The organism is Pseudoalteromonas rubra (assembly GCF_005887115.1).
GTDB classification, from domain to species: Bacteria; Pseudomonadota; Gammaproteobacteria; order Enterobacterales; family Alteromonadaceae; genus Pseudoalteromonas; species Pseudoalteromonas rubra_F.
Genome location: NZ_PNCJ01000012.1, coordinates 173015 through 260927 on the forward strand (window position 1 = coordinate 173015; position 87913 = coordinate 260927).

At 48.9% G+C, this 87913-nt stretch carries 67 protein-coding genes (1 of these 67 only partly in view); 46 read left to right on the top strand and 21 right to left on the bottom strand.

Features of this window, described 5'->3' with window-relative positions:
* From dinG to CWB98_RS08555, 7 genes are all read left to right on the top strand, one after another.
* Positions 1-1839, top strand: partial view of an ATP-dependent DNA helicase DinG gene (gene dinG, locus CWB98_RS08525; protein ID WP_138544477.1) — the 3' portion only. 231 nt of this gene lie to the left of the window's left edge; 1839 of the gene's 2070 nt are visible here — the last part of the coding sequence; its start codon lies off the left edge, out of view; the stop codon is at positions 1837-1839.
* A gap of 3 nt (positions 1840-1842) precedes the next feature.
* Positions 1843-2622 carry a TSUP family transporter gene (locus CWB98_RS08530; protein ID WP_138544478.1) on the top strand — a complete coding sequence of 260 codons (780 nt, stop codon included), beginning with the start codon at positions 1843-1845 and terminating at the stop codon, positions 2620-2622.
* The gene (locus CWB98_RS08535) at positions 2619-3218 is read left to right on the top strand and encodes a primosomal replication protein (RefSeq protein WP_138544479.1); all 600 of its coding nucleotides are present in this window, start codon (positions 2619-2621) and stop codon (positions 3216-3218) included. The genes CWB98_RS08530 and CWB98_RS08535 overlap by 4 nt, the downstream gene beginning before the upstream one ends.
* A 20-nt stretch (positions 3219-3238) precedes the next feature.
* Entirely contained in the window at positions 3239-4162 is a 924-nt protein-coding gene (locus CWB98_RS08540) for a histone deacetylase family protein (RefSeq protein WP_138544480.1), read from the top strand.
* A gap of 108 nt (positions 4163-4270) precedes the next feature.
* Positions 4271-4543: a late competence development ComFB family protein gene (locus CWB98_RS08545; protein WP_054014142.1), complete on the top strand. Its 273-nt coding sequence runs from the start codon at positions 4271-4273 to the stop codon at positions 4541-4543.
* Entirely contained in the window at positions 4540-4701 is a 162-nt protein-coding gene (gene rsmS, locus CWB98_RS08550) for a pleiotropic regulatory protein RsmS (protein ID WP_138544481.1), read from the top strand. The genes CWB98_RS08545 and rsmS overlap by 4 nt, the downstream gene beginning before the upstream one ends.
* Positions 4702-4792: 91 nt before the next feature.
* Positions 4793-5593, top strand: a complete 801-nt coding sequence (locus CWB98_RS08555; RefSeq protein ID WP_138544482.1) for an NPP1 family protein — start codon at positions 4793-4795, stop codon at positions 5591-5593.
* 44 nt (positions 5594-5637) lie between these two features.
* On the opposite strand, the gene CWB98_RS08560 is transcribed toward CWB98_RS08555, so the two are convergent.
* A complete protein-coding gene (locus tag CWB98_RS08560) occupies positions 5638-6096 on the bottom strand; it encodes a hypothetical protein (RefSeq protein WP_054014144.1) in 459 nt (152 codons plus the stop codon).
* A gap of 444 nt (positions 6097-6540) precedes the next feature.
* On the opposite strand from CWB98_RS08560, the gene CWB98_RS08565 reads away from it, so the two are divergent.
* The 3 genes from CWB98_RS08565 to CWB98_RS08575 all read left to right on the top strand — a co-directional run bounded on the left by CWB98_RS08565 (position 6541) and on the right by CWB98_RS08575 (position 11862).
* Positions 6541-9660 (top strand): efflux RND transporter permease subunit, encoded by a 3120-nt coding sequence (locus tag CWB98_RS08565; RefSeq protein ID WP_138544483.1) that lies wholly within the window; start codon positions 6541-6543, stop codon positions 9658-9660.
* Between the two features lie 9 nt (positions 9661-9669).
* On the top strand, positions 9670-10758 hold the full coding sequence (locus tag CWB98_RS08570) for an efflux RND transporter periplasmic adaptor subunit (protein WP_138544484.1): 1089 nt from the start codon (positions 9670-9672) through the stop codon (positions 10756-10758).
* Positions 10759-10944: 186 nt separating this feature from the next.
* Positions 10945-11862, top strand: coding sequence for a glycoside hydrolase family 16 protein (locus CWB98_RS08575; protein ID WP_138544485.1), 918 nt, complete (start codon positions 10945-10947; stop codon positions 11860-11862).
* Positions 11863-11885: 23 nt separating this feature from the next.
* Here CWB98_RS08575 and CWB98_RS08580 read toward each other — a convergent pair whose 3' ends face one another.
* Positions 11886-13517, bottom strand: coding sequence for a winged helix-turn-helix domain-containing protein (locus tag CWB98_RS08580; protein WP_171045613.1), 1632 nt, complete (start codon positions 13515-13517; stop codon positions 11886-11888).
* A 409-nt stretch (positions 13518-13926) separates the two neighbouring features.
* On the opposite strand from CWB98_RS08580, the gene CWB98_RS08585 reads away from it, so the two are divergent.
* The 4 genes from CWB98_RS08585 to CWB98_RS08600 all read left to right on the top strand — a co-directional run bounded on the left by CWB98_RS08585 (position 13927) and on the right by CWB98_RS08600 (position 21034).
* The gene (locus CWB98_RS08585) at positions 13927-15888 is read left to right on the top strand and encodes an FAD-dependent L-amino acid oxidase (RefSeq protein WP_138544487.1); all 1962 of its coding nucleotides are present in this window, start codon (positions 13927-13929) and stop codon (positions 15886-15888) included.
* A 78-nt stretch (positions 15889-15966) separates the two neighbouring features.
* Complete coding sequence (locus CWB98_RS08590) at positions 15967-17757, top strand: alpha-keto acid decarboxylase family protein (protein WP_138544488.1); 1791 nt, start codon at positions 15967-15969, stop codon at positions 17755-17757.
* 240 nt (positions 17758-17997) lie between these two features.
* The gene (locus CWB98_RS08595; RefSeq protein ID WP_138544489.1) at positions 17998-20691 is read left to right on the top strand and encodes a hybrid sensor histidine kinase/response regulator; all 2694 of its coding nucleotides are present in this window, start codon (positions 17998-18000) and stop codon (positions 20689-20691) included.
* Positions 20681-21034 (top strand): Hpt domain-containing protein, encoded by a 354-nt coding sequence (locus tag CWB98_RS08600; protein ID WP_138544490.1) that lies wholly within the window; start codon positions 20681-20683, stop codon positions 21032-21034. Before CWB98_RS08595 ends, CWB98_RS08600 begins: the two co-directional genes overlap by 11 nt.
* A gap of 30 nt (positions 21035-21064) precedes the next feature.
* Here the strand turns inward: CWB98_RS08600 and CWB98_RS08605 are convergent, their stop codons facing one another.
* Together CWB98_RS08605 and CWB98_RS08610 are read right to left on the bottom strand one after the other, a co-directional pair.
* Positions 21065-22384: a response regulator gene (locus tag CWB98_RS08605; RefSeq protein WP_249364642.1), complete on the bottom strand. Its 1320-nt coding sequence runs from the start codon at positions 22382-22384 to the stop codon at positions 21065-21067.
* A gap of 101 nt (positions 22385-22485) precedes the next feature.
* Positions 22486-23871, bottom strand: coding sequence for an MATE family efflux transporter (locus tag CWB98_RS08610; protein WP_138544491.1), 1386 nt, complete (start codon positions 23869-23871; stop codon positions 22486-22488).
* Between the two features lie 202 nt (positions 23872-24073).
* Between CWB98_RS08610 and CWB98_RS08615 the strand changes: the two genes are divergently transcribed.
* Positions 24074-24772: a hypothetical protein gene (locus CWB98_RS08615; protein ID WP_138544492.1), complete on the top strand. Its 699-nt coding sequence runs from the start codon at positions 24074-24076 to the stop codon at positions 24770-24772.
* Here CWB98_RS08615 and CWB98_RS08620 read toward each other — a convergent pair.
* The 4 genes from CWB98_RS08620 to CWB98_RS23925 all read right to left on the bottom strand — a co-directional run bounded on the left by CWB98_RS08620 (position 24756) and on the right by CWB98_RS23925 (position 27282).
* Positions 24756-25235: a proteasome subunit alpha gene (locus CWB98_RS08620; protein ID WP_138544493.1), complete on the bottom strand. Its 480-nt coding sequence runs from the start codon at positions 25233-25235 to the stop codon at positions 24756-24758. The two genes, CWB98_RS08615 and CWB98_RS08620, sit on opposite strands and share 17 nt — an antisense overlap.
* Positions 25236-25540: 305 nt before the next feature.
* Entirely contained in the window at positions 25541-26005 is a 465-nt protein-coding gene (locus tag CWB98_RS08625) for a winged helix-turn-helix domain-containing protein (RefSeq protein WP_138544494.1), read from the bottom strand.
* 141 nt (positions 26006-26146) lie between these two features.
* A complete protein-coding gene (locus tag CWB98_RS08630; RefSeq protein WP_138544495.1) occupies positions 26147-27052 on the bottom strand; it encodes a DMT family transporter in 906 nt (301 codons plus the stop codon).
* A 74-nt stretch (positions 27053-27126) separates the two neighbouring features.
* Positions 27127-27282: a hypothetical protein gene (locus CWB98_RS23925; RefSeq protein WP_171045614.1), complete on the bottom strand. Its 156-nt coding sequence runs from the start codon at positions 27280-27282 to the stop codon at positions 27127-27129.
* Positions 27283-27683: 401 nt separating this feature from the next.
* Between CWB98_RS23925 and CWB98_RS08635 the strand changes: the two genes are divergently transcribed.
* The 18 genes from CWB98_RS08635 to CWB98_RS08720 all read left to right on the top strand — a co-directional run bounded on the left by CWB98_RS08635 (position 27684) and on the right by CWB98_RS08720 (position 53066).
* Positions 27684-28838 carry an acyl-CoA dehydrogenase family protein gene (locus tag CWB98_RS08635; protein WP_138544496.1) on the top strand — a complete coding sequence of 385 codons (1155 nt, stop codon included), beginning with the start codon at positions 27684-27686 and terminating at the stop codon, positions 28836-28838.
* A gap of 2 nt (positions 28839-28840) precedes the next feature.
* Positions 28841-30868 carry a DUF6041 domain-containing protein gene (locus tag CWB98_RS08640; RefSeq protein WP_138544497.1) on the top strand — a complete coding sequence of 676 codons (2028 nt, stop codon included), beginning with the start codon at positions 28841-28843 and terminating at the stop codon, positions 30866-30868.
* Positions 30865-33513 (top strand): PEP/pyruvate-binding domain-containing protein, encoded by a 2649-nt coding sequence (locus CWB98_RS08645; protein ID WP_138544498.1) that lies wholly within the window; start codon positions 30865-30867, stop codon positions 33511-33513. Before CWB98_RS08640 ends, CWB98_RS08645 begins: the two co-directional genes overlap by 4 nt.
* A 149-nt stretch (positions 33514-33662) precedes the next feature.
* Positions 33663-36215, top strand: coding sequence for a biosynthesis protein PigD (locus CWB98_RS08650; protein ID WP_138544499.1), 2553 nt, complete (start codon positions 33663-33665; stop codon positions 36213-36215).
* Complete coding sequence (locus CWB98_RS08655) at positions 36212-38764, top strand: aminotransferase class III-fold pyridoxal phosphate-dependent enzyme (protein ID WP_138544500.1); 2553 nt, start codon at positions 36212-36214, stop codon at positions 38762-38764. Before CWB98_RS08650 ends, CWB98_RS08655 begins: the two co-directional genes overlap by 4 nt.
* 74 nt (positions 38765-38838) lie before the next feature.
* Positions 38839-39858, top strand: a complete 1020-nt coding sequence (locus CWB98_RS08660; protein ID WP_138544501.1) for a methyltransferase — start codon at positions 38839-38841, stop codon at positions 39856-39858.
* A 27-nt stretch (positions 39859-39885) separates the two neighbouring features.
* A complete protein-coding gene (locus tag CWB98_RS08665; RefSeq protein ID WP_138544502.1) occupies positions 39886-40134 on the top strand; it encodes an acyl carrier protein in 249 nt (82 codons plus the stop codon).
* A gap of 11 nt (positions 40135-40145) precedes the next feature.
* A complete protein-coding gene (locus tag CWB98_RS08670; RefSeq protein WP_138544503.1) occupies positions 40146-42092 on the top strand; it encodes an aminotransferase class I/II-fold pyridoxal phosphate-dependent enzyme in 1947 nt (648 codons plus the stop codon).
* A 2-nt stretch (positions 42093-42094) separates the two neighbouring features.
* Positions 42095-43594, top strand: coding sequence for an AMP-binding protein (locus CWB98_RS08675; protein ID WP_138544504.1), 1500 nt, complete (start codon positions 42095-42097; stop codon positions 43592-43594).
* Positions 43591-45882 carry a polyketide synthase gene (locus CWB98_RS08680; RefSeq protein ID WP_138544505.1) on the top strand — a complete coding sequence of 764 codons (2292 nt, stop codon included), beginning with the start codon at positions 43591-43593 and terminating at the stop codon, positions 45880-45882. Before CWB98_RS08675 ends, CWB98_RS08680 begins: the two co-directional genes overlap by 4 nt.
* Positions 45879-46193 (top strand): RedY, encoded by a 315-nt coding sequence (locus CWB98_RS08685; RefSeq protein ID WP_054014167.1) that lies wholly within the window; start codon positions 45879-45881, stop codon positions 46191-46193. Before CWB98_RS08680 ends, CWB98_RS08685 begins: the two co-directional genes overlap by 4 nt.
* Positions 46190-46843, top strand: coding sequence for a 4'-phosphopantetheinyl transferase family protein (locus CWB98_RS08690; RefSeq protein ID WP_138544506.1), 654 nt, complete (start codon positions 46190-46192; stop codon positions 46841-46843). The genes CWB98_RS08685 and CWB98_RS08690 overlap by 4 nt, the downstream gene beginning before the upstream one ends.
* Before the next feature lie 2 nt (positions 46844-46845).
* Positions 46846-47931: a prodigiosin biosynthesis protein PigM gene (locus CWB98_RS08695; protein ID WP_138544507.1), complete on the top strand. Its 1086-nt coding sequence runs from the start codon at positions 46846-46848 to the stop codon at positions 47929-47931.
* Positions 47932-48034: 103 nt separating this feature from the next.
* On the top strand, positions 48035-48232 hold the full coding sequence (locus CWB98_RS08700) for a hypothetical protein (RefSeq protein ID WP_138544508.1): 198 nt from the start codon (positions 48035-48037) through the stop codon (positions 48230-48232).
* A 271-nt stretch (positions 48233-48503) separates the two neighbouring features.
* On the top strand, positions 48504-49682 hold the full coding sequence (locus CWB98_RS08705; RefSeq protein ID WP_138544509.1) for a multidrug effflux MFS transporter: 1179 nt from the start codon (positions 48504-48506) through the stop codon (positions 49680-49682).
* A gap of 279 nt (positions 49683-49961) precedes the next feature.
* Positions 49962-51779: a S8 family serine peptidase gene (locus CWB98_RS08710; protein ID WP_138544510.1), complete on the top strand. Its 1818-nt coding sequence runs from the start codon at positions 49962-49964 to the stop codon at positions 51777-51779.
* A 182-nt stretch (positions 51780-51961) separates the two neighbouring features.
* Positions 51962-52597 (top strand): LysE family translocator, encoded by a 636-nt coding sequence (locus CWB98_RS08715; protein ID WP_138544511.1) that lies wholly within the window; start codon positions 51962-51964, stop codon positions 52595-52597.
* A 7-nt stretch (positions 52598-52604) separates the two neighbouring features.
* Positions 52605-53066: a methylglyoxal synthase gene (locus CWB98_RS08720; RefSeq protein ID WP_138544512.1), complete on the top strand. Its 462-nt coding sequence runs from the start codon at positions 52605-52607 to the stop codon at positions 53064-53066.
* A gap of 113 nt (positions 53067-53179) precedes the next feature.
* Here CWB98_RS08720 and yegD read toward each other — a convergent pair whose 3' ends face one another.
* The 6 genes from yegD to sixA form a co-directional block, all read right to left on the bottom strand.
* Positions 53180-54550, bottom strand: a complete 1371-nt coding sequence (gene yegD / locus CWB98_RS08725; protein WP_138544513.1) for a molecular chaperone — start codon at positions 54548-54550, stop codon at positions 53180-53182.
* 85 nt (positions 54551-54635) lie between these two features.
* Complete coding sequence (locus CWB98_RS08730; protein WP_138544514.1) at positions 54636-55478, bottom strand: DNA ligase; 843 nt, start codon at positions 55476-55478, stop codon at positions 54636-54638.
* A gap of 122 nt (positions 55479-55600) precedes the next feature.
* Positions 55601-56263 carry an HAD family hydrolase gene (locus CWB98_RS08735; protein WP_138544515.1) on the bottom strand — a complete coding sequence of 221 codons (663 nt, stop codon included), beginning with the start codon at positions 56261-56263 and terminating at the stop codon, positions 55601-55603.
* A gap of 22 nt (positions 56264-56285) precedes the next feature.
* Complete coding sequence (locus tag CWB98_RS08740; protein ID WP_054014179.1) at positions 56286-56582, bottom strand: hypothetical protein; 297 nt, start codon at positions 56580-56582, stop codon at positions 56286-56288.
* 132 nt (positions 56583-56714) lie between these two features.
* Complete coding sequence (locus tag CWB98_RS08745) at positions 56715-59018, bottom strand: TonB-dependent receptor (protein WP_138544516.1); 2304 nt, start codon at positions 59016-59018, stop codon at positions 56715-56717.
* A gap of 639 nt (positions 59019-59657) precedes the next feature.
* The gene (gene sixA, locus CWB98_RS08750) at positions 59658-60125 is read right to left on the bottom strand and encodes a phosphohistidine phosphatase SixA (protein WP_138544517.1); all 468 of its coding nucleotides are present in this window, start codon (positions 60123-60125) and stop codon (positions 59658-59660) included.
* Between the two features lie 214 nt (positions 60126-60339).
* On the opposite strand from sixA, the gene CWB98_RS08755 reads away from it, so the two are divergent.
* The 5 genes from CWB98_RS08755 (at position 60340) to CWB98_RS08775 (ending at position 70007) form a co-directional block, all read left to right on the top strand.
* Positions 60340-63027: an insulinase family protein gene (locus CWB98_RS08755; protein WP_138544518.1), complete on the top strand. Its 2688-nt coding sequence runs from the start codon at positions 60340-60342 to the stop codon at positions 63025-63027.
* Between the two features lie 359 nt (positions 63028-63386).
* Positions 63387-65522, top strand: a complete 2136-nt coding sequence (locus CWB98_RS08760; RefSeq protein WP_432765880.1) for an EAL domain-containing protein — start codon at positions 63387-63389, stop codon at positions 65520-65522.
* Positions 65523-66547: 1025 nt separating this feature from the next.
* Positions 66548-66940, top strand: a complete 393-nt coding sequence (locus tag CWB98_RS08765) for an MmcQ/YjbR family DNA-binding protein (protein WP_054014183.1) — start codon at positions 66548-66550, stop codon at positions 66938-66940.
* Positions 66941-67081: 141 nt separating this feature from the next.
* Positions 67082-68917 carry a choice-of-anchor I family protein gene (locus CWB98_RS08770; protein WP_138544520.1) on the top strand — a complete coding sequence of 612 codons (1836 nt, stop codon included), beginning with the start codon at positions 67082-67084 and terminating at the stop codon, positions 68915-68917.
* A gap of 79 nt (positions 68918-68996) precedes the next feature.
* On the top strand, positions 68997-70007 hold the full coding sequence (locus tag CWB98_RS08775) for an ATP-dependent 6-phosphofructokinase (RefSeq protein WP_138544521.1): 1011 nt from the start codon (positions 68997-68999) through the stop codon (positions 70005-70007).
* On the opposite strand, the gene nhaD is transcribed toward CWB98_RS08775, so the two are convergent.
* Together nhaD and CWB98_RS08785 are read right to left on the bottom strand one after the other, a co-directional pair.
* On the bottom strand, positions 69987-71444 hold the full coding sequence (gene nhaD, locus CWB98_RS08780; protein WP_171045615.1) for a sodium:proton antiporter NhaD: 1458 nt from the start codon (positions 71442-71444) through the stop codon (positions 69987-69989). The genes CWB98_RS08775 and nhaD overlap by 21 nt on opposite strands.
* Before the next feature lie 221 nt (positions 71445-71665).
* Complete coding sequence (locus tag CWB98_RS08785; protein WP_432765881.1) at positions 71666-72607, bottom strand: DUF368 domain-containing protein; 942 nt, start codon at positions 72605-72607, stop codon at positions 71666-71668.
* Positions 72608-72743: 136 nt separating this feature from the next.
* Between CWB98_RS08785 and CWB98_RS08790 the strand changes: the two genes are divergently transcribed.
* The gene (locus tag CWB98_RS08790) at positions 72744-73613 is read left to right on the top strand and encodes a DUF3530 family protein (protein WP_138544522.1); all 870 of its coding nucleotides are present in this window, start codon (positions 72744-72746) and stop codon (positions 73611-73613) included.
* Between the two features lie 88 nt (positions 73614-73701).
* On the opposite strand, the gene djlA is transcribed toward CWB98_RS08790, so the two are convergent.
* From djlA to CWB98_RS08805, 3 genes are read right to left on the bottom strand one after another with little or no spacing between them, the layout of a single operon-like run.
* Positions 73702-74571: a co-chaperone DjlA gene (djlA, locus tag CWB98_RS08795; RefSeq protein WP_138544523.1), complete on the bottom strand. Its 870-nt coding sequence runs from the start codon at positions 74569-74571 to the stop codon at positions 73702-73704.
* The gene (gene murU / locus CWB98_RS08800; RefSeq protein ID WP_138544524.1) at positions 74561-75238 is read right to left on the bottom strand and encodes an N-acetylmuramate alpha-1-phosphate uridylyltransferase MurU; all 678 of its coding nucleotides are present in this window, start codon (positions 75236-75238) and stop codon (positions 74561-74563) included. Before murU ends, djlA begins: the two co-directional genes overlap by 11 nt.
* Complete coding sequence (locus tag CWB98_RS08805) at positions 75235-76263, bottom strand: aminoglycoside phosphotransferase family protein (RefSeq protein WP_138544525.1); 1029 nt, start codon at positions 76261-76263, stop codon at positions 75235-75237. The genes murU and CWB98_RS08805 overlap by 4 nt, the downstream gene beginning before the upstream one ends.
* A 97-nt stretch (positions 76264-76360) precedes the next feature.
* Between CWB98_RS08805 and lptD the strand changes: the two genes are divergently transcribed.
* The 7 genes from lptD to CWB98_RS08840 all read left to right on the top strand — a co-directional run bounded on the left by lptD (position 76361) and on the right by CWB98_RS08840 (position 85050).
* Complete coding sequence (gene lptD, locus CWB98_RS08810) at positions 76361-78643, top strand: LPS assembly protein LptD (RefSeq protein ID WP_138544526.1); 2283 nt, start codon at positions 76361-76363, stop codon at positions 78641-78643.
* A 14-nt stretch (positions 78644-78657) separates the two neighbouring features.
* On the top strand, positions 78658-79944 hold the full coding sequence (gene surA / locus CWB98_RS08815; protein WP_138544527.1) for a peptidylprolyl isomerase SurA: 1287 nt from the start codon (positions 78658-78660) through the stop codon (positions 79942-79944).
* 11 nt (positions 79945-79955) lie between these two features.
* Positions 79956-80948: a 4-hydroxythreonine-4-phosphate dehydrogenase PdxA gene (gene pdxA, locus CWB98_RS08820; protein ID WP_138544528.1), complete on the top strand. Its 993-nt coding sequence runs from the start codon at positions 79956-79958 to the stop codon at positions 80946-80948.
* Entirely contained in the window at positions 80945-81751 is an 807-nt protein-coding gene (rsmA, locus tag CWB98_RS08825; protein WP_138544529.1) for a 16S rRNA (adenine(1518)-N(6)/adenine(1519)-N(6))-dimethyltransferase RsmA, read from the top strand. Before pdxA ends, rsmA begins: the two co-directional genes overlap by 4 nt.
* Complete coding sequence (gene apaG, locus CWB98_RS08830) at positions 81735-82124, top strand: Co2+/Mg2+ efflux protein ApaG (RefSeq protein ID WP_138544530.1); 390 nt, start codon at positions 81735-81737, stop codon at positions 82122-82124. Before rsmA ends, apaG begins: the two co-directional genes overlap by 17 nt.
* A complete protein-coding gene (locus tag CWB98_RS08835) occupies positions 82124-82921 on the top strand; it encodes a symmetrical bis(5'-nucleosyl)-tetraphosphatase (protein ID WP_138544531.1) in 798 nt (265 codons plus the stop codon). Before apaG ends, CWB98_RS08835 begins: the two co-directional genes overlap by 1 nt.
* A 113-nt stretch (positions 82922-83034) precedes the next feature.
* Positions 83035-85050, top strand: coding sequence for a methyl-accepting chemotaxis protein (locus CWB98_RS08840; RefSeq protein ID WP_138544532.1), 2016 nt, complete (start codon positions 83035-83037; stop codon positions 85048-85050).
* 56 nt (positions 85051-85106) lie between these two features.
* On the opposite strand, the gene CWB98_RS08845 is transcribed toward CWB98_RS08840, so the two are convergent.
* Positions 85107-86216 (bottom strand): GNAT family N-acetyltransferase/peptidase C39 family protein, encoded by a 1110-nt coding sequence (locus CWB98_RS08845; protein ID WP_138544533.1) that lies wholly within the window; start codon positions 86214-86216, stop codon positions 85107-85109.
* The gene (locus CWB98_RS08850) at positions 86216-87664 is read right to left on the bottom strand and encodes a RimK family protein (protein ID WP_138544534.1); all 1449 of its coding nucleotides are present in this window, start codon (positions 87662-87664) and stop codon (positions 86216-86218) included. Before CWB98_RS08850 ends, CWB98_RS08845 begins: the two co-directional genes overlap by 1 nt.
* Positions 87665-87913 lie beyond the last annotated feature (249 nt).

Here is an 87913-nt window from a genome sequence, read left to right on the forward strand (position 1 = left end):
AAGAAAAAACTGATCATCTCAACTGCCACAGTTGCACTGCAGGAACAATTACTCAACAAAGAGCTGCCCTTTTTTAGAGAGCACTCAGGCCTTGATTTTAAGTTTGATCTCGTTAAAGGTCGACAGCGCTATATCTGTGTGCAGAAACTACTAGCCGCAGTGAGCGGCGAAGAAACACAAATGTCTCTGGTGCCAACAACCAGCTCACCTTTGTCGGCAATGGAGCAGCGCTGCTTACAAGAACTGGCAAAAGCTTATCAGGATAAACGCTGGCAGGGTGACAGAGACAGTTGGGCGGATACCATACCGGACAAAGTCTGGAACCTCATCGCCTGTGACAAACATGCTTGCCAACGACAGCTGAAATCTCACAATTTGTGTCCTTTTCATCTGGCCAGGCAGAAAATCGCACAAATGGATGTACTGGTGATCAACCATGCCCTGTTACTTGCCGATCTGGAACTCGGTGGCGGCACCATTTTGAGTGACCCGGAAGAGACCTTTTACGTTATCGACGAGGCTCACCATTTGCCGCATATTACCCGGGACTTCTCATCCGCAGCAGCAACGATTAAAGGTACGATAGAGTGGTTGGACAAACTGCTCAAGTTCAGCGGTAAAATGGCCAATGTTGTCGTGTCACAAAAAGCCATCGGGCAAAATTTCAAGCTCAATGACGCAGCCAATGATGCGGGTAAAGTACTCCGTCAAGTCAGAGACATGCTGGATCAATCTGACTACAATTACAACGATGATGATACCCATCGTTTTTTGCACGGTGAAGTGCCGGAACAGCTTAAAGAGCGCGCCAAAGACATCGCCGATGCCACTCAGGATGCACTGCGCGCACTGAGTAAAATGCATGATGCGTTGACCCTGGATGTCAACGATGGTGACGTCCAGGGCTTTCTTGCCGATCCCATACTGGCAGAAAGCGGTCAGTATATTAACCGCCTGGAGCAGCTCAACAAATTGTGGTTCAGTTATGCCACAAAAGGTGAAGGTACTCCGCACGCGCGCTGGATAAAACGTCTGGACTACAAACACCATCATGATTATCTATTGTGTGACTGTCCCATTGAAGTGGGGTTTTATCTTAAAGATAACCTTTGGCGCGAGTGTGCAGGAGCCGTGCTGTGTTCGGCCACGCTAAGTGCTATGGGTAACTTCGACCACTTTGCGCGAGAAAGCGGACTCAGCAACGAACCCGGTGTCAAATATATCAAAGCCGATTCTCCCTTTGATTATGCCAAACAAGCCAAGCTGCATATTCCACAAACCAAAACGGAGCCTACAGACAAAGCCTTCAGTGATTATCTTGCAGAAGCGCTGCCCGACTATCTGGACAAGAAAAAGGCCAACCTGGTGCTGTTTGCCTCCTACTGGCAAATGGATCACGTGGTTGCCAAACTACGCAAACAAAACTGGCAGATCCTGGTGCAGGGCGAACTGTCCCGAGAAGAGCTGCTTAAGCGCCATCGCGCCGCCATTGATTTGGGCGCGGGTAGTATTTTATTTGGTACTCAGAGTTTGTCTGAGGGGTTAGACTTGCCAGGCAAGTACCTGGAAAACCTGGTGATCACTAAGATCCCCTTTGCGGTTCCTACGTCACCAGTTGAAGAGGCACAGGCTGAATTCATTCAGTCTAAAGGAGGAAATCCATTTTTATCGATTACGGTGCCAGATGCTGCCAAGAAATTAGTCCAAAGCTGTGGTAGACTGCTGCGCAAAGAAACGGATTCTGGCCGCATCACCATACTCGACAGACGCTTAGTCACCAAACGATATGGCAAAGCGATGCTGGACACGCTGCCACCCTTTGCGAAACAAATAGACTGATCCATGCTCGAATTTGCTTTAGACCCAGCCACCTTGGCGTTGTTATGTACGGTTGCACTGGCCGCAGGTTTTATTGATGCGATCGCTGGTGGTGGCGGTATGCTCACGGTACCCGCTCTGCTCACAGCAGGTCTGCCTCCGCACATGGCACTGGGCACCAATAAGCTCGCGGCCAGCTTCGGATCTTTAACGGCCAGTTTCACTTATTACAAGAAAAATCTCTTTAACCCGAGATTTTGGGCAGCCTCTGTGTTTGCCACCGCCATTGGTGCTGCACTGGGCACTTTATTAGTCGACTCACTCAGTATCGAGTTTCTGAATAAGCTTATTCCTGTCATTATTTTACTGGTTGCACTGTATAGTCTGTTTGGCAAAATGAGCCACAGTGATTCCATAGACTTGCCCAAGAAAACCGCCGTACTCAAGATAAAGCAGTGGCTGCAAGGCCTGGCACTGGGTTTTTTCGATGGCCTGGCAGGCCCGGGGACCGGCACTTTCTGGACCGCATCCAATGATATGCTCTATAAGATGAGCCTGCTGCTTAATTGTGGCCTAGCGCGCTCGATGAATTTTGTTTCGAACTTTATTTCTCTGATCACTTTCGTTGCACTGGGTCATGTGAATTACCTGCTGGGCCTGGCTATGGGCGCATTTTTGATGCTGGGCGCTTGGCTTGGCGCACATTCAGCGATAAAGTTTGGTAGTCGGCTGATCAAACCCCTGTTTAATACTGTGGTGATTATCCTGACAGCAAAACTTATTTTTGAGGCTTATATGGTATGAGTCAGCCACTGGATAAACTCAGGCAGCGCGTTGAAGAACTGCAACATCACGCCCAGCAATTTGATAACGCAAAGTGGTTTGATAAAAACCGCTATATTCAGTCACAACCCAGTCTGTTTGACGGTCATGTGTTTCGTAGTAAAAGCCTCAAACTCAGCGACTATGTCGATGAAGTCAACGAAGCGCTGGCACACTTACCACCGCCGTCGCAACGCCATGCGCTGCAATATGCCGTAGAGCACATCGGTGAACAGATTGAAGCCATCATTAAAGTGCTAAAATCGACCCCTGTATGGGCGAAAGAAAACCGTTTTCAGCCTCATAAGAAGGCAAAAGTCTTTCGTCAGGCCGTCAAAAAGATCATGCAACCTACCCATGAACTTTATCAGGAATTGTCGCAAAACCATGAATTTGAAAGGCGTCTGCAAGAAATGATCTCGCTGCGTCAGGATCAGCTGATAAAAGCAACGCCAGAGCAGGCCAGTCAGCTCAATAAAGAAATTCTTGCGCTACATGGCCGGCTCGGGCGATGTCGCAAGGCCATCAGTGCCACTGAAGACAAAATCCAGCAAAAAGAAAAGCAGACCCGCTTCTGATATGGAAAATTGCCTCCTTTATGTTGTTTTATCACCCCAGCTATAGTGACCTCTCTTTACCGCCAAGGCACAGGTTTCCGATTGATAAATATCGTCTTCTTTATCAGCAGCTAACACATACACCGTGTGCACAATGGCTTACGCAATCAAAGCGTATTGCCACACCTGAGCAACTCATGGTGTGTCATGATACACATTACGTTGCACAGTTCCTCGATGGTACTTTATCGGCTGGTGCTATTAAACGCATGGGTTTTCCCTGGTCGCCGCAATTAGTTGAACGCACATTGCGCTCCATAGGTACGACACTGGAAGCCACGGAGCTTGCGCTGAGCTGCGGATTTGCAGCCAACCTCAGTGGTGGCTATCATCATGCCTTCAGCGACAGAGCTGCTGGTTTTTGCATTTTCAACGATCTCGCCATTACCGCCAGAGCCCTTATCAAAAACGGACAGGCCGATACAGTATTACTGCTGGACTGTGACGTACACCAGGGTGATGGTAGTGCTGAAATCCTAAAATCAGACACGCAGATAATTACCTGCTCACTCCATTGTGAGCAGAACTTTCCCAAGCTGAAGCAAGCGTCCGACTACGACTTTGCCTTACCCATTGGCTGCTCAGATGAAGCTTACCTCGCAACACTCGATGAAGCCCTGAGCCTGTGTACCCGTCTTCACCAACCCGACATCATACTGTATAACGCGGGAGCAGACATCTATCACCGTGACGAGCTAGGGCATTTAGACATTAGTCTGGAGGGCGTATTGGCACGGGATATTCAGGTGTTGAAACATGCAAAGCAGCATCAAACCCCTCTGATGGCGGTACTTGGAGGTGGCTATCAGCGTAATATCAGCCGACTGGTTGAGGTACATAAGCAACTGTTTATCGCGCTGCAACAAGTCTGGCCAGAACGCTTCAACACCCCCTCTGCACAATAAACTACCTACATAAAGTGACATTTTGCAGGTTTTAAAATTGCTGGTAGCATTAACCACAGAGGTGGTTTATGTTGTACAATTACAATAACTTCAAAATGGAGCACTACAATGAAACTTCATGATGATTTGCACAATTATTACGAGAAAATTGTGCTCGAAAACATTGAAGAGCGAGGCCTTGACCATAAATACGATGAAGACGTGATGGCAGACCTGTGTTGTACCGCACTGAATCGTTTGCCAGCTCGTTACATTCGCTATGACGTAGACATGGAGTTTTACCTGCCCACCGACGAAAGAACTGAGATGGAAGCCAAAGTAAAAGAGGCTGTGGATTATGCACTGGCACAAATTGCGAAAAAGAAACAATTTCAACCATGACCCAAAAAACACTCGAAAGCGCACCTGAACACATCAAGCTCGCCGTAGACCTGATCATGTTACTCGAGCAAAACGAAGTACCTGCTGAGCAGGTGCTGGCCGCACTTGAGATAGTTCAGGCCGATTTCACAAATAAACTGGACTCGGAAGTAAGTTAACTTTAAAACAACAAAAAACTTCACACACCATTTACCCTTATGTCATATTGTCGCCTCACAATGACAACTCTCTATGATGTAAGGAATGATTATGACAACAAACCATCCACGTGCTACTGCCCTCTCATTTGTCGCCACCACCCTGCTAAGCGGTGGCGCTGTGGCCAATGATTTCGCCGCACTCGATCAAGCGCTGCCTGGTGGGTATGTGATCAATGGTACCGAGCCCGTATTCGATTTTGACGGAGATGGCTGTTTACCAAGCGCTGGGATCAGCAGGACCGGACAACAGAATGCAGGATTGAAAACGTCGGGTAGTTTGGGTGGCAGTTGCAGAGACAGCCAGTTTTTAGCCACCTCAAACACCGTGCACCGATACGCCTGCGCAGAAACTGGGCAAGGTCGATACTGTGGTCACTTTTACGCTATGTATTTCAAAAAGGACCAGGTATTCCCCTATTTTGGAGGTGGACATCGCCATGACTGGGAATATGCCGCAGTATGGACCAAAGACGGCCAGGTCACACACGGCAGCTACAGCGCCCACGGTGATTTATTTACCAAGCCAGCTAACGAACTCCCCTTTGAAAATGGTCATCTGAAAATTGTCTACCACAAGGATGGTATTCTTACTCACGCATTTCGTTTTGCAAAATCGAATGAAGCAGCTGAGAATGGGTATAATCGCTTTGTCACACCAGCAATCATCAGCTGGTACGAAATGTCCGGAGATGGCATAGATAATCAAGGTTTGCGCGATAAGCTAAATCAATACGATTATGGCTCAGCGACCTTACCCGTAAAGGACAGTCGATTTTTAACTAACCTTAACCGCTTCAAACCCACGGGATATCCTACTTTCACTACCGCTGACGTGTTAGCGGCACAGTAGCTTTCCTGCAAGCCCGCGATAGTGCGGGCTTGCTCTGTACAACCTTAAGCTGACTTTGCGAATGCCTCAGTGGATGTGTGCAGCTTATACTGCGCAAAAAATCGGCTATCAGACTCGGAGTCTCTCGGGCAAGCGAAATAAGCGACATCGTCGCGCACCGGCTCTGGCCGGTTATGTTGACCATCTTCCCAGTACAACACGGCATGCTTCACCAGCTCTTCCAGGTAAGTATGATCCCAGCTATAGTGGCAGAATCCATGATGATCAGACAAATAAGGGGCATAATCTGCACAACTCTCAATGCTGGTTACACCATTTTTATAATCAGCAAAGGCTTTTGCGTCTTCCTCAGCAGTGGCTGGATCAACAAAATAGGCGACATCACGCCGTGGTGGTAAGGCCTGCGGAAGACCAAACTTTTCTCTTACGGCCGAACATTCAACCACAATCCAGGAAACAAAATGGGCACCAATCTGATGGTCCCACTTCAACGCAACAAACATCTCAACTCTCCTTCTAAGCTCAATTTATCTCGGTTAGATCGAAACCCTGCATGGTAAATGCGGGCATCCTCCAGAATGCGCGCGCAGCTTACCGGAAATTGTTGTCAAAAAGTAGTCAATTAATGAATTTTTTCATGACATATTTTGATGTGAATTGAGAAAATAATAACCCAACCGCCAGGTACCCGGCATTCAACCAAAGCGCCAATCCGATCACTGCCCCAGAACTGGGCACAGTCTAAAAAACAGCCAAAACACGACTTCAGATGGGTGTTAAAACTGTGTCTGACTCTGTTAAATCGTTACAAGGTATTACGACATAGCAAATCACCGCTAATATGTTGCTATTTGTCGTGATTTTCAAAAATACCTACTTACCTGCCGCTAGCAGTTTTTTGTCATTTCATTAAACTGCACAGTGAAGATCAACACTTGGACGTTGTTATGAACCTGACACGCAATTCATTGAAAAACCCCGCTGCTGTCGTGGTGATCCTGGTGCTGCTAATACTGTTTGGCATTCTCAGTATTTTCAAGTTACCAATCCAGCTGACACCAGATATAGAACAACCACAAATAACCATATTTTCTGGCTGGCGGGAAGCTGCACCCGAAGAGATTGAGTCGGTGATCATTGAGCCACTCGAAAACGCGGTTAAAAATACCCCGGGCGCGCTGGAAGTTAATACCACTATCAATCGAGGGAACGGCTTTATCTCGTTAACTTTTGCCGTCGGCACCGATATGCAGCAAGCCATGCTGGATGTCCTGACCAACCTGAATCAGGCGCCACCTTTACCGTTGGATGCCATTGACCCTGTTGTCAGTGCAGGAGGTAATGGCGGACCAGCCGGGCCCAATGCCGCTTCCTTGCTTGTAACACCTCTCAACTATGAGGGAGATGGTTTAGATCTGGATATGGCTCAATTTCAAAAAACCATAGAAGAGCTAATTGAACCTCGTTTGGCAAGCATACCCGGTGTGGCCCGAGTTAATTTGGCCAGTGAAAGGCCAAAAGAATTACGTATCACCTTTGACCCTCATAAAGCAGCCGCATTAGGGATCTCGCTGGGACAAATCAGACAAACGCTTGCCAGCTCCAGAGATACCTCGGGAGGTCTGGCAGACGTTGGTCGACGTCAATATACTGTACGTTTCACAGGCCAATACGACCTGCAAGATATGCTGCAAATGCGTATTGGCTACTCGCAGGAACGACCTATCTATTTGGGTGACGTCGCCACTGTCGCCGAAACATACTCAGATCGCCGGGCAATGAGTGGCCGAAATGGTAAACCGGCCTATTATATTACCGTGTCTCGGGCAAACGGTGCCAATACTGTTGCTTTGCTCGACGGCATCAATCAGGCTATCAATGAATTAAACGCAGGACCACTGCCTGAAGCCGGCATTTCGATTGAGCTAAGCTATGATGCTTCTGTCCATATCCGCAATGCACTACTATTGGTCAAAAGTAATCTTGGACTCGGTGTGCTGCTGTCGCTGGCCATTTTGTGGCTGTTCTTCAGGGGCATCAAAACCACGCTGATTATTGCTGCGACTATCCCAGTATCTCTGATGGTTGCGTTTCTTGCACTGAGCGCTTTTGAGCGCAGTCTTAACGTTATTTCGCTGGCAGGTCTGGCGTTCGCTGTTGGTCTGGTATTAGATGCTGCGATTATCGTGCAGGAAAACATTACCCGATTAAAATCCAACGGATTTGATGATTACAAAGCCGCGTTGCGTGGTGCTGGGCAGGTAGCCGGTGCCTTGTTTGCCTCTACGGCGACCAGTGTTGCTATTTTCCTGCCCATTCTCTTCATGGCTGGTATTGAGGGGCAACTGTTTTCAGATCTGGCTCTGACACTCTCAATAGCCGTGGTCGCATCCATGATCTGTGCATTGACGATTATCCCGGTTGCCAATCGATACCTGCCGGATAGCAAAACACAAACCGACCCGTATAAGCATTACTGGCACAAGCTGACAACCCTAATCATGCGTCTGACTAACAGCAAAGTAAAACAACTGAGCTGGATCTGTGCACTGCTAGGTGGCTCCGCAATAGTAACTCTCACAATGTTACCAAAGACCGATTTCATGCCTCGTGCGCCTACCGATGGCTTCTTCTTTAATTTGGTCACGCCGCCTGGCGGAAACATGGCCTACATGGAGGATGAATTACTCAAACGGGTCCGTGCACGTCTGATGCCCTATTATCACGGTGATAAGCAACCGGGTATTAAGGACTTCAATTTTTATATTTTTGGAGCAAACGCGGGAGGTTTTATCTATTCAGCCGACCCACAGCGTGTTGAAGAGCTCATGCAGGTCGCCAGAGAGGAAATCTTTGTCGATCTGCCCGATACTCGGGTGTTCTTTTTCCGCGGATCCATGATTAACATTGCCAATGGCGGTGATGGCCGCGACATCAATATTGAGCTTACCGGGCCGGATATGGACGACCTTATCGCGGGTGCCCAAGTGGCACTTCAGGCAGTGCAAACCGCCATGCCTGAGGCGACAGCCCGACCGCAACCTCGCCTTGATATGGCGGAGCCTGAACTCAGGCTACAGCCTAATGACCGGCGAATTACTCAAGCGGGGCTGAGCCGTCAGGATGTCTCTCAGGCTGTTCAGGCCTTTACCGGTGGCCTGTTTATCAACGAGTATTTTAACGGTAACGAGCGGATGAACGTGATTTTGCGTGCCCAGGCCTGGCAGACACCCGAAGAGCTTAAAGCACTGCCTTTGTTCACACCAGATGCCGGGATCCAGACTTTAGGGGAGCTTGCAGAAGTAACGCGCACCGTCGGGCCCAGTCAGTTACAAAGGATCAATGGTCGCCGCACCGTCAGCATCATAGTGACACCACCTGCCGAAATGAGTCTGCAACAGGCACAGGCGATTCTGGCTGAGCAGGTAATGCCTAAAATCAAAGCTCAGCTGCCCGAAACAGCCGGCGTCATTCTTGGCGGTAATGCCCAGAAAATGAATAGTGCTATCGAAGAAATGACTCTCAACTTCTTCCTCGCCCTGTTTATTTTGTTCCTGTTGATGACGGCACTATTTAAATCCGTTCGCGATAGCGCTTTGGTATTACTGGTGATGCCATTGGCCATTGCCGGTGGTGTACTGGCGCTCTATATTCTGAACCTGTTTACCTTTCAGTCTTTGGATTTACTTACCATGATAGGCTTCATCATCTTACTGGGCCTGGTCGTAAATAATGCCATTTTGCTTGTCGACCAAACGCGTCATGCACAGGCCCAGGGAATGGACCGTCGCGATGCAGTTGAGCAAGCAGTGCTGATGCGAGCACGTCCTGTATATTTGAGTACACTGACCAGCCTCTTCGGTATGCTGCCTCTGATGTTAATGCCTGGCGTGGGATCGGAAATCTATCGTGGCCTGGCAACCGTCATCGTCGGTGGCATGGCAATTAGTGCCTTGTTTACCCTGGTACTCATGCCCAGCCTGTTGCAACTTGGCAGTGATAAAAAGCCAACCCCTAAAGCTACTAACAATACTAAACCTCAGTTAAATCTGGTCGCGAATCAATAGGAGCCCCTTATGTTTGCAAATCAATTTAAGTGCGCACTGGTCACTCTTATTGCCGCCAGTGCAGTAACCTTTAGCCAGCAGGCTGATGCCGCACAACCCGTCGCTGTAGAAGCAGTTTCTCAGGGCCAACTCACCAGTGAGCTGGCAGTAAACGGTACCTTGCATGGCAAGCGCGATATGGTGATTACCGCGGGCGTGACAGGCAGATTGCAATATGTTGCCGAGCCCGGCCTTGAAGTTGCTGAGGGCGATGTACTAGTCCGTATAGACACACTGCCCCTGGAGCTCGAAAAGGCGCGCCAGCAAGAGATGCTCAAGCGTGCTCGAATCAATTTGCGTTTTCAACAACAGGAACTGGCGCGCCTCAAAGAGCTGGCCAAAACCAGCAGTGCGGCGGCCAGTCAGGTAGACAAGGTCCAAAATGCACATGACTTGGTGCACTCTGATATTGCCCTCGCACAGGTTGAGCTCAAAGTGATAGACGACAAACTCAACCGTGCCACTGTGAGAGCCCCGTTTGCAGGGACGGTCAGCAAACGCTACCACCGTGCAGGACGCGATGTGAGCCGGGCTGATGAATTACTCAACCTGGTAGATATACACCAGCTCGAAGCCCGTCTTTATGTGCCGGTCAAGTATCTCAGCTATCTGAGCGTCGGGCAGACACTTCCCGTCAGCGCAGGCAATCTAGATGCCCCGCAGACCGCTGCCGCACGTATCAGTGCCGTGATCCCTGCCACCGACCCTCGTTCACAGACCTTTGAAGTACGTGCCTTACTCGAGCAACAAAATGCGCCTGCTAGCAAACACCTCTGGGCCGTCGGGCAACTTGTTGATGTCAAAGTGCCATTGGCCGTCAGTGATCAAGCATTATTGGTAAATCGCGATGCCCTCATCCTGCGTAAGCAGGGCGTTCATGTTGTCAAAATTGAAGACAATAACACCGCAACCCAGGTACCGGTGACGGTTGGCAAGGGTCAGGGCAAACTGGTTGCAATTGCTCCCAAACCTGAACACCAGCTGCTGGCAGGAGATAGAGTCGCGGTACGTGGAGCTGAACGACTGACCAATGGCCAGGAAGTCGACGTGCAAAATTAAAAAGCTTACTAGCCCAATGAGCCTGCTTAAGGAAGAGCTAAGGCTCATTTTTAAAATCAATTTATAAAAATCAAACATTTAATATTTTTTAATACGCTCACTCGGTTAATTTAAGCATTTTTAACTGGCTTATCTCCTCCCACCAGTCAACGCTGTTCCTGTCCAATAACAAAAAAGGAATACGTGATGAAAAACTCTGTCTTTTTCTCTCTGGCCACCTTAGGTGCCAGTATGTTGATAGCCTGCGCCAGTCAACCTCTGGGTGCACAACCCACCCAGGTCATGTTTGATGACTTTAGTTATACACGCTTTGCTGAGGCACAAAAGCACGGCTGGCAACTTCGCTCTGAAGTCGGCCACCCAGGGATCAAAAATGCTACCTGGTGGCATGAAGGTGTAAGCTTTCATGTTGACCCACATAACCCCGACAACCGCGTTATGCGCCTAACATCCAAAACGGATGGCAGTGCAGCAAATACACGCCATGTGCAAGTGTGTCATAAGCGGAAATATCTGGAAGGTACCTATGCTGCCCGGGTATATTTTACTGACAAACCACAATACGGGCCCGATGGAGATGGTGTGATCCAGACATTCTATGCTATCAGCCCTTTGGCCGCACCGATGGATAAAAACTACAGTGAAATGGATTTTGAATACCTGCCCAACGGTGGCTGGGGTACCGACCGACACGCCCTGTTTGCTACCTCCTGGGAAACCTTCCAGCTTACGCCCTGGACCAAAGTGAATGCATACGATTACGACATAAATCCACTGGAGGGATGGAACACCCTGGTTCTGCAAGTGGGCAATGAGACCTTAAAATACTATATCAATGGTAAGCTGTATGCAGAACATGGCAGCGATGTTTACCCGGAAGTCGCTATGTCAATTAACTTTAATCAGTGGTTCGATCCCAATAAAATCGTTAACTCCAGCGAGATGCGTCAGTATTATCAGGATGTCGACTGGGTCTATTTTGTTAAAGACAGTATTGTTGCGGTCAATGAAGTCAGCAAGCAGGTTCAACAATTACGAAGCCAGAACATTAAACAAAAAGATACTGTAGCCCCGTCTGAGTATGCAGACTATTGCAGCCTGTGAGCAGTCTGTCCGGAGCATAAATTTCAGTTAACTGTGTATATAGAAGCCCGGGCAAACCAGGCTTCAACCCGCTCAATCAAAACCGGGTCATCGGCGTCACGCGCAAGTGCTCTGGCACGTGATGCCAGTCGATGTGCCTGCTCTACTTTCTGTGACTGGCGTAACAGATCTGCCTCGGCCAGCCAGATCCAGATCTGATTAGGGATGGCGTTACTCGCTTTTGCCACCTGATGCGCCTGTTCAAACAAGCGCGCTGCCTCTTTCATTTCTCCCTGCTGCGCTGCAATTCGGGCTAGCTCTATGAGTGCGTTAGTCTGGCCATAGATAGCGTCGAAACGCTGATGGTAGCCCAATGCCGAATGCAACAAACGAGACGCTTCGCTATAGCGACCCTGAATACGCTTAATCTTGCCCAGCTCTTCAAGTGCATACGCAATAAACAATTGGTCTGCATTATCAGTAGCCTGCTCGTGAGCGATGGCGATATATTGCTGCGCACGCTCAAGCTCTTGAGCACGATCGTCTGCCTGCGGCCAATTCACCAACAAATAACCGGTCATCAGATTAGCACGCATACGTTCACGGCGGGTGACTGAATCGTCGCCTTTTTCATCGATGTTTTGCTGCAACAACGCCAAAGCAGCCGAAATGTCCCCCTGATTTGCCAGGCTTGCGGCAAGATAACGCCTGACAGTTAACGGATCCTCAGAATGACTGAGGGCAGTGCGTAATAAAGCTATCGCATCCAGGTAATTGCGCGCCAGATATAACTGCACCCCTCTGGCGAATGCCTCATTGCTAAAATCTAAATTTCGCTGCGTATGCAGGGTCTGAGAGGGTTTACCATAACGGGCCGTCAATCGTGTAATCAGGTCCTGATAAGCAAGCTCTGGGCTGGCAGCAAACACCACTCCCTGCTCTTCACTGTGTTTGAAATGTAAGGTATATTGCAATTGCATGTCTTGCGGAAAGCCACTCAGACGTGTTTCGACCAATATATCAGCACCCAATCGCTCTAATAGTTGCAGGACCTCTTGTCGATGCGATAGTCTGATCTGTGCAGTATCGTCAGAGTACCAGGGACTATGAGATATGGTGGTCAGCACATGCTCAGCGGTAACAACGGGCAACGCAGACTCTTGCAGGGTCTGTTCACTCAGATATGAGAGCCCCGTGAGGGGCACAGTAGCATGAACATCATCCAGCATAGCATTGTCGACAGGCAAAAATGCCACGGTAGGATAGTGTTCTGAAGATAAATCCTTTTCCCACCATTGGCTTAGCAGCACCCAGAACATCGCCAATACTATGACACTCAAAAACGCTGCGACAGAGTACTTTTGGCCTGCTTTTGAACTATCTACCGACACAGGTGCTATGGTCAGCTGGTAGCCAATACGCGGATGGGTTTTGATGGCGTCTGCCCCAAAGATCTCCCGCAGCTCTCGAATGGACTGTACCAGCACCTGTTCCTGTACAACAACCCCTCGCCACACCGTATCAAGCAACTGTGCCTTGGTCACAATCCGATCAGAGTACTGGATCAATATCTGCAACACCGCCAGCGTTTTAGCTCTGATATCTCGTGATCCATCAGAGGTCGTTGCGATGCCTTTAACCAGGTCTACCTCGACATTGTTGAGCAGATAACGCATAGATCCATCTCTCAGATTCACAATACACACACAGCCCAAGCCAGTGTCCCCATCAGGAGTGTGCAATATTTCCCCGTCAGGCTCAAGTCCCTGAAAAACAGACTTGCTGCAGAGAACCAGACTATTGGATAAATTTAACCTTAAAATATTCAATAGCATAGTGCATTCAATGTGATTTATTGAATGCAATTAGCATAAAAATTAACCCTTGTGCTACATTTGATATGAGTTATGTCTTTTTGGTGTCAGCATTGTAATAGAGCTTGATTGATTTGCGCCCTTCTCATGCTTTCAACCCTATCTACTGAAAGGCAAACAAAACAAGTCCACACAATTGAACAGAAGTCGTCGTACAGATTGTTGCCGTCGTTTGTGACAAAAACGGTAAATAGCAAACTAAGGAACTACTATGACGCATTATTCTTTTGGCAATGAAATCGATGATAAAAGCCTTCCAAATCATCTGGAGGTCGCCATTGTCGGGGCCGGTATGGCTGGGCTATACAGTGCGTGGCGCCTGCAAAACGAATCAAACTGTGAAAAACTTGCCATCTTTGAGCGCTCCAATCGTACCGGCGGCCGACTTGACTCAGATTTAATTCAATTCAAAAATCAGCATAGTAATACCCCGCCCACTATCACAGTAAAAGAAGAGCAAGGTGGGATGCGCTTTTTATTTGATGGTATGGACGATTTAATGGCGCTGTTTCTTAATCTCGACCTGCAGGATCAAATTGTCCCTTTCCCGATGAACAGTGGTGGTGACAATCGCCTGTTCTTCCGCGGTAAGAGCTTCAGTGTGAATACAGCTGCTCAAGACAATTACAAGATTTGGTCTGAACTATACAACCTGGCCCCGTCTGAGCAAGGCGTTAACCCAAAAGACATTGTTAATGTTGTGTTCAATCGGATATTGCAAGCCAATCCACAATTTAAGGCACGTCCCGAAGTCAGAGGCCCTGAGTTCTGGCAAGCATTCCGCCTCGAATGTCAGTGGCAAGGTAAAACACTCAATGAGTGGACCCTGTGGGATCTGTACACAGCGATGGGGTATTCTCAGGAATGTATTAATATGCTGTATCGAGTACTTGGCTTTAATGGCACTTTTTTATCTCAAATGAATGCAGGAGTAGCCTATCAATTGTTGGAAGATTTCCCGGCTGGCGTACAATTTAAAACATTCAAAGACGGATTCAGCACCCTGCCAAATGCGCTTGTAGATAAAATAGGCACTGACAACATTCACCTGCAAACCAGTATTGAGGAAATTTCTTATCTTGAGGCGGACAACCGCTACGAACTACACTATCTCCACACTGATGAAAACGGGCGCAGCCATAAGGGTAAAGTCACAGCTGACAAAGTCATTTTGGCGCTTCCTCGTCTGGCACTGGAAAAACTGTTCGTTCGCTCAAATGCGTTTAATACCCTGGACAAAGAACGTTCTGAACAACTGTGGAATACCCTGCAAACCACCTCGAACCAGCCGCTGCTGAAGATCAACCTCTACTACGACAATGCCTGGTGGGGACGCGGCACGACTGGCCGTCCGGCTGTTGAGTTCGGCCCGAACTTTGCGGACCTGCCTACCGGCTCTGTTTACCCCTTTTATGCAGTCAACGAGGAACTGGTCGCGGCCCTGATGTATCAGGAGCGCAAAACCGACCCATCCGAGAGTACACAGGCCAAGCTGGATCACATTGGCAACGAAAAGTACGAGCGCCCTGCCGCCCTGACTATCTATTGTGACTATCTGAACATTAACTTCTGGAGTGCGCTGCAAAATATTGGCGAAACCTATCATCACCCGCATCAGGACAAGTATGTGACCGACATCCCGGGTGATATCTACCCGGCCTCAACGGCCGTGGTCGAGCAAGCGACCCGCTTTTTCAAAGATATTTTCAACACACACTATGTGCCAGAGCCAATTCTGACCAGCGCACGAATTTGGCAAGGTGGTGTCCGCTTTGATGTGCCGCCCAGCCAGCAGTTTGGCTTCGGCGTGCACCAATGGGCGGTCGGTGCTGATGATAAAAAAGTGATGGAAGAACTGACAGAGCCTTTACCTAACCTGTTTACCTGTGGTGAAGCCTTTTCTGATTATCAGGGTTGGGTAGAAGGCGCATTACGCTCAACCGATCTGGCCCTCAATAAGGGGTTTGGGCTACAACCGCTGAGCGAGGTCTATGAGCAGACAACGCACATTAGTTCGTCAGAAGCCATTAAAGTCGCTTATGAAGAAAATGCCAGCAAGCTAATCAACCAGTACATAGAGCCCAACTTCTCAACAGGTAGCGCGCCTATTGAGAAACAGACAGAAGTTGAAAACGTTCTGGGTGTCAACCTCAGTTACTTTGATCTCAAGTAGCTCTGCACCGGGCGCCAACACAGGTGCCTTTCCTTCCAATGGCGGGGAAACCCGCCCAGCTTGTTCAGGAGAACAAAAATGACTCAAGCTACCCCGACCTTTAGTGTTGCCGATTACTTTAAAGCGCGACTGGAAGAAATTGGTGTTGAACAAATGTTTGGTGTTGCAGGTAACTATACCGCAGCGCTACTGGATACCATACTGGCTGATCAGCACTCCCCCATAAAAATTAGTGGCAATGCCAATGAGATTTGTGCGGGTTTTGCCGCAGATGCCTATGCCCGACTCAAAGGGCCAAGTGCCTTGTACGTAACATACAGCGTTGGTGCATTCAGCCTGCTCAACACCATTGCCGGCTCCTTCGTAGAACAAGTCCCGGTGATCTTAATAAATGGCGCCCCTACCAACAAAGAAGATCAGATCTCAAAAAATGCAGGGCTGCTTTACTCACACACCACAGGGTACGAGTTTGTCGACATTCACATGTTTCGCCCCATCACAGTTGCCGCAGAGCGTATTGTGAATGCGAACCAGGCTCCCTACCAGATTGATTCAGCACTGGCAGCGCTATTAACGGAACGCCGCCCTGTTTACTTTGAAGTGAATGAAGATGTGTGGCGGGCAGAATGCATTCAACCGGCCCAGCCTCTCAAGCTTAGCAATCCCGCCAGCGTCACGGTCAGTGAAGCGCAGCAGGCAGCCAAGGCAACTATCGAGCTGATGCTCAGTCAGCCAAAAAGCATCTTCTGGGCAGGCGTAGAGCTGCAGCGTTTTGGATTGCAGGATACCTTTTTAGAATTGCTCGAAGTTATAAACCGCAGTCATACCGTGCCGGAAGGGCATATTCACTTTGTCACCTCTGCGCTGAGCAAATCAGTTATTGCAGAAACCCACCCATGGTTTGAAGGCTGTGTTACCTTGACGCCTGCGGAAGTTGAGACGCTCGTTGGGGACGATGGTGTTTTGGTTGGCGTTGGTGCCTGGACGACTGGTAAAGACACTGGCAATCAGGACATTCGCAGCAGCCGAACCGTTCTTGCCGCACAGGGCGGCGTATACGTTGGCGCCACCTATTATGCGTCAGCGACATTGGCAGACTACCTGCGATGCCTTATCTGCGAGTTTACTGCTCTGGCACAGCAACAAAGCGCTAACTTGAAAGGCTTACGTATGGACAAGCCTGCACTAAAGAGCCAACCTGCTGAGTCACAACTGGGCTATGACAGTTTTTTTGCCACGCTCAGCCAGTGGCTGGATGAAGATGATATTCTGGCTGTAGATGCCGGGTTCCCACTGATTGGCGCACAAAGCGTTAAAATACCGACGCAGGATGGTTTTGTCGCCCAGGCGGCGTGGTTGTCAATAGGCTATTCAGTCCCTGCTGGTACTGGCATTAAGTGCGCTTTTCCGGATAAACGGGCTATCGTGGTCGTGGGTGATGGCGCCTTTCATGAAACCTGTCAGGCAGTTGCGGACCAGCATGCTTATGGGCAAAACACGGTGGTTTTTGTGCTGGCAAACGGCATCTATGGCATAGAACAATACCTGGTCAATCCAAACCCATTCAGAACGCCTCCTGTTGACTATCAGGACAAGTTACTCGACAAGGTCTATAGCTACAATGACCTGCCAGCCTGGAAAATCGCTAATATTACCCAGGCATTTGGCGGAGAGGGGCGCTTGGTTACCTCAGTCAGCGAGTTAATGGCGGTCATGGAAGAGATAAGAACCAACCCAGCTAGTAACTATGTGGTAGAAGTGACCATTCCCAAAGAAGATACACCCCACTCCATTACCATAGAAGCAAACACGGCCGTTGGTGAAGACGAAGTCGCCAATCCTCACTGGCCACCAGCCAATAAATTCTAATCTCTGTCTGCTAGGCCAGCCTTCGCAAGCGAGGCTGACCTCACACAGGATGAATTTAATGGCCACCAGCAATCACCTGGAAGATACCCTAGGTATCTTCCTCCCTTGTTAACTAACACTACACCAAAGGCAGGCAGCTTCCAAACCAGCTTATTTGATGCAATTAGCTGAGCAAATTTTCCCACAACACTCATAATTTGAACAATACTAATATTAGGCAAAATCAGGCAGGGACATGATATGGATATCCATCTACTGGATCTTCCACTACTGACCGTAAACGAGCAATGGCAGGTACTGGATTGCAATCAGGCAGCAAGCGCACTGCTTAGCCTGACTGTGAAAGGCGACAGACATCACGATTTTTTTGATTTTTGTCAGCTCACTGACACATACGAACAAAGCTGTACGTTTTTGAATCAGACACCTGGCAGCTCAGCGCAAGCGCTGCTGGCTTGCGGTACACAACTCAATATGCTTATCAGCGGCAATCTGACCTCAGAAACCTGCTTGATACTTAACCCGGTTAAACACCCACGCCAGTCATATCTGAATGAACTGGCTGAGTTAGCACTTCAATGCGGTGACATTGGGGTCTGGCAAGTCAGCGCTGACTTTGAACAGCCCTACTTTTCGCGCACATTCTGTGAACTCCTGCACTGCCGAACTTTGTCCAGTTGGCAAGATTTCATCAACCTGATTTACGAAGACGATAAACCACTGGCGCTAAGCTTCATTGAGGAACACATACAGTCAAATGTACGGCTGAAGTTTGAATTCAGAGTGATGCTCGATTCGGTGCCTCACTGGTTTGAGCTCAGTGGTGATCAGCGTCGTAACAGTGATACCCAGTTGAGTCTATTTGGTATTTTGCGTGAATGTACGCAAGAAAAACAAATGCTGATCCACCTTAATAACGCGCATGAAAGTCGCCGCATTGCATTGGAAGCCGGCAAGGTCGGCACATGGCGAGTCAGCAAACAAAATACTCGCTGGCACTGGGATTGGGACCCTCAAACCAGTGCCATATTTGATCTTGCCGCTCAGGATACGGGAAGCTATGAAAAGTGGCTTGAGCGCATTCACCCCCAGGACAGGGAAAGAGTTTCAAATGGTCTGAAAGAAGCGCTTGAAACAGGTGAGGACTTCGAACATGTCTTTCGAGCCGTGCTGCCCAATAAAGATGAATTGCATATTTTTGCCAAAGGGGTTGTTACAGATGACGGCTATGGAAATCACTGTCGACTTGACGGTGTATGTGTTGATCAGTCGGAGGTTTATCGCGCGTATTCGAAGTTATCTCAGCTGAATGCAGAATTAGAAACACGAGTTAAGAACCGCACATCGGATCTGAAATGCGCCGTTACTAAAGCAGAACAAGCCAGCCGTGCTAAATCCGATTTCCTGGCCATGATCAGCCATGAACTAAGAACACCAATGAATGCCATTATAGGTTCGCTCGAATTACTCTCGTTACAAAAGCACAATCCGGAAGAGATGGAGTTGCTCGAAACGGCTTCTGTCTCGGCTAAAAACCTGGTTGACATACTCAATGATATTCTGGATATCAATAAAATTGAGGCAGGTAAGTTAGAGTTGGAATTTAGGGAATTCGATATTTCAAAAACGCTGCATAATGTACTGCTGACCTTTGCATCTAACGCGGAGAAACGGCGCGTTAATCTGAAAGTCATTGAGTCGGAACAGCTTCCGACTATGCTTTATTGTGACGAGAACCGTATTCGTCAGGTACTGTTCAACCTGTTAAGTAACGCTATAAAATTCAGTGGCCCGCCAGCCAAGGCCAGTGGTAACGTAGTGATCGAAGTAGACTGGCAAGTACAAAGTCACAGTCAGGGAGAGCTCAGTATACTGGTGAAAGACAATGGAATCGGTATTGATGAAAAAACACAGAAAAAGCTCTTTCACCCATTTACTCAGGCAGACAAGTCTACCACCCGGGTATACGGCGGAACCGGTCTGGGGCTCGCCATTTCCAGGAAAATTGTTGACCTGATGGGGGGGCGTATTGGGCTTAAAAGTAAACTGGATCGCGGCAGTATATTCCGCGTGTGTATTCCGTTACATAGATTCTCACATCACACTGCGCCATCATTGTTTCAACATATTTATGTGATCCCAGCCCACAGTACACAATTACACCCACATTTGCTGTCGGTACTAAACACGCTCACCGATGAATTGCATCAGATAGATCTAAATCAGCTAACCTCCCCCATCGGCTCAGGTACTTTGGTGTGCTGCTGTGTAGAGTCTGAGCAGGAGCTGACAGCGTTAAAAGCGTATAGAGAGATACTCACTGAGCATAAAGTGCTTGTATGTCATCAAACAGGTGTAACAGAGAAACTAAGGGCGATACTTCCGGATGCGGCACCGCTGAATGTTAGCCTGGCAACGCGCTATGGTATTACCCGACAAGCCATGCATTTACTGACTCACACTATTGGGAAGCAAGCTAACTGTGCCGATACAGAACAAACCCCTCCTGGTGAAACCCAGTCAAAGGAACAGGAGACACAAGCCAGTATGTCAGGGCTACGCCCCGGTATATTATTGGTTGAAGATAACACCTTTAATCAAAATCTGATGGTGAAACAGCTCGCGAAACTCGGATACACCTGTACGCTGGCAGAAAACGGTGAACAAGGGTTTGAAAGCTGGCAGCGGGATGAATACAAACTCATACTCACCGATTGTCATATGCCCGTTGTGGATGGCTACGAAATGGCCAAACGTATCCGCCAGACTGAAAAGCAGTTGGCACGCAAAGCCATTCCGATAGTGGCGGTCACAGGCGCCGCGGTCAAAAATGAGCTGGAAAACTGCCATCTTTATGGCATAAATGATTGTATTGGCAAGCCTGTTCAGCTTGAACGTTTCAAATCAGTGATAGAGAAATGGTATGGCAAGTGATCACTCACAATTGGCAAGACTAAATGCGCAAACACTTGTTGATTTAATTGGCGAAGACATGGACACCATTGCCCGATTTCAGCGTGACTTTGTGACTCAGGCAGAATCCAGCTGCAAGCTTTTTCTGAGCGCTTACAGCAATGCAGCTTATACTGAGCTTAAAGAGCATGCACACTTTTTAAAAACATCAGCCCGAGCAATTGGCGCTGAACGCTGCAGCGAATATCTGGCTGAGTTAGAAGACGCCGCCTTGTCCGGCGACCGTCGAGATTGCCGTTCTGTACTTATCAACATAGCTCAGGAGATAAAAGCACTTAACGCACTTATCAATCACGGCGAATAATCGGCCTTTCACCCGCTGTGTGTAATCAGATCAGACACATTCCGTGCCTAGCAGCTTATTTACGGCATCCAAGATACTGCGCTTAGTGGAAGGCTTAACAATATAGCCCCCAAGCCCCAGTGTGGCCCATTTTCGAATAAGATCTTTGTTCCGATTACTGGTTAAGGCGACAATGGGTATACCACGACAATGCTCAATGGCACGCACATTTTTCGTGGTATTGTAGCCATCCAGTCCCGGCATAAAGAGGTCCATAAATATCATATCGTAGCGATGTTTACGCAGCTCCTTAATGGCAGCCAGCCCATTTTCCATACCGTCAACGGAGAACCCCTGCTCCCGTAATATCCCTGAAATCATCTCACGATAAATTTCATTATCCTCAACTATCATAATCCGTTTGTCTCTGGCCCTGACAGGCTCGGGGACATCATTGCTATCAAAGGCGTGTGTCGACTCATCATTGTGAGCGTGGTCAGAATGTGAGGCTTCGTGAGCGTGAAGGTCTGCATGCTGAGCTGACGCCTCATGCTCGATTACATCGTGCTCGGGTTCATCATAATGTACCTCTTCCTTATGTTCACCAGCGTGCTCAAGTACGGAGGTAAAAGCAGACGTATGTGAATTACTGAACAAATCGGCAAGTTCATTCAAAGTAAAGTGGCTGTCATTGAGTTGTTTGGTGATCTGTTGAATATCTTTCACCAGTTGTTGCTGCAACTTATCCAGCAAAGGTAAGACATGCTTTTCTTTAAGCTGTTGTAATAACTGTGCGTTAACTTCATCTTCTTCCTGAACTTCACTGAGTGACTCTCTGACTTGCTGGAAAGACTGCTCTGTGTTAACTCGGTAGCTGGCAGCCTGATCAATCAGCTGTTTTAGTCCGTTATCGATACGCCCAAAATGCTCTTCTTTTAACTCCGTGATTTGCTGGGTGTCCTCTGCCTGCTGCAAGATATTATGCAAAATCATCCTGAGTCGGTAATTTTCATACATGGGCTTAAAAACGAAATAATCGTTAAAAATGCCTTTGATGCAGCAACGAAAAGCAACTCCCGATTCTTTGTTTTCACATAACAAGATGCTCTTGTGGGGGTAGCCCAGTAGCCCACGCTGCGCAAGTGAGTTATAAGTTTCTATGCTCGCCTTAACATGCAACATAGCAAAAATAAGCACGGGCGGTTTTCCCTCGCGGATAACCTTATGTGCATCTCGGGCTCCTTCATGTGTTCTAAATGCAGTAACCTGAGAACTGATCACTTTACATACGCCCACCATTTCATGTGCATCATCACAGATCATCAATACCTTCGGATGTCGCTCTCCGTAATCCACTTCACCTTTATGCATACCTTTCTCCTGCGCTTTAGGTGATATCAGCTCACTGACTTCCCCTTAAGAATAGCCCAAGCGCAGGTTTTTGTAGCAACATCCCTGTCACTTTTAAGTCTTTATACCCCTGTTGAGTTGCTAACAGGAGAGGACATTGGCTCTTCACCGGTATGCACCAGCTTTTTATTCATCTCGCGGCGCAGCAACAGATAACTGATCATCGCCTGACAATAAACCGTGGCAACAGAAAACACCCAGATCTGCTCGATTTCAAAGTCACTTTGTCCCGCTAACCAGATAACAGGAACTGCAAACAAGACCAACCGGCTGGCCGTGCTATACAAGGCAGGCCAAGTGTTTCCCAATGCCTGGAACATGCCAGAGGCGGCAAATGTAAAACCTGCCGGTACAAAGTTCAGGCAAACATATCCCAAAAATGTTGCCGCGACTAAAATGACGTGCGGCTCATCACTGAAAGGCGTGAAAAACCAGCTTGAATTTATCAAACATACCAAGGTCAAAATAGCCATCAGCGTACAAGTGAGTAAATTAGTATATCGGTGGGTTTCCTGCACCCTGTCGTATTTACCCGCAGCATAGTTTTGAGCCGCAATCGCAGGAGCGGCAAACGCGACTGCCATTACGGGTAAAAAAAGCACTTGCATGATCCTGACACCTAACCCAAACCCCGCCTGAGCACTCGCGGCAAACTGGCTAAGCGCCCAGTAAATTACCGACATGTACATAAATGTAAGTAAAAACTCACCACCTGATGGTAAGCCCAAATTAATCACTTTCAGCATAACTTGACGTTCAGGCACCAGCGTCTTTGCGGGCATGGTAAGATAATCCACTTTACGAACAAAGTACCCAACCGTCATTACCATGGCGAAGATCGCAGACAAAGAGCTGGCAAGACCGGCACCTGACACACCGAGCGCAACTCCGCTTCCCCATCCGGAGATCAAAACAGGCGACAGAATAATATTCAGAACCACAGCCACAACAGAAATCAGCATGACAGGCTTAACCACGCCGGCTCCGCGCAGTGCTGCAGCCATAACAGTCAGCCCAAACTGCAACACCAATGCAGGCAAGAACCAGTAAAAGTAGTCCACTGCGGCTTGGCGAGTCATTGCATCGGGCGTCATAAACTCAAAGAAAACATGACCAAACGCGTAACCTAGTACAATCAACAGAACTGAGCAAATCGCAGCAATCAGCATACTTTGATGAAATAATGTGTTGGCCTGTACACGATCTTTTCTGCCAACGGCATGGGCCACCAAAGTACCACAACCAATGTTCAGGACCTGAGTCAGTGCCATGATAAAAAAGAACACACTGCCCGCGTTACTGACCCCGGCCAGAGCATGTGCTCCAAGTGCCCCAACAAAATAAAGATCAACCAAAAAATACAAGGTTTGGATAAACATCCCAACCGCCATTGGAACGGCCATAGCAATAAGGTGAGTGAGGATTTTTCCCTGAGTAAGGTCCTTCATTAATTACTGTCCTGAATAAATAATGTCTCTATTGTACCTTTTATCCTTAACACGTCATGGTATTTTCCCCACATCAAGCATCTTAGACCAGAGTCAGATTTTCTCTCACTGACTGGATACGTGCTCATACCAATTGGTATACTGCCTATAATGCTAAATAGATATGGCAGACTCATCAACCTGCTACTTCGGGTAAATGGATATGGTTAACAACAAAAAAGATGCTCAAACTGTGCCGGATACCACTGCGGCGGTCACGGGTATGATCCAGGCGATACACAGTCTCAGCCTGTCACGTATACTAAGCTGTTTTGAGCAAGCGACACCCGCAGAGCGTTCAGCTCAGCTCAGACATTGCTTTGAGGCAGCCAGTAATCATGCAGCAAATTACGAGCATTATCAAAATATCGCAGCTCACTGCATAACGCATCATGGCCTGCCTCCGGGTGTTATTGCGGGGATCAACACGAGTGAACGGCTGGACTTTTTTATGCCCGCACTTCAGGCTGCCAATGCGTTTAATGTCACTAACCATCAGGGCAATACATTTTTACACTGCCTGTTTGCCAACCCACAAAACCAGCCGCCTCCCTTTAACTACATACGCTCCTTGTTATTGTTTGAACGTAATGAGTCTCTGGCCGACGCGCTCGTTGTGCGCAATCATCAGGGGCTAAGCGCGCTGGAAGTATACCTGGGCTTTAATCCGCATTATTGCGAACTGCCACAACATGAGCTTGCCGCCTGGCTTGCCTTATGCGAAGCACACAGAAAACTGTCCGGCGTAAACAGTGATAATCTCGAGAAGGTAATGTCACAACTACACGCAGGCCCCCTGCGCCAAGAACGCCTCACGCTGGTCGCCAGCTATTATCAGGTGTCTGTCAGTTCACTCTCATAGCGGCATCTGCGTGCAGCGGTGTACACAGCCAAAGCGCCCTTTCGTTGTGTCTGTAGGTCATAACAGAGCCGCCACTGGATTTGTCCCGCAGGCACGCATACTCAACGGCCTCAAATGCAGAGCGACCGAAATCCATCGCTGCGATCGCCCAGTTTGCGCCACTACCAATGGCCCAGTTTAGCGACAGAGGCTCTAAAAAGCGTCGACCATGGCGAATTTCACCAAAGAAGACATGGCCTCCATCATCCACAAAAAAAAATGAGCAAGTAATATCGCCAAATTGATTCTCACGCCATTGAGTTATGAGATGGTGAATTTCGGCACAGTTGCCAGACGCAAAGAGATAACCGTCTTCAACACGTTGGCATTTGCGCGTTGCCCAGGACACAATAGTCTGGTTGGTCGAGGTCAGGCTATCTGTACAGATAGTTTTAGAATTGTGGTGGTAGGCAATAGTAGTCAAAAGCACTCCTTGGTGATGATCCCTTCTGTTGCAAGTTAACCCAGATTTTGCGGAATTATCGGCCAAATTTGACCTGAAATTCACAATAAACGGCTTATCTTACTGTTTGAACACCAGTATACGGAGTAAAAATTAATATAAAGTTAACAACGCTGTCAACAAACCTCCCTTGAGGTAAGACCAATAAATAATCTGAAAATCGACATCAAGGGAAGTACGTTGTGTTGGTCATCAAAATATCAATGTGTGACCGTCACTCAGACAAAATCGCTAACTTGACATACGACAACCATGTTTCGCCAGCTTTACACCACCATGACAACAACACCGGCTCCAATGGCTAATGCTGCCAATGGCACTAACCACTTCCAGGGTAAGCGCTGTGGTTGTTCTGCTTGCCCTGAGTGCTCTTTCACCGGCGCAGAAACAGACTGCTCTGCAGTCTCGTGATGGTGTGACAACTCCTCGATTGGCTCTGCTGACTGTACTGGCAGCTGCCATTGATAGCCCTTTTTGGAAAAGGTCTTAATCGCATCATCACCAAATAGTGCACGTAAGTGACCAATATTCTGAAACACGACCTGCTCTGTCACAGTTCTGCCAGGCCAGACATGCTCCAGAATCTCAGCCTTGCTGTAGATCTTTTGGGGATCAGATAAGAACAAACCTAACAGGGTTGCTGGCTTTTCTTTTATACTGATTTTTCTACCTTGTTTAGACAAAGCCAGGTTTTGGCAGTCAAACTCGAAATCTTGGAATGTTAACTTCATCGTCCTTCAGCTTTATAGTTATAATAAGTGTTTAATGATAAGAGCGCGTCCAGTGCTGACGCCCGATTATGCACTCTCTACCAATCAGTTCGACAAGCTTAACATGTTCCCAACCTCGGATCAGTAGCCCAATGTAACGATTTATAACAATCGCTTTTTCATTCTGTTTGACACGGCTGACCAGCCGCTTTCACCAAACTGGAATACCGCAAGACTTATCATAATTATGGATGCGCCAGTCAGTAAAGTCAGGGTGATCCGTTCATTGTTGATCCAGGCCCCCAGCAGCAAGGCAAATCCAGGAGTGATCAAGGTCGTTAATGCAACCGTGCTCGCTTTTAGTTTTTGTAACACATGGAAATAAGCGATAAACCCGATCAAAGAGCCGAACACACCTAAGTACACCGTAGCCAGCACAGAGCTTTGCTGCCAGCTCTGTGTGTCGAGTTGCCCATCACTCACCCACCACACCAGACCAAACATAGGTGTCACCAGTAAAAGCGATCCAAAGGTGGTGGCTAAGGGGTGAACAACCAAACGAACACGCTTAACCATCACGCCACAGAGACTAAAGCAGGTGACCGCGCCCAGCACATAAATCAATCCGCGGGGTGCTAGATCCAACTCTGTGAGTTGTGACATAACAACCAAATACAAACCCACAAAGGATAAAGCCAAAGCCAGCCACTTGAGTACACTAAAGCGAGCCTCGTGCAACAAATGCTGAGCAAACAGGCCCGACAGTACCGGAGCAAGACCAAATACCAATGATATCACCCCGGAAGGTACGGTCTGAGCGGCCAGGTAACTGAGCAACATACCACCAAAAATCCCTAAACCTGAGTAACAATACAAGATCCAGGCCCGGCGGGACACAGGAACCCGATAACGGCCAATCAGTATGATAAAAAAGCACAGCACTAGCGCAATAGCCATACGTAAAAACACACTTAATGTTGGTGACATACCCGCGCTGCTGATGACGATCCCCAGCGGGGTCGTTGACCAAATCATAATAACCAAAATGTAAGATGCCTGGACTGGCATAATAAGCTCCCGAAAGCGGGGCAGTATGAGAGGCTAAAGTAAAGAAACATCACTAACCGCTGATACTGCCGCGGTTAGTAAGTGACGTTTACAAACCGCTGACAATACGCCACACACTGACCGAATTGAGCAGCCAGGTATTGTGCATTGTAAGAACGGTTGAACAGGTCATGAATTTCTTCTTGTTGTTTATTGAATGTCCGTTTTATCACGTCAGGCTTCAATGTCAATGGCATATACCCGGAGTTGACGAGCTCAATGCGCTCAGTACAGAGCCGAATACCGACAAAACCGCTCTCTTTCTGCAGTGAAAATGAAGAGGTTTTTACCCAACTTAAGCTCTCAGAGCATGATAAAAAAATAAAAAGTTAATCAAAATTTAACAATAAGAATCCATAAACTATTCCCTACCCGTCATAAAAAGGTCATAAACACCAGCACAAAAGCCCTTTAAAAACATATTATTGAATCAATTATCATAAAAAAGTGTAGAGAATGTGAAACACAAAAATAAAACCCAAATAAAACATTTAAAAAACACAGGTTAACAGGATTGACAGGTACATTAACAAGTCTCCATAATAGCAATTAATGCAAAAGCAGTATTTCAACCAACTCAAAGTGCAATATTATGGATTTTCAACTTTCCGACTATCAGACCGAGCTATACGATTCCGCACTTCGCTTTGCTTCTGAAGTGTTAAATAAGGATGCACACCAGCGTCAACGAGATCATCATTTTTCCCAGGAGCTTTGGCGTCAGGCGGCTCAGTTTGGCTTTACCGGATTGGCTGTAGAAGAAGCTTATGGCGGAGCTAACCTTGGGGCACTTAACACCATGTTAATGGTAGAAGCCCTGGGCAAAGGCAGTCAGGATCTTGGCCTGTCATTCTCTTTATGTGCCCATCTGTTCGCCTGCGTGATGCCGGTTACACGGTTTGCGAGTGAGGAGCTCAAACGTGATTTTCTGGAGCCTTTAGTCGCTGGCAAATTAATTGCTGCCAACGCAGCAACCGAGCCGGGTGCAGGTTCAGATATCTACAGCATGAAGACAACAGCCACCAAAGAAGCGGGGGGTTATCGTCTTAATGGCCAGAAAACCTATATCACTAACGCCCCTGTCGCTGATGTATTCGTCGCCTACGCGCGAACCAACCCGAGTCACGGGTTTATGGGCGTGTCTGCTTTCATCGTTGCAAAGGACACCCCCGGATTATCAACCGGTTCCAATCAATCAAAGGATTGCCTGGCCAGTTGCCCAATGGGCGACGTATTTTTTGACAATGTCTTTGTTCCTGAATCGCAGCGAATTGGGTTTGAAGGGGCCGGTGGAGCCATTTTCCATGATTCAATGATTTGGGAAAAAGGATGCCTGTTTGCCTTGTTCGTTGGTGCGCTGGACAGATTACTTGAGACGACGTTGTCCTACGCGCAGGAGCGCAAGCAATTTGGCAAAAAGATTGGACACTTCCAGTCAGTATCAAACCGCATTATCGACATTAAATTGCGCCTGGAACAGTGCCGTCTGATGCTATATCGCGCGGGCTGGAAATACGATCAGGGTCAGGATGCCGAAATCGACATTGCTATGAGCAAACTGCTGATTTCGGAGTATGCAGTACAGTCCTCTTTGGATGCCATTGCCACTTTTGGCGGTGCAGCAATCGATGCCGATATGGGGATTGTGCAGGTTCTGCTGGATACGCTGCCCAGCCGTATTTTCTCAGGCACCAATGATATTCAACGCGAAATCATTGCCCGAAAACTTGGCTTAAGAGGAGCCTGAACATGCTAGTTCAACGGATCTTTGCTGTACTTTATATGTTGGCCGGACTGGCCAAAGCGTTTCCACAGTTAGAAAATGTGCCTGAAATTCTGCGCCAGGCTGCCGCTGCAAATCAGGGTACCTGGTATGGCGGACTGAGTGAGCTATTAGCCAATCACGGAGATATTGCGAATATCCTGGTCGCAGTCGTATTGTTCGGCTCGGGCCTGGTGCTGTGGCTAAATCCGCGCTGGACCCGTTTTGTTATTTACGGCCAGCTGGCAATGATGGCCGTGTTTATCACCATTTTGCACCGCTCTCAGCCGCAGGTTATTCCGCTGGATGCCATTTTTATTATCGCGGCGCTCTATATGTTGCGCCAGCAATTCCGCCGCACCGGTGCAAAACGCGTTTTTGCCAGTCAGGATTTTGCCAAGCCAAAGGCACTGGCGAAAACGCCTGACAAACCTAAGCTGGCTGAGGAGTATGACGTGATCATTATCGGTGGTGGTGTATCGGGACTGACGGCAGCCAGCGAATTTGATACGGAACGCGTGCTGGTACTGGAAAAAAGCCCAACGTTTGGCGGTAATGCACGCTGTAACAGTCACCGCTCATTGCCCCACCCCATTGCCGGCGTGTGTTTTCAACAACCCGTAGTAGGCTCGGATATGGATCAGTTACTGACCAAACTGGGGTTGCAAGATAAATTTAAAACCAACGCACAAGACACATTGGTTTTCTTCGATACGATTCTACTGCTCAAGTGCCTGAATGAGATCACTTTGGGCTTTATAAAATTTCCCAGCTATTTGCTCAAACCTGCGGTATGGGGATTAACGGGCCAATTGTTGCTCAACGCGTTAATTGGTAAACCCTATGTTGTCGCAGCAAAACAACTGGGCGACCCGATATTTGCCGATCTGTACCACTTTTTGGATGGTTTTGCCCCAGGTACCAAGCGCTTTCCTCAGGTGCCCTGGCACGAGCAAAGTGGCTGGAGCAAAGAAGAAATGACACAGCTGGACAACATCTCTCTCTATAGTTACCTGTTTGAACCAGAAAAAACCGCATCCTTCCCCAACGATTTGCAACCACCTCGTAATCTGGGCAAACTGGTTGAAAACGCAGTCACTACCACGCTCAGAGTAGAATGCCTCGATATTCATGAGGTCTCTGCCTATGTCGGCCTGCACTTTTTGGTCGGCTATCTCAGAGGCAATTTAGTGACACTGCCGGGAGGCAACGGACATATCAGTGAGGCCTTAGTCGCACACCTAAATCGGCAAACTAATGTCACACTGCAAAGCGACGTTAATCTGGTCAACCTGAACAACACCGAAGCTGGCATTCAGTTAACAGCAAAAGTACAGCATCACAATATTTCGGTGAAGGGTAAAAAACTCATCTGGGCAGCCCCTAAACACCAGCTTTCACAGTGGCTGCCCTCACTGCCTGAAGCCCAGCTCAAAGCCATTAAAGAAATCCGTCATGAGGATTACTACCTGGCCAATGCACTGTTATCACGCCCGGTGCTCAGCCATTCTTTTGGTGGCTATATGATTGAGCCAGACCGCCCTGAGCAACCCTACGCCTGGTGTAAAGCCGGAACCTGCTTAGTTGCTAACTGGATGGACAGCACCAACCAAAGCGAAGGCGGTGTACTTACCCTGTTAAAACCAACGACACGGCCGGAGCGACAGGGGCGCACAGCGGAGCATGATTTTACAGGCTTGCAGCAGCAAACCTATCAGGAAATTTCTTTGATGCTGAATAATTTAGGGATAGACCCGCGCATTGTCGAAGACATTCAGATCTGGTACTGGCCCGGGGCACTGATCACCTCGGTCATAGGTCAGCAGGCCAACGGGGTATTCCAGCAAGCTTCACAACCATATTTGAGCGTCTATTTTGCCAACCAGGACAGCGTTGGGATAGGCAATCTGGAAAGCGCCATTTTTGCAGGTAAACAGGCTTCTGCACAGGTGAAAGAAGCATTACTACACACGGATAAAACTGCCATACCGCGCAGCAAGGAGACGGTATCATGAGCCAATCACTCGTCGTCGCCCTCAGTGGCAACGAACAACTGGAACTCGGTCATCTGGGCGGCAAAGGCCACTCACTGAATCATCTGATCCGTGCGGGCTTGCCCGTACCACCCGCCTTTTGCATTACCGCAGAGGCCTATCAGACCTTTGTTAACACGGCGCTGCCAGACGATCTACTTAGCGCATCAGAGCTGGATAAAGTACGTGAAACCATTCTCAGTGCTGATATCCCCGAACAATTGCGGTCGGCCATTGCATCTGCCTATCAGGGCTTGGGTGATAATGCGCAAATCGCGGTGCGATCTTCTGCACTGGATGAAGACGGTCAAAGCCAGAGTTTTGCCGGTCAATATGAAACGTACCTGCATGTTCAGGGCAGTGACAGCGTCATGGAAAAAGTACGCGCATGCTGGGCCTCATTGTGGGCCGAACGTGCCGCAGGGTATCGTAACAGTAGTGCTGCTGATACAGCTATTGCCGTTGTATTGCAAACCATGGTCGATGCCGATGCAGCCGGAGTGATGTTCACTCAGGATCCACTCAGCGGCGATACCAACAAAGTCGTTATTGACAGTTGCTGGGGTTTGGGCGAGGGCGTCGTATCAGGTCAGGTCAGTACCGACAGCTTTATTCTCGACAAAGAAAACGGTGCACTGTTGCAACAGGAAATCCGGGTCAAGCCTCAGTACTGCCAACGCAATGCACAGGGTCAGGTTACTTTACTAAATACCCCGCCAGAGCAACAGCAAGCCGCCAGCCTGAACCAAGAGCAATTGGCGCAATTACTGACACTGGCAAAGCAGGCTCAGGCCCTGTATCAGACTGAGTTGGATATCGAATGGGCACTAAAAGACAACAAAATCTGGCTGCTACAGGCTCGTCCGGTCACCACTCAGGCGAGTAAAGCCGAGCCCATTTACGCCAACCCCTGGGAGCAGGATCAGAGCATTAAAGACGGTGCCTTCTTTTCGCGCATGGATACCGGAGAAATAGTCACCGGACTGATGACGCCACTTGGCCTGTCATTTTGTGAATTCTATCAAAAGCACATTCATGGCCCCGCTATCAAGACGATGGGCTTGGCAGACATCAGTGACTGGCAAGTTTACATGGGCTATATCCAGGGTCAGGTGTATTTGAATATCTCCGGATCCGCACACATGTTGCGTCAGTGTCCACCCACCCGGGACGAGATGAAGTTCACCACCCGTTATGCGACCTCAGACATAGATTTCAGCAACTACCGCAATCCCTATGGTCGTGGTGTTGAGGGCTGGGACTACGCCAAAAGTGCCTGGCACTGGCTAAAACAACAAGTACACAATATGCGTAATGCAGGCAAAATTGTTGAGGACATGATTGCCCTGCGAGAAAACGAGACTAAGCGTTTTCTGGCACTGGACTTGTCCAGCATGTCACTCAATGAGTTAGATGCTGAGCTGACTCGCATCGACCAGTACTTCCTTGATTCTTGTGCTGCCTATATGCCGTTTTTTCTGCAGTCATTTGCTTTGTACGATGCCCTGGCGGAAACCTGTGAAGAACACTTTAAAGATCAAGGTGAAGGGCTGCAAAATCGCATCAAAGCCTCGATGAACAACCTGCGTACGATTGAAGTCACACGTGGGATCCTGGATCTGGTTGAACATGTTCAGAAGAACAAAGAGCTAAAAGCCGTATTTGAGCGCTTTGAAGCCGAAGAACTGGTTAATATACTGCCAGCTCACCCACTTGGGCAGCCGTTCTGGCAGGGTCCGTTTGAAGCCTTTTTACTTGAGTTTGGCGCCCGTGGCCGTCAGGAATTCGAACTGAGTATCCCGCGCTGGCGTGATGACCCAAGTTACCTGCTGCAGGTGATGAAAATGTACCTTAAGCACCCGGTTGATCTGGAGAAAAAGCTCAAAGAAACCGAGAGCCTGCGCGAAGCCGACAGCGAGCAGCTGTTTAAAGCCTTGCCAGCCGGGGCACGGTTTAAACTCAAAACCATCATTAAACTGTATGGTGTGATGGCAGAGCGCCGCGAAGCAACACGTCCGACGTTTATCACCGAAACCTGGTTCTATCGCTGCATCATTCTGGAGGTGCTGTCACGTCTGGAGCGAGACAACCTGGCTAAAGTTGAAGACTTGCCCTACATCGACTTCAATCGACTGCGTGACTATGTCGCCGGACGCATGGGCGCCGCCGAAGCATTCAGCGAGACGTTGCTCAATGCCAATCGTCACAGTCATTTGTTTAACCTCCATGCCGAAGAGCCCCCAATGGCCATCATTGGGCCTTATACGCCTAAGATGAAAACCACCACGCAGGATCACAGCGATTCAATGAGTGGACTGGCCGCCAGCCCCGGCAAGATAGTTGCAAAAGCCCGTGTCATCACTGACCTGCAAACCCAGGCTGGTGAACTGGAGCCGGGTGAAATTTTGGTCGCGCGCTTTACCGATGCCAGCTGGACCCCCTTGTTTGCGCTTGCCAGTGGCGTTGTCACAGACATCGGCTCAACCCTGTCGCATAGCTGCATCGTGGCCCGCGAGTTCGGCATTCCAGCGGTGGTGAATTTACACAGTGCCACTGCGGCCATCAAAAGTGGCGACACGCTGATACTTGATGGTGACCAGGGCACAGTGATCATCCAAAGAGAATAGCGATTTCCATTGCGGGTCACTGACCCGCAGCACACCTAACATTCAACTTAAAAGTACAACGGCAAGTGGCGTGCTGCCGCCGTTGCGGGTCGCTGCGTGCAATTTTCCCAGCGAACCGAGTTTTTAACAGGCAGCAGAAGGAATAAATTATGACAAGCATTACAGGATTAAGCACTCAGTCGAGCGCATCCGGCTTCGAGCATATATGGCAAGCCGAGACGCAGCGCAGTGGTGCAAAACAAGACACTATCACGGTTGGGGTAATCGTAGTCACCCGTGACGAGCAGTTTTTCCACACCGGATTGAGCGTCCTGAGCGACATCCGAGATTATGTGTTTAACCGGGTTCATATTCAGTCGGAGCTGGCGTTGAAAAACCCTTCGCTAGTCCCCTGCTCGCTATACGACGAGGTAAGAAGCAAAGCGATCCAGTTCTTGAAGGGACAGAAAAAAGCGATCAATATTCAGGTCATTCAGTGTGCCAGTCTGGCTGAAGCAACCGGTAAGATCATTCACAGCAATGCCCTGAACGATCAGCCGGATTTTCAGGTTGGCATGCTGTTTTATGATCAAACCTCAATGGGATTTCAGGACGACAGCATAGATCAGGTTGACCGCGATCTGGACGCCTTTTACCGTGCAATGCAGAAAATAGGTATTCCCGCTTTCTACACCAGCTTCTCGACCGTGACCTTTATTCGCGCGCTGCGCACGCCCTACAGCTACCTGCCGCAACAATATCGTGAAATCGTGCGCAGCACCGATCCGGCCACCTTCCAGACTGAGCTGTTGCGACTGTGGATGGACTTTTTCGAAATGAATTATGCCAACCGCCGGGTCAAACCTGTTGGCTCTTTAGAGCTACACAATACTTTGGGCGACCAGCTAATCAACTTCTTTGCCCGAACTGCACCCGAGCACTGGCTGGTGTCTTACTATACCGGCTCTGTGGTTTCCAACCTCATCGGTCATCTCGATCGTCATGCCGAAAAGCAAGGCGCATTGGTGCTAAGGGGCCCGAATGAGCATGCCATTGCCTGTGGCGCGATTGCCAACTGGCAGCTCTACCGCATGCCGTTTTTAGCGGTGGTCACCTCCGGCATGATGGATGAATTTAAAGGTACCCTGGCCAACCTGAAAGAAACGGCAGCGCAGGGGATCATCGTTGTTGCCGAAAACCGCCTGAGTCAGTGGTACAGCTTCCAGGGCACCATCACGGCCAGCGAAGACATGCGTGAGGTACTGGCCGCTAAGCGCATTCCCTATGTATACATGGATGAAATTGAACAGATAGGTGAAAACCTGGCAGAAGTTTACCGACTGTATCATCAGGGTCAGGGGCCGGTTGTGGTATTGGCCACTCAGAATGTTCTGGAGTCTTCTTTAGAATTGGATCTGCCTGCACTCGAAGCCCTGCCTGCGAATCCAAGCGATGAGCCCGTTGAGATCATGACCGACGAGCTCCGTCAGGCCATCGAGCTTATCAATAACGGACCAGAAAAGCTGGTCTGGCAGCTTGGTCCGGTCAGTGAGGACGAATATGCCCTGATCCATGACATAGCCCAACAAGCTGGCATTGCGCTGGTAGACAGCCTCGCCCACCCGGGTACGGCACCTAAATATTACCAGGGTAAACGCAACGACAACTACCTGGGTACACTGGCTATCTATGGTTATACGCCGCGAGTTTACAACTACTTCCATACCAAAGATAAGCTCAACAGCACCGACGAGCAATGTCTGTTTATGATCAAAAGCCGGGTTGCTCAGATAGCGACGCCGTTTTCCGATGGTCGCCTGGAGCGCAAGGTCCACCTGGTGCAACTGACCCAGGAAGAAACCCATCTCTCGCCATTTGCCGATCTGCATTTACATATGCGCTGTCGAGATTTCCTGCAGACCGTGAAAAAGCACCTCAATGTCAGCGAGTCGTTGCGTGCCACGCGAATGGCGCGGATCATGGCTTACCCGGATACCCAGTCTGACGTACTCAGCAAGCTACCCAGCCTGCCAATGTCACCGAACTACTTTTTCTGTCAGCTTAATCGCGTGATAGAAGACTTAATCGAGCACGAAAACTTTGACTATACCGGTGTCTACGATGTGGGTCGCTGTGGTATTTCCGCCGTGCGTAACGTGGCCAAAACACGCCGCGGCTTTTCGGGCTGGTATGGTCGTGCCCTGATGGGCGACGCCCTGCTGGCCAGTGGCTATCTCGCCTATACCAGTCCTACCAATGTTATCGCCTTTATTGGCGACGGAGCCAAAGGCATTGTGCCCGATATTTTACCGGCATTTATCGACAATATCCTGACTCACCCTCAGCTGCTCGATAAGAGCATCAGCGTGTTCTATTTTTGCAATGGCGGTCTGTCGGTGATCAACACCTACCAGGAACGGATCTTATTCAACCGCACCTCACGTCAGATGCGTCTGGTCAACATAGAGCAGCCTCAATTTGAGCAACAAATCGGTGATTTCGACATTTCCGCCCAAACCCTGACTCAGTTTGACGAAACGGCAGTTCGCACAGCACTGACAGCGAACAAACGTTTGACGCTGTTCTCGGTGGTACTGGGCCACAACAATGAAGGGGATGGTATTTCACTGGCCACCGCCAAAGGCTGGCAGCGCGACAGCGCAGAGCCGGTTACCCCCGACACCGATTCAGATACGCCACCAGCACAGGAAATTAACTCATGAAGTTTGGATTTATCGCCCACCCGACCTCAGTCGGCCTGAAACGCTACGTTAAAATGCTCGATCTGCTGCAACGCAACACTCAGGATCAGCATACCGGCTACAACCGCGAACTGTGGGGCAAAGCCAACCTGGTTCCGTTTATGAACTTTGCCAAGATCACCTCAGCCAGCGGCGCGACCTGTGAAGGCATGATCAAATATATGCCACTGATAGCCGAGGAAATGATTGCCGATCCCAGAGGCATTGCCGAACGTGTTGTCGCCGGTGTGGAAGAATTCGTAGCTGACGGCGCAGAGCTGGTTGGTCTGGGTGGCTTTACCTCTATTGTCGGTCGCCGCGGCGAAGCCACCGCCGCCAAATCCCCGATCCCGATTACCTCGGGTAACTCGCTGACCACTTATGCCGGCTACAAAGCCCTGATGCAAATCAAAGAGTGGCTGGACATCAACCCGGAAAAGGAAACCGTGGCCATCGTAGGGTACCCGGGTTCCATTTGCCTGGCACTGAGCCGCTTGTTGCTGGCGGAAGGGTTTAATCTGAAACTGCTGCACCGCGCCGGTCATAAAGACAAAGCAGACATGCTCAGCCACCTGCCGGAGCAATACCACAATCGGGTGAGCCTGACTGGCAACCCGGACGACTTGTATGGCGAATGCAAGCTGTTTGCCGGGGCCACCTCCGCCGGTGACGTGATTGATGTAGCGAAACTCCAGCCCGGTTCCATCTTCATTGATGTAGCGCTGCCGCGTGATGTCAATGTCGATGCCCGCCCGGCCCGCGATGACATTTTAATCATCGATGGCGGCTGTGTGACCGCGACAGACGCGGTGAAACTGGGTGGTGAATCACTGAATGTCACCATCAAACAACAGCTCAATGGCTGTATGGCTGAAACGATCGTGCTGGCATTGGAGCAACGCCGTGAGAACTACTCACTGGGTCGTTACCTGGAGCCGGTCAAAGTACTCGAAATCGGCGAGCTGGCCGAAAAACATGGCTTTTATGCCTATCCGCTGGCCTCCTTCGGTGAGCGAATCGACCGTCAGCATGTCACCAACCTGAAGCGCTATTATCATCAGGACATTTATGCCATCGACAAAGGCGACACCAGTCAGAGACTGACCTTTATTGATAACATTCTGGCCCAGGATCCTGCCAAAGAAGACACCCTGGACCGTCACCATCAGTTTATTAACCCTATGATGGTGGAATTTTTAAAACAACAGCGCTGCGACAATGTATTCCGTAAAGCCGAAGGCACTATGCTGTATGACAATGAAGGTACCGGCTATCTCGATATGGTGGCAGGCTATGGCTGTCTGAACCTGGGTCATAACCCAACCACCGTCAGCGAAGCTGTGAAGACCTTTCTGGATGAGCAAGGCCCTAACTTTATTCAGTATATTTCTGTGCCCGAGCACACCGCCAAGCTGGCAGAGGTCTTGTGTCATCTGGCCCCGGGCGATATGGGCCGGGTGTTTTTCAGTAACTCAGGCACCGAAGCCGTTGAGGCAGCGATTAAGCTGGCCAAGGCTGCAACCGGTAAGCCGGGCATTGCCTATCTGAAAAACAGCTACCACGGAAAAACCCTGGGTGCGCTGTCTATTACCGGGCGGGAAAAACACCGTAAATACTTCCAGCCGCTGATCCAGGCCATGGTTGAAGTGCCTTTTGCCGACTTAGATGCACTGCGTGACGCCCTGCAACGTGATGATGTAGGTGCACTGATGATAGAACCTATTCAGGGTGAAGGCGGCGTCCATGTGCCACCAGCCGGCTACCTGAGTGCCGTTCAGCAGATCTGTCGGGATACCGGTACTTTGCTGATGGTCGATGAGATCCAGACCGGTCTGGCACGTACCGGTAAACTGTTTGCCTGTGAGTGGGATGGCATCGAACCCGATGTGCTGATGCTCTCTAAGTCTCTGTCCGGCGGACTCATGCCCATCGGGGCAACTTTGTGTCGCAGCGATGTCTGGCAACGTGCTTATGGCACCTCAGATCGCTTCTTAGTACATACCTCCACCTTTGGTGGCGGCAACCTCGCCTCAGTTGCCGCACTGACTGCACTGCGTGAAATCGTTGCGCAGGATCTGGCCTCTCGCTCTGATGAGCTGGGGAGCTATTTTAAAGCTGAGCTACAGGCCATTGCCGATAAATACCCCTTTGTGGCCGAAATTCGCGGTAAAGGCCTGATGCTGGGGATCCAGTTCGAACAAACCTTTGACGGAGCGGTGGCCGCCTCTGCAAGAGAGTTCGCCACGCGTCTGCCCGGCGACTGGCACAGCACCTGGAAGTTCCTGCCCGATCCGGTCCGGGAGCACCTGCAAGCAGCCATGGAACGCATGGAGCAGACACTGGGTGAAATGTTCTGCCTTAAGTTTGTCACTAAGTTCTGTCTGGACCACCAAATCCTGACCTTTGTCACCGCCAACAGTTCGACGGTGATCCGGATCCAGCCGCCTCTGGTGATCACAAAAGCTGAGATTGATCGCTTTGTCAGCGCTTTCTCTTGTGTCTGTGAAGAACTGTCGACTTTTTTAGACTAATGAAATCTGGGTCGCACTGCCACACACAGTTGCGACCCAAACCGTAACAAATGACTGATTGATAAGGATTACTTATGACTCTCAACAAACAAGACGTGGTCAACCATATGATGGGCTTTTTCCAGGCCAAAGCCGTGACCGCTGCATTATCACTGAAACTGTTTGACCATTTTCGCGACACGGATCTAAGCGCCCAGCAACTGGCCGACAAAATCGACGCACCACTGCGCTCTGCTGAGCAAATGCTCATCGCGCTGCATGCCATGGGTTATCTCACCAAACAAGATAACCAGTACCAGCTACCCACAGAGCATCACGCGTTTTTATTAAGTGATGAGCCTATGTGGCTGGGCTGGCTGGGCCGCCATATCGATACTTTCTTATATCCCTTGTGGGGAGAGCTGAGCAGCGCGGTAAAAAGCGATACGAACCAGCGTGAAGCGGTATTTGGTGACAACCGCAGCTGGTTCGACATTCTGTATCAAAACCCAGACGACGTTGCAGATTTTCAGGAGTTCCTGGGCAAATTTGCCGCTCCCTTCATCGAAGGCTTCGTCAAAGATTACGATTTCTCACAGCACCACGCCTTTTTGGATATCGGCAGCGGCATTGGCACCTTACCGATTGCCGTGGCCAATGCCCATCCGGGTGTGTCACTGGCCATCTGTGAATTGCCTCAGGCGTCTGCATTTTTGCGCGACAAGCTGGGTGAGCAAGGCTATGGCGATCGTATCGAAGTCGTGGAAGGCGATGTCATCGCAGGTAATCTGCCCATTGGTGACTATGACCTTATTCACCTGGGCTGGATGCTGCACGACTATGCACCAGAAACCCAGGTCACCATCTTAAAAAATATCTATAACGCCATGCCAGCTGGTGGCCGCTTTATTGCCTCGGAAACGCCGCTGAATGATGACAAATCGGGCCCTGAGTTCACCGCCCTGTTATCACTGAATATGTTGGTATCCACAGACGGTGGTATTGAAAGTAGCAGCGAAGAATATCTGGCACGCTTCCACGAAGCCGGATTCAACAACGCCCGTATCCTTGAGATCCCTGGGCCACGGACCCTGATCGTCGGCGAAAAAGCGTGATCAGGCAATAACAGAAGGAGTAGCAGGATGTTAGCCACTAAATTACTAAACCATATCGCCGAGCAGTTTCTGGACGGCGAAAAAGACGGCCTTGAGCCGCAAACCCCCTTGTTTGAATTAAATATCGTTGACTCGGCGGCCATTTTTGACCTGGTCGATTATCTCAAACAAGAAACCCAGTTAAACATAGGTATGCAGGAGATACACCCAGGCAACTTTGCATCAGTCGATGCCATGGTCAGCCTGGTTGAACGCCTTCAGACAGAGCAAGCATAAGGAGGCTTGAAATGAGTGCAACGAATCCAAAAGTAAATCCGGACATTATGGAAACCCTGCAACAGCAAGTCCTGAAAACATTTGCTGAACTGACTGAGTATCCTGCCAATACTCTGGACCTGACCAGTCACCTGGAAAACGACTTTGGCATTGACTCTATTGCGCTGGCCGAAGTAACCGCAGCACTGACTAAGCAGCTACAGCTAAAAAGCCCGCTGTCTATTCAGAACATTCACTGTATTGCCGATGCGGTTGAGCAAATCGCCGCACAGGAGTTTCACCTCAGTGAGGCCAAGGCGACAGTGCAAACCGATGGCGCACAAGATGCACACAGTTGGCTGCGCGAGCAGGTGATCTCTGTATTTGCCAGCTTCAGTGGCTACAACACCAATGAACTGAGCATGGATGCCGAGATTGAGAGCGATCTGGGTATAGATTCAGTCACTGTGGTCTCAGCACAGGGTGAGCTGCTGAAAACACTGGGACTGAGAGACAATTTAAAAATTCCTGGCTGTAAAACACTGGCTGAGCTTGAACAGGCGTTTGCCAGTTTACTGGTGGAAGAAAAAGGCGCGCAATGGGCCGCTGAGTTGGTGAGCAAAAACCCGTTGATTAATGAGCTGCTCAATCCGGCGGCGAAAAATGACGAAGTACAGCACCAGATAGACAGTGACGATGGTGATAACCGGACAATGCGTGACTTTGTGGGGATCCAGCACCCGGATCTGTTCCACAAAGCCAGTGAGTTCAAATCATTCTACGACAAGAAAAAAGCGCAGCAACTTTACTGGTACGGTATGCCACTGGAAACCCCCTGTAAAAACCGTGCGGTCATGTTTGATGAAGTCACTGGCACCAGTCGTGAGTTTCTGATGTTTGGTTCCAACAGCTATCTTGGCCTGTCGAATCACCCTGAGGTGATCCAGGCGATACAGGATGCCGCAGGGCAATATGGCGCCACCAACACAGGTTGCCGGATTATTGCGGGCAGTAACGTTCTGCATCTGGAGTTGGAACGTAAACTGGCCAAACTGAAAGGCCGCGAAGCCTGTATTGTTTACCCGTCCGGTTACTCTGCAAATCTGGGCTGTATTTCCGCCCTGACGTCTAAACATGACCTGATCTTTACTGATGCCATTAACCATATGAGTATCACAGATGGCTGTAAGCTGGCGGGTGCACAACGTAAGATCTATAACCACTCACTGAACAGCCTGGAAAAATCTCTGGCCAAATACGCCGACCACCCGGGTGGCAAACTGATTGTGACCGACGGCGTGTTCAGTATGCACGGCGACATCGTAGACCTGCCGCGCCTGATGAAACTGGCGAAGCGCTACGGCGCCCGTGTACTGGTTGATGATGCCCATTCAACCGGCGTACTGGGTAAAACAGGTTCAGGGACTACTGAGCACTTCAATATGAAAGGCGAAGTCGACCTGGAGCTGGGTACCATGAGTAAAGCCCTGTCTGGTCTGGGCGGGTTTGTCTGTGGTGATGGTGACGTGGTGGAATTCCTGCGTTTCTACTCCAACTCATATGTATTCGCCGCCACAATTCCAGCCCACGTTGCAGCGGGTGTTATTGCGTCGATTGATGTGATGCTGCGCGAGCCTGAGCGCCTGACCAAGCTGTGGGATAATATTTATTATTTCCGCAACTTGTTATTGCAGGCAGGCTTTGATCTGGAAAACTCCGACTCGGCCATAGTCCCTGTCGTGGTTGGCGATGATGCAAAAACGCTGGCACTGGGACGCGCCGTACGTGCCCGCGGCCTGTATTGTCAGACCGTAGTCTTCCCCGGTGTCGCGGTTGGCGACGCACGTTTGCGCCTGAGCATCACCAGTGAGCACACTCAGGCAGACCTGGATGAAGCCTATCGAATTCTGGTTGAAGGGGCACTGGAAGTCGGTGTGCCACTCAATCAGGATGTTAAAGCGGGACTGGCGGAGGCCTGAGTATGACGAAGATTCCGTCATCGGCTCGTTTTGCGCTAAATCTGCTGAGCCATGCTCAGCAGACGCCACACAAAGCGGCGCTGATTTGTGCTGAGCAACAATGGGATTATGCTCAGCTCGCGGCTCGTGCCTGCCAGATAGCCAATGCGTTGTGTGCTTTGGGTCTAACTCAGGCGCCGGTGTTGCTCAATTTGCCAAAGCAGCCAGATACAGTGGCTGCCATCTATGCCTGCTGGCTCAGTGGCAACCATTACATTCCCATTGATTACAGCCAACCAGATGCCCGTGTTGAGCGGATCATCGCAGCGGCGAAGCCGGCACTGGTGATGGATCAGGACTGGCTGAGTACACTCGACAGCCTGGGCCATCTGAGCGACTATGAGCAAGACCTCGCGGCCTATATGTCACGGTTACGTCAGCATCGGGGCGTCACCATTGCCGCAATCCTCTACACCTCAGGTTCAACCGGCACACCCAAAGGCGTGCAGATAAGCCACGATATGCTGGATTTTTTCATTGACTGGGCCGTGCAAACCACCGCAGCTGACGGCGAAGATATATTTGCCAATCATGCCAGCTTTGCGTTTGATTTAAGCACCTTTGATCTTTTTGCTGCCGTGCGCACGGGCGCCTGTGTGTGGCTTATCACAGAGCAGGAACAAAAAGATCCACTGGCGCTGATCAAGGGAGTTAAAAAGCATCAGGTCAGTATCTGGTACAGCGTACCTTCGATCCTCTCAATGATGGTTCGCAGTGGTGAGCTCAATAGCAGCCATACGGCGTCATTAAAGCAAGTGATTTTTGCCGGGGAGCCCTATCCTGTCGCAGCATTACAACGTTTGGTCGGCTGCCTGAGCGCTGAAACCCAGTTACACAACTGGTATGGTCCGACCGAAACCAATGTCTGTGTCGCCTGGCAGGTTGATAAAACCCAACTGAGCCATCTTCGCCACCTGCCGATAGGTAAATTATTGCCTGAACTGGACGGCTGGCTGGAAGATGAGTCTGGCACACGCCTGCCTCTCTCACAGTGCCTTGGCCAAAGTGGAGAACTGCTGATTGGCGGTCGCTGCGTGACGCCTGGGTATGCCAATGTGGATTTGCCCCGTGCCACTGAGCTGCATCAACAGCACTGCCATGCGACCGGCGATCTGGTTGAGCTGACCGAAGACGGATTGGTTTATCTCGGTCGTATCGACGATATGGTTAAGCTCAACGGTTACCGGGTTGAACTCGGTGAAATAGAGTCATTGCTGCATCAACATGACGCCATCGAGCAGGCCGCGTTACACCTTGCTCTGGGCGAACAACAGCATAAACTGATTGCCGTGATCACCCTCAAAGAAGGTGCTGCAAAACCTTCTTTACTGGCGCTGAAACAGTTCTTACAACAACACCTGCCCGCTTATATGCTGCCACACAAAGTGGTGGTAGCAGCGCAACTACCACATAACGCCAACGGCAAAGTGGATCGTAAACGACTGGCGGAGTTGGTGCTATGAACAAAGACAAGACTTCTCCTTTAGCCATAGTCGGGATCGGCTGCGCGCTGCCTGAAGATATTAACTTTGCGGCTTTAAAGCAGCATGGCACGCTGAGCCCGAGTCAGTTTACTCACCCCTTTGGCTGGTCGGTCGCATCTGAGCCGCTCATAGGCGGACAGGTAAACACAGATGACTTTGATTACAAAAAGTTTTCTATTCCGCCACTCTTTCGCAAGGCCGTCAGTCGTGAGACCCGCATGGCGATGCTCGCAGCAGAAGAAGCACTAAGCCAGCTCACGCTCGATGAATCACTGCGCGATCATTGCGACCAGCTGTGTGCAACCCATATGGCAAGCGACTCAGCCTATCGCAATGCGACTAAGGTGACCGCGCTGCGCACTTTGGCTGAGCAACTGGGCAACCTGGATAATGCGCAAGCACGCATAGATGAGTACAAGCAAACACTGGCAAGCACTTTTGGCGCCACATCCCACGATCGGGTCGGTGAAATGGCTTCAACGATCCCGGCCCGGATAGCACATTTCGCGCACACTCGGGGAAAGTGTCAGACACTCGATGGCGGTGATTTAGGTGGACTGCGACTGCTTCAGGCAGCACAGGATAACTTTCGCTATCAGGACAGCCTGCTTGCTGTACTCACCAGCATTCAGTGCTTTCATCATCAGCCTCAGAGCGAAGTTCTGCATCAACAAGGGATCTCAATACAGCAGCCCTGGCTCGAAGGTGCGATAAGCCTGGTTGTCTGCCCGGTAGCATTGGCCCAACAACAAAACTGGCCAATACTCATGGAACTCAGCACTTTTGTTACCAGCGACTCGGAGCAACTGCAAGCAGGCTATTTTGCTGGTGCAAGTCAGGTGTTTTATCAGTTACTTGAGATGTATCTCAATGGTCAGACTGACTGCAGTGGTGCAGCGGCCCTTGGACAGAACTGGCAAATCTTTGCTGCAAGACAACACAATTTTGTCGCGGCCAGTGACGATCAGGTCGCGATCACAGATTATCGGCCCATTACCGCGCTGGGTAATGACAAAGACCGATTCTGGCAAACTCTGGCTGACGGGCAGGATGTATTACGCCCGCAGTCTGCACAACAGCTCAATGCACAGGCCTTTGTAAGGGAAACGCCGCAAAAACTCAGCACCTATATAGACAAAGCCATGAGTTTTGACAGTCATAGTCCGCTTGATGTCGCCCTGAGTAAGCCTATGATGCCCTCTAAGAAAACCCGCCTTGATGTCTCACAATTACAGCTGCTCAAAGGCGCTGAGTCCCTGACTCTGGGTGAATTTAAGCGACCTGCCGTGATCCTGGCCTGTAACCTGGCACTCAGCGCAGACCGGCAGTTAGGCGCTGGAGCACTGTGGGCACAACTCCCAAAAGCATCGCGCTATCTGCCACAACCTGATATGCCTGAAATTAATCGCTGGAGCTGGTACGGTGCGACAGGCTTGGGTGGCGCAAAGTTACTGGCACAACAGCTGGGGCTCCCTCACGCCGACTGCATCGCCGTCGAAGCTGCCTGTGCCAGTTCAATGGCCGCGCTGCATAACGCAGTAAGAGGACTACAGTCAGGGCGCTACGATGGCATAGTTGTGGGGGGCATTGAAACCGCCACACTGGAGCGGGATCTGGTGCTATGTGGCGCACAGATGATGCTCTCCACAACCCGTATTCGACCCTTTGCTAAAGGTGCCGATGGCTTTACCCCGGGTGATGGTGGTGGCCTGTTTGTGCTGCAGGCTAAATCCGAAACATCACACGCCATCGCCCACATAGACGCCATTTCCGGATCCTGCGACAGCCGCTCTATGACAGCGCCTGACCCTCAGGGCCAGGCACTGGCGATGTACAAGACTCTTCAGCTGGCGTCGGTTAATCCCGAGCAGGTGCAGTATCTCGAAACCCACGGCACAGGCACTACGCTGGGTGATCAGGCTGAACTGGAGTCACTCTGTGCTGCCTATAGCCGCGAGCACGACCAGCCGCTCTACCTGGGTTCAGGCAAGTACAACTTCGGTCACTGTTTTGCAGGAGCCGGTGCCATTAGCCTGGCAAAAATGCTGGCTGCGCTGGAGCAATGCTGTATGCCGCCTACTCCAATCCTGGGTGAACTCAATGATGCATTGCCATTTGACAGTATTCCGGCACAAGTCCCGCAAACAGCCTTGCCCTGGCCGGCACTGTCAAACCGACAACGGATAGGTGCAATTAACGCCTTTGGCACCGGTGGCATCAATTATCACCTGACTTTATTACATTCTCATTCACAGGAATCAGTATGAAACTCATCGTTCACAAAATTCGCCTTAAAGACATAAAACATCTGGGAGCCTTTCGCGACTGGGTAGAAACGACGGACTATAAAGCATGCGAAAAACTAGATTCAGTTAAAGCGTTCGCTGTTTTTGAAGCTTCCAGTCAGGCTGATGCAGCGTTTCACTTTGTTGAAACTATCTATCTGGAGTCCGAGCAAGCCTTTGAACAAGACATGACGACGCCTTTGTTTCAAAGCCTGGTTAGCCGCTTTGATGAAATGGCTGAAGTGGTTGAAGAATTCAAAGGTGATCGGATTGCACAAGGCTATCAGCAGTGATCTCCCCGCACACCAGTGCACCAGTGGGAGAGGCCTGCGTCTCACCCACTGTGTATATCGGTCGCAGCGTCGATAATGCGATACGCTCTGTACCACGCCTGGCTCAGGGACTGGTAGTCAAACAACTGAGCAGAACTCTGGCAACTTTGGCCTTAGAACGGGCCAGTCCCACCTCTTTAATCCGGCTTGCTCACACTACAAACGGTCAGCCATATGGTGAGCCAGGAAAGGGTCAACCTAAGGTGCCTTTGTCCATCAGTCATAGCGGTCCCTGGGCTGCTGTTGCGTGTGCAGCACACCCTGTAGGTATCGACCTTCAGGTTTATCGAGGTTTCTCTGCCGGTGCTCAGCAACAAATCTTTTGTGATAAAGCCAAGCCAATAAGTTTGGTCGCGCAAACAGCTCGGTGGTCAGTGCGCGAAGCCTATCTAAAGTCCTTCGGCCGCGGCCTGCCTTTTGACTTACCTGACATCGCAATCCAAAAATACAACACCCGCGGAGCAACAGAATATGGCCGCGTTTATACCCACAGCGCCTCTCTGGCCCCCGCCAGCTACTGGCTCTGGCACACGCTGTATTTCTGCTGCGCAGTCTGTATTACAGGCGACTGGGACATCAACCCAACACTCTCTTTTCACATCGGGAAATGACAATGACACATACAGCATTTGAACAGACACTGACAGAAGCGGTGAAGCTGGCGAGGCTTGCGCCTTCATCGCACAACTGTCAGCCCTGGGCGATTCATTTTGACCCCGTCATACATTGCGGTTATCTGGCCATAGATAACCGCCGCAAACTCACCGGCCTGCCCTCATTAGAGCGAGAAATGCTACTCAGCTGCGGGATCTTTTTTTACATACTGGAAGCGCTGATCCGCAGCCGAGGCTACGAGCTGCACTGGCGCTGGTGTGATGAGCAAGAGCAACAAAAGCTGGCAGGCAACGACCGTGCGCTAATACGTTTTATGCCCGGGCCTGAACAAGACTATCAGAGCGATGCGTTTGCCAGCCTTTCTGAGCAGCTGCAACAGCGCCATACCGTACGCTCGCCCTATCTCAGGACCGCACTGAGCGAACAACAGCGCGACGAGCTAGTTGCCTTGCTGAAACCTTACCCGGTCTCCCTTGGGGTTTTTTATCAGCAGACCCACGGACAGGCACTGTCCAGACTGACTCAAACCTATGCAGGACAAGACTTTGCCAACAAGGCAGCCTGGCGTGAGACCTACAGCTATATTCGGTTTGACGAGCGTCGCCAATATGAAGATGGCTTTTATCTGCACAACCTGTTTGGTCCGGTTTCCGCCGGATTTAAGCACTTTTTTAAAATGGCTTTCCACCCCAGCCTTAACAGCCTGACTAAGTTGCTCCGCCTACCTGATAAAATGGCAAAAGGCCTGGCTGAATTAGTCGCTTGCGGGCCTCACTACCTGTCGCTGAATGTCAGTAAAGAAGGTGATGAAGCGATGTTTCGTGCCGGCATTGGCTTAGGCGCATTGTGGTTGAGGCTGCAACAATGGGGGTGGGCTATGCACCCAATTAGCGTACTGGTTCAACATGACAATGCCAGGCAGGCGCTGGCAGAGTGTCTCAGTCAGGCAGAACTTCCGGTGTTTTTCGCGCGATTCGGAGAGCCAGAAATAACAGGAAGCCCAGCCCCAAGAAGGCATTGGCAAAGTATTCTGCTAAGTGATACCCAAAGCTTCACCGAACCCAAACCCACTCAGCGAGAGTAAAAGCACCGGTAAGAATAAAAAACAAACTATTGATTAGTTGTAAATTATAAGATAAAACAAAAAAGGTACACATTGAGATAATTTATACAATAAGGAAAATAAAATGAAGCTCATCAAAAAACAAATCAAAATGCTGTCTAAAGACGCGACTCGTTTACCGATGCTGATGACCGCAAATATTGCAGGTGGCATAGATACCCACGACGGAGGTAATGACAACGCAGGACAAACCATGCGCACCACAGCTATCGCCGCCGCAGATGCAATCAAAAATTCAGCTGAGAGCATTTGTACTGCTTAGCGACGAATGACCTGCCATGCGCTGCTTAAAAACAGGCTCCCCCTAATGGGAACTTACATTTGAAGCAATGTTCTTAATTCGCGGCAGTCTTGCTGCCGCAACTAACTAGGTAAAACCCCTCACCAATACTATTCCACTCATACCATTGACTGTCATTCGCATGCTGAAGCATAGATTCCCCCAGGCATAGCAATAAAAAATTTCTAGTTCCGGCGCTTTGTCCTGTCTTTTTTTATTAGGATCCCTACAATACCCGCCATAAGGAGACAGCATGCAGCAAAAAACCAGCAAACTATTGATTTTTATACTCGCTCTACTGGTGGTGTTTTGTCCACTGGGGATCGATCTATACTTACCCGCATTCGTCAATATGCAACAAGACTTAGCCGTTAGCGAAGCACAGATCCAGCAAACCGTCGGGATTTATATGTTGGCCGTCGGTTTGGGACAGTTACTTGCCGGCCCCCTGGCCGACAAATATGGCAGACGCCCTGTCGCTTTATGCGGAATTATATTATTCGGCAGCGGCGCTTTATTGGCTACCTTACTGGATGAATGGCATTGGATCATGGTTGCCCGCGTGCTACAGGGTTTAGGTGCCTGTGCTACCTTCGTCAGTGCCTTTGCCATTGTTCGGGATAGTTTCGGGCATAAGGGCAGTGGCCAGATGATCACCTATCTCAACGGTATCGTCTGCTTCATTCCGGCCCTCGCTCCTATTTTGGGTGCCTGGCTGACCATAGAGTTTGGCTGGCGTAGTAATTTTACTTTTCTGAGCGGGTTTGCTGCCATCGGCCTCATTCTGGTGCTGGTGCTGTATCGGGAAACCAAACCTGACAGTACTGTATACTCAGGCCATCTGTTGGATTTACGTCGTTTCCGGCCTATGCTGGGTAGCCCTCAGTTTATGTTCAATGCATGTATTACTATGGCTGGTATGGCTGCTATGCTGGTGTTTGTAGTTGGTGCGCCCGGTTGGCTTATGACCGAGCTGAATCGACCCGTCGAAGAATTTACCATGTGGTTTACTATCAATGCTGCCATCAGCATTGCTGCCAGCTTTATCGCACCGCATTTTATCAAGCGTAACTCTCAGCAGGCACTGCGGTTTGGCCTGAGCTTATTTACACTCGGCGGTGTATTACTGCTGATGGCACCACAAAGCCAACCGCTTGCCTATCTGTTACCTATGTATCTTGCATCCGTGGGCTTTGCTTTTACACTTGGCGCCGCAGCAGGCAATGCCCTTGCTCCATTTGCCAATCAGGCAGGTACGGCATCGGCACTGATTGGGGTGATGCAAATGAGTGGTGCCGGTCTACTGGCCATGCTCAGCCAGCCACTGGCATTACCTGCACCGCAACAATTGGCTGTGCACCTGCTACTCGGGCTGCCTTTCCTGTGTCTGCTATTTAGCCGCTGCAAAGACAACCTGCATAGTCCGGCCTGATAACCCAAACACATCAATTGGTATCATTATCCTTTAAATGGGCACTGCACAGATAATGATACCGATTTTCATTTATTTTAAAGAATAAATATTCCGCATCTCCAGACTTCCCCTCATACTTTTTTATTCTAACTATTGAATAATTAATTCCCAAAAGTTCCATTCAAACAGAAAAATTCTTCTTTACGTTAGCGCAATATTACGTCTACCTTAATAAGCGTTAACCAGTGGTTAGCAATGTAACCAAGTTAAATAATTATAAATTGTGAGATAATAATAATGACATTCAACAAGTTTACGACTTCACTCCTACTTGCCGGCCTGTGTGCTGCCACCACCGCACAAGCAAACGACGACAGATTCATCATCCAGGTAGACAACAGTAAAAAAGGGGTCGTTAAAGCACTGGCCAAGAAAATGGGTGCAGAGCTACACATTGACGGTGATGGCTTCCTGGCTGCCACATTTAGCGGCAAAGCGCTCAGTGAAGTTAAGGGACTCCTTAATAATCCGCACATCAAACTAATTGAAGTCGACCAGAAGCGTCAACTGATGGGTTTGTATAACGACGATGCTGGCGACCCAATGCAGCAACAGGTTGCTCCTTACGCATATTATCAGTCGCAAGCCAACCAGGTGACCTTTGATGCCAACGCCGGTATGAAAGTCTGTGTCATCGACTCAGGTTTGGACATGTCCAACCCGGACTTCATCTGGGGCAACATCACGGGAGACAACGACTCGGGTACTGGTAACTGGTTCGAGCATGGCGGTCCGCATGGTACGCACGTAGCAGGCACAGTGGGAGCTGCGGACAATAACATAGGTGTGATTGGCATGGCACCTGGTGTAGACATGCACATTATTAAAGTATTCAATGCAGACGGCTGGGGTTATTCATCGGATCTGGCCCACGCAGCAAACCTGTGTAGTCAGGCAGGTGCCAACATCATCAGCATGAGCCTGGGCGGCGGCGGCGCGAACAGCACCGAAGAAAATGCCTTTGAAAGCTTTAATAATGCTGGTGGTCTGGTGGTTGCAGCCGCAGGTAATGACGGTAACAATGTACGCTCCTACCCAGCCGGTTACCCGTCAGTCATGATGGTCGGTGCGAATGATGCCGACAACAACATTGCTGACTTTTCTCAGTTTCCAAGCTGTCAAAGTGGCAAAGGCAAAAATGCCGGTGAAGATGAAACCATTTGTGTTGAAGTAACAGCCGGTGGCGTTGATACCTTGTCTACTTACCCGGCAGGCCTGGCAACATCGTCCAGCCTGAGCGTTGATGGCGCGACACTCGCTTCATCTGCGATGGAAAACAGCGGCAGCGTCTCTTCATCAGTTTACTTTATGGGTACGTCGGAAGCCACTGATGCCAACGCCAGCGGTAAAGTCTGTCTGATTGATCGGGGCAATATTTCTTTCCATGACAAAGTGGCCAACTGCGAAAATTCAGGCGGCGTTGGTGCCATCATTATCAATAATGAAGCGGGTATGCTATACGGCACACTGGGTGATACCAATACCACCAGTATCCCGGCAATTGGCGCAGCACTTGAAGACCGCACCGCTCTGCTGGCTGCCTCCACCGCAAACATTACAATTGGTACATCTGATTATGGCCTGATGAGTGGGACTTCAATGGCAACCCCAGCTGTGTCTGGTATTGCAGCCCTAGTTTGGTCAAACCACCCTGAGTGTACCGGCCAGGAAATCCGTGCCGCACTTAAAGCAACGGCACAAGATAGCGGTGCAGCGGGTAAAGATGTGTACTTTGGCTACGGTATTGTTAAAGCGGCAGACGCAAATGCTTACCTGACTACCAATGGCTGTGCAGGTGGCGGCAATAATGGCGACTTGCAGCTAACGGCCAATGGGTATAAGTCTAAGGGCAGTAAATATGTTGACCTGAACTGGCAGGGCGCCTCAACATCTCAGGTAGATATTTTCCGTAACGGTAGCAAGATTGTCACAACCAGCAACGATAATAGCTATACAGATAGCATCAGTGGTAAAGGTGGCGGTAGCTACACTTATCAGGTTTGTGAGCAAGGCAGCACATCGGCTTGTTCTGCAAGTCAGACTGTTGTGTTCTGATACTGAGCGACATAGCGGATGTTATGCTTCTGCGCAACTTCTCCGGTAATCGGGCGTTCGCGCATTAAGTTAGCTTAAGTATCCCCAACCAAATTTTTATGCGGGCATATGCCCGCATTTTTTATGGGCTTTTTATTTTAAGCTGGTTACACTAGGCGCAATCTTGTCTACCAGAGCACATCATGCTGAACCCAGAATTACTCGCCTCTTTTTTATTTGCCAGCTTTATCATTGCCATTGCTCCGGGCCCTTCAAATGCCTTTCTTATGGCTCAGACTTTTACCAATGGTAGGGCCGCAGGCATGCAAAGTGCCTTCGGCTTTGCCCTCGGCGGTGTGGTCCATACCCTGTTTGCTGTGATTGGCTTGTCAGCCATTCTCAAAGCATCAGAAACCGCCTATACCACAGTGCAATATTTAGGTGCTGCTTATCTTGCCTATCTGGGTATACGCACTTTTAAAGACACGCTCTCCAAGTCGAGTGACTGTGATGATGAAAAGCCCCATGTAAGTAATAAGAAACAGCAAAATGTCCTGTTTCAGGCAATGATGACCGAGATACTTAACCCTAAAGTGGCACTATTTTTTATTGCCTTTATTCCTCAGTTTGTTGACCAGAGCCTCACAACATCAACCACAGTGCAACTGGCCATGTTCGGTTTACTTTACCCGCTCCTAGCCTTTCCCCTTGATTGTGTGTATGTTTACAGCGGCGATAAAATCGCCGGTTATTTTCGCGCTCATCCCAGTGCGCCAATTTGGATAGACAGGATCTCTGCGTTTATCTTTGTCGCACTGGCAATTAACTTATTATTATGAGGTAAGTATGGACACCACGTCGCAGGTTATTCCGGCTAAAAAACGCATCGCATTGGTAGCACATGATGGTAAAAAACAAGCCATGGTGAGCTGGTGCCAGTCACACCTTGATAAGCTCGCTATGCATCAGCTGTATGCGACGGGAACGACCGGTAGCCTTATTGAAAAAACGTCAGGCCTGGCCGTCCATAAACTTCTGAGCGGCCCAATGGGTGGGGATCAACAGCTTGGTGCAAAGATTGCCGAAAATGAAATTCATATGCTGATTTTTTTCTGGGATCCCATGGCCTCACAGCCCCATGATCCTGATGTAAAAGCCCTGCTCAGGCTAGCGGCGGTGTGGAATATTCCGGTCGCCTGTAATGAAACTACCGCAGATATGTTGCTCTCCTCGATGATGATGACCACTCCGATAGAGCGCCAGTTACCTGACTACGAGCAGTATCTGTCAGAGCGACTGGAACGCTAATGTTTGTCGCAGCAAAGCAGAGGTCAGCCAGATTAACTATGACCCCTACAGGGCAGGCTGCGCAATGTTTACCGAACTATCGCGCAGCTTTTACACTCAGATAAGATATGACATTAAGCGTTTTGGTAAAGTCTATTCGCCCATTTAGTCAGGCCGGCTGTAACACTGCCAAAGTTGTCACCATTGACCATAGGTATATCACCCAGACGCTGCTGTAATGCCAGCTTTATGAGCGGAGATTGGGCACTTCCCCCGGTCAGGTAAATTACATCGGGCTGTGTTTTAGCTTCAACGATCGCCTGCTCTGCCAGCGCCGCGGCTTGTTCCAGACAGCTGGCCACCGATTCAGCCATTGTCTGCGCACTCACCTTGACATGCAACGCCTTGTCCAGAAAACCCAGCGGCACAGTATGTTGTTCCTGCTCCGATAAGGCAATTTTAGCCAACTCCCCCTCGCGTACAAACTGATGGGTCATTTTGTTCTTTTGTATCTTTAACAAACGGCGCAGCTTTTCAGGCTCGCATACATCTCTTAGCATGCCAGTCAGCTCTCGTTGCATCTGGTCGCTGTAGAAGTCACTTTGCATCTGAATGTCGTTAATTTTACACGCCTGCCAGAACAGAGGATTTGGCAAAGGTAACCCTGATGTGAACTGACCACCCAAGCCGCACACCGGCATAAGGGTATGAAAAGCGAGCGCAATATCAAGGTCATTACCTCCGATCCGCTTACCACTGTGCGCTAAAAAGTCGGCACTGCGGTCAGCTTTATCACGAAAGCTCGGACCCATTTGCACAAAGGAGCAATCACTGGTACCGCCCCCAATATCAACGACCAGTACTTTCTGATCCCGGGTCAGACGTGACTCGTAATCAATGCCAGCCGCCAGCGGCTCATACAGAAACTCCACGTCCTTAAAGCCTGCTCTCTTTGCGGCAACAGTCAGGATATCGATTGCCTGGCGATTGCTTTGCTCTCCACCAATTGCCTGGAAGTTCACAGGACGACCGATCACAGTATGGCTCAGGGAGTATCCCAGATGATGTTCCGCACGGCTTTTTATTTCCATAATCATAGCCGTCGCAATATCTTCAAAAAACGCAAGCTGTGCCGGTTTCAGGCCAACAGCGCCAAAGAAGGATTTAGGGGATTTCACAAAGTATCCTTCTTCCGGGAACGCTATATACTCATCGATTGCCTGCTGACCGACAAACAAGCCCTGCTCTGTCGGTTGTAAGTCCAGTTCCCGTCTCGCCATTGCTGCACTACTGAGCAGAGGCTTACGTGCGCTTTGGTAGTCAGTAGCAAGCGCAGAGCCTGCCAGTTTGTGCGCCACAAACTCACTCACCAGGCTGTTGTGCAAAGCGTAAAGTGTCGATGGCAGATAGTGTTTACCTTGCTCCAGCGGAACCAGTGTCACGTCACCCTCGCGCATCACGCCTATGGCGCAATTGGAACTACCGTAATCAAATCCGGCTATCATTTTTCACCTCACGACTATAAAAAAGGTCGCGAACTGTATCACAGCAAGGTGGCAAGTAAAAGCCTCAACCCATTGCGGCTAACCCTTACAGTGGCTGCCTTGTTCGCAGAAAGCGAGCAAATCGCGGTTTACCGAACTTGGTGACCCCCTGGAATCTATATGTCACAACACTCCCAATCGGGGGCGGGTTTCGTCGCTGTGCATCGGTAAACCCGCTGCCAATCTTAAATATCTTTCCCTGTGCTGTTTTCACCCTAATCGCCCCCATCATCCCCTGATACTTCCCTTTGCCTGGTAAATGGGCAATCACCTCAGCTTCAGCATCAAAATAGGGTTTATACTTCAGAATTGCCGATGTCCTTCCCTGCTGATGGAGTGCCTGACGCTCGTGCAGCATTACCCCTTCCCCACCACGCGCCAAAACCTGTGCAAAGAAATCATCGAGCTCAGCCTTAGTTGAAAAGTGATGCTGTATTACCGCACGAATATGCGGCTGTGCCAGCCGATTGATCAGCTGGCTATATACCTGATAGCGCTGCGTAAAGGGTGCCGTAATATCCGGTGCATCAAAGATCAGGTAATGAACCTGCCGCCAGTCCGATTCAGACGCCTTATGGCGGCGTACCACTGCACTGACAAATTCAAAGTTCTCATACCCCGCCCACAGCTCCCCGTCGAGCGTTGTATCTGGCAAAGCTGAAGTAAACCAATGCGGAGCATGGATCCGCTGGCCACTGCGTGTTAACAGTTGCCTGCCATTCCAGATGGCCCTGACACCGTCAAACTTTTCGCTCACCAGATAGTGCATGACCGGGCGTTGTGCCTGGTATACTTTGGCGAGTTGTACAGCATGTGTGGGATTACAATAGGCGGGCTGCAATTGGCACAGACAGGCCAGCAGCAACCACCCAAACAGTTTGGTGTGCATGCTACGCTCCTTGTAGTTTAACTATTCAATTCCGTTCACTATCAGAGCATAGCGCGGGATAACAGAAATGCCAGCAGCCAGCTTTAAGATATCGCGCAAAAAGACGACAGCAAAACTGCTACCTAATCTTGACCGATAAGGCGCTCAATTAAGGGCTGAGCCGACTGCAACGAGGTTTCCTGCCAGGCTGCACGTGAAAAATCCTGTTTAGCTGAATGCTGATTAGGGATCACCAGCACCTGAAGACCCGCAGTACAACCAGAGGTAAGTCCGGTTGTTGTATCCTCAATCGCGATGGCTTGCTCGGGTGAAACTTGTAATGACACCAAAGCTTGAATATAAGGTTCAGGGTGCGGTTTTGGATGTTTTACATCGTCTTTGGTAACAATACACTCAAAAAAGTGCAACAGGTCATAGTGTTCCAGTACAGGAATGGCCTCAGCTCGGGTGCTGCCAGTCACCAGCGCCAGTTTGCAATGTTGTGCCGTATAGCTCAGGATCTCTCGCGCATAGGGCATGAGCCTGGGCCTGATGGTGGCCGAGGTGTCGACAAACAGACGATTTTTTTCCTCACACAATGCCTGCGCCTCATGGGGCAACTGGTGCCGCGCGCGCAGTATCTGTGCCGTTTTCAGCGTAGGCACGCCAGAAAACTCATCACAAAAAGCCAGCTCGCTGTAAGTGATATCAAAAGGTGCCAGTACGCGCTGCCAGCTGTGATAATGGAGCGCTTCCGAATCCGCCAGCGTCCCATCAAAATCAAACAAGATTGCCTTTAAATTCATCATCGCTCCTTCATTATTGGTCTTACTCTGCTTTGGCAGGTGGCTCGGCGTGTGCAACATCACCTGTGTCTTTTTCTACCAGCTCGTAGCCGCGGGGTTTGCGGATTACTTTCAGTACCGGTTTATCGAATGCCGTTTGCAACCGAGTGAAATCGGCTTTCAGGTCATCAATGCTCTGGCCATAAGGTGATTCCCCCGTCTCCGACCAGTTGACCGCCTTACCATTTTCATTGTACTCAACCGCATGTACCTGATACTGCTCTGGCGCATCTTTGCTAGCTTCGCAATAGATAACGCGGTAATTCCAAAATGCGGACATCTTCTCTTCCTCTAAAATTCTGTCTAAACCAGCTGTACTTTACCAGTACTGGGACTGAGTTGCATGACAGTATTAATAAAAAACCCGTGAATGCCTGGCATCCACGGGTTTTCGCTTCAAATTGGCGTGAAATTAAAAGAATTTCACTTTGAACTCAGCACCCACAAAGCGCTCTTCGTTCAGCATACCTGTGTTGTTGTTGAAATCTACACCACCGATAACCACCTGCTCATCGAACAGGTTACGTACGAAGGCAGAAACTTCATAGTCGTTGTCGCCCGAGTTCCACGCATAGCCCGCGCGTACACCAGCTTCAAACAACGCTTCGCCTTTAAATTCAACCGACTCATACAAGAAGAAGTCGATTTCACTGCGGTAAGACAGGTCGGTGTATACAAAGAATTCACCGTCTTCCAGCTCTTTGGTATAACGCAAAGTCGCGTTTGAAATCCACTCTGGCGCGTGCGGCAGGCTATTGCCATCCAAAATCGCACGTGCTTCTGGACCATTTGGTCCTTCAACCATGTAAGTAGGATCAGTCACTGTACACTGAGCACATACGGCTACTGCCAGCGAATCATCATCCAACTCAGTTTTGTTGTAGCTCAGATTAAAGGTTGCATTTAGCTCGTCCGTTAATACCCATTCAGTATCCAGCTCAAAACCATAACCTGTGGTTTTATCTGCATTGATCAGACGGTTAAAGTTAGAGCCGCCGCCTACTGCGGTCAATTGCTGGTCATCCATCTGGAAATAAAACACAGTTGCGTTCACACGACCCTGACCATCCAGTACGTCTGACTTCACACCGAATTCAATAGAGTTAGTAGTTTCTGACTCAGCTACAGTCACAACGTCACCGAACAGGATACGACCCTGAACACTTGGCGCACGGAAACCATTTGCCAAACGACCAAACAGGTTCACATCATCCGTCAGCTTGTAAGTTGCACTTAGATCCCAACTCACGTGACTGTCACTTGGATTTGCACGACCTTCCAGGAAATCAGGGGAACCGTTCCAAGGTGTTGGGTTGTCCGTTCTTTTTGCGTAGAAATCTTTTTCGTCGTCCGAGTAACGTAAGCCCAGAGTCACGTCCAGCTGCTCAGATACAGTGTAATCAAATGAACCAAACAGTGCCCATGCCGACGTCTCTTGCTCCTGGACCGCATAGCCGTTTTGCAGACCATAGTTGCCAGCGGCTTCATCGTATGTGCCTGTGTCGAAGCTAAAGCTCTCAATAGTCAGGTCTTCTTCAAACAGGAATAAACCAACCTGATAATTGAAGTCACCCGTGAAATTACTTGAAAGACGAAGTTCCTGCGTGTACTGGTCATGCTCAGGGATGGCATCCGCTGTTTCAGAAGAAAACGGAATGAAACCTGGACCCATTGTTGGGGCAAAGTTATTACCGTAACCACCATCAACGTCTGCACGTGAGTAAATTTCAGCACTTTCCCAACCACTAATAGAGGTGATGGTGTGCTCTTTCAGATCCCATTCAAGCTTCAGGCTCAGGCCTTGCGTGTCGACTTCTTGAGTAGAGCGAGATGCTGCATCATGGTATACCACATCGTTATCATACAATGGGTTAATGTTGTTCGAACCTTTCTCAATAAGGTTAGCACGGAACGCGATAGGACGGCCGTCCAGGTCACGAACGTGATAATTTAACAGGCCTGTGAAGTCGTCGCCTTCATACAAAAATTGTACACGTGCAGCCATTTCGTTGTAGCCACCCAGAGAATCTTCTTTTTCAAAGCCTGGCGCTTTCACATCGATATAGTCAGGCTTGTCCTGAACCAATACAGACACACGGGTAGAAAGTTTGTCTGTTAAACCAGTACCAGCAGCGCCTTCAAAATCAATTGAGCTGTTGCTGCCGTAAGAAACCGCGGCATAACCATCGAATTCCTGACTTGGTTTAACGCTGTCGAACTTAACCAGACCTGCTGGTGTGTTACGACCAAACAGCGTTCCCTGTGGACCACGCAATACTTCGATGCGGGCAATATCAAATACAGGGAAGCCTTTTAGAATGGGGTTTTCCTGAACCACTTCGTCAACCACCAAAGAAACGGGTTGAGAGGCGTTCAGATCGAAGTCGGTGTTACCCAGACCACGAACATAAAAGCGTGGGAATGTACGTCCGAATGAAGATTCAACCGACAGACTCGGGATCTTCGCATTCATAAAGCGGATATCCATACCAGCTGAGCTGTATGCATCCAGGTTGTCGCCTTGTAAAGCAGACACAGAAACTGGCACTTCTTGTGCGTTCTCAACACGCTTACGCGCGGTGATTTGGATCACTTCCAGTTGATTGCTTTTAGCTTGCGCTTCTTCTGCAAGCGTAGAGAATGAAGTACCTGCTACAGCAGAGAACAACGTCGCATTGATTAAAGTTGCTAACGTAGATCTTTTCATTGCTTTCATGTTGGGATTTAACCTTTTATATGCACTCTTGAGTTCAACGGTTTTAATTTGGGCGCCGTATCACAATGGCAGGTTCGCTCAATTTTACGCGCAAATGACGAGCAGCGCGGACCTCACTAGCGAGAGTGCAAAGCGACTATGTGAGGCTGAACGAGACGGCCATAATTATAGCAGCAAATTTTCAAATTGCTGCAATTATGCATATAAATTTTCCACATTTTTGTAAATATCGTGAAAGTTAGCTAAGAGTTAACAACTTTTCGCAACAAAAAGCCTCAAAATAAGGACATTTGTCCTTACCAAACCCTTACCTATATGGTGGCAGGAAACGGATTTACCGAATTGAAATACAGATGTCACTGTCTCGTTCTACTCAACAACCTATAGCAAAATACCACTAACGTAAACGCACGAGGTTAGACAAGCCACTGCATATACCCGTTCATTAAATTACAAACAGCGGTACGCTTATTTACTGACTTATTCAGCGACTCAGCGACGAAATATAATACAACCGGGCACCATCCGCCCAAAGATGGTAACCGGTGTCATGAAAGCGACGCCATTGTAATAAAGCGTCGTAACGAAAAGGAGGACATTAGACCGCACAGAGTGATCTTATTTACACTCAGTGCCTGTCTAGTTGGGTGGTGTGGCCAGCTGGAGTAACTCGCTTTTCAACGTGTCTGGGTTATATTGGATCACGGCAACCGCAGCCGTTGGAAATATGGGCATTTCGCCCGGTACCAATTGGTCAACCAAATAACTGACTATGGGCATATGCGCCACAACCAACCAGGTATCCAGAGTGTCGTGCATGCTTATCAAAGTTTCCAGATAGTCAACAGCCACAGCAGCATTGCCACTGGGCACAATATCTTGACACGTTTCTTCAAAAGACACTGGGTTAAGTTGTAACACCCCCTGTGCTGTTTGCTGCGCCCTGACGTAAGGGCTGACCAGGACAGCTTGGGGAGGAAAGTGCTCACTTAGCCACTGCCCCATCGCCGCAGACTGAGTCATTCCGCGTGATGTAAGTGTTCTGGCAGCATCGTTGGCCTGCATAGGGCCCGCTTCGCCATGACGCATGATCAGAATTGTTTTCATAGCACTCCGAAAAGTTGGCAAGAAAATTAAAGACAACCAGTAGCTATTGCCCCAAATTGTCCGCTATATTAAAACAAAAGCACCTAAACCTTAAGTTTAAAATACAGGCTAATTCAGAGGTGACCAGTTATCGCAACGACCCTGAGCGTCTGTTGCCAGCATCAAGCTCGGAAACAGCGGCCACGTCTCTAACCATTATATCGGCGGCACACAATTGAAACTGAGTAATAATGATAAAAGAAATTATCGTCACCTGACACTGGACAATGGTCTTAAAATACTCCTGGTAGAAGATACATCAAGCACCAAAGCCGCTGCGTCACTGGCCATTAATGTTGGTCACTTTGACGATCCCCAAAGCCGTCAGGGCATGGCGCACTTTGTTGAGCATATGTTATTCCTGGGTACCCAGACCTTTCCAGCAAGAGGAGAATTCTCTCAGTTTGTCAGCCAGGCCGGTGGACAGAGTAATGCATGGACAGGCACAGAGCACAGCTGTTATTTTTTCGATTGTCGCTGTGCCATGTTTGAACAGGCATTACACAGGTTTAGCGAGTTTTTTTATGCCCCGCTGTTCGCTGAAGATGCTTTACAGGATGAACGTAATGCCATCGATTCCGAGTTCAATCTGAAAGTCAAAGACGACAACCGCCGGATCATTCAGGTGCACAAGGAAACAGTCAATCCGGCTCACCCTTTTGCTAAGTTTTCTGTTGGGAATCACAACACTTTGGCTGACCACAGTGGTGAGTTTAAACAAGAAATCGAATCCTTTTTCACAGCACATTATCAGGCACAGTGGATGACCCTGGTACTCGCTGGTCCTCAGCCTCTGGAAGAGCTGGCACGACTGGCCAATCTCTACTTTAGTCCATTAACAGGTCACGACGCGCCAAAACCCGCCATTGACGTGCCACTGTATCGTCAGCAAGATCTTGGCTTGTTGCTTCACATAGAGCCACGTAAGCATATGCAAAAACTGATTGTCAGTTTTGCGATGCCGGATGTCGAAAGGCTTTATAAGTTTAAGAGTCTGAGCTTTTTGGCTCACTTGTTGGGCTACGAAGGGGATGGTTCGCTGTACGCCATTTTAAAGAAAAATGGCTGGATCAACGCTTTGTCGGCCGGTGGCGGTGTGGATGGCAGCAACTTCAAAGATTTCAATATCAGCTTTGCATTGACTGACAATGGCATAGAATACTACGAAGACATCGTTGAGATGTTGTTTGAGTATATCAGCCTTATCCGTGAACAAATCGCGCTACTTCCGGCGCTATACGAAGACAAAAAACGCCTGCTTGAACTGGCTTTTGAAAACCAGGAACAAAGTAAACTGCTTGATTGGGTTAGTGCACTCAGTATTAATATGCATCATTATGAAGAAGATGACATTTTGTACGGTGATTACTGCATGAGTGCGTTCAATCATGCGCTGCATGAAGAGCTCATGGGCCTGCTCTCTCCATATAATATGCGCTTGATCCTGATCCACCCGGACATTACCTGTGAGAATGACGCCACCCGCAAAGTTGCACAGTGGTACAATACGCCCTATCAGGTCGAGCGAATTAACATTGAGTGGCTCCAAACCCTTGAGCAAATTACCACTCCGCTACCCGAAATGCGCTTACCCGCTGCAAATCCCTATCTGGCTTTTGAGAACCGCTTGTATGATATTGAGCCCGGCCGAAAAACGCCGACACTCCTAACGGACAGGCCCGGATTCGCCTTCTGGTTTAAGCAGGACACGCGCTTTCGTGTTACAAAGGGACATTTTTATTTAGAAATAGATTCTCAGTGTTCGGTTGAAAGCCATAAGAGCATGGCGATGACCCGACTGTTTGCGGACTTGTTTATGGACAGTGTGGCAGAGCAGTTTTATGCCGCTGAGTTGGCAGGTCTGAGCTATCATCTAAGTTCTCATCAGGGTGGCTTGACACTGCAAACGGCAGGTTTATCCGCCAGTCAGCTCAAGCTTGTGCTGCAACTGGTCGAAGCACTACTCAAACAACCAATCAGCGCCACCCGATTTGCAGAGTATAAAAAGCAACTGATTCGACACTGGAAAAACCATAACAAGAGCAAACCTGTCAGCGAGCTGTTTAGCCTGCTTGGTGCACGCCTTATGCCCTGGAATCCAACGCCGGATCAGTTAGCCAAAGCCCTGAAAAATATCAGTTTCAATGAGTTTTGCCTGTTCCGTGATAACTTTTTTAAAGCAATTCACATCAAGGCCTTCATGCATGGCAACTGGCAGCTTGATCATGCGCTGGATATGCAGAAGCAACTCCATGCCCTGTTTGCTTACAGTGAAATCCTGGACGACCTTAAAAAGCCGCTGAACCTGATCTCGTCGCATCAGCAAATAGAGATCGAAAAACCTGGCGCTGAGCACGCCTTTGTCGAATATATACAGGCCCCCACCAGCTGCGTCGATGATAAGGTCAAAATTATGGCCTTCAACCAACTGGTCAGCCAGGATTACTTTGAGTCACTGCGCACCCAGCAGCAGCTGGGCTATTTGGTTGGTGCAGGATATGCCCCGTTTAACACCCGCGCGGGCATAGCGTTTTATGTGCAATCTTCTCATTACGACAGCAAAACGCTACTGCAACGTCATCATCAATATCTGACCGATCTATTGGCACAACTGGATAGTTATGAAGACACTCAGTGGATACAAGTTAAGGCGGCACTACACGCCCAAATCGCTGAGAAAGACAAAAACCTGAGGCTGCGCTCGCAGCGTTTATGGATAGCCATTGGCACCGATGATCATACCTTCTCCATGCAGGACAAGCTCATCGAAGCACTCGATAACCTGACTTTTGAGGTACTGAGGAAATATATAGTTCAGCTGGTGTCCAGTGACTTTGCAAAAATCACGCTCAGATGTAACTAACACATACCAGCGCCACCGTTTAGGTGGCGCCACTCATATCAGGCGCTTCTGAAACGCTTGCTCTTCAAAAAGAAAACACCTACACAATAATGAGGTAGACTGACCTCATTATTGTGCTTAAGACCCGCATTGCCGCATAGAATTTAAACAAGCAGAAACAACAGGTCCCAAATTAGGGATTTTTTCTGACATTCTTTTTGACTCTACTCAGGGCTTAGATTAGATTAGCAATTGTAATTGACTCTTTAAGCCTTATGAAAAAAACAACAATTATAAAAACAATTACATCTATTTTGTTGCTTCAGACTTGGCAGGCAGTAAGTGCGCCTGTGTCTATAGGGGTAATGCAAAATTCACAGATGACACTAACGATTGTGGTAGGACTCGTCACCGCGATCACCTTGTGCTATCTGGTGATTACAAATCGCAAAGCAAAACGCTCCCTGAATGCACTCAGACACTCAGAGCAACGCCTGAAAAGTACCGTAGAAGGCAGTGGTGACACACTTTGGGACTGGAACATCCACAGCGGTGAAATTGTTCGTATTAACGACAAGTTCATGATGGATACCGCTACAGGCAAAAATTTCATTCCAAACGCCAGCCTGATCCATCCACTCGACCTGCCCTTGGTAGAAAAACAACTTAAACTACATTTTGCAGAAAAAACGGCTTTTTTTGAAGCCACCTACCGCGTCAGAAACAGCCTGGATCAGTATCACTGGGTATTGGATAAAGGCAAAATCATTGAAAAGGACGACAACTTAAACCCGCTGCGAATGACAGGCACAATTCGTGATATAAACCACCTGAAAAGCACAGAAGAGCGGCTGAACCTGTTTGCCAAATGCGTCGAGTCTCTGACCGATGCCATTGCCATTTACGATCATCACTTTCGTCTGGTTGATTTGAACCCAAGCTATATCCGGGTATTTGGTGGGGTTCGTGAACAATATATAAATACCGAGTTTAAGCTACCAGGCTACGATGGTCAGTTTATCAGTCAGATAAAAGCAGCATTAAAAAAGAGCGAACACTGGCAGGAAGAACTAAAACTCTATGACCAGACAGGCACTATGCTGCCGATTGAAATATCAATTGACGAGATAAAAAATAATCACGGCCACATTACCAATTATGTTGTTGTATTCTCAGATTTAACTGAACGAAAAAAAGCTGAGTCGCAGTTGCATAACCTGTCTAACCGGGATCGTACAACTGGCCTGCCAAACAGGAATTTGTTTTTTACCAACCTTAAGAAATTGGTTGATCAGAAACGTGACCACGCCCTGCTGGTATTTGACTTGGATAACTTTAAGAAAATAAACGACTCTCTTGGCCACCAGCTGGGCGACAGTCTACTTGCTAAGCTTGCCATGCGACTCAATAAGCTATGTCGTCAGCAAGATACCTTTTACCGTCTGGGCGGTGATGAGTTTGCCCTGGTAATGTCGGGCACGAACGACATCCACACCATAACTAAAGCCGCGAAACAATTTCTGGCAGTAATTGCAACACCATTTAAAATGGCCAATCATGAGCTGGTGATCACCTCCTCAGTTGGTATTGTGTTGTTTCCAGAAGATGGCAGCACACCGGAAATTTTGCTGAAAAATGCTGATACAGCCATGTATCATGCCAAGCAAAAAGGCAATCACTATCTGTTCTTTAATGATTCAATGAATGAGCAGGCCGTTAAGCGCCTGCAAATCGAGAATCTGATGCGCTTTGGATTAAAAGAGGATCATTTTGTGGTGTATTATCAGCCCAAAATGGACATTGCAACCGGGGCACTTGTGGGCATGGAAGCATTGGTGCGCTTCATTACCCCCAAAAAAGGCGTGATCAGTCCGGGTTTATTCATTCCGATTGCCGAGGAAACAGGACAAATTGTCGAGATTGGCGAAGTGGTGCTGGACAAGGCCTGTAAAGATGTCAAACGCTGGGTAGACCAGGGATTGTTTAATGGCCGTGTTGCTGTCAATTTATCCGCCAGACAGTTTAGTCTGCCTGACCTGACTGCACGCATAGATCTCATCTTGCAAAAGAATCAACTTCCTTCATATTTTCTTGAGCTAGAAATTACCGAAGGTACGGTTATGGACGATCCACAAGAAGCAATTTCAATTATGCGCTCATTGAGTTCACGTGGCATCCACCTGGCGATGGATGACTTTGGCACCGGCTATTCCTCTTTAGCTTATCTGAAACAGTTTCCACTCAATACTCTGAAAGTAGACAAAGCCTTCGTTGATGACATGAACACAGAGCGTGGCTGCAACATGGTCGATTCGATTGTGACCATTGCCCACAATCTGGGCCTGCATGTGGTCGCCGAAGGTGTTGAACATGAACAACAACTACAACAGCTGCAACGCCTCAATTGTCAGACCATTCAAGGCTACTATTACGCAAAACCTTTGTCTGCAACAGAATTCGAGCAGTTTCTTAAATCCCAGTTCACCGACAAGCCTAACCTGCAGTTAGTTAACTGACACTACAGATAAAGTAGAATCACACATTTTGCTGATTCAGGCTCTTAGCACAGCGTACACCCTTCCGACTCGTCTGAGCCATGCAAGGCGATAGTGCGTACGAAACAGTATCCACACTACAGGACCCGCAAATGCCGCCAGAAATACCCAGGAGCGTCTTGTAACTCCGGTACAACGCAGTTCATTGAACATCAGCAGTGCCCCAAGACACATCAATAAAAAGTACAACACCAGCACACAGCCTCCGACACCGTGATTTCATAATAAAACCATGAAACACAGCGTTCCACGTTAAGTAAATGGGTAGATTTTTTCCCGCGCAGTGTATCCTAAGTTTAAAAAACACGCAAAAACACTGAAATTGTTGCAAAATATTGCATTATTTAATTTAATACGTCCCCAGAAACTGATGGTTTCTAACTTAGGTGCATGTTTTAACTCACCTCTAAATTCGCAAATAAATGCTAACTTATTATTTTAAAAAGGTATTATTTGCTGCGACACGGATATAAGTCGTGCCATGTGACGCGTCAGGTATTAGGCAGACCTGATGACCCGTCACTTTCGCTGGCGATCCAGTTTGATTTTCCTACACTTAGGATAAGCCGAACGGGATTGGAAGCTTATACGTGCCAATTTGATTGCACTTTCGCTGAGTTTTAAAGAGGGTTTTCTCTCATGTAAACCTGGTGAATGTTTAATGAAGTGGGCATTTGTCATTTTGGTCATGGTGTGGTTAGCAGTCAAAGAGCGGGAGATACTTTCTCCTTGAGCAGATTTGAAATTGGAACTGTAAAGATAAATGGACTGGTTAACCTCTGTGCGGTTTAAGACGTATTTTTCTTCTTAGAGTGAAATATACTGATATTGTTGCGCAGCTTAGATAAGGTTATTCAGGTATATTCTTATTTGGTCTTAACTGACTGATAGTTTTTACTTATTCCTAATTACAGAAATCTCACAAAAGCTGCTAAAATCAGCCCCATGTTGTGTTAATTTAATTTGTTATTTCAAGGACACGGGCTATGGATCAGAAATTCGTACATGAGTATTTACAGGCTAAGCCTGGGACCTTTATCACTAAACCGTTTGCACAGGACGTGGACGTTTACAAGGTGCAGCACAAGATGTTTGCTACCTTATATGAAGGGAAAGAAGGTCAAATGGGTGAGAATGGTGAGCCAGTTTGGTGGCTTAACCTAAAGTGTGATCCAGATGAAGCACTATTGTTGCGAGACAAATACGCATCTATTGTTCCTGGTTATCACATGAATAAACGATTATGGAACACCATCGTACTAGATGGCAGCATCCCGGAAGAAGAAATCAAACGCATGATTGATGATTCTTATCAGATTGTGGTTGATAACTTACCCAGCGCACAACGCGCAGAGCTAGATCGTCTCACAAACTCCTAACGAGACTGTCTTGATTGGCTTCCCTCGTACTTAGTGCGAGGGCCATTTTATACTTCCTTCCCCAAATTCACTCCATTGTCATTCTGATGTCAATTATCCCTGATTTAATTGCGGTGATTTTCTCAACTCAGAATAAAGACAATGAAAAAAACACTGATCTCTTTAACGCTGCTTGGCTTGCTAAGCGGGTGTAGCCTGGATGGCGATGACGGACAAGCAGGAAAGCAAGGCGAACAAGGTGTACAAGGCGAAGCCGGTAAAACGGGAGAGACCGGAGAAAAAGGCCCACAAGGCGACACAGGTACTCAGGGTCAGCAAGGAGAGACTGGCGTAACCATGACTGGTACGCTGTCTGCTCAGTTAGTTGGTCGTGCCGTACTCAATGTAGAAAGCCCTGAGGGTGCAGCCGAAATAGTTGCTTATCATGCCCCCAGCCAACGCATCTTCGCTTTGGACAGCTCTGGCGATAACCCGCAAATTGCGGTGATCCCGACTACACAAATTGATGCAGCAAAGCTGATTAAGAACAATGAAGGTGTCGTCACAAACACCAACCTGAATGTCGCTCAGACAATTGCTGTTAATGAAGTGGTCGCCGCAGACGCCAACAGTCTGGCAATCCATGGGGATATGCTCGCTGTTGCGATGGCTCGCGCCACGGGTCAAACAGGGTTTGTGCTGGTCTATAATATCGCTGCTGAGCAACCACAGCTGCTGAAAACCGTTGAAGTAGGTTATCTGCCAGATATGGTTACCTTCAATCAGGATGGCAGCAAAATACTCGTCGCAAACGAAGGTGAGCCTGCTGGAGATTACAGTGTGGATCCGCAAGGCAGTATCGCCATTATTGACATTAATGACGGTCAGGTTGCCGAACAGGCCACACTACTGGGTTTCGAAGCGTTTAACAACCAGCAAGCTCAGTTACAGGCGCAAGGCGTGGTCTTCGCCAACCCAACCGGACGCACCATCAAAGGACAAGAAATCAACACCAGTGTCGCGATGGACCTCGAGCCAGAGTATGTCACCGTCAGCAAAGATAACCGTTATGCCTATGTCTCGCTACAAGAAAACAATGCGCTCGCCATTGTCGACCTAAGTGACAACTCACTTACTATAAAGGGGTTAGGTTATAAAGACTGGGGTAACTGGAGCATGGATGCATCGGATAAAGACGGAGGCATCAATCTGCGTAAATACCCGGGGCTCTACGGTATGTACCAGCCTGACTCCATCGCCGCCTACGATTGGCTGGGTGCCAACTTCATCGTGACCGCAAACGAAGGTGACGGGCGAGAGTACTTCTTCCCGGCAGCCAGTGAAGCTGAATGTACAGCTAACGGTGGATTAGACTTTGATGAGGACGATGGTTGCCTGGCTTATACGGATGAAATTCGCGCCAAAGACCTGACATTAGCTGCGAGTTTTACCGACGTTAACAACGACAACGATGACCTGGGTCGCCTGAAAGTGACCACAGTGATGGGCGACGAGGACAATGATGGTCAGTATGAGCGTCTGTATACCTACGGCGCTCGTTCTTTCTCAATCTGGGATCAACGCGGTACTCGCGTATTCGACTCGGGAGACGAGATAGTACGGATCACCACCGCATTACACGGTGAGCAGTTTAATAACGATGAAGATACCAATGAAGGCGACACTCGCTCAGATGCTAAGGGCGCAGAGCCCGAAGCACTGGCTTTGGGACAGATAGGTGAGCGCACTTATGCCTTTATTGGACTAGAGCGTATGGGGAGTATTTTAGTCTATGACATCACCAATCCGTTTAATGTCACCTTTACCACCTACCTGATCAACCGGGGACTGGAAGAAGGCGCTGACATCTCGGGCGATCTGGCACCAGAAGGCATGGTCTTTGTCAGTGCTGAACACAGCCCGATAAATACACCTTTACTGATTGTTGGTAATGAAATTTCGGGCAGCATTGCCATCTGGTCACTCACCCAGAAATAAATGCCTTATCTTGTACTGTGACGGCACAGTGCTGTACATTAATCTATGTGTATAGTTCAGTCACAGTACAAGGATCTTAATGACCAAAATTGCGTTACTCACCAGCGGGGGCGATGCGCCCGGTATGAACGCCGCTGTCCGTGCCATAGTACATAGTTGTCAGCACCATCAATATGAGTGCATCGGCTTTTTCCATGGCTACAATGGCCTGCTAAACGATGAGTGGCAAGCCCTGACACACCGTGATGTTAGCAACATCCTGCAGTTTGGCGGAACCCTGTTAAAAAGTGCTCGCTGTCCCGCAATGTGCACCCCTGACGGCCCAAAACAAGCGGCCAATACACTCCGGAAACACCAAATTGATGCGCTAATAGTGATTGGTGGAGATGGCTCCTTCCATGGGCTCGAAGCAATAAAAACACACTGGGAAGGACAGGTGATAGGGCTACCCGGCACCATAGATAATGACCTGGCAGGCTCAGATAACACAATCGGCTTTGCCACCGCTGTCACAACCGCCACTCATGCAATCGACAAGATCCGTGATACCGCAAACGCGTTTGAACGCGTGTTTATTGTCGAAGTGATGGGCAGACACAGCGGACATATTGCTTTTAATGTCGGACTGGCGACGGGGGCTGAAGCCATTTTGTCGTTCGAGAATTGTGATCCCACACATACCGCACCACAACTGGCACAATTGATTGATCAAATTCGGATTCAGCAGCAACACAATCATGAGAGTTTTGTCATTGTGTTAGCTGAAAACCTCTGGCCGGGCGGCCCTGAAGCCCTGAAAACACAGCTGGCCGGGCAAGCAGGTATTGATAGCGCAGTCTGTGTGCTCGGTCATATCCAGCGTGGTGGCAGCCCAGCTCCTGAAGACAGGTTACTTGCTACCGAGTTAGGGTTGGCGGCTGTCCATGCCGTCGCCAATAACCGAGACCGGGTTATGATAGGGAAACAAGGAAACCAGATACAGGAGGTTCCCCTGTCGTATGCAATCAGCGCCGCCAAACCGGTTGACGGCCGCTGGGTTGAAGCACACAGTGATATCTTAACGGAGTATCTAACCAAACACCGTAAATAGCTCGGCATTGAGCCACAAATGAACCAAAATACTTGCGGCGTATCCCAGCGCAATGACAGGCGTCCATTTTAAATGACCAAAAAAGGTATAATAACCGCGTGCCTGTCCCATTAAGGCCACCCCCGCCGCGGAGCCGATAGAAAGCAAACTGCCGCCAACCCCGGCAGTTAGCGTGATGAGTAACCATTGACCATGCGACATGTCAGGCTGCATAGATAACACGGCAAACATCACCGGAATATTGTCAATCACCGCAGACACAACTCCTAAGAAAACATTGGCAGCCGTGGCAGACCAGCCACCATAAAGCAGCTCCGACATCAGACTCAGGTAACCCAGAAAACCCAGTCCTCCTACACACATTACAATGCCATAGAAAAACAGCAAGGTATCCCATTCAGCCCGTGACACCTTAGCGAACACATCGAATGGTACCACATTGCCCAGCGCCCTGAGACGCTCCTGATCGCCGGCCCGCTCTGCTTCAGCCCGCTTTCGGTCAAGTGAGTTCGGCAAAGTGGTTCGCAAAAAATAGCCAAAGAACTGCAGATATCCCAGTCCCATCATCATGCCCAGCACGGGTGGCAAATGTAGTAAGCTATGACAGGAGACTGCGGTAGCGATGGTGATCAGGAAAAGTACCATAATTCGTCGGGCCCCGCGCTTTAGCTCAATCTCTTCATCACTGGCCGCTGGCTTTTTGTTTTTCACAAACAAACTCATAATGACGGCCGGCACCAGGTAATTCGCCAGCGCAGGGAAAAATAAAGAGAAAAATTCAGCAAAGTGGACAATACCAGCCTGCCAGACCATCAAGGTGGTAATGTCTCCAAACGGACTGAAAGCGCCCCCGGCATTTGCCGCCACAACGATATTGATACAACTAAGGTTAATAAACTCCTTATCACCCTGGCCTACTTTCATCGCCACCGCACACATTAGCAAAGCCGTTGTCAGGTTGTCTGCAATCGGAGAAATGACAAACGCAAGAAACCCACTTAGCCAGAACAATGTGCGAAAGTTAAAACCCCGCCGTACCATCCACACGCGCAAGGCATCGAATAGTCGCCGCTCTTCCATCGCATTGATGTAAGTCATCGCAACCAACAAAAACAGCATTAACTCAGAAAATTCAAGTAAATTATGCCGAAAGGCATGTTCTGTCAGTTCGGGGATATCATTCATGACGTAATAACCGCCAATCATCATCCAGATCACCCCTGCCGCAACCAGCACAGGCTTAGACTTACGCATGTGGAGCTTTTCTTCCAGCATGACCAAAATATAGGCCAGTACAAAAATGGCGATGCAGAACCAGCCCAGCGTGGCTGAGGTAAGATCAACAGGCGTTGCAACATGATTCGCCGCAGCCGACATGGCTGCAGGGTGGCAGAGTAGAGTAGCTAAGGCGAGCAGAACATATAGCGAGTTTTTCATGAGTTATCAGGTCCGAAACGAGATTAAAACGTGGTTAATTTTAGCGCGGCTACTTGATAGCATATTTTTCACACGACCTGCATTCGACTCAAGTCTAAAGCCCACGCATGATTGAGTTAATTAACGCCCGGCAGACAACAAAAAACGGGTGCGTGAACAGCGTCACACACCCGTATGATATCATGATGAAATTTTATCAGTTGACCGAAAGAACAGGTCGACTAGGCATCTCGGTTGCTGATCCACTCAATGGCAAGGATCAACACTAAACCAGCAACTGCCAGTAACACACACCCCAGTAAATAAGGGTCCTGACCTGAAAGTTGAGCGAACTCTGCTGGCAGTACATTTTGCTGAGTCAAAGGTTTCTCAATCCCTTTGGAGTTCGTATAGGTCGTAAGCACCTGTTTCCAGGGCCAAAGTAAGTTCAAAGACCCCAGTAAAAAGCCACACAGCAGTGCAAACGTCACTTGCTCAAAACGACTTAAAAGCCATGATAATAAACGCGAAAACGCCATTAAACCAACTACACATCCACCCAGGAACAAGGCAATCAAGATTACCTCAACCTCATTGACTGCGCTCAGTACATGACCATACATACCCAACAGTAACAGAATAAAACTCCCTGAAATACCCGGCAAAATCATCGCACAAATAGCTATGGCGCCTGCCGCAAAATAGTACCAGGTTTGTGGCACCGCCTCAGCGGGCGCCATAGAAGTAATGACATAAGCAATGGCTGCACCAGCCAAACAGGCTGTCACCGTGCGCCAGTCCCAACGGGTAACCTGCTTACCAACATGAATAAAGGACGCTATGATAAGACCAAAAAAGAAAGACCAGACAAATAATTGGTGATGCTCGAGCAAGTAAGTAATTAGCTTAGCCAAAGAAGCTGCACTGGTTAGCAGGCCCGCAAATAACACCAGTAGAAAGGTACCATCGATATGTCGCCACGCTGCCTGCAATCCATCAGAGCGAAGCGTTTTGATGGCGTCCAGGTTGACACTTTGGATAGCGCCAAGCAAACGCGCATAAATACCGGTTATAAATGCGATGGTTCCGCCAGACACGCCAGGCACCACATCGGCAGCCCCCATGCCGGCACCTTTAAAAAACAACCAAATAAAGTCACGTTTGGTATCAGTTTTATTGCTCAAAGCACTCTCCATTGTTTTTTTCCGGCACGAGTTTACCGAAATTTTATGACGCTGCACATAGCAGTAAACAGATTACTCTCAAGCTTTGCAATAAATAGCCGATACCTAAGCAATAGAGTCATAAAGTGCATGAGCTATGTTTAAATATTCCCTGTTGTCACTCATAATCAGCCTGTTAGCAAGCTTTTGTATCAGTGCTGTCAGCACGTTTTCAAACGCTGCCGAGCACCAGCCACCGCCCAGTAAGTCATCCGTGTTTGACAGCGACCTACGTTACTGGCTTAGCAGCGAAAAGTTGCTGACTATCAAAGATGAAGAACAGGAAATAGCGGTGTTGTTTTCTGAATATATGGCGGCACCAAAACGCGGCATTATTGTATTGCTACCAGGTCTTGAACAAAGCCCTCTATACAACAATGGTTTGAGTTACTTACACCAGACACTCACAGATGACGGGTACGATACTTATACACTGCCCGTTCCTGACCTTACCCAAGGTAATGATATTACACAGGGCATCATGGACAGTGAACCTAATGAAGTAAAAAGTACAGCACTACCGATACTCAGTGAATTTGCGCTAGACAATTACAAAGCCGCGTTAGTTGCTCGCTTTGAAGCACTCTACAAAACATTGGCACTGCGCCAGCAAGAGCATATTGCGATTGTGGCATTTGGTAACAGTGCGGGGCTTTTTGCAGAATACCTGGCGACCCTGCCCAATATTCGTGTCGACGCCCTGATCACGGTCAGCGCACAACTAGCCAATGCACAACGCAACAGTCATTTGCCCGCCAGTCTTTCTTTGGTTGCCCCCGCGCTGCTGGATGTATTTTATACTTTTGACAGTCCTCTGGTGCTGGATACCATTGATGAGCGCCGGCGCTGGGCCAGACGTAACAGCAAACTCGACTATCGCCAGAGAGAGCTGTTCGGTGAACAACACCAGCCAATGCAACATCAGAGACTGCGCAAAGAGCTAACCGGCTTTTTACGCCGCCTGTAACCTATACTCAGCTGCTGCGTTTTTGTTTCAACAGCTCATAGGTTGCTACTGGTCATGATACTTTGACTCTTTTGCCTAACAATTACGATCAGCTGCTGCGTTTTTGTTTCAGCAGCTCATAGGCAGACTGAATACTTTGACTTTTTCGCTTGGCAACCTCCATCATATGCTGGGGCAGGCCTTGAGAAACCAGTTTGTCAGGGTGATGTTGTGCCATCAGCTTGCGATAGGCACGCTTGATATCTTTGTCCGATGCGCCATCGCTCAACCCCAATACTGCCAGTGCCTCATTGCGAGATACCATCGACTGCTGAGTTGCCCCGGAGGAGCTGCGGTGTTGTCTTTGCTGCCCCTGACTCTGACGTTGCAGAGACTGCCACTGAGCACGCTGCTGTCGAAACCGGAATTCGGCCTGATAACGCTTAAGTAAAAAGCTAAACTGAGTCTGGGAAATCCCCAGATATTTACTCACCTCACGTAACAGAACCTGTTCCTGCTCCGAGACATGTCCGTCAGAAAAGGCCATTTGGATTTGGATTTCCAGAAACAACTGCAACAGGTCATAGCGTCTGGCAAAGGCTTCTCTGACTTCCCGAACCGAGTCTTTAATAGAAAAATCAGCGTCCTTTCCGGCCCGGAAGGCATGCTGTGCCTCACGTCGGTCATCGCCAGCCAACGCCATTTCATCCATAAAAGCGGTCGCGGCACGGATATGGACCTCACTGACTCTGCCATTTGATTTAGCAATGTGCCCCATCACAGAAAAGCAGCTGGAGAAAAACAAAGCCTGGCGCTCACTGAGATCATCCCCATTCAAAAACCCCTGAAAGCCGCCTACCTTGTCGAAATCCTGCCTGAGGCTTTTGTCGAATAAATGACCCAAATAAAACCCCAGGATCGCACCCAGCCACTTGCCAAATAAAAAGCCGAACCCTGTGCCTAATAACTTACCCCACATGCACCTGCTCCACTGCATTGTTGATCTGTGCTAAGCGCTCTGGAGTACCTATATCGTGCCACTGTCCCAGAAAGAGCTCCGTTGAGACCTGGCCCTGCGCCATCCCCTCTCGGAGCATTGGGCCCAGAGCTAAAAAATGTTCCTTTACACCACTGAAAAAGTCTTTGTGATACAATCCAATGCCTGCAAACGTGTACGTCTGTGCGTTGGTGTTTTGGTGGGCGAGAGGAAAGTCTCCTTGTGGGTTGTGAGGTGGATTTTCCACTAACACCAGGTGCGCCTCGCCAGGTAATAAGTGCAGACGAGACAAGTCATGCACAGCATAGTCTGTAAAAATATCACCATTTATCACGATGAATATATCTTCGTCTTCACATAATAATGGTAAAGCCCGTACGATACCGCCTGCGGTTTCCAGCCCCCCCTCGGGCTCTTGTGAATATTGAATGGATACACCATAAGCACTGCCATCACCAAAATATTCGCGTACCTTGTCACCTTGCCAGGCCAGGTTTATCACAATACTCCTGATCCCAGCCTGCGCCAGGCGTATCACGTGGTATTCAAGTAAGGGCTTGCCCGCGACCTCCAACATAGGCTTTGGCATCAATGCCGTCAGTGGCATCATACGCTTACCCCGGCCCGCGGCCAAAATCATTGCTTTCATTTAAGTGGTTCCAGCTTTGCTTTTGTCAAAGGTATTATCTCGGATTGCACACAGGTTGCAAGCCACTGAAATGTATCAACACATTTTGCTGCGTCATAAATATATTGCAGTGTCGGCAGAATATTCCGTAAGTAACCGGGTTTGCCATCACGTAAATACAGACGCGCAAATATCCCAGCAGCTTTGAGATGTCGCTGTAACCCGGTCAGCGCCAGTTGTTGCTGATAGTCTGTATAGCTACTGTCAGTTATTAGCCCCGCCTTGCTGAGTACATCGAAACTATGGCGTTGCAGGTGTTCGAACTGTTCTTCAGGCAGGGTGTGATAACAATCTTTGAGTAACGAAACTACGTCGTAGCAAACCGGACCCTGCACAGCATCCTGGTAGTCTATGACCACCCACTGCTGCTGATGCCACATGATGTTTCGGCTGTGAAAGTCCCGGTGCATAGTGACCTGAGCTTGCTCCAACATGGTTGAGATCAGCGTCTTTTTCAAAGCGCGCCACTGCCGCTGCCAACTTTCGGTAACTTCATAATTAAGCCAGTGAGTAAGTAGCCACTCACTAAAAATATCCAGTTCCATATCAATGAATGTGGCATCATATGGCTTCATATGGGGACTTTCAGGAAGGCGGGCAATGTCAGGTAGCATCTCTATCAGTGTCTCATAGTACTCCAAGTCATCATCCTGTGCGCCCAGCCTGTCAGCCAAATGCTCAGTGCCCAAATCCTCCAGCAATACAAACCCAAGCGCGCCATCTGCAGCCACGATGTGTGGCACGCGCACCGCACCTTTTCTGAACAACGCATTCAATTCAACAAATGCATGAACGTCTCCCACTTCAGGGGCAACATCCAATAAAATTAACCGACTATCTTCATGGATAATACGAAAATAGCGGCGAAAACTGGCGTCGCCATCAAGGGCAGTAACCTGCTCCGGGACAGCATTATAATAGTTGTGTAAAAAAGCCGATCTGGCCTGTGCTCGTGACACACCCTCTTGTGACAGGTTTTGGGTCATTTTTCTTACTATTTCCTATTCTTAACTACTGTAATTAACACGCTTTTCATTTATCATGTCTGGCTTGAAAATGAATTTCGGCAAACAAGGTTGATAAATGAGCAAAGCTTGGGGCCTTTTCGTGCTTCCCCTAATCAGTACAGCGACTTTTGCTAATTCGAACATTGATGGCCTTCAGTGTAAAGACTACTTTCAGCCTAAAAACTGGCAACCTATCGCTGACTTACCAAGTGGTGCCATCGACATTCAGTCTGATAATGTTGAGTTGCAAGGTACCGACAGCGCAGAGTTTAGCGGAAATGTGGTGATCAGCTCCAATGTTATGAGCTTGTCCGCTCAGGCGGCACTGATAGACAAACAACAGGGGCTACTCAATGCCACCGGTCCTTTGGTTTTTCAGGATGAGTATACCTTAGTCAACAGTACTGGTATGTTTGCCAATTTAAAAGAATATGAATTCAGTCTGCTGGGTGCCGATTACTGGCTGACTCAGCAAAACGGCCATGGCAGTGCAGAAAAACTCCATGCGACCACCAACCAGGTTGATCTGCTTAATTCCAGCTTTACCACCTGTCCGGGAGAAACCCCCTTCTGGTCAATCGAAGCCAGCAATATCGTTATGAATCGCGACAGTGGCTGGGGAGAAACGCACAACACCATCCTGAAAATACTCGATACGCCAATAGTCTACGTACCATATTTCACTTTCCCTATTGATGATCGCCGAAAGTCTGGTGTACTGACGCCGACTATTAGCAGTTCGAGTCAACGCGGCCTGGGTGTTGCAATCCCCTACTACATAAACCTGGCTCCAAACTACGATGCAACCATTACGCCGCGATATATGTCGAAAAAAGGCACGCAACTCATTTCTGAGTTTCGTTATCTGACCCGACAACACCAGGGCCAGCTTGCCATCGAATTTTTAGAACAGGATGATTCAGCGAAACAGCTTGATGAAAGGTATTTGGTTAACTGGACGCAAAACAGCTATTTTGACGAAAATTGGCGAGCCAGTGTCGATATTACCAATGTCAGTGATGATGCCTATATTTCAGATTTAGATTCTGAATATGCCAATGAGACAGACACCCAGCTATATCGTACCGGGCAACTCAGCTACCTTGGAGATGATTGGGCCATTGACCTGAAAGTGCAGAACTTTGAGGTGCTGGGCAATCACACCGAGTCGTATGCTGTGCTACCACAGCTTACTATTAATAATGTCACACACAATTACCAGGGGTTTAACTGGGGGCTGACGGGTCAAATTAGTCATTTTACAAACGATGAATTAATTGTCACAGATGCAACCCGAATACACCTGGAGCCCAGTGTGTCCTATGACTACAATGCCTATGCCTGGTCATTTGCCTCCAGCCTGGGTCTGATGCATACCTATTATGAGCAGGATGGAGACGACGCGTTTGCGCAATCTCAGTACAAAAAATCCGTGTCCCGCACTGTGCCTAAACTGCGTCTGCATGGTCAACTTAATCTGGAGCGGCAAACTAACTTCATTCTTGAACAGGGTACCCAAACACTGGAGCCTCAAATCCAGTATTTGTATACTCCGAAAAAGGATCAGTCTGGTATCGCTTTGTATGACACGATTAAAATGCAGGACGACTTCTTTGGACTATTCCGTGAACAACGCTTTTCAGGCGTCGATTTTATCGCTCAGGCAAACCAGTTTACCCTCGGGGCAACCACGCGCCTGTTCGATAGTAACAATAGCGAGCGTTTCAACTTTAGCATGGGGCAGATCCTCTATCTAAGTGACTCGGCCAAACCGACCGAGCAAACTCTGGAGACAAATGCACTCACACGGGATAATCAGGAATTTGGCAGCAAGAATTATAATGCGCTATTTGCTGCAGAAAGCATGCTGCACTGGCACCGCCGATGGTACTTTTCAGCTGGCCTGCAATACGATGCCGATGAAAAAGAGCTGATCCAGTCTCACATGACACTGGATTACCGTGGCAGTAACAAAAAATTGGTTCAATTGAACCATCACTATGCCAGTGATGTCTCAGGATATGAAATTGATCAAATCGGCCTGTTTAGCAGTTTACCCATAGATGAAAACTGGCAGCTGGTTGCCAGCTATCACCGTGATCTGACAGCAAGCCGAAGCGTTGAAGTGTTTGCCGGGCTTCAGTACGAATCGTGCTGCTGGGCGGTACGCATCACAGGTAAACGCCAAATACAAACGGATCTCAATCAAACGATATCGCGTGATGACGCCATTTTTGACACAAGCTTTGGTATCAATTTTGTGTTAAAAGGGTTAGGCAGCAAATCAAGATATGATGCTAGCCAGTTACTACGTTCGGGTATCTTTGGTTACCGCAGACCGTTCTTTTTAAATAATTAACAACAAAGACTCTTATGAATTTAAAAAAGCTGTTATTAGTTCCAATATTAAGTATGACGCTGGCACAGCCGGTATGGGCAGAGCGTATCCAGTTGGACAAAGTAGTCGCGACGGTTAACGACGGCGTGGTGTTAAAAAGTGAAGTAGACAAAATCCTCAAACGTGTGAAAGAGCAAGCCGAACAGCAAAATACGGAGCTCCCCTCGGATAAGGTTTTGCAAGTTCAAGCCGTTGAAAAACTAATCGACCAAGTGCTGATGCAGCAAATGGCTGACCGTATGGGAATGGAAATCTCCGATGCCCAATTGGATCAGACTCTGGCTAACATGGCTAGAGATCAGGGTGGAACAATCTCAGATCTGCGTAACTCAATCGAAGCAGCTGGCGAGAGCTTCCAGGCGTACCGCGAAGAGATCCGTACCGAAATCATGATGTCTCAGGTACAACGCGCCGCAGTTGATCGCCGCATTTACATCAGCCCGCAGGAAATTGCTAATCTGCAGAAGATTTTAGCAGAGCAAACGGGTCAATCAGAAGAATATGATATAGGCCATATCCTGATCAAAGTTGATAGTAAAGCAAACCCCGAAGACATTGAAGATGCGCGCACGCGCGCTGAAAAGGTGATGGAATTTCTGGACGAAGGTAAAGAGTTCAAACGAATCGCCATTGCGTCATCGAGTGGTGCAAAAGCGCTAGACGGAGGACAGCTTGGCTGGATGGGGATCAATGAAATGCCGACCTTGTTTGCTGAAGCAGTAAAAGGTAAGAAAAAAGATGATATCATTGGTCCACTGCGTTCAGGTGCAGGTTTCCATATCCTGAAGGTTCAGGACATTCGTGGTCGCCAGGTCGTTGAGCGAGTCGAAGTGCGCTCACGTCACATCCTAATCAAGCCATCCATCATTGTTAGTGAAGAAAAAGCACGAGATATGCTGGCTGGTTTTGCTGCCGACCTCCGTGAAGGTAACGCCGATTTTGCGGCACTAGCAAAAGAGCACTCGGAAGATCCCGGTTCAGCGCTCAAAGGCGGCGAGTACGACTGGACAGACCCGACTACTTATGCGCCAGCGTTTCGCGACGCTTTACTGTCTCTGGAGCAAAATGAGATAAGTGACCCATTCAGAAGTAGTTATGGCTGGCACATTGTACAGTTGCTTGACAAACGCGTTGCTGATAAAACAGAGCAAGCAAAAGCAAATCGTGCCCATCAACTTCTGTTTCGTCGTAAGTTTAAAGAAGAGAGCTTTAAGTGGATGCGCGAAATGCGCGAACAGGCACACGTAGAAGTAATCGACTAAGAAGAACTAAGATGAGTTTAAGAATCGCAATCACCCCCGGTGAACCGGCAGGGATAGGACCAGATCTGGTCATCAAACTTGCGCAACACGACTGGCCAGCTCAGCTGGTCGCCGTTGTTGATAAAGACATCATGTTACAACGTGCCCGGGAGTTAGATACAACCATTGAGCTCATTCCGTTTGATCCCAATGCCCCAGCCACGGCAGCACCATCCGGCAGTATTTATTACCTTCAAGTCGACAGAGGCTGCGATGTAATCCCAGGGGAACTAGACGAGCGCAATGGTCAGTATGTGCTAGATACCTTGCGTATTGCCTCTGAAAAAAATATGGACGGCACGTTCGATGCGGTCGTCACCGGGCCGGTTCACAAAGGGATCATTAATCGCGCAGGTATTTCGTTTAGTGGCCATACCGAATACTTTGCTCAGCAATCCAATACACCTGATGTGGTCATGATGTTGGCTACCGAAGGACTGCGTGTGGCGCTTGTAACAACGCATATTCCTCTTGCTTACGTTTCTAAAGCCATTACCCATGAGCGCCTGACGAAAGTTGCCCATATTCTTTATCAGGACTTACAAACTAAATTTGGCATTGAGCGGCCAAATGTGCTGGTGTGCGGGTTAAATCCGCATGCAGGCGAAGGGGGACACCTGGGCAGTGAAGAAATCGATACCATAGAACCGGTTCTGACTGAGCTCAATGCGCAGGGTATGCATTTTGTTGGCCCATTGCCCGCCGATACCCTGTTTCAGGCTAAATACCTCGAAAATACCGATGCCGTGCTGGCAATGTATCACGATCAGGGCTTACCTGTGTTAAAATACAAAGGATTTGGCAATTCGGTAAATATTACCCTGGGATTGCCCTTTATCCGTACTTCCGTTGATCATGGCACGGCACTTGACCTTGCCGCCAGCGGCAACGCCGAAGTCGGAAGTTTCGAATTAGCGATCCGCGAAGCAATTAAGCTCGCCACCGAGAAAACACAGAGTTCATGACAGATAAAGTACATTTGGGCCACAGAGCCCGTAAACGCTTCGGCCAAAACTTCCTTAACGACAGCAATATCATTGATAAGATTGTTACGGCCATCGACCCTAAGCCCACAGATAACCTGGTTGAGATAGGTCCAGGCTTAGGCGCCATCACTGAGCCCGTTGTCGAACTGAGTGACCAGCTAACTGTTGTGGAACTAGATCGTGATCTGGCTGAGCGCCTGATCCACCACCCTTTTATGGGGCCCAAATTGACGGTACACCAGGGCGACGCCATGAAGTTTGATTTTTCTTCGCTCCTTAAAGGCGATGAGAAGTTGAAGATTTTTGGTAACTTACCCTACAACGTCTCTACCCCACTGCTTTTTCATTTATTCGAATTTGCAGATCATGTTGAGCATATGCATTTTATGCTGCAAAAAGAAGTCGTGAATCGTATGGTCGCCGGACCGGGCTCCAAAGCCTATGGCCGTTTAAGCGTGATGACTCAGTATTATTGTCACGCAATTCCTGTGATCCAAGTACCACCGACTTGCTTTAAGCCTGCACCTAAAGTTGACTCCGCAGTGGTAAGGCTAATCCCTAAAGATGCGCAACAACGCAGTGCCAAAAGCACCAAAGTACTCAACACTGTGTGTCTTGAAGCGTTCAACCAGAGACGTAAGACGCTGCGCAACAGCTTGTCTAACCTGATGACAGCTGAGCAACTAAGTGATCTTGGCATAGACCCTGGTTTACGTGCAGAGAATATTTCCCTTTCGCAATTTATTGAGATAGCAAACTGGATTTATGACAACAAAGAGTGAGATCGGCTCACCGATCAAAGTATCTGTAGAGACCTTCTATGTTGAAGGTCAATCTCAGCCAGAAAAAGACAAATACGTCTTTGCTTACACCATTACCATCAAAAATCACAGCTTGTGTAATGCCAAGCTGGAAAGCCGTTACTGGCTGATCACCGACGCCAATGGCAAAGAGACTGAAGTCGAAGGTGATGGCGTGGTCGGCGAGCAGCCCACCATTCGCCCCGGGGAGAGTTACCAATATACCAGCGGTGCTGTGTTGGATACGCCTGTTGGAACGATGGAAGGCTACTATGTCATGCGCAACGAATTTGGTACCGAGTTTCGGGCACCGATTCAGGTATTCAGACTGAGTCGCCCGGATATCCTGCACTAATGGCCAATTATGTGGTCGGTGATCTGCAAGGCTGCTTTACGCCATTAAAGCAGCTATTGCAGGAGGTCGCCTTCAACCCTGCACGTGACCACCTTTATCTGGTCGGCGATATCGTTGCCAGAGGTCCCGACTCCCTCGGTTGCCTGGACTTTGTATTTCGCCACCAGGATTGCACAACCATTACGCTCGGCAACCATGATTTGCACCTTATCTGCAATGTAATGCTAGGCAATGCCCCTAATCCCAAAGACAAACTTGATGATTTATACAAGCACAGTAAATTACCCGAGTACTTACGCTATTTAAGCAGCCAGCCTCTGTGTGTCTATCTGGAAAAATATCGTACCTTTATTTCTCATGCCGGTATTCATCCCGAGTGGCAGATTGAACAAGCTCTGTCATTAGGGCAGTGGGCGCAGCAAAAATATATGGGCAATGAGGCCAGCCAGTTTTTACCCGCCATGTATGGCAAAGAGTCGCGTCTGGTGCTGGATAAAGATGAACAAAGCCGATTTAATACCATAGTCAATGTGTTTACTCGAATGCGCTTCCTGACTTCTCAGTGGCATCTTGATTTTGACAATAAAGGTACGCTGGATGATGCTGGCGAATTACGTCCGTGGTTTACGCATCCACGCTTTCAAACTGACCAAAATCGTTACATATTTGGTCACTGGGCCGCCTTGCAAGGTATCACACATGTCCCAAATGTCACCGCTTTAGATACAGGGTGTGTATGGGGTGGACCTATGACCTTGCTTGATTTAGACAAAAACGAGCAAATTTCGAGCAATTAACTGTTTCTCAGCCGATTTTACTGAATTTTGAATTCACATCTGCTATAAAATACTTAACTATCGCGCAATAAATCCGATAAGCATTCATTCAGCTTTAATTTGATGGTACCCGTATGAATTTGACTGTAAGCCAACGTATCTGGGGTGGTTTTATAATAATCACTCTGCTCCTGTTGATGATCGGAGGAAACTCGCTGCTAAGGATCGCCAATATTGATAATTCCACAAGACTGGTTAATTCGCTGTCATTGCCCGCACTCGACAGCAGTGCTGCTTTACAGATCGAATTTACTCAAATGAGTAAACTTGCTCAGGGCAGTTATTTTACCCAGTCACCCGACGAACTTAATTCACTTAAAGCAAAATTTAATGAGCGCCAGCAAGCGTTCAATAAAACCTTTTCTGAATTAGGTGCTGTGGTTGACCAAGATCCAGGTCTGGCACAAAGCAAACGCCAGGTCGAAACAAGCTTTAATCAATTTTCAGCTTCAGTGCAGGGCCTGCTAAGCAACAAAGCCCGTGAGCTTATGCTGGTAAAAACCCTTAAACAGCAACTCGAAGACACTGAAATGGCAGCAGAAGATGCCACCACAGTGGTACTAGACATTCTTGATCTGGATGGCTTGCAGGAAAATGACAACCGTGCTTATCAGGCCGCAACCAAACTGGAAAACCTGTTTAGCTCAGCGGTCACCACCAGTACAGACATGATGACCATCAAAGAGCGCAACACACTGGATATCGTTGAAAAAGAACAAGCCTACGTGTTGGAAGAGCTGGAACGTAATATGGCGTTGATGACATCGACCGTCGCGCAACTTGATAGCACACTCTCAGATGACTTACAGCAGTATTACAGTGACCTTCTGACTCAGTTACAAGGCTCAAACGGTATTGCTGGCAATGTGGGTCAGTTGATCGAAGCAAGACAAAAGACCCGCACTGAGCTGGATGCTGCAGAGACCACAACGAATACGGCATTGAAGCAACTTGGTGAGTTGGTTGCACAATCCAAACAATTGGCGTTTGATATTCAGGATGAAGTACGCGCAGATGTCACCTCTGCAAATATGTGGACTTGGGTGGGCATGATCCTGGCTGCCTTGCTAGCGATTATTATCGCTTATTTGACTGTTAGCCGCATAACTAAACCACTGGCAGAAGTGAACCGAGTACTCAATATTGTAGCGCGCGGCGACATGACTCAAACTCTGGACGACTCAGCAAAAGATGAATTTGGTGAACTGGCAAGTAGCTGTAATAGCCTTATTGCCAGCCTGCGAGAGTTGATCACAGGTATTGTTTCGCGTTCAACCCAGCTGGCAGCAGCCTCAGAAGAGACTTCAGCCATCACCATAGAGTCCAGTCAGGCAATTAAGAGCCAGCAGTCTCAGGTTGAACAAGCAGCGACGGCCACCACAGAAATGAGCAGCACAGCCCATGGTGTTAGCAACAGTGCGCACCAGGCATTGCAGGAAATCAAAAACGCCGATAAAGAAGCCGAGCGAGTCAAAGGCATTTCTCAGGATAACAAGCACACTATAGAGCAACTGGCTCATGAAGTGGAAGCCGTCTCTGAGGTCATCAACAAACTGCATCAGGACAGTTCAGCCATCGGCGGGATCCTGGATGTTATCCGCGGTATTGCAGAGCAAACGAACCTGCTGGCACTGAATGCTGCCATTGAGGCGGCCCGTGCAGGTGAACAAGGTCGTGGCTTTGCGGTGGTTGCTGATGAGGTTCGTTCTCTGGCCAGCAAGACTCAAGAGTCGACTCAGGAAATTCAGGCCATGATTGAGTCGCTGCAAAGCGGCGCCGAAGAAGCCGTGAGTGCGATGTCGAAAGGCCAGCAGCAGGCTGAATCATGTGTTCATCAAAGTGATGTAGCAAATGAAGCGCTTAACTCAATCACAGATGCGGTGTCGCGTGCACACGACGTCAGTGAGGAAATTGCCAATGCCGCCAACGAGCAGCAGCAGGTTTCTCAGGAGATCAGTGAACGTCTGGAGTCTATTGTAACCATCGCCGAACAAACGGCTGAAGGCGCAAACCAGACGTCTATCTCAAGCTCAGAAGTGGCCAAGCTGGCCGAAGAGCTGAGACAGTCGGTTGACCAGTTCCGAGTCTGATCTCAATCGATACGGAATATAAAAAGGGCCGCTCAATGAGCGGCCCTTTTCTTTAGTCAGAAAGACTCATGCACCACCACCAGGGCACTCAGTTTACCCGCGCCAAAAGTGGCCATTTTTTCAAAGTCCTCGCGGGCTATCGGCACCTGCTGACAATCGATTGCTTCCTGATCCTCTTCCACATCCGGGTCATTGACATACAAGCACAGTGCATCAATGCCGGTGATTAAGACCCAGTGTGGTGCCTTCTTGCCGTTTAAGCGGTAGGTACTGATCAAGGCCAACACTGAGCTGCCTTCAGACAACCACTGCCCTACCTGCTCAAGTTTCAGGCTGGTGCACTGAATGGGGATATCCCGATATTCACACTCTTGTTTAAACTGCTCGTGTACCAGCGTCATCACCCGTTTTTTCTGCTCGTTGCGCACCCCATCGATAAACAAAGGCTGCGCCGTGTTGACCACCACTTCTGTGGCAAAGCCGCGCCTTTCTGCAGCCAGTGCCAGGCCAAACGGATGGCAGCCACCATGTCCCGAGGTCATAAAAATGGTTGTTGCTTCACGCCAGATCTCCAGCTCCAGACTTTGATCTCCCATGCAACCCGGATCGATACTGGCCATCGCCATCATCAAAGATGCTGGCCCACAGGTAAACTCTGTGGTTTGCTGATACCAAGGCGCAACCTGCAAAGTCGCCTGCTCAGTGCGCTTACGAATACACTTTTGCATTCTCAGTGCATCATCGTGATCTTCATAGTAGTTATGGTATTCACCAAACACCCGGTACCCCAGCTTCTTGTACAGCGCGATTGCAGCCATGTTGCGTCTGGCCACTTCCAGTCTCATATACAGCCAGCCCAATTGGGCTGCCTGCGACTCGAGTGCCGCCATTAACTGCCCGGCAATGCCCTTACCCTGGTGCTCCTGCGATACTGCCAGTGAGTACAAGCGTGCCAGTCGTGTTCCCTGATGCAACCACAACAGCCCATAGCCTACCAGCTCACCTGCCAGCCGAGTCGTCAACAGCAGACTGTGCTCAAACCCAATATGATGCTTAAACTGGCGGCGACTGAGCCTGTCGTTGCTAAAGCAACGCCCTTCCAGCTCAACCAGTTCGGCTAAATCCGCTGGCCGGGCTTTTTCAATCACCATACAGGCCTGTAACATTACTTTTTACCTCTCGTTTCAAGACGGCGCAAAAATTCAGACATGATTTGCATATACAGCTCATCGCCCAGGTACTTGTCTTCGACACCCTGATCAATGCTGGGGTTATCGTTTACTTCCAGCACGTAGGCCTTTCCCTCATGCTCTTTAATGTCGATGCCATACAAGCCGTTACCCACCACGGCCGCCGCTTTCAGTGCGGCGCCCAGCACAGCCTTAGGGACTTCAAAAGTTGGTAACGTATCAAACCCACCCGAGAAGTTACGCTTTGAGCTGTGGTTATAGATCTGCCAGTGATTACGTGCCATATGATAGCGGCACGCGTAAATGGCGCGTCCGTTCAGTACCCCTATACGCCAGTCATACTCGGTGTACAAATACGCCTGGGCCAGCACAATGGCCGATTCGCCCAGTAAGAGATTCAACCGAAATTGCAGCTCCTCTTTGGTTTTTACCTTGTACACGCCTTTAGAAAACGCACTTTCAGGCATTTTTAACACCATAGGCAGTGATAACTGTTCAACCAACTCTTCTATTACCGCTTCTGAGCACTGGCTGACAAAGCGGGTTTCCAGTGACGGCACTTTTTTATAGTTAAACGCATCGTGCAAAAACACTTTATTGCAACAACGCAAAATAGAGCTGGGGTCATCAATCACCACTAAGTCTTTTTGCTCCGCCTCCTGAGCAAGGCGGTAAGTATGATGATCAATGGCTGTGGTCTCACGGATAAACAAGCCATCGAACTGACTTAAGTTATACAGCTCAGCCGCCTTGACCAGATGGACTTTAATACCCAGCTTGGCCCCGGCCTTAACAAAGCGACTCACGGCATTTTTGTTACTCGGCGGCAACTGCTCCTGATGATCAACCAGCATAGCCAGATCCCAGCGGTGTTTTTTACTGCTTTTGCGCTTCTTCCATTGCATTGCATGGACTCGGCTAAGCACCTGCGTACAAAATGCCAGTTCGTCCTGCTCAATTGAGGAAAAGTCGCTGCGCAGTACCTGCACCTGTAACCCGTTGCTCTGAGGCTGCACATGCACAGTCAGTAACGGCGCCTGGAATTGCGCAAACAAGTGCGCTGCGAGCTTGGTATATTCCGCCTGTTGCGTTTCACCCATACAGACCAGCAATGACAGGGACTGTCGCACCACAATATCCTGCTGCGTGCACCAGGCCTGTGACAAATACACAGTACAGCCTTCATCACCCAGCTCATTGATCACTTTAACACTCGGCAACGCCTGATGATTACGTGCCTCGGCCAGCAAGGAGCAATAGTAGCCCTGACTGAGGTATCGACGGCAGTCACACAGGTTAATGACCCTTAGCTTAGATTCGCCAAGTTTAGGATACGCTTGCAGGTAAGTTTCGAAAGTCACCACATTGTCATTCAGTGGTAAGATATCTGCATTTTGATCAACAACAAATAGCGTAGACAATATTTTAATCCTTAGTGTGAGCCCAGCTTTATGCTGTTAACATAGCGCAACAGGCCACCTGTTAATGAAGGTTTTTTAAACCGGTATAACGCTATTTGTATGTAAAAATCAGGCCAGAGACAAACGATCAATTTTGATGCTTAAGATGAGCAATTCTTTTCTCATATTCGCTGCAAAAAACCGCCAATGTGCCTGATGTTACACACCGAAGTTGCAATTTAAGGGACAATACTGCACACTTGCGCCATTTTT

Excerpts from the sequence above, each read along its gene's own strand:
- CWB98_RS08530 (WP_138544478.1), top strand. The coding sequence starts at position 1,843 with ATGCTCGAATTTGCTTTAGACCCAGCCACCTTGGCGTTGTTATGTACG.
- CWB98_RS08535 (WP_138544479.1), top strand. The coding sequence starts at position 2,619 with ATGAGTCAGCCACTGGATAAACTCAGGCAGCGCGTTGAAGAACTGCAA.
- CWB98_RS08540 (WP_138544480.1), top strand. The coding sequence starts at position 3,239 with ATGTTGTTTTATCACCCCAGCTATAGTGACCTCTCTTTACCGCCAAGG.
- CWB98_RS08545 (WP_054014142.1), top strand. The coding sequence starts at position 4,271 with ATGAAACTTCATGATGATTTGCACAATTATTACGAGAAAATTGTGCTC.
- rsmS (WP_138544481.1), top strand. The coding sequence starts at position 4,540 with ATGACCCAAAAAACACTCGAAAGCGCACCTGAACACATCAAGCTCGCC.
- CWB98_RS08555 (WP_138544482.1), top strand. The coding sequence starts at position 4,793 with ATGACAACAAACCATCCACGTGCTACTGCCCTCTCATTTGTCGCCACC.
- CWB98_RS08560 (WP_054014144.1), bottom strand. The coding sequence starts at position 6,096 with ATGTTTGTTGCGTTGAAGTGGGACCATCAGATTGGTGCCCATTTTGTT.
- CWB98_RS08565 (WP_138544483.1), top strand. The coding sequence starts at position 6,541 with ATGAACCTGACACGCAATTCATTGAAAAACCCCGCTGCTGTCGTGGTG.
- CWB98_RS08570 (WP_138544484.1), top strand. The coding sequence starts at position 9,670 with ATGTTTGCAAATCAATTTAAGTGCGCACTGGTCACTCTTATTGCCGCC.
- CWB98_RS08575 (WP_138544485.1), top strand. The coding sequence starts at position 10,945 with ATGAAAAACTCTGTCTTTTTCTCTCTGGCCACCTTAGGTGCCAGTATG.
- CWB98_RS08580 (WP_171045613.1), bottom strand. The coding sequence starts at position 13,517 with ATGCGTTATCTGCTCAACAATGTCGAGGTAGACCTGGTTAAAGGCATC.
- CWB98_RS08585 (WP_138544487.1), top strand. The coding sequence starts at position 13,927 with ATGACGCATTATTCTTTTGGCAATGAAATCGATGATAAAAGCCTTCCA.
- CWB98_RS08590 (WP_138544488.1), top strand. The coding sequence starts at position 15,967 with ATGACTCAAGCTACCCCGACCTTTAGTGTTGCCGATTACTTTAAAGCG.
- CWB98_RS08595 (WP_138544489.1), top strand. The coding sequence starts at position 17,998 with ATGGATATCCATCTACTGGATCTTCCACTACTGACCGTAAACGAGCAA.
- CWB98_RS08600 (WP_138544490.1), top strand. The coding sequence starts at position 20,681 with ATGGCAAGTGATCACTCACAATTGGCAAGACTAAATGCGCAAACACTT.
- CWB98_RS08605 (WP_249364642.1), bottom strand. The coding sequence starts at position 22,384 with ATGCATAAAGGTGAAGTGGATTACGGAGAGCGACATCCGAAGGTATTG.
- CWB98_RS08610 (WP_138544491.1), bottom strand. The coding sequence starts at position 23,871 with ATGAAGGACCTTACTCAGGGAAAAATCCTCACTCACCTTATTGCTATG.
- CWB98_RS08615 (WP_138544492.1), top strand. The coding sequence starts at position 24,074 with ATGGTTAACAACAAAAAAGATGCTCAAACTGTGCCGGATACCACTGCG.
- CWB98_RS08625 (WP_138544494.1), bottom strand. The coding sequence starts at position 26,005 with ATGAAGTTAACATTCCAAGATTTCGAGTTTGACTGCCAAAACCTGGCT.
- CWB98_RS08630 (WP_138544495.1), bottom strand. The coding sequence starts at position 27,052 with ATGCCAGTCCAGGCATCTTACATTTTGGTTATTATGATTTGGTCAACG.
- CWB98_RS08635 (WP_138544496.1), top strand. The coding sequence starts at position 27,684 with ATGGATTTTCAACTTTCCGACTATCAGACCGAGCTATACGATTCCGCA.
- CWB98_RS08640 (WP_138544497.1), top strand. The coding sequence starts at position 28,841 with ATGCTAGTTCAACGGATCTTTGCTGTACTTTATATGTTGGCCGGACTG.
- CWB98_RS08645 (WP_138544498.1), top strand. The coding sequence starts at position 30,865 with ATGAGCCAATCACTCGTCGTCGCCCTCAGTGGCAACGAACAACTGGAA.
- CWB98_RS08650 (WP_138544499.1), top strand. The coding sequence starts at position 33,663 with ATGACAAGCATTACAGGATTAAGCACTCAGTCGAGCGCATCCGGCTTC.
- CWB98_RS08655 (WP_138544500.1), top strand. The coding sequence starts at position 36,212 with ATGAAGTTTGGATTTATCGCCCACCCGACCTCAGTCGGCCTGAAACGC.
- CWB98_RS08660 (WP_138544501.1), top strand. The coding sequence starts at position 38,839 with ATGACTCTCAACAAACAAGACGTGGTCAACCATATGATGGGCTTTTTC.
- CWB98_RS08665 (WP_138544502.1), top strand. The coding sequence starts at position 39,886 with ATGTTAGCCACTAAATTACTAAACCATATCGCCGAGCAGTTTCTGGAC.
- CWB98_RS08670 (WP_138544503.1), top strand. The coding sequence starts at position 40,146 with ATGAGTGCAACGAATCCAAAAGTAAATCCGGACATTATGGAAACCCTG.
- CWB98_RS08675 (WP_138544504.1), top strand. The coding sequence starts at position 42,095 with ATGACGAAGATTCCGTCATCGGCTCGTTTTGCGCTAAATCTGCTGAGC.
- CWB98_RS08680 (WP_138544505.1), top strand. The coding sequence starts at position 43,591 with ATGAACAAAGACAAGACTTCTCCTTTAGCCATAGTCGGGATCGGCTGC.
- CWB98_RS08685 (WP_054014167.1), top strand. The coding sequence starts at position 45,879 with ATGAAACTCATCGTTCACAAAATTCGCCTTAAAGACATAAAACATCTG.
- CWB98_RS08695 (WP_138544507.1), top strand. The coding sequence starts at position 46,846 with ATGACACATACAGCATTTGAACAGACACTGACAGAAGCGGTGAAGCTG.
- CWB98_RS08700 (WP_138544508.1), top strand. The coding sequence starts at position 48,035 with ATGAAGCTCATCAAAAAACAAATCAAAATGCTGTCTAAAGACGCGACT.
- CWB98_RS08705 (WP_138544509.1), top strand. The coding sequence starts at position 48,504 with ATGCAGCAAAAAACCAGCAAACTATTGATTTTTATACTCGCTCTACTG.
- CWB98_RS08710 (WP_138544510.1), top strand. The coding sequence starts at position 49,962 with ATGACATTCAACAAGTTTACGACTTCACTCCTACTTGCCGGCCTGTGT.
- CWB98_RS08715 (WP_138544511.1), top strand. The coding sequence starts at position 51,962 with ATGCTGAACCCAGAATTACTCGCCTCTTTTTTATTTGCCAGCTTTATC.
- CWB98_RS08720 (WP_138544512.1), top strand. The coding sequence starts at position 52,605 with ATGGACACCACGTCGCAGGTTATTCCGGCTAAAAAACGCATCGCATTG.
- yegD (WP_138544513.1), bottom strand. The coding sequence starts at position 54,550 with ATGATAGCCGGATTTGATTACGGTAGTTCCAATTGCGCCATAGGCGTG.
- CWB98_RS08730 (WP_138544514.1), bottom strand. The coding sequence starts at position 55,478 with ATGCACACCAAACTGTTTGGGTGGTTGCTGCTGGCCTGTCTGTGCCAA.
- CWB98_RS08735 (WP_138544515.1), bottom strand. The coding sequence starts at position 56,263 with ATGAATTTAAAGGCAATCTTGTTTGATTTTGATGGGACGCTGGCGGAT.
- CWB98_RS08740 (WP_054014179.1), bottom strand. The coding sequence starts at position 56,582 with ATGTCCGCATTTTGGAATTACCGCGTTATCTATTGCGAAGCTAGCAAA.
- CWB98_RS08745 (WP_138544516.1), bottom strand. The coding sequence starts at position 59,018 with ATGAAAGCAATGAAAAGATCTACGTTAGCAACTTTAATCAATGCGACG.
- sixA (WP_138544517.1), bottom strand. The coding sequence starts at position 60,125 with ATGAAAACAATTCTGATCATGCGTCATGGCGAAGCGGGCCCTATGCAG.
- CWB98_RS08760 (WP_432765880.1), top strand. The coding sequence starts at position 63,387 with ATGACACTAACGATTGTGGTAGGACTCGTCACCGCGATCACCTTGTGC.
- CWB98_RS08765 (WP_054014183.1), top strand. The coding sequence starts at position 66,548 with ATGGATCAGAAATTCGTACATGAGTATTTACAGGCTAAGCCTGGGACC.
- CWB98_RS08770 (WP_138544520.1), top strand. The coding sequence starts at position 67,082 with ATGAAAAAAACACTGATCTCTTTAACGCTGCTTGGCTTGCTAAGCGGG.
- CWB98_RS08775 (WP_138544521.1), top strand. The coding sequence starts at position 68,997 with ATGACCAAAATTGCGTTACTCACCAGCGGGGGCGATGCGCCCGGTATG.
- nhaD (WP_171045615.1), bottom strand. The coding sequence starts at position 71,444 with ATGAAAAACTCGCTATATGTTCTGCTCGCCTTAGCTACTCTACTCTGC.
- CWB98_RS08790 (WP_138544522.1), top strand. The coding sequence starts at position 72,744 with ATGTTTAAATATTCCCTGTTGTCACTCATAATCAGCCTGTTAGCAAGC.
- djlA (WP_138544523.1), bottom strand. The coding sequence starts at position 74,571 with ATGTGGGGTAAGTTATTAGGCACAGGGTTCGGCTTTTTATTTGGCAAG.
- murU (WP_138544524.1), bottom strand. The coding sequence starts at position 75,238 with ATGAAAGCAATGATTTTGGCCGCGGGCCGGGGTAAGCGTATGATGCCA.
- CWB98_RS08805 (WP_138544525.1), bottom strand. The coding sequence starts at position 76,263 with ATGACCCAAAACCTGTCACAAGAGGGTGTGTCACGAGCACAGGCCAGA.
- lptD (WP_138544526.1), top strand. The coding sequence starts at position 76,361 with ATGAGCAAAGCTTGGGGCCTTTTCGTGCTTCCCCTAATCAGTACAGCG.
- surA (WP_138544527.1), top strand. The coding sequence starts at position 78,658 with ATGAATTTAAAAAAGCTGTTATTAGTTCCAATATTAAGTATGACGCTG.
- pdxA (WP_138544528.1), top strand. The coding sequence starts at position 79,956 with ATGAGTTTAAGAATCGCAATCACCCCCGGTGAACCGGCAGGGATAGGA.
- rsmA (WP_138544529.1), top strand. The coding sequence starts at position 80,945 with ATGACAGATAAAGTACATTTGGGCCACAGAGCCCGTAAACGCTTCGGC.
- apaG (WP_138544530.1), top strand. The coding sequence starts at position 81,735 with ATGACAACAAAGAGTGAGATCGGCTCACCGATCAAAGTATCTGTAGAG.
- CWB98_RS08835 (WP_138544531.1), top strand. The coding sequence starts at position 82,124 with ATGGCCAATTATGTGGTCGGTGATCTGCAAGGCTGCTTTACGCCATTA.
- CWB98_RS08840 (WP_138544532.1), top strand. The coding sequence starts at position 83,035 with ATGAATTTGACTGTAAGCCAACGTATCTGGGGTGGTTTTATAATAATC.
- CWB98_RS08845 (WP_138544533.1), bottom strand. The coding sequence starts at position 86,216 with ATGTTACAGGCCTGTATGGTGATTGAAAAAGCCCGGCCAGCGGATTTA.